Origin of the sequence: Mycobacterium sp. 94-17 (assembly GCF_035617725.1) — a bacterium.
Lineage (GTDB): Bacteria > Actinomycetota > Actinomycetes > Mycobacteriales > Mycobacteriaceae > Mycobacterium.
The window spans coordinates 1-115,343 of the sequence record NZ_JAPIYN010000005.1 but is presented as its reverse complement, the minus strand read 5'-3'; the positions used below and the strand labels follow the sequence as shown (position 1 = coordinate 115,343).

Here is a 115,343-nt window from a genome sequence, read left to right as displayed (position 1 = left end):
CGGCGCGCGCAGCATCCTCGAACTCGGCACGCTGGGCGGCTTCAGCACCATCTGGCTGGCGCGCGGCGCCGGCCCGCAGGGGCGGGTGGTGACGCTGGAATACGAGCCCAAGCACGCCGAGGTGGCGCGCGCCAACTTGCAGCGGGCCGGCCTTGCCGACCGGGTGGAGGTGATCGTCGGAGCGGCTCTCGACACGCTGCCGACGGTGAACGGTCCCTTTGACCTGATCTTCATCGACGCCGACAAAGAGAACTACCCCGCGTACCTGGAGTGGGCGGTGCGGCTGGCCCGCCCCGGCGCGGTTATCGTGGCGGACAACGTGATTCGGCAGGGGCAGATCCTGGATCCGGAGTCCAACGCTCAAGCGCGGGCGGTGCGCCAGACACTGGAGGCGATGGGCGAACACCCGCGGCTGGACACCGCGGTGATCCAGACCGTGGGCGCCAAGCACTGGGACGGCTTCGCCTTCGCGTTGGTGCGGTAGGCGCCGGGGCCTTATGTGGCCGGCCCGGGCGGCCCTGCCGGACTGACGATTTCGTTGCCGGCCCATGTCGGCGGGCGTAACCTTGACGCCAGATGGATGGGTGCAGTACGGCGCATAGTGCTTGCCGCACAACGAGCTTGCTGCATAACAGAAAGGTCACGAAATGAGTACAGTCCATTCATCAATCGATCACCATCCCGATTTGTTGGCCCTGCGTGCGCGTTACGATCGCGTCGCCGAGTCGACGAGCGCGCATCTCACGTTCGGTCTCGCCCTGCTGACGGGACTGTATGTGGCCGCGTCCCCGTGGATCGTCGGATTCAGCGCCACGGCATCGCTCGCCACGTCCGACCTGATCGTCGGGATCGCGGCGGCGTTCTTGGCTTACGGGTTCGCGACGACGCTGGACCGCGCGCACGGCATGACCTGGACGCTGCCGGTGCTGGGCGTGTGGGTCATCGTCTCGACGTGGGTCCTGCCGGGCGTCGCGATGAGCGCCGGTACGACCTGGTCGAATGTCGTTGCGGGTGCGCTGTTGACGGTATTGGGCCTCAACGCGACCTACTTCGGCATGCGTACCCGCGCCGCGGGCACGCACGCATAATCGCGAATCCGGCTGAACCGCAAAGCGGTCAGCCGCAGACCGCGCCGATCGCGGCGGAGCTGACCAGCTTCACGTACTTGGCCAGCACGCCCGTCTTGTAGCGCGGCTGCGGCGGGGTGAAATCCTTGCGCCGAGAGTCGAATTCGGCCGGATCGGTCAGCACGTCGAGTACCCGGTCGGCCACGTCCAGGCGGATGCGGTCGCCGTCGCGCAGGAGCGCGATGGGCCCGGCGTCTACCGCCTCGGGTGCGATGTGGCCGACGCAGAAGCCGGTGGTCCCGCCGGAGAAGCGGCCGTCGGTCAGCAGCAGCACGTCCTTACCCAGGCCGGCGCCCTTGATGGCGCCGGTGATGGCCAGCATCTCGCGCATGCCCGGGCCGCCTTTGGGGCCCTCGTAACGGATCACCACGGCGTCACCCTTGGTGATGGAGCCGTCCTCCAGGGCGTCCAGCGCGGCCCGCTCGCCGTCGAAAACCCTTGCGGTGCCCTCGAACACGTCGGAGTCGAAACCGGCCGTCTTGACCACCGCCCCCTCGGGGGCCAGCGAGCCGCGCAGGATGGTGATTCCGCCCGTCGGGTGCAGAGGGTTGTCCAGTGCGCGCAGCACCTTGCCGTCGGGATCCGGCGGGGCGATCGAGGCCAGGTTCTCGGCCACCGTCGCTCCGGTGACGGTCAGGCAGTCGCCATGCAGCAGGCCGGCGTCCAACAAGGCCTTCATCACCACCGGCACACCGCCGATGTGGTCGACGTCGGACATCACGTGGCTGCCGAACGGTTTGACGTTGGCCAGGTGCGGCACCTTCGACCCGATCCGGCTGAAGTCGTCGAGGGACAGCGCGACCTCCGCCTCGTGCGCGATGGCCAGCAGGTGGAGCACCGCGTTGGTCGACCCGCCGAACGCCATCACCACCGCGATCGCGTTGTCGAACGCCTCCTTGGTGAGGATGTCGCGGGCGGTGATGCCGCGCCGCAGCAGTTCGACGACGGCCGCGCCGCTGCGCCGCGCGAACCCGTCGCGGCGGCGATCCGTCGCCGGCGGCGCCGCGCTGCCGGGCAACGACATCCCCAGCGCCTCGGCGGCGCTGGCCATCGTGTTGGCGGTGTACATGCCGCCACACGCGCCCTCACCGGGACAGATCGCGCGCTCGATGGCGTCGACGTCCTCGCGGCTCATCAACCCGCGCGAGCAGGCGCCGACGGCCTCGAACGCGTCGATGATGGTGACCTCGCGCTCGCTGCCGTCGGACAGCTTGGCGACCCCGGGCAGGATCGACCCCGCGTAGAGGAACACCGCCGCCAGGTCCAGCCGCGCGGCGGCCATCAGCATCCCGGGCAGCGACTTGTCGCAACCGGCGAGCAGCACCGAGCCGTCGAGGCGTTCGGCCTGCATCACCGTCTCCACGCTGTCGGCGATCACCTCGCGCGACACCAGCGAGAAGTGCATGCCCTCGTGGCCCATCGAGATGCCGTCGGACACCGAGATGGTGCCGAACTCCAAGGGGTATCCGCCGGCCGAGAAGACGCCCTCCTTGACCGCCTTGGCGAGCCGGTCCAGGGACAGGTTGCACGGGGTGATCTCGTTCCACGACGACGCGACGCCGATCTGCGGCTTGGCGAAGTCCTCGTCGCCCATGCCTACCGCCCGCAGCATTCCCCGGGCGGCGGCCTTCTCCAGGCCGTCGGTGACGTCACGACTACGCGGCTTGATGTCGGCGGTTGCCGCCGAATCGGTGGTGGGCATCGTTCAAGTATGCGCTGGCCAGTCGCGATGCCCGCTTCCGGGGTGATACCCCGATGGGGTATAAGCTGTGGTGCGGCGCCGAAGGGCAAGCGATTGGGCAAGGGTGACGGATGACGAACGACCACGGGTATTCGCAGCAGAAGGACGACTACGCCAAGCGGCTACGGCGCATCGAGGGCCAGGTGCGGGGCATCGCCCGGATGATCGAGGAAGACAAGTACTGCATCGACGTCCTCACCCAGGTCAGCGCCGTCAACAGCGCCCTGCGTTCGGTTGCCCTGAACCTGCTCGACGAGCATCTGAATCACTGCGTCACCCGCGCCGTCGCCGAGGGGGGCGACGAGGCCGACCACAAGCTGGCCGAGGCCTCCGCCGCCATCGCACGGCTGGTTCGCTCCTGACGTGGCGATATCGTGCCTCATCGGTGACGCAGTTGAGATCAGAGTTCCGGCTCTGATTCAGGGGGAGGCGCAGTTGCGGTCCGTACCGTAAGGCAGTGTGATCGCATTAGGCGCGACGACCCAGGAACTGGGTAGCCCGGCCGACATAGACGCCATGACCACCGAAATCAACGCTGCCACGCGGACGTGGACCCCACGGATCGCGGCGCAGCTGGCTGTGCTGGCCGCCGCAGCCTTCACCTATGTCACCGCCGAGCTCCTGCCGGTGGGGGCGCTGCCGGCCATCGCGCGCGACCTGCACGTCAGTGTGTTCGCGGTGGGAACGCTGCTGACGTGGTATGCGTTCGTGGCGGCCCTGACGACGTTTCCGCTGGTGCGCTGGACCGCCCATTGGCCGCGGCGACGCGCGCTCATGCTCAGCCTGACCTGCCTGACCGCCTCGCAGGTGATCTCGGCGCTGGCGCCCACTTTCGCGGTGCTGGCCGCAGGCCGGGTGCTCTGCGCGATCACCCACGGGCTGCTGTGGGCGGTCATCGCGCCGATCGCCACGCGGCTGGTGCCGCCGAGCCACGCCGGGCGGGCCACCATGTCCATCTACGTCGGCACCAGCCTGGCGCTGGTGGTGGGCAGCCCGCTGACCGCCGCCCTGAGCCTGATGTGGGGCTGGCGCCTGGCCGTCGTGTGCGTCACCGCCGCGGCCGTCGCCGTCACGGTCGCCGCGCGACTGCTGCTGCCGGCGCTGGTCCTCACCTCCGACCAGCTCGCCCACGTGGGTCCGAGGTCGCGCCACCACCGCAATCCCCGGCTGATCCTGGTGAGCGTGCTGGCGATGATCGCGGTGGCCGGCCATTTCGTGTCCTACACCTACATCGTCGAGATCATCCGCAATGTCCTCGGCGTGCGGGGGCCGAACCTCGCCTTCGTGCTGGCCGCCTACGGGCTGGCCGGCCTGCTGTCGTTGCCGTTGGTGGCGCGGCCGCTGGACCACCGGCCCAAGAGCGCCGTCATCCTGTGCGCGACGGGGTTGACGGCGGCCTTTGTGGTGCTGACCGGGCTGGCGTTCGGCGGGCGCTCTGGGATAGCCACCGCCCTGATCGGGACCGCCGCCATCGTGCTGTGGGGGGCCATGGCCACCGCCCTCTCGCCGATGATGCAGTCTGCCGCGATGCGCAATGGCGCCGACGACCCCGATGGCGCGTCGGGGCTCTACGTCACCGCTTTCCAGGTCGGCATCATGGCCGGCTCGCTCGCCGGCGGTCTGCTCTACGAGCGCAACGTCACGCTGATGCTGACCGCTTCGGCGGTCCTGATGGCCGTCGCGTTGGTGGGCATCGCGGCCAACCGGCGAATGCTGGACTTTGCTCCGACAAGCTCACCCGATTCATAGCGGCCCAGCTCAAGCGCACTATTTCCCCCGTTGTCGCGGCCCTGACGCCCGTGGGAGACGGTAGCTGGCATGGGTCTTATGCCACACTTAGGCGACAACACGAGTGGAGGTATGCATATGTCGGGCTGGACGAGGGCCAGGACCAGAAAGGGCCTCTTCGCCGCTCTGGGCACGACCGGCTTGGCGTCCGTCATGGGCTTGACGCTGCTGCTGAGCGCGGCTCCGGCCCTGGCGGACCCGGATCCGGCTCCCGCCGACCCGGGCGCGGTCGCCGCGCCTCCCGGGCCGCCCCCACCGCCCGACCCGTTCGCGCCGCCGCCCCCGCCCGATCCGTTGGCCGCCCCGCCGCCGCCCAACCCGCTGGCGCCGCCGCCGTGGGCGCCGCCCGCAGCCCAGCCCGCCGCGGCCTCGGCTGCCGGACAGAATCCCACCCCGTTCACGGGGACGCCCCCGTTCGGGCCGCCCAGGATCGTCCCGGCCAATGGCGCAACCGTGGGCGTCGGCCAGCCGATCATCATCAACTTCCCCGGAACGGTCGACAACGCCGACGCGGCCATCGGCGCCGTGCACGTCTCGTCGGTGCCCGCCGTGCCCGGCAAGTTCTACTGGATGACCCCGACCCAGCTGCGCTGGAGGCCGCTGGACTTCTGGCCCGCGCACACCGCGGTGACCGTCGACGCGGGCGGCACGGTGATGAGCTTTCACACCGGTGACACGCTGATCGCCACGGCCGACGACGCGACGCACCAGCTGACCGTCACCCGCAACGGCACCGTCGAGAAGACCTTCCCGATGTCGATGGGCATGACGTCCGGCAACCACCAGACGCCCAACGGCACCTACTACGTGCAGGACAAGAAGGCGTCGGTGGTGATGGACTCCTCGACCTACGGGGTGCCGGTCAACTCGACCTACGGCTACAAGGTGACCGTGGAGGACGCGGTGCGCTTCGACAACGTCGGCGACTACGTGCACAGCGCCCCGTGGTCGGTGGACGACCAGGGCAAGCGCGACGTCAGCCACGGCTGCATCAACATCAGCCCCAGCAACGCGAAATGGTTCTTCGACAACTTCGGCGCGGGTGACCCCATCGTCGTGAAGAACTCCAGCGGCGGCTCGTATAAGAAGAACGACGGATCCGCCGACTGGATGAACTAGCCGTCAGTTCCAGATCTTCACCCGGCGGTCCGACTCCAGGAACAGGGCACCCGCGTTGGCGCCGTCGAACGCGTCGTAGAAGGCGTCCATGTTGCGCAGCACGCCGTTGCAGCGGAACTCCGGCGGCGAGTGCGGATCCACCGCCAGGCGCCGGATAGCCTCCGCTGCACGGGATTTGGCGCGCCACACCTGGGCCCAGCCGTAGAACACGCGCTGCACACCGGTGAGGCCGTCGATCACCGGAGCGGGACTGCCGTTCAGCGACAGCTGGTAGGCCAGCAGCGCGATCGACAGCCCGCCCAGGTCGCCGATGTTCTCGCCGACCGTGAAGGCGCCGTTGACGTGATGGTCGCCGGCCAGGTCCCGCGGCGTGTAGGTGTCATACTGCTCGATGAGAGCCTTTGTTCGGGAAGAGAATTCGGTCCGGTCGGCATCGGTCCACCAGTCGACCAGGTTGCCGTCGCCGTCGTATTTGGCGCCCTGGTCGTCGAAGCCATGGCCGATCTCGTGCCCGATCACCGCGCCGATGCCGCCGTAGTTGGCCGCGTCGTCGGCCTCGGCGTCGAAGAACGGTGGCTGCAAAATGGCTGCCGGGAAGACGATTTCGTTCATGCCGGGGTTGTAGTAGGCATTGACCGTCTGCGGCGTCATGAACCATTCGTCTTTGTCCACCGGTCCGCCGAGCTTGGCCAGTTCACGATCGTGGTTGACGGCATAGCCGCGCCTGTAATTGCCGTAGAGGTCATCTCGCTCGATCACCAGCGTCGAGTAGTCCCGCCACTTCGCCGGGTAGCCCACCTTGGCGGTGAACTTTTCCAGCTTGGCCAGGGCCCGCTGCCGGGTCTGCGGCGTCATCCAGTCCAGTTCGCTGATGCTCATCCGGTACGCCGCCCGCAGGTTGGCGACCAGCTCGTCGATGCGGGCCTTGGCCCCGGACGGGAAATGCTTTTGCACGTAGAGCTTTCCGACGGCGTCGCCCATCAGGTTCTCCACCAGCGACACCCCGCGCTTCCACCGGTCCCGGATCTGCTCCGCGCCGGTCAGCAGCCGGCCGTAGAAGTCGAAGTCCGCCGATACCAGCTCGTCGGTCAGCCAGGAGGCCCGCACCCGGATCAGCCGCCACCGCGCCCAGCTCTTCCACACCTCGAGGTCTTCGTTGCGCCATAGCTCTGCGAAGGCGCGCAGGTAATCAGGTTGGCGCACAATCACTTCCGCGAGTGCCTCGGGGCCGGCGCCCAGCGCGGAGGCCCAGCCGTCCCAGTCAAAGCCCACCGACTCGTCGCGGAGTTCGGCGAAGGTGCGCAGGTTGTAAGTGAGGTCGGCGTCGCGACGCTTGACCACATCCCAGTGCGCCTCGGCCAGCCTGGCCTCCAGCGCGACGATGCGCTCGGCGGTCGGCACGTGGTCTCCGGGATCCCCGCCAAACACCAACCCGAACATCCGCGCGATGTGCGCGGGGTAGGCCGCGAGCACCTGGGCGTGCTGCTCTTCGCGATAGTAGGACTCGTCGGGCAGCCCGAGGCCGGACTGGGTGAAGTGCACCAGGTAGCGGGCCGAGTCCATGGCGTCGGTGTCCACGTACATCCCCACACCGCCGCCCACGCCGGTGCGTTGCAGCGCGCCGATGGCCCGGGACAGCGCGTCGGCGTCCGCGGCGTCGTCGATCACCGACATCTCGTCGAGCAGGGGCCGCACTCCGCGGCCCTGCACGGTGTCCTCGTCGAGGAAGCTGGCATACAGGTCGCCGATGCGTTGCGCGTCGTCGTCGGTGGCCGCCGAGTCCTGCCGGCTGGCCTCCACGATCAGGTCGCGCACCTGTTCTTCGGCGCGGTCATACAGCTGGCGGAAGGCGCCGTCGGTCGCCCGGTCGGCCGGTATCTCGTATTCGGCCAGCCAGCGGCCGTTGACGTGACCGAACAGGTCGTCTTGGGGGCGGATGCTGTCATCGATGAAGCTCAGGTCGATGCCCGAGCGGATGGCCGTATTCGTCACCCTGCCATCCTTCCATCTTTGCGGGGTGCGACGATCGGGCCATGTCCGACGGCGAGCGAACCGTACCCCCTGCCGAAGAAGATTCCGTTGCCGAACCCGACGAGGAGCCCAAAGACAACTCCGACGGCAACGACGACTCCGACGGCAACGACGACTCCGAGAGCGGGGAAGTCTTTTCCCCCTACGGCGTCGCGTCCGCGGTTCTGGGCGTGCTGTCGGTGGCCGCTGTGGTGCTCGCTTACATCATCTGGTCCGATCACCGCGACCAGGTCGCCGAGCGCGGCTACCTGAGCCGGGCCATGCAGACCGCCGCGGACTGGGGGAACGTGCTGATCAACATGAACAGCGGCAACGTCGACGCCAGCCTGCAGCGGCTGCACGACGGGACAGTCGGCGAACTGAACGCCGACTTCGACGCCGCCGTGCAGCCTTACCGGGCGGTCGTGGAGAAGCTGCAGTCCAAGAGCACCGGGCGGATCGATGCGGTGGCGATCGAGTCCATGCACCACGACCTGGATACTCAGCCCGGTGTCGCCCGGCCGGTGGTCACCACCAAGCTGCCGCCCTTCGCGAGCCGAACCGATTCGGTGATATTGATCGCCACGTCGGTCAGCGAGAACGCCGGAGCCAAGCCGCAAACCGTGCACTGGAGCCTGCGGCTGGACGTCTCCGACGTCGACGGCAAGCAGATGATCTCCGGATTGGCGTCGATCAGGTGAGGATCCGATGAGAAACATCTGGCGGTTGTTCGCGTTCGACGTGCTGGCGCCGCTGGCCGCGGTCGCGGCGCTCCTGGCCATCGGGCTGGTGCTCGGCTGGCCCCTGTGGTGGGTGTCGGCGTGCTCGGTGCTGATCTTGCTGATCGTCGAGGGCGTGGCGGTCAACTTCTGGCTGCTGCGCCGCGATTCGGTCAGCCTCGGGACCGACGACGACGCGCCGGGGCTGCGCCTGGCGGTCGTCCTGCTGTGCACGGCGGCCCTGGGCGCGGCCGTCGCGACCGGCTACACGCACTGGACCAAGGCGGACAACGAGTTCACCGACGACTCCCGGCGGGTCGTGCAGATCGCCACCGACATGGCGGAGGCGATGGCGTCGTTCAGCCCCACCGCCCCGACGGGCTCGATCGACCGGGCCGCCGCGATGGTCGTGCCGGAGCACGCGGCGGCGTTCAAGGAGCAGTACACCAAGTCGAGCGCCGACCTGGCGCAACGCAACGTCACCGCCCAGGCCGCCACCGTGTCGGCCGGCGTCGAGGCGCTGGGGCCGTCGGCGGCCAGCGTGGCGGTGATCCTGCGGGTCACCCAGAACGTCCCGGGGCAGCCGCCCAGTCAGGCGGCGCCGGCGCTGCGGGTAACGCTGACCAAACGGGGCAGCGACTGGCTGGTGGCCGACGTGTTGCCGGTCAGATAGCGGATCAGTTCGATTCGGCGGACTGGGTCGACTTGACCTTGACGAACCGGTCCGACAACCGCCGGATCCGGATCATCAACGCGGCCGTCGGGCTGGTGCTGCCGTCGAGGTAGCCGGCCAATTCCTCGGCCGTCACCCCGATGCGGGACGCGAACTCCTGCGGGACCAAGCCCGACCGGTCGATCAATAGCCGCACGTGGCGCGCCACCTCGGCGCGCTCGTTGGCCTCCAGGTGGGTGCGGGCCCGCTCGAGCACCTCCCACAGCGCCTTGGCGATGCCGTACGGCCGGGTGCCCTCGAGGACCTCCTCGACCTGACGCGCGGTCCGCCCGTACGGGTCGCGCTTCAGCGCCGCGGCGATGCGCTTCCAGGTCGCGATGTCACCGCCCTGCAGGGCGGACCGGATCGCGGCGGTAGGCCAGAACTCCACGGGCTGGTCGGGATCCTGGAAGGACCCGGACGGCCCGCCCCCGGGCTGACGCTGTTCGGGGGCCGGCCGCTGCGACGGCGGTGCGGGGCGTCGGTCGGGTGCCAACGTCACTTCGCCTCCTCCAGCATCGCTACGGCCACGGACATGCAGCGCTGCCTGACTGTCTCCCAGTCCGAGTCGGCTTCGGCTTCTGATCCCTGGTCTCCGGGGGAGTCGCAGGGGGTGGGATCCGCGAGTCGATGGACCAGCTGTGTGGCAATCCACTGCCGCCTGGATGATTTACAACAGTAGTACCTGTCCATTCCGGCCAGCACCACCGCGGCGGTCTCGGGCTCCAACGAATCGACCATGTCTGCAAAATCGGCATAGTCGCGCCGACTGTTACGGCACATGATCAGGTAGCCCTTGAGTCGCAGCGTCTCTGCGCCGGTCGGAACCAGCAACCGGTCGCCGGTGGGCAGCTGCACGTTGGTGGTCTCCACCGGGCTGCGCCGCTCGTATTTCGGCCCATCAGCCCCCGTCGCCCGGGTGTCGGTGCCGGCCTGCAGCGCGTCGATCGCGACCGACAGGCGTCCCCGCCACAGCGTCACCGGGTGAACGGGCCGGTCCACCCCGGTAATGGCCTTAGCGATGCCATTGCGCGAGGTCAGACCGCCGACCAGCTTCTTGGCCGCCGGGGAGCCGTTGCCGTTGGCGCCGGGCTTGTTGCCGGGCGCGCCCACGCCTGCGCCGACCGCCTCCTCGCCCAGGGCAACCTGGTGCGGGATCTGCCCGGGTCCCAGGCCGCGGGTCGCGTCATCGTCCTGGCCCGCCTGCGGGTTGCGGCCACAGCCGGTGAACGCCAGCGGATCGGCCACGCAGACGGCGTCGGGTGCCAGGTGTTTGAGCTTTGCGGACGACTTGAGCACCATCCGCAGGTCGGCGCTGGGCGCCACCAGCGCCGAGATGTCGTCCGGGATCACGACGACGTCGCCGAGGTCGACCTCGGGAAGCGGCCGGTCGAAGTCGACGGACGGCAGCACGCGGGATAGCCACTTCGGCAGCCACCAGTTCCACTGGGCGAACATCGCCATCAGCGCCGGCACCATCACCAGCCGCACCACGGTGGCGTCCACCGCGATCGCGACCGCGCACGCCACGCCGATCTCGGCCACCAGCGGCATGCCGGCGAACGCGAAGCCGACGAAGACCGCGATCATGATCAGCGCCGCGCTGGTGATCGTGCGGGCGCTGGTGCTGACGCCGTAGGCCACCGCGTCACGGGTGTTGCCGGAATGCAGGAAGCGTTCCCGGATGCGGGTGAGCAGGAAGATCTCGTAGTCCATCGACAGCCCGAAGGTCATCGCGAGCACCAGCGGGGGAACGGTGCTGTCGATCGAGCTGATCTGGGCGAAGCCAAGGTCCTTCAGCCATCCCCACTGGAACACCATCACCAGGCTGCCGTAGGCGGCGGCGACCGACAGCAACGTCATCAGGACGCCCTTGAGCGCCAGGAAAACCGAGTGGATGGAGACCAGCAGCATGACGAACGCGATCAGCGCGACGAAGCCCAGCACCAGCGGTTCGGTCGCGGATACCTGATCGTCGAAGTCTTTGATCAGCGCGGTCGGGCCGCCGACGTCGACGTGGGCGCCGTGCGCCTCGGGGACCTTGGGCAGCTGCGCGCGCATCCAGCCGACGGTCTCGCGGGCCTTCATGTCCTCGGGATCCACCGACAGCACCGCGGACAGCAACGCGCTGCCGTTGTCCTCGGCGAACTGCGGCGGCGACACCGAGACGATGTTGGGCGCCTGCGCCATCCGCTGGCGCACGGCGCCGACGATGTGGCTGTGTTCGGGGGACGCCGCGCCGCCCTCCGGGAAGTTGATCAGGACGCGGATCGGGCCGAGCGCGCCGGGACCCAGGGCCTGGGCCGCCGCGCCGACCCCGGCGCGGATTTCGTGCGACGAGTCGAACTGGCGCAGCAGGCTGTTGCCCAGCACCATCGACGCCGCGGGCGCGGCCATCGCGAGCAGCACCAGCGACGCCGCCAGCGCGGCCATCCACGGCCGCCGCATCACCCAGCCGACCCAGTGGTTCCAGAACCGCGACTGGGTGCTCTCCGGCCGCCGCGACCAGTGCAGGAAGCCCGACCGTTTGGCGGCGGCGCGCCCGAACGTCGCCAGCGCCGCGGGCGTCAGGGTGGTGGAGGTCAGCATGGCCACCGCGACGGCCAGGATGGCGCCGGTGGCCATCGACTTCAGTGCCGGGGTGTTGATCACGTAGATCCCGGTCAGAGAGGCGACGACCGTCATGCCGGACAGCACCACGGCCAGCCCGGAAGTGGCCATCGCCGCGTCGACGGCTTCGCGGGGCTGGCGCCCGGTCCGTAGTTCCTCCCGGAACCGCATCAGGATGAACAGTGAATAGTCGACGGCCAGCGCGATCCCGAACATGGACACCGTCGAGGTCACGAACACCGACATCGTGGTGTAGGCGGACAGCAGATAGACCAGACCCATGGTGACGATCACGGTGCAGATGCCCAGGGCGAGCGGGATGGCCGCGGCGGCCAGTGAACCGAACACCGCGAGCAACACGATCAGAATGACCGGCAGGTTCCACTTTTCGGCGGCGGCGATGTCGTGCTTGGTGTTGGCCGCGGCGGCGGCGGACAGCGCTCCCTGACCGATGACGTAAAGGCGCACGCGGCCGTTGGCGGTCTGGCCGGGTTGATCGCCCCTGATGCCGACCTTGCTGCGCAGCTGCTTGGCGATGTCGCTCGTGTTGCGGGAGTCCAGCCGCACCGACAACACGTAGGGACGGTCGGGCTGCGGCGGCCGCTGCGTGGGGTTGGGGATTTCCGAGGTGCCGGGGACACCCGCGGCGATCTGCCGCAGCTGCGCGACGGCGTCGTTCATGTCCTGGTAGCTGGCGTCGGGCCGGGGGGCGGCCACCAGGGCCAGTGACGATCCGCCCTGGTCGTGGTAGAGCTCCTCGAGCTGGTCGTGCACGGCCAGCGACTGCGACCCGGCCACGTCGAACCCGCCGCCGGTCAGATTGCCCGACTGCGTCAGCGCCAGGTAGACCGCCGGAACCAACGCCAGCAACCAGCCTGTGAAGACCAACCAGCGGTACTTACGCAGGCTGCGGCTGAATCGCATCATTAACTGCTGGATTTCGTCGCTCCCCGGTTCTCGCGCTACGCGTGTTGGCGACGATACCGCAGCGGGCTGTGGATCATCTGGGCTTTCTGGTTCCTGAGCTGCGACGACGGGGTTGTTGCCAAGTCGCTGCGAAGACGTTGTGAACCGGTGACCACGCGGGATTTCCGTCACATATCCCCACCCGCGCTCCGTTCGGACTGGCAGCGCTGGTAACGGCGATGGCAGGATGTCGGATGGCCCGCGAGGCCCCCGGATATTCAGGGGATTTTCCGCGCTCGGGTGGGCCGTCTGTTGCAGCCGTTTGCGGGGTGCCGATTACCGCTGCCCGCGCAAACTCGAAGGAGTTATCCCATGACGAAAGCCACCGCCGGACGGGGCCGCAAGATCTTCGCCGGGCTGATCGCGGCCACGGTCCCGGGGGCGGCCGTCGCCCTGCTCGCCGGCGCACCGGCGACCGGCGCCGCCGACCCGTGTGCGGCCAGCGAGGTCGCCCGCACCATCGGCTCGGTCTCCAAGTCGATGGGTGACTACCTGGATGCGCACCCGGAGACCAACCAGACGATGACCGCGATGCTGCAGCAGCAGGCCGGCCCGCAGTCGGTGAACGGGTTGAAGTCCTACTTCGAGGCCAACCCCAAGGTCGCCGGCGACATGACGTCGATCGCCCAGCCGCTGACCAGCCTGTCGCTGCAGTGCAAGCTGCCGATCTCGATCCCCCAGGCGATGGGGCTGATGCAGCAGGCGCAGGGCGCGACCGCCGGGCTGCCCGCGGTGCCCGCCAACCCCGCGGGCGCTTCGCTGCCGGGCGGGAACACCGTCCGCTAGATCACGCCGTCGGCTTCCGGCTTGCCGACCGGCGGCAGCGGCCCCTGCAGGGCGGTCTCGGTCGGATCGGCCGAGGCGTCGCCCGGTAGCGGCACGACCGGTAGCGGCCCAGTGATCGGGTCCTCGTCGGGGTCGCCGACGTTCTCGGTGCGGAACACGAAGAAGAACACCACCCAGCCGATCGCGGAGATGAGCAACCAGCTGATCAGCCGGTAGATCAGCATCGCCGAGATCGCGTTGGGCAGCGACATCCCGCTGGACACCAGGCCGGGCACCAGCACCGCCTCGACGATCAGCAGCCCGCCCGGCATCAGCGGGATCGTGCCGACCGCGCGGGCGGCGGCGTAGGCCACCGTCAACCCCGCCACCGAGGCGTGATCCCCGGCCGCGTACGCGGCGAAGCCCAGGCAGGCGACGTCGGCGATCCAGTTGAACATCGACCACCCGAACGCCACCCCCAGGTCGCGCCGGCCCAGGCTTACCGACTCCAGCTGCATCAGCGTCTCGCGCCACTTGCCCAGGCCGGTGTCGGCCGGCCGGCCGCGCACCGAGTTGATCCACGCCAACACCCGGCTGCCGATGCCGTCGATGAGCTCCGGCCGCGAGGCGACGGCCTGCGCCAGCAGCAGCAACGCCACAAAGCCGCCGAGGGTGAACAGCAGCGAGAAGGGGTTGTTCTTCGCTCCCAGCAGGAAAGCGCCGCCCAGACCGAGCAAAGCCAACCCGACCGCCTGCAGCACGCCCGACATCACCAGCTGCCACGACGCCACCACCGTCGAGGCGCCCCAGAGCCGCTGCTGGCGGAACAGGAAGGTCGCCGACAGCACGGGCCCGCCCGGGAGCGTGGTGCTCAGCGAATTCGCGGCGTAGAACGCGGCCTCGGAGCGCACCTGCTTGACGTGCACACCGGCCGACTTGAGCAGGGTGCGCTGGATTTGGGCAAAGCTGTGCATCGACGCGGCCGCCGCCACCACCGAGGCGATCAGCCACCACCAATTCGCCTCGTACACGCTCATCCAGGCTTTGGCCAGCTGATCCCAGCCCAGCGAAATCTCGACGGCAAGCACGATCGCCACCGCGCCCAGGATCACCCAGCGCACCCACCAGTACTTCCCGCGCGGGGTGTCGCTACCGCAGGCGGGCGGGGGTACCTCCCGCGCGGGGGCTACCGAGGGGGAGGCCGCGGGGGAGGCTCTGTGGGCGGGTGCGTCGTGCGACACGTGATTTAGGGTAACGGTGCAGGTGGCGCGGCGATCGCTGCGGATCGCCTACCGTGTCGGCCCTGTAACCGGATCGTGCCGACGCCGATGGCTCCGGCACGACGCGCGGACGTCCCCGACACGAGCCGCGACACGTTTGACAGCGCCCTGCGGTGGATAGGCTGGCCAAATGTCAGCAAACGTCGACGACGCCTCGGTCGAACCCCTTGTCCGCAAGACCGCGGCCTGGGCGTGGCGTTTGCTCGTCATTCTGCTCGCCGCGCTGGCCCTGCTGTGGGTGGTGAAAAAGCTCGAAGTCATCATCGTTCCGGTGCTGGTGGCGCTGCTGGTGAGCGCGTTGCTGGTGCCGGTGGTCGACTGGATGGACAAACGGGGGCTGCCGCGAGCCGCCGCGGTGGCGCTGGTGCTGCTGGGTGGCTTCGCGATCCTGGGCGGCATCATGACGTTCGTCATCCTGCAGTTCATCGACGGCCTGCCCGGCCTGACCGAGCAGGTGACGCACAGCATCGAGTCGACGCGCCGCTGGCTGATCAACGGGCCCGCGCATCTGCGCAACGAACAGATCGACAACGCAGGCAACGCCGCCATCGAGGCGCTGCACAACAATCAGGCGAAGCTGACCAGCGGCGCGCTGTCCACCGCGGCCACCGTCACGGAACTGGTCACGGCGGCGGTGCTGGTGCTGTTCACCCTCATCTTCTTCCTCTACGGCGGGCGCAACATCTGGAAGTACGTCGTGCAGATCATTCCGGCGGATGTCCGCGACCGGGTGAGCAAAGCCGGCAACGCCGGATACGGCTCGCTGATCGGGTACGTGCGGGCCACCTTCCTGGTGGCGCTGACCGACGCGGCCGGGATCGGCACCGGTTTGGCGATCATGGGTATCCCGCTCGCGCTGCCACTGGCGTCGCTGGTGTTCCTCGGTGCGTTCATCCCCCTGGTCGGTGCACTGATCTCGGGCCTGGTGGCCGTGGTGGTGGCGCTGCTGGCCAAGGGCGTCGTGTACGCGCTGATCACGCTGGGTCTGCTGATCGCGGTCAACCAGATCGAGGCCCACCTGTTGCAGCCGCTGGTGATGGGCCGCGCGGTCTCGATTCACCCGCTCGCGGTGGTGCTCGCCATCTCCACCGGCGGTGTGCTCGCCGGAATCGTCGGCGCCCTGCTGGCGGTTCCGACGGTGGCATTCCTCAACAACGCGTTCCAGGTGCTGTTGGCACCCGACCCGTCCGCCGAAGCCGAGAAGCAGACCGAGGACGCGGACCAGAAGAACACGATCATGCAGGCCGAACCTGACCAGCCTGACGAAACCGGCTGAGGCGCAAGTCTTTTCGGGGTGGTTACAGGCGTCCCTCGCGGCGCAGCAGATCCGCGGCGGACAGGCCGCCGCCGGAGCGCCTGCGTTGTCGCGCTGGGTCGCCGTTCTCGCGCTGCCCGCGGGCGTTCACCTGCTCGGAGGCGGCGTCGGGGTCGCTGGTACCCGAGCCTTCCGGGCGCATCTTCGGCAGGGCGGTGGTGGGTTCGGCGGCGTCGCCCGTGTCGTCGGGCCGGTTGCTTGGCACCGGGATCGCCCGCGTCTGATCGCCGGACGGAGGTGCGGCCGGACTCGGCGCCGCGGGCCGCGGCGGCGCCTGCGGTGTGGAGTTGGCGGCGGGGCGCGCTTCGGCCGGTCGGTCATGGCCGGGCGCGGCGAAGCGCGTGGTCTTGGCCTCCGTCGGCTGGCTGGGCCGGGCCGGGATGCGGGTGGTGCTCGCGCTTTCGGCGCGCGTCGTCCCACCCGGGGACGGTTCCTGCGCGGGCCGCGGTTCCGCCGGGCCCGGGCGGGTGGGCCGCGACGGCTCCAGCGCGGCGGGGTGGGTGGGGTCGTGCGGCGGGCGCGGGGCCGCCGCGACCAGGCTGGCCGCCACGGGCGGCCGCGCCGGCCTGCCGTTGAGCGTGGGCCGCTTGCGCTCGTCGGGCAGGTCGATCTCACCGAGGCCGATCTTGTTCTGCAGGCGCCGGGCCCAGCGCGGCGCCCACCAGCAGTCGTCGCCGAGCAGCTTCATCACCGACGGCACCAGGAACATCCGGACCACGGTGGCGTCCAGCAGCAGTGCCGCCGCCAACCCGAAGGCCAGGTACTTCATCATCACCAGGTCGGAGAACATGAACGATCCGGCGACGACGGCCAGCACCAGCGCGGCGGCGGTGATCAGGCGCCCGGTGGTCGCGGTGCCGATCCGGATGGCCTCGGCCGTCGACATGCCGCGTTCGCGCGCCTCGACCATCCGGGATACCAGGAACACCTCGTAGTCGGTGGCCAGACCGAAACCCACCGCGACGACAAGGGCGATAAGCACCACCATCAACGGCGTCGGTGTGAAATTCAGCCACTTCGAGAAATGCCCGTCGACGAAGATCCAGGTCAGGATGCCCAGAGTCGAGCCCAGCGTCAGCGCGCTCATCAGCGCCGCCTTGATCGGCAGTACCACCGAGCCGAACGCCAAGAACATCAGCAACAGGCTGGCGCTGAGCAGCAGCACCAGCATCAGCGGACCCTTGGCGAACAGGCTGTGGATGCTGTCCTGTTCGAGCGCCGGGGTGCCCCCGACGTAGAGGTTGAGGCCCTTCGGCGGTGAGATGGCTCGTAGGTCGGTGATCTTCTTTGCGGCGTCGCTCTTGTTGGCCAGGCCGTTCTGGATCACCCGGACCGAGTCGTCCTTGGGCACCGATGTCCCGTTCGGACCGGCGACGCAGGGGTTGCCGGCGATGGTCGGGCAGGCCCGTTCCTCCCACTTCTTGTCGGTAAACCCGCCGATCGAGGAGATCCGGTTGCGGATGTCGGCGACCTGCTGGTCGGTGACCTTGCTGCCGTTAGTGCTCTGGATCACCATCGTCAGCTGCTCGGTCCGGTAGCCGGGGAAGAGCTTGTCGAAATGCTCCTGGGCCAGGCGGACCGGATTGTCCGGGGGCAGGTACTTCTCGCTCATGCCGCCAAGCGACAGGTTGCCCAGCGGAATGACCAGCAGGATCATGCCGACGGCGATCGGGATGGCGAAGGCCAGCGGTCGCTTCATCACCCGGGTGACCAGCTTGCCCCAGAACCCGGCCTCGACCTCTTCGCGGGTCTTGGTCTTCTGCAGCCGGTCGGCCAGCCAGTTCAGGTAGGCCCTCGAGTATTTCCAGTTCCGCAGGAACGGCACCCGGAACGCGGTCCGCACGCCCAGCGCGTCGATGTGGCGGCCGAGGATGCCCAGGCACGCCGGCAGGAAGGTGATTGACAGCAGCGCCGCCAGCCCAACCGCGGCGAAGATCGCGTAGGTGAGCGAATGCACGAAGCCCTGCGGCAACACCAGCAGGCTGGCGCTGCAGGCGATGATCAGGGCCGCCGAGAACACAACGGTTCGCCCGGCCGTCATCACAGTTCGTCGCACCGCGGCTTCGGTGTCGTAGCCCTCGGCTATCTCCTCCCGGAACCGGCTCACCACGAAAAGGCCATAGTCGATGGCAATACCGAAACCGATCAGCGAGACCACAGGCTGGGCGAAGAAGTGCACCGGACCGAAGATGGCCGCGAACCTCAGGATGCCCAGCGAGCCCGCGATGCTCAGCCCACCGACGATGACGGGCAGGCCGGCGGCGACGGCACCGCCGAAGACCAGGAACAGCACCACCGTGACTATCGGTAGACCCAAATACTCCAAGAGTTTCTGGTCGCTGGCAATGGTGCCGGTCAGGGCGCTGGCGATGGGCTCGAGGCCGGCGAGTTGCACGGTGCCGCCGTCGAGCTTCTGCAGGTCCGGCTGGATGGCCTTGTAGTTGTTCAGGATGCTGTCGTCGTCGTTGCCCTTCAGCGGGATGCTGACGAAGGTGTGTTTCTTGTCCTCGGTGGCCATCCCCTTTATCAGCGGGGGTGCGTCTGCGGGATTGGCCACCGCCAGCCAGCCGGCCCAGCCCACGACCTGGTCGGGATGGTCGGTCTTGAACTTGTTCAGCTCGCTGACGATCTTGTCCCGCCACGCCGGATCATCGACAGTTTTCCCGTCGGGGGCGGTGAACGTGGCCACCACGTGGCTGGTGCGGTCGCGGCCGTAGGTCTGGTCGCCCAGCACCGAGGCCTTCACGGATTGGCTGCCGTCGTCATAGAAGCCGCTCTGTGTAACATGCTTGCCCAGGCTGATTCCGAAGACGCCACCCAGCAGACACAGAGCTACCGTGACCCCGATCACGATGTACCGGTACCGGTACACAGTTCGACCCCACCAGGCGAACACGCAAGCTCCTTACTGGATCGTTAACGACCCGCGCGGTGTTTTCGGTTTTTCAAGCCAGTGTCACACACGCGCGGTCAGCAGCGCGGAGAGCGGCCGGAACGGCTGCAGCCACGCACCCTGGTCAGGCAGCGAATCTAGGCCGATCCGCGGCAACGGTTCCCGGAAGACACCAGCGATATCCTCCAGATCAACGAAGTCCAAGGTATCCGACGCTAGCGCCCAACTCGCATGTTCGCGAAATCCGATCACCTGAACGGCAACCCCGGTTCGTGCGATGTCTTCCAGCGGGTGACGGAAAGCCTGACCGTCGGCGGAAGCCACCACCAGCGCGGCCAGCCCTTCGCGGCGCCGCAGTTCGATATGGGCCAGCATGTCGCGGTCGACGTCGCTGTCCTCGTCGATCTTCGGCTTGGCGAACACCGCGAAGCCGACGTTGCGAAGTGCATCCACCCACGGCCGCACGACATCAGCGCTACCCGGTGCGATGTTGGTGAAAACGGTGGCTTCGGGTTCGACCACGACACCCGGGCGGTGCGCGCTGACCTCGGCCGTGCGGCCCAGCAACCAGCGCCCGAGGGCGTCGAACCGCGGGCGTTCCAGGGCTGTCGGCCGCCGGCCCAGGATGGAGCCCAGGCCCATGTCGAGGTTGGGGGCGTCCCACACCAGCAGCACGCGCCCGCCGGCGGGAGAGAAGCCGCCCGGCTCGTCGCCGCTCAGCACCGCCGGCGAGGCGGTGGGCTCTGCGCCCGCCGCGGTCTCTTCGGTCAGGCTCATACTCATCGCCTTCTCATCGTTTAAGCCACACGAATTCGGTGACGGCGCTGCCCGCTTCTTGGGCCTTGGTCTCGTACTTGGTGGTGGGACGTGAGATCGAGATCGGCAGCGCAGCGCCGGAATCGACGGGATGCAGGCGGGGCTCGCCCGCGCCGACCTCGGCGATGTGTTCGGCATAGCCGGCATGGTCCGTCGCAACGTGCAGGACACCACCGGGGAGTAGCCGGTCGGCTATCAAGCCAATCGTGCCCGGCTGCAGGAACCGGCGTTTGTGGTGCCGGGCCTTCGGCCACGGATCGGGAAAGTAGACGCGAACCCCGGTCAGCGAGGCCGGCGCGATGAGGCGTTGCAGGACGTCGAGCGCGTTGCCGCGAATCAGCCGGATGTTGCTCACCTGGTCGCGGTCGATCGCGCACAGCAGCTGGGCCAGCCCGCGTCGGTAGATCTCCACGGCGACGACATCGACACCCGGCTCATCCTTGGCCATCGCGAGAGTGGATATGCCACTGCCGCAACCGATTTCGAGCACCACCGGCGCTTGGCGCCCAAACCACGCGCCGGTGTCCAGCGGGCGTTCGGAGCCCTCGGCTTCGCCGGTTGCGGCGCCCACCGACAGCCCGAGCTCGGGCCAGCGCCGGTCCCAGGTCCGGCGCTGGGCATCGGAAAGGGCCGCTCGCCGCGAACGGAACGCCGTGGCAGGCAGATAACGCTGGCCGGGACGGCCGGACTCGCCCGTCGGCGTGTCGGCGGACATCGCCACCCCGCGCTGCGCATGCATTTGTCCATGGTGGCCTATAAACATCGGATGTAGCCGCCCCTGGTCCGGATTGATACCCAACAGTTGCCTTCACCTGGTAACTGATTAACGGTGGCTCGCTTCTTGGTGACGTGGGTGCCACCATTCGGTGGGACCGCTCGGCCCCGGCGCTGCATCCGGTAGCGGCGGCGCCGGCCGGGCGTGGGGTCAACCAGACCGAACAGGCGGTATATGAAGGCACGCGATATATGAAGGCACAGGGACACCAGACTTTCGTCGACGAGCTGGCGCGGTTCGCCGCCGGCCACGTCGACCCGCGCGTGACGGCGATCGCGCAGCGATCGGCCGCACCCCTGCGCGTGGCGGTGTGCGGCCGTCGGGGGGTCGGCTGCCGCACCGTGCGCCGGGCCCTGGCCGGGGCGGCGGATGCGGCGGGTATCGCGGTCGTCGACGCGGCGCCGGATCGCGACGCCGACGCGCTGGTCTATGTGGTCGCGGAGGTGGTCAAGCCCGAGGACGCGCACGCGATCTCCCAGGTGTCAGCGGCCGGGCGCCCGGTGCTGGCGGTGCTGAACAAGGCCGATCTGGCCGGTTCGCTGTCCGGCCGGGGCGGTGACAGCCCGATCGTGGCGGCGCGCGCGCGGTGCGCGAAGCTCGCGGCACTGATCGGCGTGCCGATGGAACCGATGAACGGCCTGCTCGCGGCCGCCGCGCTCGACGACCTGGACAGCACCCAGTGGACGGCGTTGTCCACGCTCGCCGCGCACCCCGGCGGCACCGCGTGTTTCGACGGCTCCTTCGCCGTTTTCCTGGCCGCCGACGTCCCGGTGGCCGCCGAGGTACGGCAGCGCCTGCTGGACACCCTCGACCTGTTCGGCGCGGCGCTGGCGGTCGCCGCGCTGCGACAGGGCCGGACCCCGGCCCAGGTGCTGACCCTGCTGCACCGGATGAGCGGCATCGACGGCGTGCTGAACAGCCTCGGCGCGCTGGGCGCCGAGGCGCGTTACCAGCGGGTGCTGGACGCCGTCGCCGAACTCGAGGCGCTGGCCGCCTGCGGCGGCAGGCTGGGTGAGCGCATCAGCGGGTTCCTGTCCCGCGACGAGACCGTGGTGGCCCGGATGGCGGCCGCGGTGGACCTGGCCGAGGCGGCCGGCCTGGACCCCGGTGACCAGAAGCCGCTCGATGCGCATCACGACCCGTCCGCCCACCTGCCGCGCGCGGCGCGGTGGCAGCGCTACAGCCGCGCGTCGGCCAGCGAGTTGCACCGCGCCTGCGGCGCCGACATCGCCCGGGGGGCGCTGCGGCTCTGGTCCCAGTCCTGCGCGTCGCTGCCGGGAGAGCTCTGGTGAGCGGCGGAACCGGCGGCGATCCGGTCGCCGAGGTGGATGCGCTGGTGGCGGCAGCCGGGCCCGGGCTGGATCCGCCGGCGATCAAGCGCGCTGACGTAGTGCTGGTGACCGGCCCGTGGCTGGCCGGGATCAGCGCGGTGGCCGAGGCACTGCGGGAGCGGGTGCCGCAGCACAAATTCGTCGAGTCGACGGAAATGGGCCCTGGTGAGGTGCCGGAGGTCGTGGTGTTCGTCGTGTCCGCGGCCGCGAACCTGACGCCGTCGGACTGTGCGCTACTGGACGCCGCGACCGAGCACACCGATGCCGTCGTCGGTGTGGTGTCCAAGATCGATGTGCATCTCAACTGGCGCGACGTCGTCGCCGCCAACCGCGACTCGTTGCGCGCGCACGCGCCCCGCTACGCCCGGACGCCCTGGGTGGGTGCGGCGGCTCAGCCCGACCTGGGTGACCCGGACGTCGACGAGCTGGTGCACGCCGTCACGGCGTTGCTCGATGCCCCCGATCTCGCACGGCGAAACAGGTTGCGGGCGTGGGAATCTCGGCTGCGCACGGTGGCCAGCCGGTTCGACCGGGAGGTCGAGGGGCAGGGGCGCCGGGCGCGGGTCGAGGCGCTGCGTCAGGAGCGCAGCACCGCATTGCAGCAGCGGCGCCAGGCGAAGAGCGAGCGCACCATCACGCTGCGCGGTCAGGTCCAGCAGGCGCGGGTCGCCCTCTCGCACTCCGCGCGCAACCGCTGCGCGGCGGTGCGCACCGAGCTGCAGGAGCACGCGGCGGGCCTGTCGCGGCGCAACATACCCGGCTTCGAGGCGGACGTCCGTGACGCGCTGGAGGATGTGGTCGCCAAGGTCGGCCACGACACCGACACGAAGCTCACCGAGGTCGCGCAGGTGGTGCGGGTGCCGATGGAGCTGCCGCCGCTCGAGCGGCTGCCGGCGGTGGACGTGTCGCCCCCGCCGCTGAAATCACGCCGACAGGAAACCTGGCTGATGATCCTGTTGGGCGTCGGGTTCGGCCTCGGGGTGGCGCTGACCCTGAGCCGGCTGATGAGCGGCCTGGCCTCGCGGCTGAACCCCGCCCTGGCCGTCGTCGCGGCCGTGGCGTGTGTGGCGGTCTCGGTGGCGCTCACCTTCCTGGTGATCAACATCCGCGCGCTGCTGCACGACCGGGCGCTGCTGGACCGCTGGACGGGTGACGTGGCGTCGTCGCTGCAGTCGGTCGTCGAGGAGCTGGTCGCCACGCGGGTGCTGGCCGCCGAGTCGGTGTTGAGCAAGGCGCTGCTGGCGCAGGACGAGGCCGAGAATGCCGAGGTGTCCGCCTCGGTGGGCGTCATCGACACCGAACTGCGCGAGCACGCCCTGGCCGCCGCGCGCGCCGCGGCCGCGCGTGATCGAGAGATGCCCGCGGTGACGGCGGCCCTGGCGGCCGTACGTGCAGAACTGGGCGAACCGGGTACAGGGCAAGACGAAAGTCACCCCGCGGACGCCAGCGGTGACCCGATCGAAACACCCGCGTCGAGGAGCGAAGATGGCGAGCCGTCGGGATCTTCTGAATCGTTGTTGTGAGAAGGCTTATACCCGCCCGGGGCTTCCGCGACAAGATCCTCACGATAACCTGTAGTTAACGCCACCAATCCCTTAATTGTGTGGGCGACAGCATAGCGAGCAACACGAAGCCCGATACGCAGACGAATCCAGGAGAGTTCGATGACCTCAGCGACCATTCCCGGTTTGGACACAGCACCCACGAATCACCAGGGGCTGCTGTCATGGGTGCAGGAGGTCGCCGAGCTCACCCAGCCCGAGCGCGTGGTCTTCACCGACGGCTCCGCCGAAGAGTTCGATCGGCTGGCCGCCCAGCTGGTCGAGGCGGGCACGTTCACGAAGCTGAACGAGAAGAAGCACCCCAACTCCTACCTGGCGCTGTCGGACCCGTCCGACGTGGCGCGCGTCGAGTCACGGACCTTCATCTGCTCCGAGCGCGAGGTCGACGCCGGCCCCACCAACAACTGGATGGACCCGGCCGAGATGCGCGGCATCCTCAACGACCTGTATCGCGGGTGCATGCGCGGCCGCACCATGTATGTGGTGCCGTTCTGCATGGGCCCGCTCGGCGCCGACGACCCGAAGCTGGGCGTGGAGATCACCGACTCCGAGTACGTCGTCGTCTCCATGCGCACCATGACCCGGATGGGCAAGGCCGCCCTGGAGAAGATGGGCGACGACGGGTTCTTCGTCAAGGCGCTGCACTCCGTGGGGGCGCCATTGGCCGACGGCGAGAAGGACGTGCCGTGGCCTTGTAACGACACCAAATACATCACCCACTTTCCCGAGACCCGCGAAATCATGAGCTACGGCTCGGGGTACGGCGGCAACGCGCTGCTGGGCAAGAAGTGCTACTCGCTGCGGATCGCCTCGGCGATGGCCCACGACGAGGGCTGGCTCGCCGAGCACATGCTGATCCTCAAGCTGATCTCCCCGGAGAACAAGGCCTACTACTTCGCCGCGGCGTTCCCGTCCGCGTGCGGTAAGACCAACCTCGCGATGCTGCAGCCGACCATCCCGGGCTGGCGCGCCGAGACCCTCGGTGACGACATCGCGTGGATGCGGTTCGGCAAGGACGGCCGGCTGTACGCGGTCAACCCCGAATTCGGTTTCTTCGGGGTGGCGCCGGGCACCAACTGGAAGTCCAACCCGAACGCGATGCGCACGATCGAGGCGGGCAACACCGTGTTCACGAACGTCGCGCTGACCGACGACAACGACGTGTGGTGGGAAGGCCTGGAGGGCGAGCCCGACCATTTGATCGACTGGAAGGGCAATGACTGGGTCCTGCGCGAGACGGACACCAAGGCGGCGCACCCGAATTCGCGGTACTGCACCCCGATGTCGCAGTGCCCCATCCTGGCGCCGGAGTGGGACGACCCGCAGGGGGTGCCGATCTCGGGGATCCTGTTCGGTGCACGCCGTAAGACCACGGTGCCGCTGGTGACCGAGGCCCGCGACTGGCAGCACGGGGTGTTCATGGGCGCCACCATGGGCAGCGAGCAGACGGCCGCCGCCGAGGGCAAGGTGGGCACCGTGCGCCGCGACCCGATGGCCATGCTGCCGTTCCTGGGCTACCACGTCGCCGACTACTTCCAGCACTGGCTCGACCTCGGCAAGAACTCCGACGAGTCCAAGATGCCGAAGGTGTTCTTCGTCAACTGGTTCCGCCGCGGCGACAAGGGCGAGTTCCTCTGGCCGGGCTTCGGCGAGAACAGCCGCGTGCTGAAGTGGATCGTCGACCGCATCGAGCACCAGGCCGGCGGCCAGGACACGCCGATCGGCATCGTGCCGACGCTGGACGACCTGGACCTGGACGGCCTGGACACCGACGATGACGCCGTGTCCAAGTCGCTGGCGGTCAACGCGGCCGAGTGGCGCGAGGAACTGCCCTTGATCGAGGAGTGGTTCGAGTTCATCGGCGACAAGCTGCCGACCGGCGTCCGCGACGAGTTCGACGCGCTCAAGCAGCGGCTGTCCGAAGCGGACTAGCCTCAGCCGCGAGCGGAGGCGGCCAGTTCCGCTCTGGCCCGGTCGATCTGGTCGAGCGCGTAGCCGACGATCTCGGTGATGGTCATGGCAGCCCCTTTACCGGCCAGTGACTCGTAGTCCTGGTCGCCGAGGGCGGCGCGCAGGTGCGCGACCGCGTCGTTGATCTCAGGAAACGCGTGCGACGTCAGCGGCGTGGCGGCTAACCCGCTGATGGTGGCCGCCGGCGCATGATGGCCCAGGCGGTCCAGGTACGCCGCGAGGACCGCCAACGGGCTGCGGACCAACGCGAAACTGCCGGAATCGTAGAAGTTTCGTAGCGATACGGTCAGCAGGTCGAGGGCATCCGTCGGATTACCCTGCGAAACGGCCAACCGGGACAGGATGAGTGTCTGGTGCGATTCCTGTTGGCGGTTACCGCTTTCGCGCGCGATTACCAGGCCGCGGGACAGCGCGTCGTAGGCCTTGTCCGGCTCGGCCTCGGAGTTGGCGTACCCGTATGCCAGCAGAGCCTGCGACCGGACATTCGGGTTGTCCGAAGTCTCGGCAGCCGCCGGGAGGTTTTGTGACGCCGCGACCGCAGCCGCGATGTCCCCGCTGATGATCAACGCGTAGACCAGGCAGGCGTGCACCAAGGTGTGCGGGTGCGGGCGTCGCTCAATGATGTTGCGGCACCAGTCAACCCAGCGTTCCGGCTGGCCGGCGACGATATAACCGACGCCGAACATCGGTTCAAGTGCTTCCACAATCTCGTCGTAGCGCCCACTGATGATCGCAGCCTTACCGGCCTTGCTATAGCGGAAGTAATCCTCGATGCGACCGTTGGCGTAGCACTGCACGGCGGCCAGACAAAGGTGCACCAGCCTCCGGTGGTCGACAGCCTTCGCCGGCTCGATGAGTTCCTCGACCCACTGGACGGGTTCGTACTGCTCGATGCACAGCCCCAGAATCGTTGCGTACCAGGCGATCGCGATGGCGGTGTCGAGGTTTCCGGCGTCGGCGGCCCATCGGAATGCGCTGCGCAGGTTCGGCAATTCGTCGGTGAACCAGATGTAGGAATCGCGCTGCCGGCTATCCCACAGCTCGATGACATCGTTTTCGCGCACTGCGAAGTACCGCGCGTGTGCGACGCGGGTGTCGTCCGCGTCACCCGCAACGACGAGTTGTTCTTCGGCGAACTGGCGTACCGTTTCCAGCATCGAGAAGCGCGTTCGCGACGCCGATCGATCGGCCACCAGCAGCGACTTGCGGACCAGCGCGTGTAGCAGGTCAAGGGTGGCCAGATCGTCATCGGATCCGGTGACCGCGCAGGCACCCGAAAGGTCGAACCCTCCCGCGAACACCGAGCAGCGTTGCAGCAGAGCCCTTTCCGAACCGTCGAGCAAATCGTAGGACTACTGCACCATGTGCCGTAACGTCTGGTGCCGTTCCATCCCGCGCCGGGACCCGACCAGCAACCGGAACCGGTCGTCGAGCCTGTCGCGCAGCTCGGTCGGGGTCATGGACACCATCCGCGAGGCCGCCAATTCGATGGCCAGGGGTATCCCATCCAAGCGACGACAGATCTCGACGACGGCGGCCGTGTCGTCGCCATGGGTGAAGGACATACCCTGCGCGAAACCCTGTGCGCGTTCGATGAACAACGCCGCCGCGGGCGATGCCACGCCGCGTCCGCGGTCCAGCGAAGGTACCGTCCACAGTTGTTCCTCGCCCAGCGACAGGCCCTCGCGGCTGGTGGCGAGGATCGTCACGGTCGCGGAGTGCTCCAGGATGTTTTCGATCAGATCGGCCGCCGCATCCAGGACGTGTTCGCAGCTGTCGAACACCAGCAGCCGCGACCGGGCCCGCCAAGGCCATCGCGATGCTGTCCGCCAGGCTCATCTCCGGCTGCTGAATGATCCCCAGCACGGCCGCGGCGGCATCCGGAACCGCTGCCGGGTCACCGACTGTTGCCAGTTCGATCAGGAAGGTGCCGTCGGGGAAGGCGTTCGACAGGCGTCCGGCGACCTCGAGCGCCAGCCGTGTCTTGCCGACGCCGCCAACCCGGTCAGCGTGACGAGACGGTGTGCCTTGAGGGCCGTCTGCACCTCGACGATGTCCGATTCCCGGCCGATGATCGAGGTGGCCGGGGCTCTAAGGTTCCCCGGCACCGTGTCGACGGCCCGAAGCGGTGGGAAGTCCGTGCTGAGCCCGGAAGCCCGCACCTGATGGATGGCAACGGGTTTGGCGATGTCGCGCAGCCGGCGCACGCCCATATCGATCAGGTCGACACCGGTGAGCAGTTCCGCGGTCGCGCCTTCGAGCAGGATCTGGCCACCGTGTCCGGCCGACATGATTCGCGCGGCGCGATTTAGAACCGCACCGAAGTAGTCGTCGCCGCGCAACTCGGCCTCGCCGGTGGCGACGCCCATCCGCACCGGGAGCTCCAGCCCCCGCTGCGCGGTGACGGCCGCGTCCACGGCGGCCTTCGGGGAGCTGAACGCCGCGCACACCCAGTCCCCGGTGTGCTTGAAAAGCCAACCTCGGTTTGCGGCCACGGTTTCGGCCATCAGGTCGTCATGAGCAGCCAGGGCCACCCGCATCGCGTCCGGGTCGGCCTCCCAGCGCCGCGTCGAGCCCTCCACGTCGGTGAAAAGGAAGGTCACCACTCCCGACGGGGCATCCGGAGTGGCCTGGCCCTCGGTGAAGCCCATTGACGCACTGTAAGGCAGGTGCAGCGGACGCGAAGGAGAAGTGTCACCCTGCCCACTTGACACCCGTCAACTTTCGTGGCGGTACAGTCTGCGCATGCAGATTCGCGAGCATCTCGGCACCGGCAAGCCCGCAGTCATCCTCCACCCGTCGGGCACCGTCATCAGGTTCGACGAACTGGAAGCCCGCGCCAACCGGCTGGCGCACTACTTCCGGCAAGCTGGGCTGGTCGAGGGCGACACTATCGCGATCCTGATGGAGAACAACGAGCATCTCCACGCGGTGATGTGGGCGGCCCGTCGCAGCGGCTTGTACTACGTGCCGATCAACACCCACCTGACGGCGGCGGAGGCGGCCTACATCATCGACAACAGCAGCGCCAAGGCCATCATCGGTTCGGCGGCGCTGCGCGACACCCTGGCCGGCCTGGCCGAAGAGCTGCCGGGCGGGCTTCCCGCGCTGCTGATCATCGCGGACGGGGATCTCGAGGGCTGGGAGCGCTACCCGGAATGCGTTGCCGGTCAGCCTGATACGCCGATCGACGACGAGATCGAGGGCGACCTGCTGCAGTACTCGTCGGGCACCACCGGCCGGCCCAAGGGCATCAAGCGCGAATTGCCGCACGTGCCACCGTCGGAGGCGCCCGGCATGATGTCGGCGCTGGTCGGTTACTGGATGACGCCGGAATCGATCTACCTCAGCCCCGCGCCGCTCTACCACACGGCGCCATCCGTGTGGTCGATGAGCGCGCAGGCCGGCGGCATCACCACCGTGGTGCTGGAAAAATTCGATCCCGAGGGCTGCCTGGATGCCATCGAGCGCTACCGGGTCACCCACGCTCAGTTTGTCCCCGCCCACTTCACGAGGATGCTGAAACTACCTGGGGCCGTGCGGGATTCGTACGACATCTCGTCGCTGCAGCGGGTGATGCATGCGGCGGCCCCGTGCCCGGTTGAGATCAAGAAGCAGATGATGGACTGGTGGGGTCCGATCATCGACGAGTACTACGCGTCCTCGGAAGCGCACGGTTCGACGCTGATCAGTGCCGAGGACTGGCTGACGCATCCGGGTTCGGTCGGCAAACCCATGGTGGGCGCCGTGCACATCCTCGACCAAGACGGCAACGAGTTGCCGCCGGGGCAGGCCGGCGAGATCTACTTCGAGGGCGGCTATGCCTTCGAATACCTCAACGACCCAACGAAAACCGCCTCATCGCGCGACAAGCGCGGCTGGGCCACCGTCGGGGACATCGGTTACCTCGACGAGGAGGGCTACCTGTACCTGACAGACCGGCGCCACCACATGATCATCTCCGGCGGGGTGAACATCTATCCGCAGGAGGCCGAGAACCTGTTGGTGACGCACCCAAAGGTGTTGGATGCCGCGGTTTTCGGGGTGCCCGATGACGAGATGGGCCAGCGCGTGGTGGCGGCCGTGCAGGCCGTCGACGCGGCCGACGCCACCGACGAATTCGCCGCGGAGTTGACGGCGTGGCTGCGAGACCAGTTGGCGCACTACAAGTGTCCGCGATCGATCGCGTTCGAAGCGCAGTTGCCGCGCACCGACACCGGCAAGCTCTACAAGAATGAGCTGATCGAGAAGTACTCGGTGTGACCGATGCTCTCGGTGGTCGACCTGTCGAGTGCGCCCCAGGATCGCCCGGCGATCCCGCCCGGGGTGATCGTCGCGGTCGGCTCGGCCGCCGACATCGCAGGGGCCGGATCCTGGCTTGACGCGGCATCTTTCACGCTGACGGAGGATCCCTGCGGCGATCGGCGTGTGGTCACCGTCGACTCGGTGCCGGCGACGGTGGCGGAGCTGACGGCGCGCTGTGAACGTTGGCCGCACGCCAGCGAGATCTGTGACGACGTGCTACGCGCGGTGGACCCGCAGGACCCGACGCTGTCCGGGGTGATGACGGAGTCGTTGGCGTATTCGACCCTGCAGGCCGGCCCGGAGTTCGGGCGGTGGTTGCGCGAACGTGGCCCGGTCCGCATGCCCGAGATCGCCGACCCGGTGCTGGCGCGGCGAGACGGCGACGTCGTGCGGATCGCGTTCAACCGGCCGCAGCGGCACAACGCGTTCTCCACCGATGCGCGCGCGGCGCTGTTGGAGGCGCTGGCGGTCGCGCAACTCGACCCGTCGGTCACCGGAATCCTGTTGAGCGGCAACGGCCCTTCGTTCTGCAGCGGCGGGGACCTGGCCGAGTTCGGCACCTTCGCCGACCCGGCGAGCGCGCACCTGGCCCGTACCCGCTACAGCCCCGCACTGGCGCTCGACGCGCTGGCCGCCAGGCTCGGCCGCGCCTGCCGCGCCGAGGTGCACGGCCGGGTGATGGGCAGCGGATTGGAGATGGCGGCGTTCTGCGGGTGGGTAACCGCCCGCGACGATGCGGTGTTCGGGCTACCCGAGCTGGCGTTGGGTCTACTCCCCGGCGCCGGTGGCACCGTCAGCGTCCCGCGGCGGATAGGACGTTGGCGCACGGCGTATCTCGTCCTGTCCGGCCGAACCATCGACACAACGACCGCATTGTCCTGGGGGCTGGTGGACGAGGCGTAGCGGCCGGGCGCGTCACGGACGGCCAAATCAAATCCCCTGTCTGACAGTAGTTCAGCGGGATGACGGCGATCCCGTTTGACGCGGCTCAGAAGCCCGAAAATGTCGTGGTGGTCGTGGACGGTATGGAAGACACGATCGCCGCGAACATGGCGAACCACAGCACCACGCCGATCACCGCCACGACGACGCCGACGACCGCGCCGATGATGGCCCACTTCTTGGCGTTGTTCGACGCCTCCTGAGCCTCCGCGTAGCGGCCTTGGGCCCACAGCCCGGACACCTTGGTGGAGTAGACGATCGACACGATTCCCAGCGGCAGGCAGCACAGCACAGTGCACAGGATCGCCCACACCAGATAGTTCTCGGGCTCCTGCCATCCCGGGTGCGGCGCGGGCCATCCGGCGGGTGGCGGCTGGCCCTGCCACCCCGGTGGTGGCGGCGGCTGCCACCCCGCGGGTTGCTGACCCTGCCATTCCGGTTGCCGGCCCTGCCATTCCGGTTGCTGCCCCGGCCCTTCGGGCGAACCTCCGGGCGGCACGGGGGGATAACTCATGGCGGCTGCCTTTCCTGTCATTTCCTCGGCTGGCGAACGGCTCAGTTTCCACACCGGTTTGCCGGCCGGAGGGTCAGGTAAATATACTCCGGACTTCGCTCTGGGGCCGTGAGATCGGTGGGCCGGGTCAGATCCCGCCCCGCGTCACGAGTTGCCGGGCAATCACATTGCGCTGGATCTCGTTGGTGCCTTCGCCGACGATCATCAAAGGTGCGTCCCGGAAGTAGCGTTCGACGTCGTATTCGGTGGAATAGCCGTAGCCGCCGTGGATTCGCACGGCGTTGAGCGCGATCTCCATGGCGATCTCGGAGGCGAACAATTTGGCCATCCCGGCTTCCATGTCGCAGCGTTCGCCGCCGTCGTACCGTTCGGCGGCATACCGGGTGAGCTGGCGGGCCGCGGTGAGTTTGGTCGCCATGTCGGCCAGGTAGTTGCCGATCGACTGGTGCTGCCAGATCGGCTGGCCGAAGCTCTCGCGCTGCTGTGCGTAGGCGAGCGCGTCGTCCAGCGCCGCGGTGGCGACGCCCAGGGCGCGGGCGGCCACCTGGATGCGTCCCGTCTCGAGGCCCTTCATCATCTGCGAAAAGCCTTCCCCCGCAACGCCACCCAGCACTGCGGTGCGGGGCGCCCGGAAGTTGTCGAACGACAGCTCGCAGGACTCCACGCCCTTGTAGCCGAGCTTCGGCAGGTCTCGCGACACCGTCAGGCCCGGCCCGTGCTCGACGAGCACGATCGAGATGCCCTTGTGACGCGGCCTGGCATCCGGGTCGGTCTTGCACAGCAGCGCGATCAGCCCGGAACGGCGCGCGTTGCTGATCCAGGTCTTGGATCCGTTGATCACCAAGCCACCCGACTCGTCTGGCATTGCGGTGGTCGTCATGTTCTGCAGGTCCGAGCCGCCGCCGGGTTCGGTCAGTGCCATGGTGGCCCGCACCTCTCCGCCGGCCATCCGGGGCAGGTAGGTCCGCTTCTGGTCCTCGGTGCCGAACAGCGTGAGCAGTTTGGCGACCACGGTGTGCCCGCCCATCGCGCCGGCCAGGCTCATCCAGCCGCGCGCAAGTTGCTCGGTGACCCGGACGTAGCACGGCATGGATACCGGCGACCCGCCGTACTCCTCAGGAACGGCCAGGCCATAGATCCCGATCCGCTTCATCTGCTCGATCCACGCCTCGGGATAGGTGTTGGCGTGCTCGACCTCGCGAACGGTCGGTTTGACGTCGCGGTCGATGAACGCCCGCACCGTCGCGACCAGCATCTCTTCTTCGTCGTTCACCAGTGATCACCTTCCAACTTGAGGTGGCGACCCGCTTCGCCCGGCTTCGCCGCGCTCGCGATCGCCACGCAACCTGGAGGTGGCGACCCGCTTCGCGGTTGACCCTCGATTCCTCAGCCTGCCAGCATGGGGCGTTGTGACCAGTGACGGGTATGCGGGGCTTCGCCAGGGCGGGCCGTACTTCGACGATCTCTCGGTGGGGCAGGTGTTCGACTGGGCGCCGTCGATGACGTTGTCGTCCGGGCTGGCGGGCGCCCACCAGGCGATCGTGGGGGATCGGCTACGCCTGGCGCTGGACGCCGATCTGTGCGGGGCGGTGACGGGCCTGCCCGCGCCGCTGGCCCATCCGGGCCTGGTGTGTGATGTGGCGATCGGGCAGTCGACGTTGGCGACCCAGCGCGTGAAGGCCAACCTGTTCTACCGCGGCCTGGTGTTTCACCGGTTTCCGGTCATCGGCGATTCCCTTTACACCCGCACCGAAGTGGTTGGGCTGCGTGCGAATTCACCCAAGCCCGGCCGGGCTCCGACGGGTCTGGCGGCGCTGCGGATGATCACGATCGACCAGGCCGATCAGTTGGTGCTCGACTTCTACCGGTGCGGGATGCTGCCCGCCGGGCCGGATTTCACGGCCGACGATGCGCCCCACGACGAGCTGTCCGGCATCGGTGCCGATGTGCCCGGCCCGGCCCACGATCCGACCGCGCAGTGGGACGGCGAGGTGTTCCGCGACAAGGTACCCGGTTCGCACTTCGATCCCGGCCTGGTCGGTTCGGTGCTGCACAGCACCGCCGACGTGGTCAGCTGCGCTCCAGAACTCGCCCGACTAACACTGAATATCGCTGCCACACATCATGATTCGCGGATCGGCGGGCGCAGGCTGGTGTACGGCGGCCACACCATCGGTTTGGCATTGGCGCAGGCGAGCAGACTGTTGCCCAACCTGGTGACGGTGTTGGGCTGGCAATCCTGCGACCACACCGGACCCGTGCACGAGGGCGACACCCTCTACAGCGAGCTGCACGTCGAATCCGCCGAGCCGACCGGTCACGGGGGCGTCCTGGGGCTGCGGTCGCTGGTGTATGCGGTCGGCGATACCGATGGCGATCGGCCGGTGCTGGACTGGCGGTTTCGCGCACTGCAGTTCTGAGCCGGTTCGCCGGTCGATGCGGCGCCGGGGGCCGTGCGCACAATGGGGGCGTGAGTTCGGCTTCGTCGATGGGCGGGTCCCGTCAGATCAACGACTGGGGGAGCAGCGGGCTGGCCTATTTGACCGGCCTGCCCGACGGTCCCGCCGACTTCTCCCGGGCCAACGTGCTGGCCCGCGCACAGCGGGTGGCCGCGGCCATCGGCCAGCGGCTGGGTGTCGCCGTCGATGCGGCCGGGGTGTTGGCCGGCAGGGCCGCGCTGCTGGGCCTGACCCGCGCCGGCCGGGTGTCGGCGGGCGGTGGTACCCGCCTGCTCGCCGCCCGCGACGGCCGCTGCGCGCTGACCCTCTCGCGTGCCGACGATGTCGACGCTGTGCCGGCGCTGGTGCAGGCCGACGAGCTTGCCGCCGATCCGTGGCCGGTGGTGCAGCGCTGGGCCGCCACCCGGCCGGTGGCCGAGATCGTCGAACGGGCTGCGCTGCTCGACATTCCGGCTGCGGGCCTGGGCGAGGCCGCGCCCGCGCCTGCGGCGATACGCGTGCGGGGGCCGCGAGCAGACCACGCGGCGCCGCGCGCACCGCGCGGTCTGCTGGTGGCCGATCTGTCCTCGATGTGGGCGGGCCCGCTGTGCGGGCGGCTGCTGGCCCGCGCCGGAGCGACCGTCGTGAAGGTCGAAAGCCCGGGGCGCCCGGACGGCACCCGGGCCGGGAATCCCGGCGTCTTCGACTGGATCAACAGCGAAAAGCTCAGCTACGAAGTGGATTTCGACGGCCAGGCCGGCGAATTGCGCGAACTCCTGACGGTCAGCGACATCGTCATCGAGGGTTCGCGCCCGGCGGCGCTGGCTCGCCGGGGGCTCGGGCCCGACGACATCCCGCCGCGCGCGGGCCGAATCTGGTTGCAGATCACCGGGTATGACGGCCGGCGGCCGGGATTCGGCGACGACACCGCGGTGGCCGGTGGCCTGGTCGGCGCCAGCGCCGAGGGGCCGGTGTTCTGCGGTGACGCCATCGCCGACCCGCTGACCGGGCTGGAGGCGGCCCTGGCGGTGGCCGAATCCCTGGGCCGGGGCGGCGGCGAGTTGATCGGCGTATCCATGTCCGGGGTTGCCGCGACCTACGCGGCGCTGCCGGTCGAGCCGTCGGTGTCGTCGGCGCCGGTTTCGCCACCGCCCACCCCGCCGGTGGCGCGTCCGGCGTCCGGCCCGGGGTCCGACAATGCGGCGGTTCGGCATCTTGTCCGCCAGAGGCGTTGTCCGTCATGCTGATTCAGCGTGCGACCCTGCTGGACGGGACCATGACCGACATCCGGGTGGGTGCGCTGATCGAGGAGATGGCACCGCCGGGTGAGGGTCTCGTGCCGCGGGCGGGGGAGGGCGTGCTGTATGCGGGCGGCGGCGCCGTCCTGCCCGGGCTGCACGACCACCACGTGCATTTGCGCGCGGCGGCCTCGGCGCTGGACTCCTTCTTCGTCGGGCCGCCCGGCGTCAGTACCGAATCGGAGCTGACCCAATTGCTGGCGAACGCCACGCCGGGACCTGACGGCTGGATTCGCGCTGTGGGCTACCACGATTCGGTTGCCGGGGAACTTGATCGCGCCGCCCTGGATGCGATCGTTCCCCATGTGCCGGTGCGCATCCAGCACCGCAGCGGGGCGCTGTGGATCCTGAACTCCGAGGCGCTGGGCCGGGTCGGCCTGCCCGAACACCCCGACGGACGGCTGCGCAGCGCCGACCGCGGCTGGTCGCTGGCACTGGCGCGGCGCGAAACCGACCTGGCCGAACTGAGCCGCCGGATCACCGCGACCGGTGTCACCGGTGTCACCGACGCCACGCCTGATCTCGATGCCGACGACGTGGAGTCGCTGAAGGAGGCGCACCGGTGCGGTGAGTTCCGCCCGCGACTGAATTTCCTGTCGCCGGGCAAGAGAATTCTGCACGACGATCGACTGGATCTCGATGGCCTCGCGGAATGGATTGCGCGCCAACATGACGACGGGCAACCCGTCGCCGTGCACTGCGTGACCGCAGCCCAGCTGGTGGTGACCATCGCGGCGCTGCGCGCCGCCGGCGGCCATCCGCGGGACCGCATCGAGCACGCCGCCGTGGTGCCCGACGACACGCTGGCCGACCTCGCCGAGCTCGGGGTCACCGTGGTGACGCAGCCCAACTTCGTCGCCGAGCGCGGCGACCAGTACGTCGCCGAGATTCCCGCCGCCGAGCACGATCAGCTGTGGCGCGTCGCATCGTTGCGCGACGCGACGGTGCCGGTCGCGCTCTCCACCGACATGCCGTTCGGCCACGCCGACCCCTGGACGGCGATGCGCGCAGCGGTACACCGCACCACACCGCTGGGCGTCGTGCTGGGGGCACACGAAACCGTCTCGGCGCGAGCGGCTTTGACGATGTTTCTGGGATCGGCCGACCGTCCGGGCCAACCAAGGGCGGTGGCAGTCGGGCAGCCGGGGGACCTGTGTGTGCTCAACGAACCGCCGGCGACGGCGCTGGCCGCCCTGGACGCCGGTCTGGTGGCGGCCACCGTCATCGGCGGTGAGCTGGTGTACTTCGCGATGTGAGCGGTATCAGGCGGTGGGGGCCAGTGCGGCCCGCAGACTGTCGCACTGGCTGTCGAAAAACCGCCGCGACACTTGGGCTTTCGGCAGCACCAGGTCGAAACCGTGGAAGGCGCCCGGAACGGTCTCGACCTCGCACGGTACCCCCGCATCGCGTAGGCGTTCGGCGTAGGCCAGGTCTTCGTCGTGGAACAGGTCATGGGTGCCCACCCCGATCCAGGCGGGCGGCAGCCCGCTGAGGTCGTCGTGGCGTGCCGGCACGGCGTCCCGAGGGTCGGCGTGGCCCAGATATGCGGCCCAGCCGAAGCTGTTGCTGCGGTTGTCCCACAGCCGGTAGTTCGCGCCGGGCGCGGTGGCCGAACTGCGGTCGTCGAGCATCGGATAGGTCAGCAGCTGGAAGGCCGGGCTCACCTCGGCGCGGTCGCGGGCGAGCAGGGCCAGGGCCGCCGTCAGGCCGCCGCCGGCGCTGGCGCCACCAATGGCGACACGGTAGCGGTCCACCGACGGCAGCCCCGCCAGCCACGTCAGCGCGGAATAGCAGTCTTCCAGTGGTGCGGGATACGGATGTTCGGGCGCGAGGCGGTATTCCACCGACGCGACGGTGATGCCCAGCCGCGTGCTGAATCCGCTGCAGAGCCGGTCGTCCTGCTCGGCGGTGCCGATCACGTATCCGCCGCCGTGGATCCACAGCAACGCGGGCGTGGGCCGGGCGGCTCCGGCGGGCCGGAACAGCCGAACGCCGACCCCGGAACCGAGCGCGATGGCCTCGACGCCCGCGACGGGCTTGCCGAGGCGTCCCCGCCACGCGAGCGCCCTCCGCATGAGCGGCAGGGTGCGGGGGCTGACGAGTCGTCGCGGCGCGATGCGGGCAAGTCGCCGCAGGTCAGGATGAACGTCGTTGTTCGTCACCCGACCAGTATCACCGACGCGAGACAGGCGGCGACGCGGGTGCGCCCCGTCGGCCGCACAGCGCTGCCGCACGGAAAGCCGTGTAAAGAACCGTAATTCGGTGCTTACGGCCACCCCGGTAGCGCAGAGTCCGCCTCCACCGCCGCAGGCGGATGAACCATGCGGGGCGCTGCGACGTGGCCGGGGGAGGGAAATGAGATTAACCAGGCGTAGATCGGGGTATCGGAGCAATGCTGGCGCACGGGCCTGCCGTCAGCTTGTTGGGATTTCCGGTACGTCGCCGCAACGTTCCGCACGGGACCGAGCGCCGGCGCTCCGCCCGATCGGCCGAGACGCGAAGGACGTGAAATGCTTGGGCAACTCTACGACCGGGCGCTCAGCGGGGAACGATGTTGGATCCGTCATGACGACGGTGAACTGCGGCCACTGCCGGCGCACCGATGGTTGGGTGTGCGATGTCCCGGTGATGGATCTGGTGACGCCTCCGACGCCTCCGAAACCGTCGACGAGGTCTTCGACGAAGCCGTCACGCAGATGTGCACCGGGCCGACAATCGAGCTGGGCTGCGGTCCGGGCCGGTTGGTGGCCAGGCTGATGCAGCGGGGGATTCCCGCCCTCGGTATCGACCGGTCCGCGACCGCGATCCAGCTCGCGGGTCGCGGCGGCGCACCGGCGTTGCTGGGCGACGTGTTCGAGCCGCTGCCGGGAACGGGCCTGTGGCAGACCGTGCTCCTGGTCGACGGCAACGTCGGGCTGGGCGGGGACCCGCGACGAATTCTCGGGCGTGCCTTCGAGTTGCTGGGCCGCGGCGGCCGGTGCATTGCCGAATTCGAGGCCGAGGCCATCGGCGTCTGTTCGCGATGGGTCCGGCTGGAGGCGGCGGGCGAGGTCGGGCCCTGGTTTCGCTGGGCGTCCGTCGGCGTGGACAGTGCCGCCGCGCTGGCGGCACAGGTGGGACTGACGCTGTCCGGGGTCCGCCTGGTCGGGGGCCGGGTGATCGCCGATCTGACGGCCCGATAACGGCCGAATAAGCGTGTCGTCCACAACGGAGTTGTTCCTACACAGGGACTTGAAAAAAAGCTTTTAACAGGGCGAATGCCGGATTCGAGGGGCCCGGCGGCCCGACGCTTTCGTCGCGGTGATCCGCGGGCCTCAAACTTCAGTTTGTGAACGGGTATCAGGGGTACAGTGCCCTGCATGACGGTGAGCGGCCCTGGCATTGCCGATTGCGTGAAATGGTTGTTGCGGGCCCGCCCCGGTGACTATGCGCTGGCGTTGAGTGTGGCAGGGGCTTCGCTGCCCGTGGTCGGCAAGCATCTCGAGCCCCTGGGTGGTTTGACCGCCATGGGCGTCTGGGGAGCCCGGCATGCACCGGAGGCGATCTCGGCGGCGTCCAAGGACTGGTTCAAGCCCGGGATCAACGACGCGCGCCGCCGGGACCGGGAGAGCACCCGGCAGGTGTCGATCGCCGCGTTGCGCGGGGTCGTGTCCGCAGCGGACCTCGATACCGACTGGCCGGTCGCCGAGAAGACGCCGCCGATCTGGGAGGGCCTGCGCCAGCGGCGCTACCTGCATCGCCGCGCCGTGCACTACGGCGACCACCCCGACCAGGTGCTCGACGTCTGGCGGCGCGAGGAGTTGCCCGCCCACCCCGCGCCGGTCCTGATCTTCGTGCCGGGCGGCGCCTGGGTGCACGGCAAGTGCATGGGCCAGGGATCGGCGTTGATGTCACGGCTCGCCGAGCAGGGATGGGTATGCCTGGCGGTCAACTATCGCGTTGCGCCCCACCACCGTTGGCCACGCCACATCGTGGACGTCAAGACGGCCATCGCGTGGGCACGTGCCAACGTCGACAAGTTCGGCGGTGACCGCAATTTCGTTGCGATAGCGGGATGTTCGGCCGGCGGCCACCTGTGTGCGCTGGCCGGGCTGACGCCCGACGACCCGCAGTTCCAGGCGAAGCTGCCTCAGGGCGCGGATACTTCGGTTGACGCGGTTGTCGGGATCTATGGCCGCTACGACTGGGAGGACCGCTCGACGCCGGAGCGCGAACGGTTCGTCGAGTTCCTCGAGCGCGTTGTGGTCAAGAAGTCGATCGCCCGTCGTCCCGACATCTTCCGCGACGCGTCTCCGATCGCGCGGGTGCACCGCAATGCGCCGCCCTTCCTGGTCATTCACGGCAGCAAGGACAGCGTCATCCCGGTGGCACAGGCGCGCAGCTTCGTCGAGCGGCTGCGGGAGGTGTCGCACTCGATGGTCGGCTATCTGGAATTCCCCGGCGCCGGCCACGGCTACGACCTCATCGACGGCGAACGCGCCGGCGCGGCCGCGCACGTCGCCTCGCTGTTCCTGAACCAGATCTATCGCACCAAGACGCGCGTCGGGGCAAAAGAGGTCATCTGAACCGGCACCGCTGAGTATGGTCCCTCTATGAGCATGGGGCAGCGGTGAAAAGGCTTAGCGGGTGGGACGCCGTACTGCTGTACAGCGAAGCGCCGAACGTGCATATGCACACCATCAAAGCCGCCGTCATCGAGCTGGACGCCGATCGCCGCTCGCTGGACGTCGACACCTTCCGCGAGGTGATCGCCGGCCGGCTGAACAAGCTCGACCCGTTCTGCTACCAGCTGGTCGAGGTGCCGCTGAGCTTTCACCACCCGATGTGGCGGGAGAACTGCGAACTCGACCTGGACTACCACATTCGGCCCTGGAAGGTGGCGCCGCCGGGTGGCCGCCGCGAGCTGGACGAGGCGATCGGGCAGATCGCCAGCACGGCGCTCGATCGCAGCCGGCCGCTGTGGGAGATGTACTTCGTGGAGGGCTTGGCCAACAACCGGATTGCCGTCGTCGGCAAGATTCACCACGCCCTCGCCGACGGCGTCGCCTCGGCGAACCTGATGGCCCGGGGCATGGACCTGCAGTCGGGCCCGGAGGGCGGGCCTTACGTCTGCGACCCGGCACCCACCCGGCGCCAGCTGATGGCGTCGGCGTTCGCCGACCACCTGCGCCATGTCGGGCGGCTGCCGCACACCTTCCGCTATACCGCCCAGGGCCTGGGCCGGGTGCGCCGCAGCTCGCGGAAATTCTCCCCGGAGCTGACGCGGCCCTTCGAACCGCCGCCGACCTTCATGAACCACAAGATCACCCCGGAACGGCGGTTCGCGACCGCCACCCTGGCGCTGGCCGACGTCAAGGAGACCGGCAAGCGGCTCGGGGCGACGATCAACGACATGGTGCTGGCCATGTCGACCGGCGCGCTGCGCACCCTGCTGCTGCGCTACGACGGCAGGGCCGAACCGCTGCTGGCTTCGGTGCCGATGAGTTTCGACTTCTCGCCCGAACGCATCTCGGGCAATCGCTTCACCGGCGTGCTGGTGGGCCTGCCCACCGATTCCGACGATCCGCTGGAGCGGGTGCGGTGCTGCCACGAGAACGCCATCGCCGCCAAGGAGAGCAACCAGCTGATGGGGCCCGAGCTGGTCAGCAGGTGGGCGGCCTACATGCCACCCGCTCCCACCCAGGCCTTCTTCCGGTGGGCGTCCGGGCGCGACGGGCACAACAAGATCCTCAACCTGAACATCTCCAACGTGCCCGGCCCCCGGGAACGCGGCCGGGTGGGCGGGGCGCTGGTCACCGAGATCTATTCGGTGGGCCCGTTGACCGCGGGCAGCGGCCTGAACATCACCGTGTGGAGCTACGTCGATCAGCTCAACATCTCGGTGCTCTCCGACGGGTCCACGCTCGAGGACCCGCACGAGGTCTCCGAGGCCATGGTGGCCGACTTCATCAAGATACGCAGGGCCGCAGGGCTTTCCGAGAACCTGACGGTCATCGAGGCCGCGATGGCTCCGGCGTGACCCGCCCGGGTCGCTAGGGGATCGGCTGCCGCGGAGGCGGAATCTCCGCGGGACGTCAACGCCGTTTCCGCCGGCGGTTACCATCGGTCCGACAGAAGCTATCTCGTGAGCTATCTCAAGGCCGGTTAAGGAGTTGTGCGGCACCGTGAGCAGTGGAAACGAACAGGCCAGCGCCGAGGAACCCGAAGTTCTGGTCGAACAACGGGATCGAATCCTCATCATCACGATCAACCGGCCGAAGGCCAAGAACGCGGTCAACTCGGCGGTGGCCAATGGCCTGGCCGCCGCGGTGGATCGGCTCGACAGCGAGACCGGCCTGTCGGTGGGCATCCTCACCGGGGCGGGCGGCTCATTCTGTGCGGGCATGGATCTCAAGGCCTTCGCCCGTGGCGAGCTTCCCATCGTCGAGGGCCGCGGCATGGGCTTCACCGAGCGTCCCCCGGTCAAACCGCTGATCGCGGCGGTCGAGGGCTACGCGCTGGCCGGCGGCACCGAGCTGGCGTTGGCGACCGACCTGATCGTGGCCTCCAAGGACTCGGCGTTCGGCATCCCGGAAGTCAAGCGCGGGCTGGTCGCGGGCGGCGGCGGACTGCTGCGGCTGCCGCAGCGCATCCCGTCGGCGATCGCCATGGAACTGGCGCTCACCGGTGACAACCTGAGCGCGGAGCGCGCCCACGCGCTGGGCATGGTCAACCTGTTGGCCGAGCCGGGCACCGCGCTGGACGCCGCGATCGAGCTGGCCGAAAAGATCGCGGCCAACGGTCCGCTCGCGGTGGCCGCCACCAAGCGGATCATGGTCGAGGCGCGCGGCTGGAGCCCCGAGGAGATGTTCGCCGAGCAGAACAAGCTGCTGATGCCGGTGTTCGCCTCCAACGACGCCAAGGAGGGCGCCATCGCCTTCGCGGAGAAGCGCCCGCCCGAGTGGACGGGCACCTGATCCCGAGCTGAACGCCCGATCTGCTTCTGCCGCAAGGCTTTCCGTATCCGTGCCGTCCTCGGCGGCCATCCGGAAGAACGGGGGCAGGCCGCCGTCGACGTGCGTGCTTTAAACTACAGTCGGACATGACACTTTTGGCCAGGTTTGTAACGTGTTGATACCGGAGAAAGATCGACGATGAGCATTTCACTGCTGCTCGAGATGGCCGCATCGGGCGACGCCGAGCGCACCGCGGTGGTGTCCGGCGACCTGCGGCTGACGACGCAACAGCTCAGCGATCTTGCCGACGGCGGCGCGGGCGTGATAGCCGCGTCGAACGCCAAGCACGTCGTTTACGTAGGAACCGGCGGCGCCATGCTGCCGCTGTTGATCTTCGCCGCGGCGCGCGCGGGGGTGGCGTTCACGCCGATCAACTACCGGCTCTCCGCCGACGGGATTCAGGTGCTGATCAAGCGGCTGCCTGACCCGTTGGTGATCGTCGACGGCCGCTACCGCGACGCCGTCGGCGACGCCTCGGACCGGGTGATGGACTCCGGCGACTTCCTCGCGGCCGCGCGCACCGCCGAACCGGCTGCCGAGTTCCCCGACCCGGACTCCGTGGCGATCGTGCTGTTCACCTCGGGCACCACCTCGCAACCGAAGGCGGTCGAACTCTCCCACAACAACCTGACCAGTTACGTCACCGGGACAGTCGAATTCGGGTCGGCCGCCGACACCGACGCCGCCCTGATCTGCGTGCCGCCGTATCACATCGCCGGGGTCAGCGCCGCGCTGTCGAATCTGTACGCCGGCCGCAAGATGGTGTACCTGCCGAATTTCGATGCGCGGGAATGGGTTCGCCTGATCAACGCCGAGAACGTGACCACCGCGACGGTGGTGCCCACCATGCTGGACCGCATCATCACCGTGCTGGAGAACGGCGACGGGCCGGCCATCGAGCTGCCGTCGCTGCGCAACCTGGCCTACGGCGGCTCCAAGGTCGGTCTGCCGCTGGTCCGTCGCGCACTCGAAATGCTGCCCGACGTGGGTTTCGTGAACGCCTACGGCCTGACCGAGACCAGCTCGACCATCGCGGTCCTGACACCCGACGACCATCGCGCGGCCCACGCGGGGTTGACCGCAGACGTCACCCGCCGGCTGGGATCGGTGGGGCAAGCGGTGGCGGGCGTCGAACTGCAGATCCGCGACGAGGCCGGCAACGTGCTGCCCCCGGGCGAAACCGGTGAACTGTTCGTGCGCGGCGAGCAGGTGTCGGGCCGCTACACCGGGATCGGCTCGGTGCTCGACGAGCACGGTTGGTTCCCGACCAGGGACATCGCCATGCTCGACGACGAGGGCTACCTGTTCATCGGCGGCCGCAGCGACGACACGATCATCCGCGGCGGCGAGAACATCGCGCCGGCGGAACTGGAAGAGGTTCTGGTCGAGCACCCCCAGGTGCGGGACGTGGCCGTGGTCGGCGTCGAGGATCCGCAGTGGGGCCAGGCGATCGTCGCGGTGGTGGTGCCTGAGCCGGGCGTGGACCCCGACCCCGAGGAACTGCGCGAATTCGTCCGCAAGAGTTTGCGTGGGTCGCGCACTCCCGACGAGGTAGTCTTTCGCGACGAGTTGCCCACCACCGCCACCGGCAAGGTGTTGCGGCGGGAGATCATCCAGACCCTCACTCCGATTGCGCGTCGGACGGCCCAGCAGTAAGCGATCAAGGACGGAAATCAATGATCAAGAACGGAACTCGTCTGGCCAGCCAGGTCTGTGACACGCAGGTGATCGTCGTCAGGAGTGCCGACAGCCTCGACGACCTGCGCTGTGGGGGTGCACCGATGGTGCCGGTCGGGGGCGAGCGGTCGGGTGAACTGGACCCGGCGTTCGCCGACGGCACCGTCATGGGAAAGCGCTACGTCGACGAAACCGGTGCCGAGGTGCTGGTGACCAAGCCGGGCGCCGGGAGCCTGAGCATCGGGCAGACGGCCCTGCAGCTCAAAGAGGTCAAGCCGTTACCGGCCAGCGACTGAGCGGATCACTGCGCGGCGTCCTGCTTGGCCGGGATCTTGTTCCGGGCAACGAATTCCTTTGCCTTGATCAGGAATTGGAGCTGCTCGCCCACCTGGTGTAGCGGGCCCGCGCTGCGGGTGGAGCGGGACAGCATGATGGCACCCTCCAGCGCGGCGATCGACATCACGGCCAGCGATGCGGCGTCGGTGTCGTCGAAGCCGTCGTTGACGAACGCGCGGGTGAGCGCCGTGCACCAGCGGCCCAGGATGGCGCCGGCCTCGGTGGACAGGTTGGGCCCGTCGTCGTCTGAACAGCCGATCGCCGCGGCCACGACCGGGCAGCCGGCGGTGAATTCGCCCTCGGTGAGCAGTTGCTCCCAGAACGCGACGAACTCGCGCAACAACGCCCGGGCGCCGCGTCCGGCGGCGTCGTCGATTACGGCCGTGATGGAGTCGCCGGAGTAGCGCAGCGCCTCGGTCAGGATCTGGTTACGCCCGTCGGGAAAGTGGTAGTACACCGAGCCGCGGGGGGAGCCGCTGCGGGCGAGTACCGCGTCGATGGTGACGCCTGCCGCCCCGCGTTCGCGCATCACCTCGGCGGCGCTGGCCAGCATCTTCGTGCGGGTGCCTCCGCGCTTCGCCGGGGCGTCGCCGATGGTCGACGTGGTCGTACCTCCCCTGGCCGCACTCATGCAGCGTGGGAGTGTCGCAATGCCGGCCAGTGCACATGACGCCGGTTGAAGCGGAAGGGGCGGCGGCGCAGGTCTGGCATCTCGCGCGTGAACTGATAGCCGGCAACGTTGAGTTCGATGATCCACATGATGTTCTCCCGGCCTGTTCGCGGCCTTTGATTATGCTATGAAACATATAAGACATCCGTAAATTAAGCAATCTCTCAGGCGAGGTGTGACGTACACCTCACATTTCACCGGCTGGCGGCCGGGGATTCGTGCTTTACGGGCGCGTAAACGGTCTCAAATTATGCTCTATTGCATAATTTTGCGATGTCGGCTTCACTGGGCGAATGGTCAACAGCCCTGAACCCACGCCGCCGGTCCTGCCGGATCTGGACACCGTGTCGCTGCAGCGCGACGGGCATGTCCTGCTCATCGGCCTGAATCGGCCGCAAAAACGTAATGCGTTCGATCGGGCAATGCTCGCCGACCTGTCCCGCGCCTACGGCGTGCTGGAATCGGACTCCTCGGTACGGGCCGGCGTGCTGTTCGCCCACGGCGAGCACTTCACCGCCGGCCTGGATCTCGTCGACGTCGGCCCCGGGCTCGCCAGCGGGGAGCTGTCCTTCCCCGAGGACGGCCGTGATCCCTGGCGCCTCGACGGCGCCTGGGCCACGCCGCTGGTCGTCGCGGTGCACGGCTGGTGCATGACGCTGGGCATCGAGTTACTGCTGGCCGCCGACGTCCGCATCGCCGCGACCGGCACCCGGTTCACGCAGCTGGAGGTGCAGCGCGGGATCTATCCCTTCGGCGGCGCGACCATCCGCCTGCCCGCGGCCGCCGGTTGGGGTAACGCGATGCGCTGGCTGCTCACCGGGGACGAGTTCGACGCTGCCGAGGCGCACCGCATCGGGCTGGTCCAGGAGGTGGCCGACGACGCCGCGGCGGGTCTGGCCCGGGCCCGCGACATCGCGCACACCATCGCCGATCGCGCCGCCCCGCTGGCTGTGCGGGCCACACTGGCGTCGGCGCACCTGGCGCGGACGGCGGGCGAGGCCGCGGCCATCGAGCGCCTGCGGCCCGGCGTGGTCGAGTTGTTCGCCACCGAGGACGCCGCCGAAGGCGTGCAGTCGTTCGTCGAGCGCAGGCAGGCGCGCTTTGTCGGGCGCTAGCGGCGTCGAACGTCACGCCAGCGCAACTCCGCACACCGAGCGTCACGCCAGCGTGACGCTCGGCGCGGACGAGCCTTAGCCCTCGACGGTGTAGCCCATCGGCATCAGCACGCTCTTCTGCTGCGTGAAGTGCTCGACGCCCTCCGGCCCGTTCTCCCGGCCGATGCCCGAGTTCTTGTAGCCGCCGAACGGGCAGCACGGGTCAAAGGCGTACCAGTTGATTGCGTAGGTGCCGGTGCGGATCTTCTCCGAGACCTCGATGCCGCGCGGCACGTCGGAGGTCCACACGCTGCCGGCCAGCCCGTACGCCGAGTCGTTGGCGAGCTTGATCGCGTCGTCCTCGGTGTCGTAGGGGATGATGCTCAGCACCGGTCCGAAGATCTCCTCCTGCGCGATCGCCATCTTGTTGTCGACGTCGGCGAACACCGTTGGCAGCACGAAGAAGCCGTCGTCCAGGCCCTCGGGGCGACCGTTGCCGCACACCACGCGGGCGCCCTCCTCGATCCCCTTGGCGATATAGCCCTCGACCCGCGCGCGCTGCTTCTCCGAGATCAGCGAGCCGATCTGGGCGGCCGGGTCCGACGGTTTACCGATCGGCAGCATCTGCACGAAATTGGCCACCGCGTCCACGATCTCGTCGTAGCGCGAGCGCGGCGCCAGGATGCGGGTCTGGGCGACGCAGGCCTGGCCGGTGTTCATGATGCCCGAGAAGACCAGCATCGGGATCGCGGCGGCCAGGTCGACATCCTCCAAGACGATGGCCGCCGACTTGCCGCCGAGTTCCAGCGTGCACGGCTTGAGCAGGTCCGCGGCGCGGCGGCCGATCTCCTTGCCGACCGCTGAGCTCCCGGTGAATGTGAACAGGTCGACATCGGGATTGGCCGTCAGCGCCCGGCCGGTGTCCACCCCGCCGGGCACCACCGACAGCACGCCCTCGGGCAGGCCGGCCTCGGCGAACACCTCCGCCAAAGCGTGTGCGGTCAGCGGGGTTTCGGCGGACGGCTTGAGCACCACCGTGCAGCCCGCCAGCAGCGCGGGGCCGAGCTTGTTGATCGCCAGGAACAGCGGCACGTTCCACGCGACGATCGCGGCCACCACGCCGATCGGCTCACGGTGCACGATGCTCTGTCCATAGCCACCGGTGCGGGTCTCCCGCCACTTGACCTGGTCGGCGGCGGGGCCGGCGAAGAAGTTCAGCGCGCCCAGCGTGCTCATCCACTGCATGGTCTCGACGCTGGTCGGCGGCTGGCCGGTCTCTAGGCCCAGCACCTTGAGGAAGTGGTCCTTGCGCTCTTCCATCAGCTTCAGCGCGTTCCCGATGACCGCCGCGCGTTCCTTGGGTGGTGTCGACGGCCAAGGGCCGTTGTCGAAGGCCGCGCGGGCCGCGGCCACCGCGGCGTCCACGTCGGCCGGGGCCGCCAGCGGCACCTTGCCGACGTACTCGCCGGTGGCCGGGCAGTGCACCTCGATGACCTCGTCGGTCGACGGCTCGGCCCACTTGCCGCCGATGAAAAGTTTGTCGTACTCCGTTGTCATGGCCGCCACCCTACCCAAGCCGGCGCGAGATTAGAACATGTTCCATTATTGGGGTTGCAGTACCAGCACCAGATTGCTCACCAGGAACTCGCGCAGCGTCGGCACACCCGTCAGCCACCACGCCCATCGCGGGTGGTAGCGGGGAAATGCGGCCACCAGCCCGCCTGTGTTGCGGGCCCAGGTCAACCCCTCGGCCGCCGACACCGCAAACAACGACGACCCGTAGTCGTTTTTGGCCGGGTGGCCGTGTTTGCGGGCGTACCGGGCGGCGGCGCGGGCGCCGCCGAGGTAATGGGTCAGGCCCATCTCGTGCCCGCCGAACGGGCCCAGCCACACGGTGTAGGACAGCACGGCCAGCCCGCCCGGCCTGGTGACACGCAGCATTTCGGCACCGAGCTGCCACGGCCGCGGCACGTGCTCGGCGACATTGGAGGACAGGCAGATGTCCACCGAGTCGTCCGCGAACGGCAGCGCCATTCCCGAGGCGCGCACGAAGGTCCCGGTTTCCCCGGCAACGGCGGGCCCGGCCGCGTGCATTTCGCCGGGGTCGGGCTCGACCCCGACATAGCGGACGCCGGCATCGGTGAACGCCGCCGCAAAGTAACCCGGCCCGCCGCCGACGTCGAGCAACGTGCGGCCGGACGGTGGGTCGCCGTGGGCACCCCGCCACAGGTCGCTCACCATGGCCGCGGTATCGGTCGCGAGGGCGCCGTAGAAGCGGGCCGGATCCGGCTGCTCGTAGCGAAATTCCGACAGCAGCCGCGCCGAGCGGGCCAGCGTCGCCCGGCGCGCGAAGATGTCGGTGGCCGCCACCGGCCACACCCTACGGATGTGCGGCACCGCGTGGTGCACATCATCGCCGGTTAGGCTGACGATCGATGTCTTCCTTGCGCTCCGTGCTGCTGCTGTGCTGGCGCGATACCGGGCACCCGCAGGGCGGCGGCAGCGAGGCCTATCTGCAGCGCATCGGCGCGCAGCTGGCCGCAGCGGGAATCGCCGTCACGCTGCGCACCGCCCGCTATCCGGGCGCACCGCGCCACGAGGTCGTCGACGGCGTGCGGATCAACCGGGCCGGGGGCCGCTACACGGTGTACGTCTTCGCGCTGTTGGCCATGGCCGCGGCCCGGCTCGGGGCCGGGCCGCTGCGCGGGGTGCGGCCCGACGTGGTCGTCGACACGCAAAACGGCTTGCCCTTTTTGGCCCGGCTGATCTACCGCCGCCGGGTGCTGGTGCTGGTGCACCACTGCCACCGCGAGCAGTGGCCGGTGGCCGGGCCGGTGCTCGGCCGGCTGGGCTGGTTCGTCGAGTCGACGCTGTCGCCGAGGGTGAACCGGCACAACCAGTACGTCACGGTGTCGCTGCCGTCCGCGCGCGACCTGGTCGCCCTGGGCGTCTACGACGCCCAGATCGCGGTGGTCCGCAACGGCCTCGACCGGGCGCCGGCGCAGTCGCTGACGGGCCCGCGCTCGGGCGCGCCGCGGGTGGTGGTGCTGTCGCGGCTGGTACCGCACAAGCAGATCGAGGACGCCCTGGAGGCGGTCGCGCGGCTGCTGCCGCGGATACCGCATCTGCACCTCGACATCGTCGGCGACGGCTGGTGGCGCGAGCGGCTCGTCGAGCACGTGCAGCGGCTCGGCATCGGTTCGGCGGTGACGTTCCACGGTCACGTCGACGACGTGACCAAACACCATGTCCTGCAAGGGGCCTGGGTGCACCTGCTGCCCTCGCGCAAGGAGGGCTGGGGGTTGGCGGTCGTCGAGGCGGCCCAGCACCGGGTGCCCACCATCGGCTACCGATCCTCGGGCGGCCTGTCGGATTCGATCGTCGACGAGGTCACCGGGATCCTGGTGGACAGCCACGCCGAGCTGGTGGACCGGCTCGACGAGCTGCTGGCCGACCCGGTGTTGCGCGAGCAACTGGGCGCCAAAGCGCAGACCCGCAGCGGTGAATTCTCCTGGGCGCAGAGCGCGCAGGCCATGTGGGCCGTGCTGGAAGCCGTGCACGCCGGCGGCACGGTCAGCGGGCTAGTCACCGGACGGGGCTGAGCGGCGGCGGTGCCGCCACGCGCCGCCGATCAGCGCGCCGGCACCGCCGCCGATCAGCACCGCCAGCCACACCAGGTGCGCGGCCATCGTCGCCGCCCGCCGCACGGCCGACACCCCGGGCGTCTGCCCGCCGACCCGGTAGAGCGCCATCTCGCCGTCCCGATAGACCGGCGCCAGCGCACTCAGGGTGCGGGCGGCCGCGCCCATGCCACCGGCGCTGTCCGATTCGACGACCAGCCAGGCCACCCCGGCCGCGGCCAGCGCCGCCGGGTCGGGCCCGGACAGCAGGAGCTCCTGCACCGCCCGGGCGTGCACGCCCTCCCCGGCGATGGTGGTCCCCGAGATCACCAGATCACCGGTGCTCAGCACGCGGGCGCGTACCCAGCGGGGCAGCGGGTCCAGGACCGGTGTGGGTCCCGACCAGGAGAACAGCCGCATGGTGCCGGCCGGTAGCACCGCGACCGCCCCGGGGTCGGCGTTGATCGCGGCGGCCACGGCGGTCCAGCCGCGCGGATAGTGCACCGGCGCGACCCGGCCGAACACGCCCCAGGCCAGGTCGGGCAGCGCCAGCAGCAGCGCCAGGCAGCAGACCAGCGCCGGGGCGGTTCCCGGAATCCGTAGCCACCGGCGCACCGTCACCACGGCTCCGGCACCCGCCAGGGCGTAGCCGGGCATCGCCAGCGCCACCCATTTCTGTCCGTCACGCAGCACACCGAAGCCGGGCACGGCGTCGACCACCGTGCGCAGCAGCTGCAGGCCCGAGCCGGTCGCCAGGGCCGCCGGGACCAAAACCGCCACCGCCGCGAGCGCGAGCAGCGGCACCGCCGCCGGGCGCCGCAGGACCGTCGGCAGCCCCGCCGCCACCACAGCAAGCAGCGCCACGGTCGAGCAGACCGCGAAAAGCGTGGTGCGCGAACCGGGCACGGCCTCGCCGTTCCAGATGCCGCCGAGCCCGGCCAGGCTGGCCAGGGTGCCCAGCCCGGGCTCGGCGCGGGGTGCGAACGCGTCGACCCCCAGCCGGTTGGCCGCGGTGTGGGTGGTCAGCGACGATCCCATGGCCGACGCAACCAGCCACGGCAGCGCCGCCACCACGGCGGCGCCCAACGCCGCCGCGGCACACCAGCGGCGCGGCCAGCACCCGGCGGTGCCCTTGACCGGGGCGGCCAGGCACACCAGCGCCACCGTCGCGGCCAGCAGCAGCCCGGTCGGCGTCAGCCCGGCCAGCGCGATCCAGAAGACCAGCCCGCCGACCGCGAACCGGCCGGTCCGCGCGGTCCGCAGCGTCAGCATCGCCGCAGCCACCCAGGGCAGGCAGCCGTAGCCGACCAGCAGGCTCCAGTGGCCCTGCAGCAGCCGTTCGGCGACGTAGGGATTCCAGATCGCCACGGTGGTGGCGACGAACTCACCGGAGATGCCCGCGCACGGCAGCGCGACCGCGACCAGCCGGGCCGCGCCCCAGCCCGCCAGCCACAGCCCGAGCAGCAGCAGGGCCTTCACCACGACGCCGCCGTCGACCAGCCGCGAGGCCAGCGCCACCGCAAAGTCCTGGGGGGTAGCGCGCGGCGCCGACGTCAGCCCCAGCGCGGTATCGGACAAATACGAGCGCGGCGTCGACACCGCGTCGCGCACCAGCAGGTATCCGGGCGCCAGCAGCGGCCCGACCACCAGCAGCGCCAAGACCAGTGCGTACCCGGGTCGGGTCCAGCGCACAGTCAACGCATCCGAGCCGGGCTATTCGCGGTCGTGCGGGCCGGGCGGATTGGGCTCGGCCGGCCCGGCCTCGGTGGGTTCGTCCGCGTCGGGCGAGCCCGGCTCGGGACGCTGCGTGGGCAGCTTCTCGGTCTCGGCTTCGGCGCCCGGCACGGGTTCCTCGAGGCCGCTGCGGCCGAAGAAGTCCTGGTCGCCCCGGTCCAGGCCGGGATCGGTCAGCGCGCTCTCGCTGCGCAGGCTGAACGAGGCGAGCAGGCCGCCGCCGACCAGCGCGATCAAGCCCACCGCGGTGAAAGTGATCGGCAGCACCCGCGACCACAGCGCCAGCCGGTCGCGCTCATCGCGGGCCGCGTTGACCTGGGATTCGACGGTGTCCTCGTTCGAGGTGACCTTGTAGTCGGCCAGGGTGAGCTCCGGCTTGAGCGGGTCGCGGGCAAAGTAGTGGTCGGCGTGCTCGGTCTGCTTGACGATGGTGCCCGACACCGGGTCCACCCAGAAGGTGCGCTGCGCCGCGTAGTAGCGGGTCATGGTGATCTGCTCGTTCGGATCGCCGCCCTGGACGCCCCACATCGATGCCGACGTCGTCTGCTTGGCGTCCTCGGCGCCGGCCAACAGCGATGGATACGTCACCGGGGCCACCAGCTTGCCCTCGTCGTTGTAGCCGACGTTCTGGGTGAACTTGTACGTGGTCAGCCCGTTGACGTCTTCCTGGGTTTCGTAGTTGACGTCGAACGCCTTTTGCGCGATCGGATCGAAGTAGGGGTAGGTCTTCTTCTCGGTGTGGAACGGGAACCGGTAGTTCAGTCCGTCGTGCCGCAACGGCATCGCGGTGGGCGGGTTGTCGTCGTTGACGGCGCGCGGCTTCTGCACCGAGCCGCCGGTGTGGGTGTCGTCCGAGACGGCCATCGCGGTCTTGCGGTTGAGCGTGACGGTGTCGACGATCGCCAGCAGCAGCCCGCTGTCCTTCTGCTTGTCGGTGCGCCGCAACGAACTTCCGACCTGAAGCGTGACCACGTCGGCATTGGCGGGCGACTCGACGCTGATCTGCTGCTGGGAGACCAGTGGCACATTCTGGTTGACGACGACGTGGTCGGTGGACAGCGACGCGGAGTCGAGCGCCGTCCCGGTGCCGTCACCGACCAAAGTGGCGTCGATGTCCAGGGGGACCTTGGTGATCCTGCTGGTGGTGTAGGTGGTCAACAGCAGCGCGGCGATCAGCAGGGCAGCTCCGAGTCCGATGATTCCGCATGCGGCGAACCGCAACATGACTGCTCGGTTCACGTCGCTGTGCCCTCCTCGATTCCTTGCTTCATCAGCCGCGACCCCGCCCGAGCAGCAGCCCCGGGCAAACTCGTCTGACCCTAACAGCAGAAAGTAAGGCGGCGGCTTACCAACCTGGGGACCGCGGACGGGTCCTGCGGGTGTACCCATTCGCCGCCCAACCGATCGCAGGCAAACTGTGGTGGTGAGCGATGACCAGCGGGTGGGCGGGGTCCGCAGCTTCCTGCCGGCCGTGGAAGGCATGCGCGCCTGCGCGGCGATGGGCGTCGTGGTCACGCACGTCGCGTTCCAGACCGGGCATTCCAGCGCGGCCACCGGCAGGCTGTTCGGGCGCTTCGACCTCGCCGTGGCGGTGTTCTTCGCGCTGTCGGGTTTTCTGCTGTGGCGCGGACATGCCGCGGCGGCAAGGGATCTGGCGCCCAGGCCGGCCACCGCCCACTACCTGCGCTCGCGGGTGGTCCGCATCATGCCCGCCTATGTGGTCGCCGTCGTCGTGATCCTGACCCTGCTGCCCGACGCCGACCACGCCAGCCTGACGGTGTGGCTGGCCAATCTCACGCTCACCCAGATCTACGTGCCGCTGACGCTGACCGGCGGCCTGACCCAGATGTGGAGCCTGTCCGTCGAGGTCAGCTTCTACCTGGCGCTACCGATCCTCGCGTTGCTGGCCCGCCGGCTGCCGGTGCGCGCCCGGGTGCCGGCGATCGCCGGGCTGGGGGCGTTGAGCTGGGCGTGGGGCTGGGTGCCCATCCATTCCGCATCCGGCATCAACCCGCTGAACTGGCCGCCCGCGTTCTTCTCGTGGTTCGCCGCCGGCATGCTTCTAGCCGAGTGGGTGCACAGCGGGATCGGATTGCCGCATCGCATCGCCCGCCGGCGGCTGGTGATGGCCGCCGTCGCGGTGGCCGCCTACCTGATCGCGGCGTCGCCGCTGGCCGGTCCCGAAGGCCTGGTGCCCGGCACCCCGGCCCAGTTCGCGGTGAAGACCGCGATGGGCTCGCTGGTGGCCTTCGCGCTGGTCGCGCCGCTGGTGCTGGACCGGGTGGATACGCCGCATCGCGTCTTGGGGACCACTGCGATGGTGACCCTGGGGCGCTGGTCCTACGGCCTGTTCGTGTGGCACCTGGCGGCGCTGGCCATGGTGTTCCCGGTGCTCGGGGTGTTCCCGTTCAGCGGCCACATGCCCACGGTTTTGGTGTTGACGCTGATCTTCGGGTTCGCGATCGCCGCGGTCAGCTACGCCCTGGTCGAGTCACCCTGCCGAGAAGCGTTGCGCCGCTGGGAGAAACGCGAGAAGCCGGGTGCCACGGCTCAGGCGGTCGACGCCGAGGCGGACGCGATCGCACCCTAGGACCGGCGCAGTCCATCCCCTCTTCCACCTCTTGCGCAGACAGCAGGGGACGTCATTGCCCTCTAACTGGGTACCGCCTCGATGACGCAGAGCGGCCCTGCCGTCTGCACCACGCGCTGCAGCCGGAAGCCGCCCCGCCGGAGTAGGTCGGTCCACTGCTTGAGGCCGCGTTCCAGTGCGCCCGCCATCACCAGCATCTCCATATCGGCGTAGTGGCCGAGGAATTCGCGGTCGTGATCGGGGACGACCATCTCCAAAAGCAGCAGCTTCGCACCTGGACGGGCCGCGGCTTTGATGGTGCCGAGGATCGCGATGGCCTTGTCATCGGGCCAGTCGTGGATGACGTTCTTCATCACATAGGCGTCAGCGGACGGCACGCTTTCGAAGAACGACCCGCCCGTCACGGTGACTCGGTCGGCGACACCGTGCGCGGCCAACAAAGGCTGCGCTCCCTCGACTGCCTCGGGGAGGTCGAACAGCACGCCGCGGGCATTGGGGGCGGCGGTGAGAAGGGACGACAGTAACCGGCCGTGGCCGCCACCGATGTCGGCGATGACGCCAAAGTTGCTGAAGTCGTACGCCGCGACAGCCGCCGCCTCCAACACTGACGACGTGGAGGTCATGGCGTTGTTGAAGATCTCCGCGAACTCAGGGTCGTCGGAGAGATAGTCGAAGATGCCCTTTCCGAACACTTTTGGGGGGTTCGGCTCTCCGGTGCGGACCGCATCGGCCAGCCGTGTCCAGTTCGCTCGGTGCTGCGGGGAGCCGTAGAACAGGGCAACCCCATGCGTCGAGATCGGCGAGTCGGTGCGCAGCGTGTCGGCCAGCGCGTTGAGTGCAAAACGGCCGTCGCGGCGCCTACGGAACAACCCGCGGCTGATCAGCAACCGCATCAGCCGCGCCAGGCTGTCCGGGTCCGCCCCGACGCGGTGCGCCAGCTCCTCCTTGGTCAACGGCCCCCCGGCAAGCGCGTCGGCGATACCCAGTTGCGCGGATGCCGAGATGGCCTGCGACAGAAAGGCCCCAAAGATGATGTCGATCACCGTGATCGGCGGAGGTGCCAGTCGCTGGTATAGCCGCCCCACGTGATGACGGATTCGTTCGACCGCCCGAGCCACCCGGGCAGGCGGCAGTTTCGGGGCTGATGTCGGTGATTTGGGCGGCATCGTTCTCCAGTACCTGCTGATTACAGACCATTAGGTGGTGCTTGTCGCGGTGGTCGCTTGCTCTACTAGCGTCGGCAGATCGTAATCGTTGTTTCCGGCGGAAGCGGGTTTTTGGACTAACCGGCCCCAAGTCGGCGCGGGTCAGCCGGCCTCCGCGGCCGCCAAGCGCTCGATGACCTGTTCCCGCACTGCCGAGCGGCGGGCCTTGCCGGCGTCGTCGCGCAGCGGAGTGTCGACGAACTCGACGGTGTGCGGCACCTTGTATCCCGCTACGTGATCGCGCAGAAACTCTTGCACGCCACCGCAATCCAGGGGTGAGCCGTCGACCGGGTGCACCAGGGCGTAGGGCACCTGGCCGAGATCGTCGTGAGGCACGCCGACGACCAAGCAGGACAACACGTCCGGGTGCGCCGAGAGCGCGTTCTCGATCTCGGCGGGGTAGACGTTGCGGCCGCCGACGGTGAACATGTCGACCCGCCGATCCGAGAGGTACAGGAACCCGTCGTCGTCGAAATGGCCGAGATCGCCCAGCGAGTCCCAGCCGTCGCGGCTTTTCGCCTCGGCGCCGACGTAGCGGTAGGTGGGCGCGCTGCCCGGGCCGGGCCGCATGTAGATCTCGCCGACCACGCCGGGTGGACAGGGGTCGCCGTCGTCGTCGAGCACCTTCATTTCCCCGGCGACCACCACGCCGACCGAACCGCGGTGCGTCAGCCATTGGTCCCCGGAGATGAACGTCAGCGCCTGTAATTCTGTGCCGCCGTACAGTTCCCAGACCTTCTCCGCGCCCAGCAGGTCGATCCATGCCTGCTTGATGGCCGGCGGGCAGGGCGCCCCCAGATGCCAGAACCGCCGGATCGACGAGAGGTCGTAGGCGCCCGGGTCGGCCTGGTAGACCGGCAGCGCCCGCTGCATGATCGTCGGCACCGTGGTCAAAAAGGTGACTCGATGGTCGGTGATCAACCGGAGGAACTGGTGTGGCTCGAAGCGGCTCATCAGCACCAGGTGGTGTCGCATCAGCAGCGCGATCGTCGCGGTGGTGAAGCCGGTGTTATGGCTCAGCGGCACCGGCATCAGCGTGGTGTCGCCCTCCTGCGCCCCGAGCGGGTAGCCGATGGCGGCCGGTATCCGGCTGTCCCCACCGGATTCGATCAGCTTGGGCCGCCCGGTGCTGCCGCCGGAGCCCATCGCCTTCCATACCGGCGATACCGCCTCCGGCAGCGGGTCGTCCGACAACGCCGGGTCCGGCGTGAAACCTGCTGGAACACTTGGCATCTGGTGATGACCAGGCGGTCCGGCCGCCGACCCGCTGCGCCCGGATTCGCCGAGCCGGCGACCGCCTCCACGGCCCACCAGCAGGGCCGGCGGCCGCAGGTCCAGCAGGCCCTGCAACTCCGCGTCCGGGAGCCGCGCGGACAACGGCTGCGGTACCGCGCCCAGCTTCCAGCACGCCACCGCTGCCTGAATCCACTCGACCGAGTTGGGCAGCACCATCGTCACGTAGTCGCCGACGCCCACCCCGCGCTCGGCGTAGGCGCGGGCCAACCGGTTCGTCGAGCGGTCGAGTTCGGAGCGGGTGAGGGTCACCCCGTCGCAGGTGACGGCCGGCTCGTCCGGGGCGAGCGCGGCCAGCGCCGAAATCTGCGTGCCGATCGGCGGGATTGGCTCACTCATAAGCGCCCTGTCGCTCGAAGATGCGGCGCGGATTGTCGACCAGCATGGTGTGCAGTTGTTCGTCGGTGACGCCGCGCTCCTTGAGCGCCGGGATCACGTCGTTGTGGATATGCAGGTAGTGCCAGTTCGGCGCGATCTGCGGCACCAGTTCTTCGGGCAGCGCGTCGAAGTAGCAGTTGGCGTCGTGGGAGAGCACCATCTTGTCGGCGTGCCCGCGCTCGCACATCTGCGCCACGATCTTGACCCGCTCCTCGAACGGTGAGATCACGTCGATGCCGAACCGGTCCATCCCGAGGTAGGACCCCGCGGCGATCAGCTCCTCGAGGTAGCCGACGTCGGTGCTGTCACCGGAATGCCCGATGACCACCCGGCTCAGGTCGACGCCCTCCTCTTCGAAGATCCGCTGTTGCTCGAGGCCGCGGCGCAGCCCGGCATGGGTGTGCGTGGAGATCGGCACCCCGGTCCGCTTGTGCGCCTGCGCGACGGCGCGCAGCACCCGCTCGACGCCGGGCGTGATGCCGGGCTCGTCGGTGGCGCACTTGAGGATCCCGGCCTTGACGCCGGTGTCGGCGATGCCCTGCTCGATGTCGCGGACGAACATCTCGGTCATGATCTCCGGGCCGCCCAGCATCCCGCCCGGGCCCTCGTAGTGGAAACGGAACGGGACGTCGTTGTAGGTGTAAAGCCCGGTCGCCACAACGATATTCAGCTCGGTGGCCGCGGCGACACGGGCGATGCGGGGGATGTAGCGGCCCAGCCCGATCACGGTGAGGTCGACGATGGTGTCGACGCCGCGGGACTTCAACTCGTTGAGCCGGTTGATGGCGTCGGCGACTCGCCGCTCCTCGTCGCCCCACGCTTCGGGATAGTTCTCCGCGATCTCGGTGGTCATGATGAACACGTGCTCGTGCATGAGGGTCACGCCCAGGGCGGCGGTATCGATGGACCCGCGAGCGGTATTGAGTTCTGACACGTCACTGATGCTAGGGCGACCGGAACGTGACCAACAGGGCCGTTTTGTCGCACCCACCCCGACGGCCACCTTGGTGCAGTACCGTCACCCTGGTCTTCGTCGAGAACCCACTGGGAGTCGCGTCATGTTGCTCAATCCCAACCACCTGCAACGTCAGTACCCGGACCGCCGCTCGGGGGAGATCATGGCCGCGACGGTGGACTTCTTCGAGTCCCGGGGCAAGGCCCGGCTGAAGTCCGACGACCACGAACGAGTGTGGTACTCGGAGTATTTGGACCACATCGGCCGGGAGCGCATCTTCGCCTCCCTGCTGACCCCGGGCGCCTATGGCGCCTCGGATGACTGCCGCTGGGACACCTACCGGATCAGTGCGTTCGCCGAGATCGTCGGCTTCTACGGGCTGAACTACTGGTATCCCTTCCAGGTCACCGCCCTGGGCCTGGGCCCGATCTGGATGAGCGCCAACGAGGACGCCAAGCGCAAGGCCGCCGCGCTGCTCGAGGCGGGGGAGGTCTTCGCCTTCGGCCTGTCGGAGCAGACGCACGGCGCGGACGTCTACCAGACCGACATGAACCTGACGCCGAAAGGCGGGGGCTGGACGGCCACCGGGGAGAAGTACTACATCGGCAACGCCAACGTGGCCCGGATGGTCTCCACCTTCGGCAAGTTCGCCGGCACCGACGAGTACGTGTTCTTCGCCGCCGACTCGCAGCACGACCGCTACGACGTCATCAAGAACGTGGTGAATTCGCAGAACTTCGTCGCCAACTACGCGCTACGCGACTACCCGGTTACCGAGGCCGACATCCTGCACCGCGGCCCCGGCGCCTTCCACGCCGCCCTCAACACCGTCAACGTCTGCAAGTACAACCTCGGCTGGGGCGCGGTCGGCATGTGTACCCACGCGATGTACGAGGCGGTCACCCACGCGTCCAACCGCATCCTGTACGGGACCGTCGTCACCGACTTCACCCACGTGCGGCGGCTGCTCACCGACGCCTACGCACGGCTGGTCGCGATGCGGCTGGTTGCCACCCGGGCCTGCGACTACATGCGCAGCGCGTCGGACTCTGACCGCCGCTATCTGCTGTACAGCCCGCTCACCAAGGCGAAGATCACCGGCGAGGGCGAGCGCGTGATCACCGCGCTGTGGGACGTCATTGCCGCCAAAGGGGTGGAGAAAGACACCATCTTCGAGGCGATGACACGCGAAATCGGCCTGCTGCCGCGGCTCGAGGGCACCGTGCACATCAACATCGGGCTGCTCGGCAAGTTCATGCCCAACTTCCTGTTCGCCCCCAACGGCGCGCTGCCGCTGCTCGGCCGCCGCGACGACGCCGCCGACGACACCTTCCTGTTCAACCAGGGTCCCACCGGCGGCCTGGGCAAGGTGCGCTTCCACGACTGGCGTGCGCCGTTCGACAGCTACGGGCATCTGCCCAACGTGGCGCTGCTGCGCTCGCAGATCGACGTGCTCGCCGACATGCTGGCCGGCGCCACGCCGGATGCCGCGCAGCAGAAGGACATCGACTTCGCGTTCGCCGTCGGCCAGTTGTTCGCGACGGTGCCCTACGCCCAACTCATCCTGGAGGAGGCCGGGCTGTCGGGCGTGGACGAGGGGCTGATCGACCAGATCTTCGCCGTGTTGGTCCGCGACTTCAACGCCTATGCCGTCGAACTGTCCGATAAGCCCGCGGCGACCGATGAACAGGCCCGTTTCGCGCTGCGGATGATCCGCCGGCCCGCGCACGACCCAGTGCGCTACGACCAGATTTGGAAGGACCACGTCCTGCCGCTCAACGGCGCCTACCGGATGCGCCCGTAGCCCAGGGCCTTCCATTTAGCTGCACACGTCGAGCGCGAGTGTGCGGCCGGTCGCACATTGGAGCCTGAGTGTGCGGCCAGCCGCACGCTCGAGCCGAGCCCCCAGACCCCTTGACTGTGAGTTGAATCACAGTAGGATGACCAGTGGTCATTCAATTTAGGAGGGGTGTTGCCGACGGTCACCTGGGCGCGCGTCGACCCCGCTCGTCGCGCAGCGATCATCGACGCCGCGGAGTCGGAGTTCGGGGCGCACGGGTTCTCCCGGGGCAGCCTGAACGTCATCGCGCGCCGCGCCGGGGTTGCCAAGGGCAGCCTGTTTCAGTACTTCGCGGACAAGCGCGACCTGTACGCGTTCATCGCCGACATCGGCAGCCAGCGGGTCCGCGCCTACATGGAGGACCGCATCCGCGAACTCGACCCGAGCCGGCCCTTCTTCGACTTCCTCACCGACTGGCTCGACGCGTGGGTGGCCTACTTCGCGGACCATCCGCACGAACGCGCGCTGCACGCCGCGGCGACCCTGGAAGTCGACACCGAAGCGCGCGTCAGCGTGCAGAACGTCATCCACCGTCACTACCTGGAAGTGATGCGCCCGCTGGTCCGCGACGCGCACGTCCGCGGCGACCTGCGTGCCGATTGCGATACCGACGCGCTGTTGTCGTTGCTGCTGTTGATCTTTCCGCACCTGGCGCTGGCGCCCTACATGCGCGGCCTGGATCCGGTACTGGGGCTCGACGAACCCACGCCGGAGCAACCCGCGCTGGCCGTGCGCCGGCTCGTCGCGGTGCTGGCGGCCGCGTTCTCGGCGTCACCGATCAGCCCGTCACCGATCAGCCCAGCCCCCAAACGATCTGAGGAGGTCACATGAACCGCACCCACATAGCCTCGATGGCCGAGGGCGGCCTCAACTGGGATAGCTTGCCGCTCAAGCTGTTTGCGGGAGGGAACGCGAAATTCTGGAATCCGGCCGACATCGACTTCTCCCGCGATCGGGAGGACTGGGAACGCCTCACAGACGACGAACGCAGCTACGCGACCCGGCTGTGTGCCGAGTTCATCGCCGGCGAGGAGTCGGTGACCCAGGACATCCAGCCCTTCATGGCCGCGATGCGCGCCGAAGGCCGGCTCGGCGACGAGATGTATCTGACGCAGTTCGCCTTCGAGGAGGCCAAGCACGTCCAGGTGTTCCGCATGTGGCTCGACGCCGTCGGCATCACCGAGGACCTGCACAACTTCCTCGATGACGTCCCGACCTACCGCACGATCTTCTACGAGGAGCTGCCGGACTGCCTGAACGCGCTGACGGTCGATCCGTCGCCCGCCGCCCAGGTGCGGGCCTCGGTGACCTACAACCACATGGTCGAAGGCATGCTGGCGCTGACCGGCTACTTCGGCTGGCACAAGATCTGCGTGGAACGCGGCATCCTTCCCGGCATGCAGGAGCTGGTGCGGCGCATCGGCGACGACGAGCGGCGGCACATGGCGTGGGGCACCTTTACCTGCCGGCGCCACGTCGCCGCCGACGACGCCAACTGGGGCGTCTTCGAGGCGCGGATGAACGAGCTGATGCCCCTCGGGCTGCGGCTGATCGAAGAGGGTTTCGCCCTCTACGACCCGATGCCGTTCGACCTGTCGGTGGACGAGTTCATGCAGTACGCCGCGGACAAGGGGATGCGACGCTTCGGCACCATCTCCAGCGCCCGGGGGCGCCCCCTGGGCGAGATCGACCTCGACTACTCGCCGCTGCAGCTCGAGGACACCTTCGCCGACGAGGACGAGCGGGCGCTGGCCGGCGTCTAACGGCGCGGCAGGCTAGCCCACCCACACGGTCTTGGCGTTGACGAACGCGCGAATGCCCAGGCCCGCGAGCTCGCGTCCGTACCCGGACCGCTTGACGCCGCCGAACCCCAATTCGGGGTAGGACACCGTCATCCCATTGATGAAGACCTGGCCGGCCTCGATGTCGTCGATGAAGCGCCGCTGCTCGGCCTCGTCGTTGGTCCAGGCGTTGGACCCCAGGCCGAACGTGGTGGCGTTGGCGATCTCGATGGCCTCGTCGATGTCGGCCGCCCGGTACATCGACGCGACCGGTCCGAACACCTCCTCGGTGTAGAGCGCCATGTCCTTGGTGATGTCGGTGACCACGGTCGGCGGGTAGAACCAGCCGGGCCGGTCGATGGGCTTGCCGCCGAGGCGAATGGTGGCGCCCGCCGCGGCGGCGTCGTCGACCTGCTTGGCGATCTCGTCGCGGCCCGACTCGGTGGCCAGCGGCCCCACGTCGGTGTCGGGGTCCGTGGGGTCGCCGATGGTCAGGGCCTCCATCTGCTCGGTGAATTTGTCGACGAACTCGTCGTAGATGTCGGTGTGGATGATGAACCGCTTCGCGGCGATGCAGGACTGGCCGTTGTTCTGCACCCGCGCGGTGACCGCGGTCTTGGCGGCCTCGTCCAGGTCCGCCGACGGCATCACGATGAACGGGTCGCTACCGCCGAGTTCGAGCACGGTCGGCTTGATCTCGTCGCCCGCGATGGCCGCCACCGACTGGCCGGCCGGCTCGCTGCCGGTCAGGGTCGCCGCCGCGACCCGGGGATCGCGCAGGATGCGCTCGACCGCGCTGGAGGAGACGAGCAGGGTTTGGAAACACCCCTCGGGGAATCCACCGCGGGCGATGACGTCGGCGAGATAAAGCGCGCTCTGCGGAACGTTCGACGCGTGCTTGAGGATCCCGACGTTGCCGGCCATCAGGGCCGGTGCGGCGAACCGCACAGCCTGCCACAACGGGAAGTTCCACGGCATCACCGCCAGCACCACCCCGAGCGGCTGGTAGCGGATGTAGGCCGTCTTCGCGCCCACCGCCTTCGCGTCGGCCGGTTCGTCGGCGAGCAGCTGTTCGGCGTTCTCGGCGTAGTAACGAAAACCCTTGGCGCACTTGAGCGCTTCCGCTTTGGCCGATTTCAGCGTCTTGCCCATTTCCAGCGTCATCATGGCGGCGACCTCGTCGGCCTCGGCCTCGAGCAGGTCGGCGGTGGCGTTTGCCCACTGCGCGCGCTGGGCAAACGTGGTGTTGTGGCGGTAGTCGAGGAAGCGCTCATAGGCGCGGGCGATCGCGGCGTCGACCTCCTGATCGGTGGCCGCGGTGAAGGTCTTCACTGTCTCGCCGGTAGCCGGGTTCGTGGTGGCGATGGGCACGGCGGCCCTCCTTCATCGATTGCTTGGTTGCGGAAAGTCCAACATCTAGCCTGCCACTATCGTTCCCCCGAGGGAGGTGTCGGATGAGCACAGCCGCCGAGATGATCGTCAAGTGCCTGGAAAACGAGGGTGTTTCTGTCGTGTTCGGGGTGCCTGGCGAGGAGAACATCCGGTTGGTGCAGGCGCTGGCGTCGTCAAAAATCCGCTACGTGCTCACCCGGCACGAGCAGGCCGCCTCGTTCATGGCGGAGATGTACGGCAGGGTCACCGGGCGGGCCGCGGTGGTGTCGTCCACCCTGGGACCGGGCGCCATCAATATGCAACTCGGGGTGGCCGACGCCACCACCAACAGCACCCCGCTGGTCGCCATCTCCGCGCAGGTGGGCCACGACCGCGAGTTCAAGGAGTCGCACCAGTACGTCGACCTGGTGTCGATGTTCGCCCCCATCACCCGCTGGTCGGCCGGCATACCGACCGCCCGCGCCATCCCGGAGATGGTCCGCAAAGCGTTCAAGGTTGCGGAATCCGAGCGCCCGGCGGCGGTCTATCTGGCGGTTCCGGAGCATATCGACGCCGACGAGACCGACTACGACCTGGGGCCGCTGCCCCGCAACGTCGTGCGCGCCGACGCGCCGGCCCCGCGCCAGGTGGCCCGTGCCGTGGACGTCCTGCGCAACGCCAAGCGCCCGGTGCTGCTGGCCGGGCACGGCGCCGCCCGCGCCGACGCCACCAAAGCCCTGCTGCGCTTCTCCGAAGCATTCGGCATCCAGGTGGCCAACACCTTCCACGGCAAGGGTGTGATGCCCGACGACCACCCCAACAGCATCGGAACGCTGGGCTTCATGCGGCACGACTACGTCAACTTCGGATTCGACCACGCCGACGCCGTCATCGCCGTGGGCTACGAGTTGCAGGAATTCGACCCGGTGCGGATCAACCCGCAGGCCGACAAGAAGATCATCCACATCCACCGGTTCCCCGCCGAGGTCGACGCGCACTACTCGGTCGACGTGGGGATCATCGGCGACATCAGCGATTCGCTGAACGCGCTCACCGACGCGCTGTCCGGGCACACCTTCGACCACGCCGCCGATGCGCCCGGCTCGGGCCTGCTGGCCGAGGAATTCGAACGGGGCCAACAGGATTCGCGCTATCCGTTGGCGCCCGCCCGGGTGGTGGCCGACACCCGCGCCGCGCTGGGTCGCAGCGACGTCGTCCTGGTCGACACCGGTGCCACCAAGATGTGGATGGCCAGGCTCTACCCGACCTTCGAGCGCAACACCTGCTTGATTTCAAACGGGTTGTCCACCATGAGTTTTGCCCTGCCCGGTGCGCTGGGTGTCAAGCTGGCGCAGCCGGAAGCCAAGGTGCTGGCCGTCGTCGGCGACGGCGCGTTCCTGATGAACTCGCAGGAGATCGAGACCGCGGTGCGCGAGCGGATCCCGCTGGTGGTGCTGATTTGGGACGACGGCGGTTACGGCCTCATCGAATGGAAGATGGACCTCGAACTCGGGGCGCACTACTACGTGAAGTTCAACAACCCGGATGTGGTGAAATACGCGGAAAGCTTCGGCGCCAAGGGGTACCGGATCTCTCATGCCGACGAGCTGCTGCCGACGCTGCGGGCCGCACTCGACGACGACGGCATCTCGCTGATCAGTTGCCCGGTCGACTACTCCGAGAACCTGCGGCTGACCGACCGCCTCGGCGAGCTGGACGAAACGCTCTAGGTTGCGGATCGCGGCAGCACCGCGTCCCCGAACCAATCGCAGAGCAGCCTGTTTTCGACGGTTCGGCGATCTCGGCCAATATCGGGGTGAACCCGTCACTGACCATCACGGCACAGGCCGAACGGGCCGCCGCCTTCTGGCCGAACAGAGGAGACCGTGATACCCGACCCCGGTTGGGAGCCGCCCATCAACGCCTCTCGCCGGTCGAACCGGTCAAGCCGGTGGTTCCGGCCGGCGCGCCGGCGGCGTTGCGGCTGAACTGATTTGCTGCGCAGTTGACCGCCAGCACCCTTCCGCCATCCGGTGGGCATGGTCGAATGGTCCGCGCTGTCGTTGAAGGGCAGGGCTACTGCGTGACCCAGAACGGGTGCTGTACGTTCGAGAAGTTGAGACCCGGATCGCCGACGCAGCGAACGACGTCAACGGTTGCCCTCGGCTGTCCGGCCTTGGCCACCGCCGCAGCTGCGGCGGCGTCCCGCGTGGCACCCCAACCCCCGACGAACCCATGACCGTTGTCGGAGAGGGCCACGCAGCCGCCCACTCCCTCGGCGAGAATGTGGCAGTCGGTTGAACCGTGCCTCTCGGCGCAATGGCTCATCGCATACTCTTCAACGGAACTCAGACTGGCAAGGTTGCCGCCTGCCGTGGTTTCGACAGAATGGCTGGAGTCAGAACCGGCGACCACGATATAGCCGTTCGCCGCCTGCGCCGGGGCTGCCAGTCCGACAGCGCAGGCGGCTGAGATGAACGCGGATGCAACAAGTTTGGACATATGTTTTCTCTCGAATAGAATGCGAAAGCTGACGGTCTTGCGCGAGGCGAGTTCGCTGACCGGAGCGGGCTCACACCGAAAAGGCTCGGACAGCGCCGTCCGCGCCACCTTCGAACGCCACGTTGGATAGCGTCGAACTGTTACGATCCCGGCTCGACGCCGAGTTGGCTAGCTGGTTAACGGAGCGTTGACAGCGCCGTAGCAAATGTTTACCGGCTGTCGAGACATGGTCGAATGGTTCATGCTGTTCCGTCAGCTCGAGTACTTCGTCGCGCTCGCCCATGAGCGCCACTTCGCGCGCGCAGCGACCGCCTGTTACGTTTCGCAGCCCGCGCTGTCGGAAGCCATCCGGAAGCTCGAATCCGAACTCAACGTTCCGCTGGTGCGGCGCGGACAGCGGTTCGAGGGCCTGACCCCCGAAGGCGAGCGGCTGGTGCCGTGGGCGCGGCGCATTCTGGCCGACCGCGACGCGCTGAAACAGGAAGTCACCGCGCTGCGGGCCGGCCTGACCGGCGAGCTGCGGCTCGGGGTGGTGCCGGCCGCCTCGACTACCGTTGCGCTGCTTACAGATCCGTTCTGTGCGGCACACCCGTTGGTGCGGGTGCAGCTCGAGGTCAACCTGCGCTCGGCCGGGATCGTGGAACGCGTCCGCAAGTTCGGCTTGGACGCGGGCATCATCTATCCGGACCAGCAGGACACGGCCGATCTGCTGGTCACCCCCCTGTACCACGAGCAGCCGGTGCTGATCGCCGCCGCCGACATGCTGGGCGACGAATCGGAAACCTTGGCGTGGCCCGACGCCGTGCAGCTACCGCTGTGCCTGCTGACCCAGGGCATGCGCGGCCGCCGCGTCATCGATGACGCGCTGGCGACCCACGATCTGCAGGTGAACCCGCAGCTGGAAACCGATTCCGTGGCCGCGCTGTTCGCCCACGTTCGCACCGGCCGGTGGGCGAGCATCGTGCCGCAACCGTGGCTGCACACGTTGGGCGTACCCGCCGGGATGAGCGTGCGGCGTTTGCGGCGCCCGTCGGTCACCGCGTTGATAGCGCTGGTAACCAACCGCGCGGAGCCGGGCTCGCTGCTGGCGCGCGCGCTGCGACGGACCGCGCGCGAGGCCCGCATCGGCGCGACGCTCAGCGAGCTGGCCTAGCCGCAGCGCCCGCGCGGTGATCGGCGCTGCCTATCAGCCGGTCGGAATCGTGTCTTGGACACCGCGGCGGGCGCGCGCGAGACTGGGGCGCGACTGCAGGTGAGAAGGAGAATCAAATGGCCAAGTGTGTGATGGTGCTCTACCCGGACCCCGTCGACGGCTATCCGCCGCGCTACGCGCGCGACAGCATCCCGACGATCCCCGGCTACCCCGACGGCAGCACCGCGCCGACCCCGTCGAAGATCGACTTCACCCCCGGTGAGCTCCTCGGCTGCGTTTCCGGGGCGCTGGGGCTGCGCAAATTCTTCGAGGATTGCGGCCACGAGTTGGTGGTGACGTCGGACAAGGAGGGTCCGGATTCGGAGTTCGAGCGCGAACTGGCCGACGCGGAAATCGTCATCTCGCAGCCGTTCTGGCCGGCCTACCTGACCAAGGAGCGAATCGCCAAGGCGCCCAAACTCAAGCTCGCGTTGACCGCCGGCATCGGTTCGGACCACGTGGATCTCGCCGTGGCCCAGGAGCGCGGGATCACGGTGGCGGAGGTGACCTACAGCAACAGCATCAGCGTCGCCGAGCACACCGTGATGCAGATCCTGGCGCTGGTGCGTAATTTCGTCCCCTCGCATCGGTGGGCGGCCGAGGGCGGCTGGAACATCGCCGATTGCGTCGAGCACGCCTACGACCTGGAGGGGATGGATGTCGGGTTGATCGCGGCCGGCCGGATCGGGCGTGCCGTGCTGCGCCGGCTGGCGCCGTTCGACGTCAACCTGCACTACACCGACACCCGCCGGCTGGCACCGGACGTGGAGAAGCAACTGAACGTCACGTTCCACCCCACGGTGGAGGAGCTGGTGCGGGCGGTCGACGTGGTCTCTATCCACTCGCCGCTGTACGACGACACCCGCAGGATGTTCAACGAGAAGCTGATCTCGACCATGCGGCGCGGCTCCTACATCGTGAACACCGCCCGCGGCGAGGAGACTGTCCCGGAGGCGATCGCGGACGCCCTGAGGTCGGGCCAGCTGGCGGGCTATGCCGGGGACGTGTGGTATCCGCAGCCGCCGCCGAAGGACCATCCATGGCGGACGATGCCGAATAATGCGATGACACCGCATGTTTCGGGCACCACATTGTCCGCTCAGGCGCGCTATGCCGCCGGCACCCGGGAGATCCTGGAGAGCTGGTTCGCCGGCACACCCATTCGGCCCGAGTACCTGATCGTCGAAGGCGGGAAGCTGGCGGGTACCGGGGCGCTGTCCTATCAGAAGTAGGGGCTCCCGGACGGTTTCAGCCGGAGCTGGTCGCCGTTGAGAGGGTCATGGGTGGCACGTATCCGCCAACCAGGGCGCGGTGCCACCATGCCCGATCACGGCGCAGCTCGGCGGGAGTGGTGAAGCGGTACTGGTAGAGCTGGGCCCGCACGAACCGGGGCGGCGAATCGGGAAAGGGGTTGTGGCGCAACAGGCGCATGGTCGGCCTGTCGTTTTCCAGCAGCCGCTGCAGGAAGGGAACCAGCCAGGGCTGCGCGTAGCCCGGCGAGATCGCGGCGAACCACATCAGCCAATCCAGGCGCAAATGGTAGGGAGCCCACTGTCGCGGCAGCCGGCGCAACGCCCCCGGCTTGCCCTTGAATTCGTACTCCTTCCAGACGGTGTGGGCGGTGACCAGCGCCTCGTCGGTGCCCTCGATCACCACCTCGCGGCGGATCCGTCCGATGCTGCCGAAGGCGCCGTAGGTGTTGACCAGATGAAATGAGTTGAACGACATGTTCATTCGCTGTCGTGATGACAACATATTGGCCAACGGCCAGTAGCTCATGAACACCACTGCGGCCGTGATCGCGACCACCACGCCGACGAACCACAGCGGCGTCACCGCCGGGCCGGCGTGCGCCGGGACGACGCCGTCGGGCAGGAGCATCGCCGCCGACGCGTCGTCGATCGCGCTGAACGCCAACAGGATCGTCACCCAGTTGAGCCAGGCGAAATTGCCCGAGGCCACCAGCCACAGCTGGGTGACGACGATGGTCGCGGCGGCGACGGATGCCACCGGCTGCGGCGCGAACAATCCGAACGGCACGATCAGCTGCGCGAAATGGTTGCCCGCCACCTCAATTCGATGCAGCGGCTTGGGGAGCTGGTGGAAGAACCAGCTCAGCGGCCCCGGCATCGGTTGCGTCTCGTGGTGGTAGTACAGACACGTCAGGTCGCGCCAGCACGGGTCGCCGCGCATCTTGATCAGTCCCGCACCGAATTCGACGCGGAACAACAGCAGCCGAACCATCCAGAGCGTCAGCAACGGTGGTGCGACGTCGTGATTGCCCAGGAAGATCATCAGGAACCCGGTCTCGAGCAGCAGCGACTCCCAGCCGAACGAGTACCAGGTCTGCCCGACGTTGACGATCGAGAGGTAGAGCACCCACACCGCCAGCCACATCGCCATCGCGGCCCACAGTGGCACCGCGTCGGCGGCCCCGGCGACGATCGCCGCCGACAGCGCCGCGCCGAACCAGGAGGCGGCCGCGAACAACCGATCGGAATAGCGCAGGTGAAAGACGCTCGGCGTGCGCCAAAAGGAATTCCTCGCCAAGAATTGCGGAATGGGCAGCATGCCGTGTTCGCCGATGAGCGCGCGGAATTGGACCGCGGCCGCGACGAACCCGAGCAGGTAAATGGCCGCGACGCCCCGCTCGAGCACCACTCTGCCCAGCCAATATTGGGGTGCGGTAAACCAATCCATGGCACCAGCTCCTCGGTGACGGTCATGACAACCCGCATTTCCAGTCAATCAGCCGGTAACCGGGTAGCCAATAGTCCGCAAACTATTCTTCGCGCCGTCCGTGCGCCCGGTCGGGGAGCGCAACCACGCAAGCGGCAAGCAGCGCAAGCGAAATGAGCGCCAGCAGCTGGACACCAGCGGAATGGCCCGCGTAACCGTCGGCCGAGCGCCATGGCTGCCGGGACAGCACCGCCCCGGCCAGGATCAGGCCGGCGGCGGTGCACGCCACGCTGAGCCGTTCCCAGCGCGGCCGGCGCAGCGCATACCGCAGGCCCAGGGCGACCCCCATCACCACCACGCCGACCCCGCCGGCGATCAACCCCGCGGCGGCCAGCGCGGGGACGGCCGCCCATGCGCCGGGCCGCCACGGCCGCGCGGGCGCGTCCGCGTCACCCTTTCTGGGGGAGCGCCACAGTGCCAGCATCGCCAACAGCGGCAGCAGGGCCAGCCCCACGGCCAGACCCGCGCGGTAGAGCGCGTTGGACGCGAACGTCAGCGTGATGGTGCCGGGGTCGCCCGGCGGCACCACCCAGCCCTGCTGCCATCCGTTGACGGCGATCGGCGTCAGGCGGGCCCCGGTGCCGGTGCGCGCCACCCAACCCGGGTTGATGCTTTCCGGGATGACGAGCACTCGGGAGGTGGCCGACGCGCCCGCCTGCACTTCACGGCTATCGGCGCTCCAGCTGCGCCATGCCGAAACACGCACGGGCCGTGCGACTTCGGCGGTCGTCGGCGCGGTCAGCTCGGCTCCGTCCACGACGAACTGGGCACCCGGGCTGATCAGTAATTCCTGCTGGCCCGCGGGCAGCGCGATCGGGTCGCGCTCGCACGGCACCGCCGCGACGGGCGCGTCATCCAGGATCGCCCCCACGGTGGTGTGGATCGCGGTGTGCACGAACCGACCCGCGACCGCGACGACGGGTCCGTGATCGCAGCCGACCGTGATCTCCCGGGTGCGGTTGCGGGCCGCGTCGGCGGGCGCGATCGGGTTGCCGCCGGCGCCCAGCGCAGCGACCTCGGCCAGGCCCGGCGGCTTGAGCTGGTCGAAACCCAGCGCGTTGCGGTCGATGACGTCTTGCCAATTCAGCAGGCTGATGGTCACGGTGCCGGTCAGCCGCGGTCGCAGTGGCACCGTCTGCACCCCGTCGGGCTGCAGCGCGGCGGCCTGCGGGCCGTCGCCCAGGTTGACGGCCACCATCGTTGGGTGGGCGGGCAACGCCGACCGGCTCGGGGTCAGCCGGACGCCGGTGACCTCGGTGGGGCGCGGCAGCGTCAGCGTCAGGGTCGGCGGGGTCTTGTGCTGCACCACCCGTTGCGGCGCCGTCCACGCGGTGGCCGGGTCGCCGTCGGTGGCCGCGTACGCCGAGCCGAGGACATCCACGGCATCCGAATCACCATGAGCGACGGTGGTATTCGGCTCCGCGATCAGGTCGGCCAGCTTCGGCCCTTCTCGCGGCCGCACCCACACTGTCGGGGTCACCGACATCGGCGCGGGCACGGTCAGCGTCCGACTGAAGTTGACCGGTTCTTCCGGGGCCAGGGACATCGACGGCGCGCAGCGCACGCCGTCGGGCGCCGCGGCGCAACCCGGTCTGCCCAGCTGCTCCGGTCCCAGGTCCCACCCGGTGATCACCGACCCCGGCGGCGGCCCGGGCACCCGCACGGTGTGCCGCAGGTCGACCTGGTGGGCGAATCCGGACGCGTCGTACTGGGTGATCGACAGGTCGGTGATGCCGAACTGCACGCCCGCGGACCCGTCGTCGGTACCGGCGGCGGTGATCCGCACCCATGGGGTCTCGCCGTAGGGGAGTGCCGCGACGAGCGGCTCGCCCGGCTCGTCGAATCGCAAAGTGGTGCTGCCGGTGGCGGTTTCGATCAGGATGCGGCGCACCTGGGCGCCGACGGCGGTGGCGCTGGGGGTCAGCGTGATCGCCGCGTTGGTCACCGGGTGGTCGAAATCGATCCGCATCCACTGACCGACGGCGGCCTGCAGCGAGTTCGACACCCAGGCGGTCGCCGAGTCCCCGTCGATCGCCGCGGCCGGAGAGTTCGCCGGTGCGACGTCGGGCATCGCGGTGGAATCCGACGACGAGCTCGACACCGTGATTCGCCCGCCGCTCCAGGCTCCGGCGACCGGGTCGGCGCCGGGGACGGGATAGTCGGGCACTCGGTTGTAGGTGTGCCGCGCGTCGCCCGGCGCCCGGACGGCCGACGAGTGTTGGTCGACCCGACCGTAATCCGTCTCCCGCGCCACCGGGGTGTCGGTGATGGTGACCCCGGCGTTCGTCGGCAGACCGGCGCCGCGCGCGTCGGCGGTCAGCACCGCAGGACCCAGCGGCGGCCGGCCCAGCAGCCGCCGCCGCTCGTCGAGACGCAGCAGCGCCTCGGGGCCGCCGTCTATTCGGGCCAGGTGGTCGACATCGACGAAATACGGTGTGGCAGGGTCTGTCTCACCGCCGACTCGATAGATCTCGACCGCCGGATAGCGCGGTCGCAGACCGCTGTCCGCGACGAAACCCGCCAGCGTGCCGGGCCCCACCGGCGCGCCGAACTGGGCGACCTTGCGCAGCCCCGGTGACCCGTCGATGGCGCGATGCACCAGGATCGGGCGCGCCGAGCGTGACGTGTCGGGATCTAGGTCGTTGCGTAATGCCACATACGAAATACCTTGGCGGGCAAGGGTATCAGCCAGCCCGGCCGAGGGCCGTCCGGCGGCGAACAAGCGCTGCACCGAATCCAGCGACCGAATGGTTTGCGGCGGCGTCAGCGGGATGGAGTCGCGCACCCCCCACGGGCTGGTGCCCAGCACCTGCAGCGGCTCGTCGTGGCTGGTGCCCCACACCTGGGTGGCGAACGGCGCACCCGGCACGACGAGCACCCGCCCGGGCATCGGCGAGCCGGTGTTGTGCTCGGTGAGCCAGTCCGCGGCCTCGTGCCAGTACTGCGGGATCGCGGTGAAGGTTCCGGGCGGGGCCAGCCGGCCAGTCCAGGCCAGCGACGTGCTCACCATCAGCGCGGTGATCACCACGATCGCGGCGGCCAGCCGCTTGTCGCGCTCCGGATGCGCAAAAGCCCGCAGCCACACCGAAATGGGTGCGCTGCCCGGCAGCGGTACGCGGGCCAGCAGGTGCGCGAGTCCCAGCACCACCGGGATCCTGATCACCGAGCCGAGCTTGTGCACGTTGCGCAGCGGGGCGCCGCCGGCGTCCAGAAAGGCCTGCACGGCGTGTGCCACCGGGGAGCCCAGCCCACCGCTGTAGCCGGCGGCCATCAACACCACCCCGACCAGCAGCATCGTCACCAGCCGGCCCCGCGCCGGCATGGCCCGGCCGGCCAGCCCCGCCAGTCCCGCCGCCGCGACCAGGCAGGTCCCGAGCACGGCCGCCGATCCGGTCACCAGCGGGGCGCCCGCGGTGGCGGTCGGCGCGACGTACGGGGTCCAGCTGTCGGTGCCGCGCAACATCTCGACCAGTGACGACCATTGCGTCGTCACACCGGAGGACTCGATGAAGTCCAGGAACGGAGGGCTGATGGCGCGCAGCATCACCAGCGCCATCACCCACCACAGCGTCGCCAACACCAGCGCCACCAGCCACCATCCGGTGTACCGCCACCACAACCGATTCGGCCGGTGGCAAGCCCACCAGATCACCGCCGGCAGGCAGCAGGCCACGGTCGCGATCGCGTTGACCGCGCCCATCAGCGCGACGGCCAGGCCCGCCCGCCCGGCCAGCCCCCGCACCGACCGGTCGCCGGTGGCCCGCAGGGCCAGGATCGTGGGCAGTAACACCCACGGCGCCAACATCATTGGCAATGTCTCCGACGAGATCGATCCGAGCGTAGTCAGTACCCGCGGCGACAGCGCGAATGCGACCGCGGCGATCACCCGTGACCCCGGGCTGCCGATCCGCAGCGTCTCGGCGACCCGTAACAGGCCCCAGAAGCCGATGGTGAGCAGCAGCGCCCACCACAGCCGTTGGGTGATCCAGCCCGGAACGCCCAGCGCGTGGCCGAGCAGAAAGAACGTGCCGTGCGGAAACAGGTAGCCGTAGGCCTGGTTCTGCGCCTGCCCGAACGGCAGCTCGCTGTTCCACAGATTGGTCGCCCGGACCAGAAATCGCAGGGGATTTGCGGTCAGGTCAAGCTTGGTGTCGGGGGAGATCCGGCCGGGGGATTGGACGAAGGTCAGGGCCAGCGCGACGGCGCCGACCAGCCATAACCACCGGCGCGACGCCGGCCCCGCGGTCGGGCACGAACATGAGAGCGGCGACCCGCTGCGCCCGGCTACGTCGCCACGGCCGCGCTTGCGATCGCCGCTAGCTACGGTTGCCGTACTCGACCCGGTTGAGCACTGACGACTGCGGATCGCCCCCGGGAAGTGGCGGCTTCGTGTCTTGCTGGACCATCAGCGTGATCCCGAAGATCGCAGCCGCGCCGAGCAACAGGCCAACCACAACACTCGCTGCGGCGGGCGCAACGATCCGGTTCATCGACGGCTCCTGAGTGTCGGCTTGTGGTCGCGACTTTCGACCTAGCGCCAACCTAGCAGAAGCACACCGGCCGTCCGGGGCGCCAGTCACCAGTGCAGACAGTGTCCGTGGACACAGCGGTCGCCGTATTCCACCTGATCGGGACCGGCCGGAAGCGCAGGCCGCCGTAAGGCCGGCACCTGCACCAGGCTGTGGTCGGACACGGCGAGAGTGATCCCGACGGTCGTCGCCACCCCGGCGGACAGGCCCACCGCGACGCTGACCGCTACGGCCAGGGTCAAACCGGTCATCGCTGGCTCCCTCCCTGCCAGTCCACGGGCTGGCGGCCAACGGGCGCGCAATCCCCCGATCAGCAACGATACCGGTGATGCCCCCTGGAGCCGGGCGCGAAACGCACGCCGTGAAAGCATGGCCGGATGGCATTTTCGCGCACCCTCGCCGTGCTCGCAGCCGTGTCCGTGCTGGTGGCCGGTTGTGGCCACCGCACCGCGCACCCGCCCCGTCCGTCGACTTCCACCTCGAGCAAGCCGGTGGCCGCTCCCGCGCCGCCGGTGTGCGCCGACCCCTCGGCCGTTCCGGCCACCCTGAATATCCGTGACAAGCTGGCCCAGCTGCTGATGGTGGGCGTGAAGAACGCCGACGACGCCCGGGCCGTCGTCAACGGCTACCACGTGGGCGGCATCTTCATCGGCAGCTGGACCGAGCTGTCGATCTTCAAGGGGCCACTGGCCGACATCGCGGCCAAGGCGGGACCGCTGCCGCTGGCGGTCAGTGTCGACGAGGAGGGGGGCCGGGTCTCGCGGTTGAAATCGCTGATCGGGACGTCGCCGTCGCCCCGCGAGCTGGCGCAGACGCAAACGCCGCAGCAGGTGCGCGACCTGGCCGCCGACCGCGGCAAGAAGATGCGCGAGCTGGGCATCACCGTCGACTTCGCGCCCGTCGTCGACGTCAGCGACGAGCCCGACGACGCGGTGATCGGCAACCGCTCGTTCAGCGCGGATCCGGCCACGGTCACCGAGTACGCCGGGGCCTACGCGCAGGGGCTGCGAGACGCCGGGCTGCTGCCGGTGCTCAAGCACTTCCCCGGCCACGGGCACGGCTCGGGTGACTCGCACACCGGCGGCGTCGTCACTCCGCCGCTGGACGACCTGCAGAACAGCGATCTGGTGCCGTACCGGACCCTGGTGACCACGCCCCCGGTCGGGGTCATGGTGGGCCATTTGCAGGTCCCCGGACTCACCGGCGATACCCCGGCCAGCCTGAGTCCCCAGGCGCTGCAGCTGCTGCGCAACGGCGTCGGCTACAAGGGGCCGCCGTTCACCGGGCCGGTGTTCAGCGACGACCTGTCCAGCATGGCCGCCATCTCCGACCGGTATGGGGTATCGGAGGCCGTGCTGCGTGCCCTGCGGGCCGGGATCGACGTCGCGCTGTGGGTCACCACCGACGAAGTGCCTGCGGTCTTGGACCGGTTGCAAAAGGCGGTGGAGTCCGGCGAATTGCCGGCCAACCAGGTGGACGAGTCGCTGGTGCGGGTGGCGGCGATGAAGGGGCGCAACGCGGTGTGCGGGCATTAGTGGGCGGCCCGTTACATACCCTTTAGTCAGAGAGACGGTCGGGAGAGGCGAGCGATGGCGGGTGGTACCAAGCGGTTGCCGCGTGCCGTCCGCGAGCAGCAGATGCTCGACGCCGCCGTGCAGATGTTCTCGGTCAACGGCTATCACGAGACCTCGATGGACGCCATCGCCGCCGAAGCGCAGATCTCCAAGCCGATGCTGTACCTGTACTACGGCTCCAAGGAAGACCTGTTCGGCGCGTGCCTGAACCGGGAGATGGATCGGTTCATCGACGTGGTGCGCGCCGACATCGATTTCGAGCAGAGCCCCAACGACATGCTGCGCAACACGATCGCGGCGTTCATGCGCTACATCGACGCCAACCGGGCGTCCTGGATCGTGATGTACACCCAGGCCACCAGCTCGCAGGCGTTCGCCCACCTGGTTCGCGAGGGACGCGAGCAGATCATCGAACTGGTGGCCGGGCTGATGCGGGCGGGTAGCCGCAACCCGCGCTCCGAGCGCGAGCACGAGATGATGGCCGTGGCCCTGGTGGGCGCCGGTGAGGCCGTCGCCAACCGCCTCAGCACCGGCGACGTCGACGTCGACGAGGCGGCCCAGCTGATGATTGACCTGTTCTGGTACGGACTGAAGGGTTCGCCCGCGGAGCGGGAAGCGGCCGCGGCCCAGTCGGATGTGGGCGACGCCGACTAGGCCTACATTCGTTCCGTGGCCCGCATGAGCGCCCCCGGCCCGGACCGCGGCAATCTCGACTTCTTCTGCGGGGTACTCATCGTCGGCTTGCTCGCCGGGGTCGCGGGATTGGCGACGACGCTCGTGCTGCGCGCCGTCCAGCACGCCACCTACAACTACAGTTTCGGCGCGCTGCTGGCGGGTGTGGCCGCCAGCAGCCCGGTCCGCCGCGTCCTCGGCCCGATGATCGGCGCGGCCCTGGCCGGCCTCGGGTGGTGGGTGTTGCGGCGACGGGCCGAGGTGCCCCCGCTGGCGCAGACCATCGCCGCCCGTGAACCCGTGCCCTGGTTTTCGTGGAGCGTCGATGCCGTGCTGCAGGTGCTGCTCGTCGGGTCGGGGGCATCGCTGGGGCGAGAAGGGGCCCCACGTCAATTCGCCGCGGCGTTAAGCGATTTGGGGACCGGGTGGCTCAAGCGGCTCACGCCGGGTGACCGCGAGGTGCTGCTGGCGTGTGCGGCGGGGGCCGGGTTGGGCGCGGTGTATGCGGTCCCGTTGGCCGGCGCGCTGTTCTCGGTCCGGATCCTGCTCGGCACCTGGCGGCCTCGCGCGGTGGGCGCGGCGTTTCTCTCCTCGGGCCTGGCGGTCGCCGTCGGTTCGGCCATCACCCGGGATCAGCCCAACCTGCAGTGGCCGATCGAGGAGTCGACGTATCTGCTGACCGCGCACGGATTACTGCTGGCGCCAGTCACTCTCGCGGTGGGACTGGCCTTCAACTGGTTGATGGCCGCGGTACGCCCGGCCCACCAACCGCGGACCCCGCTGCTGATCCCCGCTCTCGCGGGGGCGGGCTTGGTGATGGGGATCTGCTCGCACTGGTGGCCCGAGTTGCCCGGCAACGGCCGAAGCATCCTGACCGTCAGCCTGGCCAGCGGCATGACCTTGCTGTCGGCGCTGGCGATTCTGGCGCTGAAACCCCTACTGACCGCGCTGTTTCTGCGGGCCGGTGGGGCCGGTGGGTTGCTCACGCCCTCGCTGGCGACGGGCGCAGCGACCGGGGCGGCGCTGGTCCTGACGATCAACTGGGCGACCGGGACGCACCTGCACGTGCCCGCGGTGTCGCTGGCCGGCGCCGCGGGCGTGCTTGCGGTGACGCAGGGCTCACCGATCTGGGCGGCGATCTTCGTCTGGGAACTCGCCCGGCCGCCGCTGTGGCTGTTCGGGCTCTTCCTGCTGACCGCGACCGGCGCCCACGGTTTGAAAGTGCTTGCCCGGGGCCCGAGTACAACCCATGCGGGCTAGCGGCTCGCCGCCGTCGGCACTAAAGCGGCCGGAGGGTGCCGGTGACGTGCGGGTAGCCCTTGGCGATGTTGCGCAGCGATATGTCCCAGCCGCCGTCGCGTTCGTCGATGTAGAGCCCCGCGGTCGCGGGTAGCACGAGCGGCTTGCCGAACCGCACCGAATAGCGCACCGCGTCGGGGATCTGCGCTTCGATATTGGCTAAAACCGCTGCAGCGCTGAACATTCCGTGCGCAATCACCGTCGGGAAGCCGAACAGTTTGGCCGCGACCGAGTTGGTGTGGATCGGGTTGTGATCGCCGCCGACGTCGGCGTAGCGCCGGATCAGCGCCGGGCTGATGCGCAGCACGGTGGACGGCGGCGGCAGCTTCGGCTGCTTTTGCGGAGGCGGCTTGGGTTCGTCGGACAGGCTGGTTCGCTGCTGGTGCAGGAAGGTCGTCACCTGATGCCAGGCGATGTCCTGAAAATCACCGCCGACGCCGACGTCGGTCACCAAATCGACCAGCAGGCCCTTGCGGTGCTCGCGCAGGTTCTCCGCATGCACGCGCACACCGACCGTGTCGGTGACCGCGATCGGGCGGTACTGCGTGATGTGGTTCTCGGTGTGCACCGATCCCATTGCGGCGAACGGGAAGTCGAAACCTGTCACCAGCGACATCAGCGCCGGGAAGGTCAGCGCGAACGGGTAGGTCAGCGGCACGTGGTTGCCGTAGCGCAAGCCGGTGACCCCCGCGTACTCGGCCACCTTCGCGCGGTCGATCGGCAGTTCATCGATGGTCACCGTGCGGGTCGGCACGTCGCCGCTGCGGGACACCACCGGAAGTGCCCCGGCGGCCGCGCGCAGCATGTTCTTCAGGCCGCTTGGCTGGTTCATGAAACTCTCCTTGACCGCCTGTTCCTCTATGCGCCCAGCATGGCCTGGCCGCAGACGCGAATGACGTTACCCGTCACCGCATTTGACGCCGGGCTGGCGAAGTAGGCGATGGTTTCGGCGACGTCCACCGGCTGCCCGCCTTGCAGCAGCGAGTTCATCCGGCGTCCGACCTCGCGGGTGGCCAGCGGGATAGCGGCCGTCATCTGGGTTTCGATGAAGCCCGGCGCGACGGCGTTGATCGTGATGCCCTTGCCGTACAGCTCCGGCGCCAGCGACTGGGTGAGGCCGATCATCCCGGCCTTCGTCGTGGCGTAATTGGTCTGGCCGCGGTTGCCGGCGATGCCGGCCATCGACGACAGGCCGATCACCCGGCCGCCCTCGCCGAGCGCGCCGTTGGCCACCAATCCTTCGGTAAGGCGCAGCGGCGCAAGCAGATTCACCGCGATCACGGCATCCCAGCGGGCATCGTCCATGTTGGCCAGCAGCTTGTCGCGGGTGATGCCCGCATTGTTGACCAGCACGTCGGCGCGGCCGCCGTGGTGCTCACGCAGGTGCTCGGTGATCTTGTCGACGGCGTCGGAGGCGGTGACGTCCAGCCACAACGCGGTGCCCCCGACCCGGCTGGCCGTCTCTGCCAGCGCCTCGGCGGCCGACTCCACGTCGATTGCGACCACCCGGGCGCCGTCGCGGGCGAACACCTCGGCGATCGTCGCGCCGATTCCCCGGGCCGCGCCGGTCACGATGGCGACCTTCCCGTCCAGCGGGCGCTCCCAGTCGGCCGGGGGCGTGGAGTCCGCCTCGCCGACGTAGAAGACCTGCCCGTCGACGTACGCGGACTTGGCCGACAGGATGAACCGCATCGTGGATTCCAGGCCCGTCGCGGCCGGTTTGGCGTCCGGGGACAGGTAGACGAGGGCCACCGTGCCGCCGTTGCGCAACTCCTTGCCCAGCGAACGGGTGAAGCCCTCCAGCGCGCGCTGCGCGATCCGCTCGTGCGGGTCGGCGACGGCATCGGGGGTGGTGCCGACCACCACCACGCGCGCGGAATGGCCCAGGTTGCGCAGCAGGGGAGTGAAGAACTCGTACAACCCCCTGAGTCCCTCGGGCGTGGTGATGCCGGTGGCATCGAACACCAGGCCGCCGAACTTGTCGGCCCATCGACCGCCCAGGTTGTTGCCCACCAGGTCGTAGTCGGCGTCCAGCGCCGCGCGCAACGGTTCGACGACCCTGCCCTCACCGCCGATCAGCAGGGCCCCGGCCAGTGGCGGTTCGCCGGCGCGGTAGCGGCGCAGCGTCTCGGGTTGGGGAACGCCGAGTTGCTTGGCGAGAAACGATCCAGGACCGGAATTGACGATCTGAGAGAACAGATCGGACGAAACCTTCGGAGCCACCGAGCTACCTTCCATGTTTCTTTCGAAGTCGGGGTATGCCGTACAAGCACAACCGTATCGAGAACGAACTTACTGCAGAGTAAGAACAGTGGGTATTATGGCCCCCGACGGGCGATTCCCAAACCTATAGACCGCTGAAAACACGGAGAGAATAGTGGCCCCTGCAAGTTCTGAGGCAAGCAAGCAGCGCAGTTCGGAGAGGCGGCGCGTGGCCGTGCTGGGCGGCAACCGCATACCGTTCGCCCGCTCCGACGGCGCCTACGCGGAGGCGTCCAACCAGGACATGCTCACCGCCGCGCTGGAAGGGCTGGTGGATCGCTTCGGGCTCACCGGTGAGCGGCTGGGCGTGGTGGTCGGCGGCGCCGTGCTCAAGCACAGTCGGGACTTCAACCTGACGCGCGAATGCGTGCTGGGATCGCGGCTCTCGTCCTACACCCCCGCGTTCGACCTCCAGCAGGCCTGCGGGACCGGGCTGCAGGCGGCCGTCGCGGCCGCCGAGGGCATCGCGGCGGGCCGCTACGACGCGGCCGCCGCCGGCGGGACGGATACCACCTCCGACGCGCCCATCGGCCTGGGCGACAACCTGCGCCGGACGCTGCTCAAGTTGCGCCGGGCGAAATCCAACGTGCAACGGCTGAAGCTGGCGGGCACGCTGCCCGCGACGCTGGGCGTCGAGATCCCGGTCAACAGCGAACCCCGCACCGGGCTGTCGATGGGGGAGCACCAGGCGATCACCGCCAAGCAGATGGGCATCAGCCGCGTCGCCCAGGACGAGTTGGCCGCCGCCAGCCACCGCAACATGGCCGCCGCCTATGACAGCGGCTTCTTCGACGACCTGGTCACCCCGTTTCTGGGCCTGTACCGCGACGACAACCTGCGAGCGGATTCGTCGGCGGAAAAGCTGGCGAAGCTGCGCCCGGTGTTCGGGGTGAAGGCCGGCGACGCGACGATGACGGCGGGCAACTCGACGCCGCTGACCGACGGCGCGTCGGTGGCGCTGCTGGCCACCGACGAGTGGGCGGCAGCTCATTCGTTGAGCCCGCTGGCCTACCTGGTGGATTCGGAGACCGCGGCCGTCGACTACGTGAACGGGCGTGACGGCCTGCTGATGGCACCGACCTACGCGGTGCCACGGCTGCTCGCCCGCAACGGCCTGAGCCTGCAGGACTTCGACTTCTATGAGATCCACGAGGCGTTCGCGTCGGTGGTGCTGTGTCACCTGCAGGCGTGGGAATCCGAGGACTACTGCAAGGAGCGCCTCGGCCTGGACGCCGCGCTGGGCTCGATCGACCGATCCAAGCTGAACGTCAACGGGTCATCGCTGGCCGCGGGCCACCCGTTCGCGGCCACCGGCGGCCGGATCCTGGCCCAGGCGGCCAAGCAACTGGCCCAGCGTAAGGCCGAGCAGAAGGGCGGCGGTACCCTGCGCGCCCTCGTCTCGATCTGCGCGGCCGGCGGCCAGGGCGTCGCCGCGATTCTGGAGGCCTGACCGGTCCGTCGGCGGTCAGGCCCGCCGGCCGCGCCCGTCATGAGTTGAGTCACACCCGGTTAGCCGGATTGGGTCACGGGTATCCGAATCAGCGGATAGCCCCGTGTTGTGGTCAGACTCCCGACCCTGACGGCGGTACGGGGCTTCCCCGAATGCGATCACCGGTCCGCTGTCCGCGGACTGGCGAGCGAAACGGGCCGCCGCTGGGGTGAGGGGATCCAGCGGCGGCCCTTCGCTGTCGTGCAGCCATGCGTCGGGCGGCTGCCAAGCGACGAATCCCCGCGTCGCGGACGAAGCGGGGATTCGACGAGTCTCCGGGGCCTAGAAGGCGGCCTCGTCGAGCTCCATGATGTCGTTGTCCAGCGCGTCGATGATTTCGCGGGTGCTGGTCAGCATCGGCAGGAAGTTCTTGGCGAAGAACGATGCCACGGCGATCTTGCCCTCGTAGAAGGACTTGTCCTCGCCGCCGGCGCCGGCGTCGAGCGCCGCCACCGCAACCGCGGCCTGCCGCTGCAGCAACCAGCCGATGATCAGGTCACCGACGCTCATCAGGAAGCGCACCGAACCCAGCCCCACCTTGTACAGACTGGTGACGTCCTCCTGCGCGGCCATCAGGTAGCCGGTCAGCGTCGCCGCCATCGCCTGGACGTCGGCCAGCGCGGTGGCCAGCAGTGCCCGCTCGCTCTTCAGGCGGCCGTTGCCGGACTCGCTGTCGACGAACTTCTGGATCTGCTCGGACACGTGAGCCAGGGCCGCACCCTTGTCGCGGACGATCTTGCGGAAGAAGAAGTCCTGCGCCTGGATGGCGGTGGTGCCCTCGTAAAGCGAGTCGATCTTGGCGTCGCGGATGTACTGCTCGATCGGGTAGTCCTGCAGGAAGCCGGACCCACCGAAGGTCTGCAGGCTCTCGGTGAGCTTGGCGTATGCCTGCTCGGAGCCCACACCCTTGACGACCGGCAGCATCAGGTCGTTGACCTTGACCGCCAGCTCAGCGTCCACCCCGTGCAGGGTCTCGGCGACGGCCGAGTCCTGGTAGGTCGCCGTGAACAGGTACAGCGCGCGCAGACCCTCGGCGTAGGCCTTCTGGGTCATCAGCGACCGGCGCACGTCCGGGTGGTGCGTGATGGTCACCCGCGGCGCGGTCTTGTCGGTCATCTGGGTCATGTCGGCGCCCTGGACGCGAGACTTCGCGTACTCCAGCGCGTTCAGGTAGCCCGTCGACAGCGTCGCGATCGCCTTGGTGCCGACCATCATGCGCGCCTGCTCGATGACCTCGAACATCTGCGCGATGCCGTTGTGTACCTCGCCGACCAGCCAGCCCTTGGCGGGGACGTCGTGCTGGCCGAAGCTCAGCTCACACGTCGTCGACACCTTCAGGCCCATCTTGTGCTCGACGTTGGTGACGAAGACGCCGTTGCGCTCGCCGAGCTCGCCGGTCTCGAAGTCGAACAGGACCTTGGGCACGAAGAACAGCGACAGGCCCTTGGTGCCCGGTCCGGCGCCCTCGGGGCGCGCCAGCACCAGGTGGAAGATGTTCTCGAACAGGTCCCCGGAGTCGGCGGAGGTGATGAAGCGCTTCACACCGTCGATGTGCCAGGAGCCGTCCTCCTGCTGGACCGCCTTGGTCCGCCCGGCGCCCACGTCGGAGCCGGCGTCCGGCTCGGTGAGCACCATGGTCGAGCCCCAGCCGCGCTCAGCGGCCAGCACGGCCCACTTCTTCTGCTCCTCGGTGCCCAGGTGGTGCAGGATCTGGGCGAAACCGGCACCGCCGGAGTACATCCACACCGCCGGGTTGGCGCCGAGCAGGTGCTCGTGCAACGCCCACAGCAGTGCCTTGGGCACCGGTGTGCCGCCAAGCTCCTCGTCGAGGCCGACCTTGTCCCACCCGGCCTCGATAACGGCATGTACCGACTTCTTGAAAGATTCGGGCAGCGTGACCGAATGGGTCTTCGGGTCGAAAACCGGCGGGTTGCGGTCGCCCTCGACGAACGACTCGGCCACCGGCCCCTCGGCCAACCGGCTGATCTCATTCAACATTTCGCGGGCTGTGTCGGCGTCCAGGTCGCTGAACTCGCCTTGGCCCAATGCCTGGTCAACGCCCAAAACTTCGAACAGGTTGAACGCCTGGTCGCGGACGTTGCTCTTGTAGTGGCTCACTACGGTCCTCCTCGTTGAGAATGCCACTTGTGGTTGGGTACTAGGTCTAAGTTACCCACCAGTAACACCGCTAAAATATCTCTAGCGTCAGTGGTATGCAAGCCAATGTGAGCTAGATTTCATTGCCTAATTAACCAACCGGTTGGGAAGCTGCAGGTCATGCCGTCAAAATCCGATTTACCTGCGGCGATGACGCGCACATGACCGATGTGCGTGGCGTCACTGCGCCGCCCTTGGCGATACCGACGGTGGACCTGCGGGCGGACCCCGGCCTCCTCCGCGACGGTCTGCGCGAGGCCGGCCACGGCGTCGGCTTCTTCTATCTGATTGGTCACGGCGTGTCGCCGGATCTGGTGACACGGGTCCTCGACGCCGCGCGCCGGCTCTTCGCCCTGCCGCAACAGGACAAGGACGCCGTCGCGATGGTGCGCAGTCCCCACTTCCGCGGTTACACCCGGCTCGGCGGCGAACTGACCCGCGGAGAGGTGGATTGGCGCGAGCAGATCGACGTCGGGCCGCAGCGCCCGCCGATCGCCGGGCTGGACAAATCCGATTATCGGTGGCTGCAGGGCCCCAACCAGTGGCCGGCCGCGCTGCCCGACCTACCCGGCCTGCTGGAGGAGTGGGACGCCGCGCTGTCCGCGGTGGCCCGCACCCTGCTGCAGCAGTGGGCGGCCTCGCTGGGCGGTTCGCCGGACGTGTTCGACGCGGCCTTCGCCGACGCGCCCGCCACGCTGATCAAGGTCATCCGCTACCCGGGCCGCGCCGCCGGCTCGCAAGGCGTGGGCGCGCACCGCGACGCGGGGGTGCTGACGCTGCTGCTGGGCGAACCGGGCAGCACGGGTCTGCAGGTGCGGCCGCCCCGGCGTGGCGGTTCGGACGACGGCTGGATCGACGTGCCGCCGCGCGAGGGGGCGTTCATCGTCAACATCGGTGAACTGCTGGAGGTGGCGACGCGCGGGTACCTGCGGGCCACCGAGCACCGGGTCAACCTGCACGGACGGGCGCACGACCGCATTTCGGTGGCCTTCTTCTTCAACCCGCGCCTGGACGCTCGGATACCGGTGCTGTCGCTGCCCGACGAACTCGAGGCTCGCGCGCAGCGAGTGGATGACCCTGCGGATCCCATCTTCGCCGTCTACGGCCGCAACGCCTGGAAGAGCAGACTGCGGGCCCATCCGGATGTGGCCGCGGCGCACGGATATTCGGCAGACCGCTTAGGAAATGGGTAAGGGTGGGCGCGCCGGGGCTACCGGCGTTGGGTAGGGTCACAGGCGATAAAACCCGTCTCCGGCGTAGGGGCGAACAGGTCCGGTGAACTCGAATAACAAGCTGACAGCGTCGTCACTTCGTGAGGCCTTCGGTCAATTCCCGTCCGGTGTGGTGGCGATCGCCGCCGAGGTGAACGGGACCCGGGAAGGGTTGGCGGCCAGCACTTTCGTGCCCGTCTCTTTGGACCCGCCGTTGGTCTCGTTCTGCGTGCAGAACACCTCGACGACGTGGCCCAAGCTCAAGGATCTGCCCATGCTGGGCATCAGCGTGCTCGGCGAGGCGCACGACGAGGCCGCGCGCACGCTGGCCGCCAAGACCGGCGACAGGTTCGCCGGCTTGGAGACGGTTTCGCGCTCGACGGGCGCGGTGTTCATCAAGGGCACCGGCCTCTGGCTGGAGAGCGCGATCGAGCAGCTCATTCCGGCCGGCGATCACACCATCGTGGTGCTGCGGGTGAGCGAGGTGACGGTGGACGCCGACGTGGCGCCCATCGTGTTCCATCGCAGCATTTTTCGCCGTCTCGGCGCGTAGCGCGACCGGCCTTCCAGGTCGGCGAGCTGCCCGCGGACCGGCAATTGCCGAATAGCTGTGCGAATGTCGTTGATGCTGGCGATATCTCGCAGCTCAGCGACGGAACAGCTTGTTGCCCAGCCACACGACCGGGTCGTACTTGCGGTCCGCGACCCGCTCCTTCATCGGGATCAGCGCGTTGTCGGTGATCTTGATGTTTTCCGGGCAGACCTCGGTGCAGCACTTGGTGATGTTGCAGTAGCCCAGGCCGTGCTGTTCCTGGGCGTCGTTGCGCCGGTCGCGGGTGTCCAACGGGTGCATTTCCAGCTCGGCGATGCGCATCAGGAAGCGGGGGCCGGCGAACGCCTTCTTGTTCTCCTCGTGGTCGCGGACCACGTGGCACACGTTCTGGCACAGGAAGCACTCGATGCACTTGCGGAACTCCTGGGAGCGTCCGACGTCCTCCTGCGCCATCCGGTACTCGCCGGGCTGCAGGTCCTTGGGCGGCGCGAAAGACGGTATTTCGCGCGCCTTTTCGTAGTTGAACGAGACGTCGGTGACGAGGTCTCGAATCACCGGGAACGTCCGCAGCGGCGTGACGGTGACGACCTCGTCCTCGGCGAAGGTGGACATCCGAGTCATGCAGAGCAGCCGCGGCTTGCCGTTGATCTCCGCCGAGCACGAGCCACACTTGCCTGCCTTGCAGTTCCAGCGAACCGCCAGGTCGGGCGTCTGGGTCTGCTGCAGGCGATGAATGATGTCGAGGACGACCTCGCCTTCGTTGACCTCCACCGTGAAGTCCTGCAGACCGCCGCTGGCGTCGTCGCCGCGCCACACCCGCATCGTCGCGTTGTAGGTCATTTGCCACTCCGTCCCGGGTGTCCGGCGAGTTCCTCGTCGGTGTAGTACTTCTCCAGCTCACCGATTTCAAACAGCTCCAGCAGATCGGGCCGCATCGGCGTCTGATCCTTCTTCGTGATGGTGATGTCGGGAATCACCTCGTCGCCGCGGGCCGCCTCGCACACCAGCAGCACCTTGCGCCACGACGCGTCCATCGCCGGATGGTCGTCGCGGGTGTGCCCGCCACGGCTCTCGGTGCGCGTCAGCGCCGCCTTGGCCACACATTCGCTGACCAGCAGCATGTTGCGCAGGTCGATGGCCAGATTCCAGCCCGGGTTGTAGCGGCGCTGCCCCTCGACGTGGAGGTTCTTGAACCGCTCCCGCAGCGCGTCGAGCCGCGCCAGGGCCTCCGAGACCTCGTCGGCGTTGCGGATGATGCCGACCAGGTCGTTCATCGACTGTTGCAGTTCCAGCTGCAGGGTGTACGGGTTCTCCCCGGCCGCGCCGTTCGCCGGTGCCTCGAAGGGCGACAGCGCCCGCTTGGCTGCCGCGTCGACGGCGCCGTCGGCGATGGTGGGACGGCTGCTCAGGGCCCGCACGTAGTCGGCCGCGCCCAGGCCGGCGCGCCGGCCGAACACCAGCAGGTCCGACAGCGAGTTGCCGCCGAGCCGGTTCGAGCCGTGCATGCCGCCCGAGCATTCGCCCGCGGCGAAGAGCCCGGGCACCGTGGCCGCTCCGGTGTCGGCGTCCACCTCGACACCGCCCATCACGTAGTGGCAGGTCGGCCCGACTTCCATCGGTTCCTTGGTGATGTCGACCCCGGCCAGCTCCTTGAACTGGTGGTACATCGACGGCAGGCGGCGGTTGATCTCCGCCGGCGCGAGCCGCGACGCGATGTCCAGGTAAACGCCGCCGTGTGGGCTTCCCCGCCCGGCCTTGACCTCGGAGTTGATCGCGCGCGCGACCTCGTCGCGGGGCAGCAGGTCCGGAGTGCGGCGAGCCGAGTCGTTGTCCTTGAGCCACTGGTCGGCTTCCTGTTCGGACTCGGCGTACTGCCCCTTGAACACCGACGGGATGTAGTCGAACATGAACCTCTTGTCGTCGGAGTTCTTCAGCACCCCGCCGTCACCGCGAACGCCCTCGGTGACCAGGATCCCCTTCACACTCGGCGGCCACACCATGCCCGTCGGGTGGAACTGGACGAACTCCATGTTGATCAGCGACGCGCCCGCCCGCAGGGCCAGCGCGTGGCCGTCGCCGGTGTACTCCCAGGAGTTCGAGGTGACCTTGAACGACTTGCCGATCCCGCCGGTGGCCAGCACCACTGCGGGCGCCTCGAACAAGATGAACTGCCCGGACTCGCGGATGTAGCCGAACGCACCGGCGATCGCATCACCGTCTTTGACCAGCTCGGTAATCGTGGTCTCGGCGAATACCCGGATGCGGGCCTCGTAGTCGCCGAGCTCCGCGTGATCCTCCTGCTGCAGCGAGACGATCTTCTGCTGCATGGTGCGGATCAGCTCGAGGCCGGTGCGGTCGCCGACGTGGGCCAGCCGCGGGTAGGTGTGCCCGCCGAAGTTGCGCTGGCTGATCTTGCCGTCCTTGAGGCGATCGAACAGCGCGCCATAGGTTTCCAGCTCCCAGACGCGGTCCGGGGCCTCCTTGGCGTGCAGTTCGGCCATGCGCCAGTTGTTGAGGAACTTCCCGCCGCGCATCGTGTCGCCGAAGTGGGTCTTCCAGTTGTCCTTCGGGTTGGTGTTGCCCATCGACGCCGCGCAGCCACCCTCGGCCATCACCGTATGGGCCTTGCCGAACAAGGACTTACACACCACCGCGACCCGCAGGCCCCGTTCGCGCGCCTCGATCACCGCACGCAGCCCCGCGCCACCGGCACCGATCACGACCACGTCGTACGTGTGCCGCTCGATTTCAACCATGAAAGCCTCGCTAGCTAAGTTCTGATTCTTTTCGAGAAGGCTTGTCAGCCAACAAATCTCAGGTCAGGAATGATGCCGGCCGCGACCAGCGCGACGTAGAAGTCGGTGAGCATCAGGGTGCCCAGCGTGATCCACGCGAACAGTTTGTGGCGGGTGTTGATGACGCTGACCTGCGTCCAGATCCAGTACCGCACAGGGTGCTTGGAGAAGTGCTTGAGCCGCCCGCCCGTGACGTGCCGGCACGAGTGGCAGGACAGCGTGTAGATCCACAGCATGATGACGTTGCCGAGCAGGATCAGGTTGCCCAGGCCGAAGCCGAATCCGCCGGGTCCGCTGTCGGAGTGGAACGCGACGACGGCGTCATAGGTGTTGATCACCGAGATGATGCCGGCGATGTAGAAGAAGTACCGGTGCGTGTTCTGCACAATCAGCGGGAACCTGGTCTCGCCGGTGTAGTGGACGCGGGGCTCGGCTACCGCGCAGGCGCTGGGCGACTGCCACACCGTGCGGTAGTAGGCGCCGCGGTAGTAGTAGCACGTCAGCCGGAACAGCAACAGGAACGGCAGTGACAGTGCCGCGTAAGGGATCAGCGCGCTCCACCAGTAGCCGGTGGGGATGAGCTGCGGCCAGAAATCGCTGGCCTCACCGCACGCCTTGCTGACGCACGGCGAGTAGAACGGCGTCAGGTAGTGGTATTTGGGGACGAAGAAGTAGTTCTGCTGGAACGCCCGCGCGGTCGCGTAGATGATGAAGGCCGCGAAGCCGAGGTCGATACGCAACGGCGACATCCACCAACGATCGGTGCGTAGGGTCCGCTGCTGGATACGGGCGCGCGTGGGTGAAAAGACACCGGACGCAGGACGGTTCGCCGTAGGTGCGCTCATCTGGTTGTTCCTCTTCGAACGGGCTGTCTGTCGAAGGGTACACAGAGAGAAGCCCCCCTTTTCCGGGGGGCTTGGGTTGCTCAGGCCCTGTTGTGACCGCCGACACCCTCATCGTCGACGTCGCGCCAGAATTCGCTGTCGTACTGGGTGTCTGGAATGACGATCTTCTCGCCGGACTGCTGCACGGTGGCGCCCGCGAGGTCCAACTCGGACACGTCGGTGTCGAGCAGGTCGACGTCGGACATGATGCGCTCGGCGTCGATGACGATGCGCCGCATGGCCGGGCTGTCGCCGTATCGGGTGCGCAGCGAGCTCACGCACCGCCGCAGGCCGCCGATGAGGTCGTGCAGTTCGGCGAATTCCGTCGCGCCCGTCGCGCTCGGCGTGCTCGTCAAGGGATCTCCTCGGCAGTGTTTCGGATCACAGTATGCCCTCGATACTATCCACGGCACACGCCGGGCGGCAGTCCGTCGAGTCCGGATGCCGAGGGAGCTAACAGCTATGACAGGACACAGCACTCCGGCCGAGCGGGCCGCCACGCTGCTCGAACTGCACCGGCCGGGCGATCCGGTCATCCTGCCGACCGTGTGGGATGCCTGGTCGGCCCGGTTGGCCACTGGCGCCGGGTTCGCCGCCCTGACGGTCGGCAGCCACCCGATGGCGGACTCGGTCGGCAAACCCGACAACGAGGGCATGTCGTTCGACGACGTGCTCGCCCGGGTCGCGCAGATCACCGCCGCGGTCGACGTCCCGGTGTCGGTGGATGTCGAATCCGGCTACGGGCAGCCGCCGGACCGGCTGATCGAGGGCCTGCTGGGCGTCGGGGCCGTCGGGCTCAACATCGAGGACACCGTGCACTCCGAGGGCAGGCGGTTGCGGTCCGCGGGCGAGCACGCCGAGTTGGTCGGCGCGCTGCGGTCGGCCGCCGACGCGGCCGGGGTGCACGTCGTCATCAACGCCAGGACCGACCTGTTCCTGCGCCAGGACGGCGAGGCGTCCGACCGTGTCGAGCGGGCGGTGGCCCGCCTGAATCAGGCGGCGGCCGCCGGCGCCGATGTGCTGTATCCGGTGGGCCGCCACGACCCGGACACGTTGCGGCGCCTGACCGCCGAGTTGGAGTTGCCGGTCAACGCGATCGCGCTGCCCGACCAGGACGACCCGAAGTCCTTCGGTCCGCTGGGTGTGGCGCGCATCAGCTTCGGGCCGTTCCTGCAGGCCGCGCTGGCGACCCGGGCCAAGGAGCTGCTGGCCCGCTGGGGCTGACACGCCAAATCCGGCGGAAACCGTTGTGGCTACGCCGGATTCGGCTTTCCTCTCCGAACCTGCCGGAAATTACCTGGTGATCTCGATGCGCTGCGGTTGGCTTCCCGCGTGTGCACCGGCGACCCGCACGGTCAGCACACCCGCGTCGTAGCTGGCGCTGATGGCGTCGCCGGTGACGTGGGTGGGCAGCTGGAAGGACCGGCGGAATGCGCCATACCGGATCTCCCGTACCGTGCGGCCGGCACCTTCCCCTTGGGCCCCTTCGTCCTGGGCGCGCCGGTCGTGGCGCTCGCCGCGGATGACCAACCGACCGCGGTCGACCTCCACGCTGACGTCCTGGTCGACGTCGACGCCCGGCAGCTCGACACGTACGATCGCGTCGTCGCCGTCCCTGACGATCTCGGCGGCGGGGTTGAAATCGCTGGTCGCCGGGGTGTTCCAGTCCGCGGCGGCGGCCGGTCCGAAGAAGTCGCGCAGCCACCGGTCGGTGTTCCAGGCCGGTCGCGACCACAATGCGACGTTAGTCATGATGATTCCCTTTCAATTGCTTGAGCTTCGGTGTGAGATTCCTGTGACCGGTGCCTCGGTGACCGGCTATCAGTACAAACATGAGTCGACCCCGCTAAAGTTCCACCTCGCCGTTCGCCGTCAGCGAACGATCAATCACAAGCCGTCCTGTGAGTTGTGAGATCCTCGTCATAGGACCGTCACATTGCGCGGGAAGACCGTAATTTCCGGCCGCTACTCTCAAAGCCATGTCTGCAGACGGGATTTCGCGTGCCGATTGTGCGCCTCGTCACATCGTCGTAGTCGGACATGGCATGGTGGGGCACCGGTTCGTCGAGGCGCTCCGCGCGCGAGACACCGAGGGCTTGTGGCGCGTCACGGTTTTCGCCGAGGAGGCCGACGCGGCCTATGACCGGGTGGGGTTGACCTCCTACACCGAGAGCTGGGATCGCAAGCTACTGGCATTGCCCGGCAACGAATACGAGGGTGACGATCGGGTCCGGCTCCTGCTCAACCAGCGCGTCACCGAAATAGACCGCGCCGCAAAGACGGTGGTGACCGCCGACGGTCAGTGGCACGGCTACGACACCCTGGTCCTGGCAACCGGGTCGTACGCATTCGTGCCGCCGGTGCCGGGCCACGATCTGCCCTCGTGTCACGTGTACCGCACGCTCGACGACCTCGATGCCATCCGCGCCGACGCCAGGCGCGCGGTCGAAACCTCGCGCGCCGCTGCGGGTGTCGTGATCGGCGGCGGTCTGCTGGGGCTGGAAGCGGCTAATGCGCTGCGGCAGTTCGGGTTGCGGACCCACGTCGTCGAGATGATGCCGCGGCTGATGGCCCAGCAGATCGACGAGGCCGGTGGTGCGCTGCTGGCCCGGATGATCGGTGAGCTCGGCATCTCGGTTCACGTCGGGACCGGCACCGAATCGATCGAGGCGGTCGCGCGTCCGGACGGCTCGACCTCGGTGCGGGTGAGCCTGACCGACGGCCAGACCATCGACGCCGGCCTGGTGATCTTCGCCGCCGGGGTCCGGCCGCGCGACGAGCTGGCGACCGCCGCCGGCCTGACGCGCGCCGAGCGCGGTGGCGTGCTCACCGACGTGGCGTGCCAGACGAGCGATCCCGACATCTATGCCATCGGCGAGGTCGCCGCGATCGGCGGGCGGTGCTACGGCCTGGTGGGCCCTGGCTACACCTCCGCCGAGGTGGTGGCCGACCGGTTGCTGGACGGTGTCGCGGAGTTCGGCGAGGCGGACCTGTCCACCAAGCTCAAACTGCTGGGCGTCGACGTGGCCAGCTTCGGCGACGCGATGGGGACGACCGAGAACTGCCTCGAGGTCGCCATCAACGACGCGGTCAACCGCACCTACGCCAAGCTGGTGCTCTCCGACGACGCCAAGACGCTGCTCGGCGGTGTGCTGGTCGGCGACGCCTCGTCCTACGGGGTGCTGCGGCCCATGGTCGGCAGCGAGCTGCCGGGCGACCCGCTGGCGCTGATCGCGCCGGCGTCCTCCGGCGGCGCCACGGCGTTGGGCGTTGGGGCGCTGCCGGATTCGGCGCAGATCTGCTCGTGCAACAACGTCACCAAGGGCGACCTGCGGTGTGCGATCACCGACGGCTGCGCCGACGTCCCCGCGCTCAAGTCGTGCACCTCGGCGGGCACCTCGTGCGGCTCGTGTGTCCCGCTGCTCAAGCAGCTGCTCGAGGCCGAGGGCGTGGAACAGTCCAAGGCACTGTGCGAGCACTTCAGCCAGTCGCGGGCCGAGCTTTTCGAGATCATCTCCGCCACCGAGATCCGGACCTTTTCGGGTCTGCTGGAGCGCTTCGGCCGCGGAAAGGGTTGCGACATCTGCAAACCCGTGGTCGCCTCCATCCTGGCCTCCACCGGGTCGGACCACATCCTCGAAGGCGAGCAGGCCTCGCTGCAGGATTCCAACGACCACTTCCTGGCCAACATCCAGAAAAACGGCAGCTACTCGGTGGTGCCCCGGGTCCCCGGTGGTGACATCAAGCCCGAGCACCTGATCCTGATCGGCCAGATCGCGCAGGACTTCGGGCTGTACACCAAGATCACCGGCGGGCAGCGCATCGACATGTTCGGCGCCCGGGTAGACCAACTTCCAGAGATCTGGAAACGCCTTGTCGACGGCGGCATGGAGTCCGGGCACGCGTACGGCAAGGCCCTGCGCACCGTGAAGAGCTGCGTGGGCACCGACTGGTGCCGCTATGGACAGCAGGATTCGGTGCAGCTGGCCATCGATCTGGAGCTGCGCTATCGAGGCCTGCGCGCACCGCACAAAATCAAGATGGGCGTCTCGGGTTGCGCGCGGGAGTGCGCCGAGGCCCGGTCCAAAGACGTCGGCGTCATCGCCACCGAAAAGGGCTGGAACCTCTACGTCGGCGGCAACGGTGGCATGACGCCCAAGCACGCGCAGCTGTTGGCCAGCGATCTGGACACCGAGACGCTGGTCCGCTACGTCGACCGGTTCGTCATGTACTACATCCGGACGGCCGACCGCCTGCAACGTACGGCGCCGTGGGTCGACTCGCTCGAGGGCGGGCTCGACCATGTGCGCCGGGTCGTCTGCGACGACTCGCTCAGATTGGCCGAGGAATTCGAGGCCGCAATGGAGCGGCATGTGCAGAACTACAAGTGCGAATGGAAGGGCGTGCTGGACGACCCGGCCAAGTTGTCGCGGTTCGTGTCGTTCGTCAACGCCCCGGACGCGGTCGACTCGACGGTGGCGTTCACCGAGCATGCCGGCCGCAAAATCCCTGTGTCCATTGGCATGCCGAAAATCCGGGCGGGAGCCGGGGAGGAATCATGACGCTTCTCAACGACATCGCAGTGTGGACGACCGCGTGCGCCTACGACCACCTCATTCCGGGCCGGGGAGTCGGGGTGCTGCTCGACGACGGATCGCAGGCGGCGCTGTTCCGGCTGGACGACGGTTCGATGCACGCCGTCGGTAACGTCGACCCGTTCTCCGGGGCGGCCGTGCTCTCCCGCGGCATCGTGGGTGACCGCGGTGGCTGCGTCACGGTTCAGTCGCCGATCCTCAAGCAGGCGTTCTCGCTCGAAGACGGTTCCTGCCTGGACGATCCGAACGTGTCGGTAGCGGTGTTCCCGGTGCGGGTCACGGCCGACGGCCACGTTCAGGTCGGACGGTACGACGAACGTAGGGCCGCCTGAACCGAACGCCCGGGCGCTATTTGGTGATGTCGCCGATCAGGTAGCGCTGCATCGTCGGACCGATCGCATCGACGAGTGCGTCCACTGACATTGAGTGCAGCGGCTCGGAGCGGATGCCGTAGCGCATGATGCCCAGGCCCACCAACTGCGAGGCGCACAACGAGGCCCGCAGCGCCGCCTTATCGGCTCCCAGGATCTTCAGCAGTGGGCCGAAGACCGGGCCGATGAACATGCTCTGCACGATCTCGGCGGTCTTCGCCAACCCGGTCGATGCGACGGCGCTGGCCGCAAACGGGCCGCCACCGGCGGCGTCCCACGTCGTGATCAGCATGCGCAAGGTCCGCCGGCCCACCTGGTTGGCCCCGCCGGTGACGATCCGGTCGATGAATTCCGGTGTGCCGAAGGGCAACCGCAGCATCTTGGCGACCGGGTCGAGGATCCCATGCGATGGCTCTTCGCGACGCGGCATGGTGTCAGGATCACCCGTCGGGGACCAAAGATCAAGGAGGGCGGGACACCGGCGCGCCTTGCGCGCAGGCGTTTTGCGCTAGGCGGTGGAACGCACGGCTCGGCCGTGGGCCGGCTGGTGCGGGCTCGATCGGCGCGACGCGTGCCGGGCGGTGGGGGCGAGGACCGGTGGCAGTGCGCGCCGGAACCGATTCGCGACCAGGCGCGCCAGCCCCGGGTGGGTGCCCAGCGGCTCGCTGACGAGGTCGGCGCCGCAGCTGTGCAGCCGTTGCTGGAACAGGCCGTCGGCCAGTAGATATGACGCGACCACGACGCGACGGGCGGGGCGGCGCGCACGGGCCCGGTGCACAGCCTCGGCCAGCCGAGGACCGCCGGTGGCCGCGAACGCCAGGCTCACCCGCGATCCGGTCAGCGCCGACACCAACGTCGCGGTGGTGTGCAGGTCGGCGCGGGCGCCGGGGTCCGAGGTTCCGGCCGCCGCCAGGATCACCGAATCACCGGGACGCCAACCGGATTTCACCAGCTGATCGCCGACGATCCGGGCGACCTGACCGCTCGGACCCAGCGCCGGGGTGACGATGACATTCGGGTGTCCACTGCTCTGGACGTGGACGGGCAGATCGACCTGGACGTGGTAGCCGCGCGACAAAAACGCGGGCACCACGATGGCGGCCCGGTCGGCGGCCCTCACGCGCATCAGGACTTCGCTGGGGATGGGGCCGACCACGTCCACGAACGCAACGTCAACCGCGTCGTGGACGAGTGTACTCACTTGTGCCGCAAGGCGTTCGACCATCTCCACGCCGGCGGCCCTGCGGGTGCCGTGCGCCACCAGGATCAGCGCCATGGGGGATCTTCCGGTTGTTCTATCGCGAGCCGGTAGCCGCGCTTGACCACCGTCGCGACGATGTTCTTGTCGCCCAGCGCCGTTCGCAGCCGCAGCACCGCGGTATCGACGGCGTGGGGGTCATTGCTGTTGCCGGGCAACACCCGCAGCAAGTCGTTGCGCGCGACGACGGCGCCGGGCCGTTGCGCCATTGCGCGCAGGGTCGCCATGCCCGACCCCGACAGCGCCTTCACCGATCCGTCGACGAGCACGCAGGTTCCGCGGATCTCGATGTCGTGACCCGCCGCGCGGATGGTGCATGACCGCAGCGGGGGGAGTTCCTGGGCGATGTGGCGGGCCAACGCCCCCAACCGCATTCGCTCGGGCGACGACGTCGGGATCCCCGCGCGGATCAATGGCTGCGCGGTGACCGGGCCGACGCACATTGCGTGCACATCACTGCGAAGCGCTTGCAGCAGTTGGTCTTCGATGCCCAACTCCCGGCTGCGTTCCAGCATCGCCGCCCCGGCGGGTGCGGAGGTGAAGGCCACCGCGTCGAATTGCCGCCGCGCGACCGAGGCGACGAGTTGGTCGAAGTCGCCACCGGTCGGGGTCGGCTTCCAGCGGTATACGTGGATGGGGACCACCTGTGCACCCGCGGTCCGCAACCCGCTGATGAACTCCGGGAACGGATCCCACTCGTCGGCCGCACCGTGCAGCTGGACGGCGATCCGCTTACCCGCGACGTTCGATTCGAGGAGATAGCGCAAGACTTCGCGCGACGACTCGGATTCGGGCGACCACTCCTCGCGCAACCCGGCGGCGCGCAACGCGCCGGTCGCCTTCGGTCCGCGCGCGACGATGCGTGACCGGGCAAGCGACGCCAGCAGTTGGGTGGCCAGCCCCCAGCCGTCGGCGGCGGCGACCCAGCCGCGGAAGCCGATCCCCGTGTGCGCCACCAAGATATCGGGGGGCTGGGCGATCACCGCTTCGGTGTGATGTTGCAGTTCGTCGTCTTCGGGCAGCGCGATGATGTTGATGGCCGCGGCGCTGGAGACCTCCGCGCCGGATCGGCGCAGCAACGCGCACAGCTCCTCGGCCCGGTTCGCCGACGTGACGGCGACCCGATAGCCGGTCAGCGGCGCGGAGGCAGGCGGCGCCAGTTGGGGGGCCATATGACTTATGTAGTTCTGCGACGTTTCGGTTTCGTTACCGGTCAATTGCTGTGGCATTGCCCGTGTTGCGAGTCCGCTCACACACGGACTGCCGCGGTTTCGGGGGCCGAGCCGGACTGGCTCGGGGTCGGCGCACATAGACCCTCCAGGTGATGGCCGCCGCCACCAGGTAGGAGGCCAGAAACGCCCAGTAGGCCGACGTTTCCGTGCCGGTGCTCAGGTAGGACTGGCGCAGCGCCATGTTGATGCCCACGCCGCCGAGCGCCCCGACGGCCGAACAGATGCCGATCAGCGATCCCGACATCGCGCGTGCCCAATGACGGCGCTCGTCCTCGCTCAGATCCAGCGAGCGACTGCGCGCCTCGTAGACCGAGGGGATCAGCTTGAAGACCGAGCCGTTGCCCATCCCGGACAGGAGGAACAGCATCATGAAGCCGATGACATAACCGGTCATCTCGGCCGAGTGCGCCTGGGCGCGGTGGTCGTCGAGGGTGCCGATGGTGACCAGCAGTCCGGCGCCCAGGGTCATGCCGCCGAGGACGCGCAGGGTGACCAGGCTGCCGCCGATGCGGTCGGCCAGCCGGCCGCCGTAAATGCGCGCCAGCGAGCCCAGCAGGGGCCCGATGAAGGCCACCTGCGCGGCGTGCAGCGCCGCGTGCTTGGGGCTTTCGCCGTTCGCGGCGAAGTTGACCTGCATCACCTGCCCGAATGCGAAGGAGAAGCCGATCCAGGAGCCGAAGGTGGCGATGTAGAGCAGCGAGATCACCAGGGTGTCCCGCTCGAACAGGATCGAGCGCATGGTGCTCAGCTGAGTGCCGTGGTTGACGTTGTCCATGAACAACGCCGCCGCGATGCCGACGACGACAAGGAGCACCAGGTACACCGCGCACACCAGGTACACCGCCTGGTGCGCGGCGGTGGCGAGCACCAGCAGGCCGACCAGCTGGATCACCGCGACCCCCAGGTTGGCGACGCCGGCGTTGACCGCCAGCGCGCCGCCCTTGAGCCGCCGCGGGTAGAAGGCGTTGACATTGGCCAGCGAGGCCGCGTAGTTGCCGCCGCCCAGCCCGGTGAGGGCGGCGCACAGCACGAACGGCCATAGCGGCACACCGGGATTGGCCAGTAACACGATCGTGCCGGCCGTCGGGATCAGCAGCACGAAAGCCGAGAACGTCGTCCAATTGCGGCCGCCGAAGGCGGCGATGCCCAAGGTGTAGGGGATCCGGGCGCAACCGCCGACCAGGGTGGCGACCGCGCCCAGCAACAGCTTGTCGCCGGCGGAGAAGCCGTAGACGGATGGCGGCATGAACAACGCCATCACGGGCCACAGGGTCCAGATCGAAAATGCCACGTGGTCACCTGCGATGGTGCAGAGCAGGTTGCGCAGGGCGATCTTGTTGTTGCCGGCCTTCCAGGCCGCCGTGTCTTCCGGATTCCAGTCCACGATGCGGTGGTTGCGGCCCACCCGGTCGACGGGTCTCGTCACGGCGCTCATGCGCGCGAAATCGCTTGGTTGCTTGCGAACTTGGGAACGTTGGGTGATGGAGTCCCGACGGCCCGGCACCGGTTGGCGTGCATAGAGATCCCTCTCGTCAGGTCCATGAACCGCCGCATCCGGCGGTCCGATGCTCACATTTACGACGCGAGCGGGTCAACCGGAGCCGACCAATATCGCCTGCTAGTTGTTTACGAGTTGTCTGGTAAATCCCTGAGGGGCAATAAATCTGCAGAACTGTGGATTAACACAACCTGAATGGCCGCCGCCACCAAGTGATTTCACACATAGATGTAGCTTCGTGTGAGGTGGAATACACGCGATGCCGCGCGAACAATTCGCGGCCGACTGACGTTAAGAAAAAGGCCAACTCACGGCCCCGGAGTGGGACCCGGCCAAAGCCCTGGGCCGCGCCCAGTGCAGCCGCACCGTCTGCCCGGGCCGCACCTGCGCGATCTTGTCGACGTCCTCGTCGACCACCACGCCGATCACCGGATAACCGCCGGTGACCGGATGGTCGGGGCCCAGTATCACCGGTAAACCGTTGGGCGGCACCTGGATTGCGCCGCGGGTCACCCCCTCGCTGGGCAGCTGCCGGTCCGGGTGGCAGTGCTGCAGCGGCCGGCCGGTCAGCCGCATCCCCACCCGGTCGCTGCGATCGGATGCCACCCAATCGGTGTGCACCAGCGCGTCGGGATCGGCGAACCAGTCGTCGCGCGGGCCGGGCAGCACCAACGACTCGACGACGCCGCCGGTGATGGCGGCCACCGGCGCCTGGTCCAATTCGGGATAGGCGTCGGTGTGCTCGCCGATCGGCAGCCGGTCGCCGGCCCGCAGCGGCGACGGGCCGATGGCCGACATCACGTCGTAGCTGCGCGAGCCCAGCACCGGCTCCACGCAGATGCCGCCGCGGATCGCCAGGTAGCTGCGCAGCCCCGCGCGGGGGGCACCCAGGGAGATCTCCTCGCCGTCACGGACGTGGTGAATGCTGTTGATGCCGAACTTGATTCCGTTGACGGTCGGTTCGGTGTCTGCGCCCGTCACCGCGATGTCCACATCGCCGCCGCACACCCTGGCCGCGAAACCGCCGAACGTCACTTCCACGGTGGCGCTGTCGTCGGGGTTGGCCACCAGCCGGTTGGCCAGCCGGTGCGCGCGCCGGTCGGCGGCTCCGGACCGGCTCACCCCAAGGTGCGCCAGCCCCGGCCGGCCCAGGTCTTCGACGACGGCGAGCGGTCCGGTGCGGAGGATCTCCAGGACGGCCACGGTTGTCTCCTTGGTTACGGTGGCGACTAGACGGCCCGGAACTGAACCCACATGCCCTGCGTGAGCAGCGCCGGGGTGGGCCGCCGCAGATCCCACAGGACCGCGTCGGTGCGGCCGATGAGCTGCCAACCGCCGGGGGACTGGCGCGGATACACCGCGCTGAACTCACCGGCCAGGCCGACCGACCCCGCCGGCACCGACGTCCTGGGCTCGGCCCGGCGCGGCACCCGCAGCCGTGGGTCGCCGTCGACCAGGTACGCGAAACCGGGTGCGAACCCACTGAATGCGACCCGCCACGGCGTTGCGGTATGGGCGTCGATGACGGCCGCAATGGTCAGACCGGTGTGGTCGGCGACCTCGGCGAGGTCGGGACCGTCGTAGACCACGTCGATGACCACGTCGGCGCGGCGCTCGGCGACGGCGTTCGGGGCGGTTGCGACGCGCATCTTGCGCAACCGCTGCCGGATGGCGCCCTGGCGGCGCGGGCCGTCCAGCTTCACCAGCACGGTGCGGGCCGCCGGAACGACGTCGACCACATCCGGGATCGCGGCGGCGCGCAGCGCCTCGGCCCACGCCAATACCTCTGCGGTACTGCCGCACTGCACCATCAGCGCGCGGTCGCCGTAGTCCACGACCGTGTGGCCGACCAGCTCCGTCGGCAGCTCGCGGGCCAGGTCGCCGCTCAGGTTCGTCACGCTCATTACTCGACGGTAACCCCGGGATCGCGGCCTGTGCGAGGGCCGCGTGGCGGATTTTCGAGCACTGCCAGAGCTGCCTTAGCAATCGTTCAAACAGGCGCGACGTGTCCGCCTGGCTAGCCCAGGATCTTGGTGATCAGCGGCGGCAATTGGTCGGCGATGACGGGATAGCTCAGCGGCGACGCGAACGCGATCGCGCCGGCCTGGTCCTTGGTGGTGAAGATGTGGCGGTTCTGCGCGGTGGTGAGCGACCCGGCCACTTCGGGGTCGGCCAGTATCGCCTTCTGGTCGTCCGGGTCCTGGGTCGTCCAGATCACCACGTCGGCGGACTCGAGCACGGATTTGATGTGATCGCGCGGGATGACGGCCCGCTGGTCGGTGCCGAACTGCTTGATGGCGTCGGAGATGACCAGTCCCATCTGGTTCAGAAAATCCGTTCGCCAGCCCGCCATGGTGGCGACGACCGTGCCTTGCCACAGCGCGCCGTGCATCAGCAGCGCCTTCTTACCGGTCCACTGCTGATTCCTCTTGCCGACGTCGGTGAACTTCTGGTCGACCCCGTCGATCAACGACTTCATCTGGTCGGCCTGGAAGACCGCCTGACCGACGACGGTGGCCTGTTCTTTCCATGGCTCAAAGAAGGCGTCGCCGTCCGACTGCGCGACGGTCGGTGCTATCGCGGACAGTTTCTGGTACGTGTCGGCGTCCAGGCCGGCGTTGACCGCCACGATCAAGTCCGGTTTCAGACCGCCGATCTGGTCCACCGGAATGCCGTTGTCCAGGCTCAACACGGTCGGCTGCGCCCCGGCGAGTTTGGGCGCGGCCCACGGCCAGACCGCGAAGGGCTGATCACCGAACCAGTTGGTCACCGCAAGCGGCACCACGCCGACCGCGAGCAGGTCGTCCTGTTCGGTGTAGCCGGCGCTGACGACACGCTTGGGGGGTTCTTTGATGACGGTCTCGCCGAACAGGTGGGTGACCGTCACCGAACCCGGGCCGGCTCCCGGCGCCGGTTTGTGTGACGAGCATCCCGAAGCCAATGCGGTCGCGCCGCCGATCGCGGCGACCCCGGCGGCCCCTGCGAGCTGCAAGAATCCCCGTCGATTCCATCCCTGTCGCATCGCGTGAGAGTATCGCGTTCCGCCCGCTCAGACGCACTGCCGCGCTGTTGGGGCCCGTCAGTCCAGGGGCATGCCGGCGTCCATGAAATCCAGCGCGCGGTAAATGGTGTCGGCGGTCTTCGGTGCGTTGTCGAAGGCGGCCATCATGGCGCCGGTCAATGCCCCCGCGAACACCCGGACCTCGAAATCGTCTGCGGCACGGCCGATCCGGTGCGCGATCGCCTCGGCGGCGACGGTCACGGTGCGGTAGTACTCGTCGTACATGGCGGCCTTGAGCTCGGGTATCGAGAACATCAGGCGCTGCCGGGTGCTCTCGAACTCCAGCTGGTCCTCGGGCAGTTGGGCGATGACGGACTGGTAGGCCCGCCGGAACGCCTGCGCCGGAGACATGTCGTGTGGCTGGGCCTTGACCGCGTCCAGGATCAGCGGGTCCAGGTCGTCGGCGAGCAGCAGCGATTCCTTGGACGGGAAGTAGCGGAAGAAGGTGCTCGGCGACACGTCGGCCGCCTCGGCGATCTGTTCGACCGTGGTCCCGGCGTACCCGTTCTTCTCCATCAGGCGGAACGCCTCGCGCCGGATGGCGCGGCGGGTCTTGATCTTTTTGCGCTCCCGTAGGCCCAGGGGTGCCTCAGTCACCTGCATCCGCCGATTGTCGCGCATCCGCCCTCGTCATGGGCGCGCTGCGCCCGTGCGTTGCAGAGTTCTGACAAACGGGGTCGGGCCGTTGCGATTTCTGCGTATCGCCCGCGTAACTGTGCACGCCACGACCGGTAACAGCGCGTCTTTAGCGTCGAGTGGTCACTGCCCGAGCGCCTCATCGAACCCAGGAGTCTCCCCAGATGACCACGACCATCAGCCCCGTAGCGCAGCCCGCGCCGCCACGCGAGCGTCACGCGGGACGGCACTGGATCGACGACTGGCGGCCCGAGGATCCCGCCTTCTGGGAGGCGACGGGCAAACCGATCGCTCGCCGGAACCTGATCTTCTCGATCTTCGCCGAGCACGTCGGGTTCAGCGTGTGGATGTTGTGGAGCATCGTGGTGGTCGAGATGACCGCGGCGGGCGGTCCCGGACATGCCGGCCATCCCGCCGCGTCGGGGTGGGCGCTGACCGCCAGCCAGGCACTGTGCCTGGTCGCCGTCCCCAGCGGCGTCGGGGCTTTCCTGAGACTGCCCTACACCTTTGCGGTCCCGCTGTTCGGCGGCCGCAACTGGACCACCATCTCGGCGGCGCTGCTGCTCATCCCCTGCCTGCTGCTGGCGTGGGCGGTGAGCCATCCCGGCCTGCCGTTCGCAGTCCTGGTGGCGATCGCGGCGACCGCGGGTTTCGGCGGCGGCAACTTCGCCTCGTCGATGGCCAACATCTCGTACTTCTATCCGGAAAAGGACAAGGGCTGGGCGCTGGGCCTGAACGCGGCCGGGGGCAACATCGGCGTGGCGGTGGTGCAGAAGATCATTCCGCCGATCGTCATCGCGGGTGGCGGGGTGGCGCTGTCACGCGCCGGACTGTGCTACGTGCCGCTCGCCGTGGTGGCGGCGGTCTGCGCCTTCCTGTTCATGGACAACCTCACCGAGGCGTCCGGGACCGGCTCCACAACAGGAAGAGCGGTGAGGGCCCAGGTACAGCCGGTGCTGGAGGCGCTGCGGCACCCCGACACCTGGATCATGTCGCTGCTGTACATCGGCACCTTCGGGTCGTTCATCGGCTACTCGGCGGCTTTTCCGACCCTGCTCAAAACTGTCTTCGGGCGCGGCGACATCGCGCTGGCCTGGGCCTTCCTGGGCGCCGGCATCGGATCGGTCATCCGGCCCCTCGGCGGCAAGCTGGCCGACCGGATCGGCGGCGCCCGCATCACCGCCGCCAGCTACGGGCTGCTGGCGATCGGGGCGGCGGCGGCGCTGTGGTCGGTGCGGGCGGTCAACCTGCCTGCCTTCTTCGCCAGCTTCATGTTCCTGTTCATCGCGACCGGCATCGGCAACGGCTCGACCTACCGGATGATTTCGCGAATCTTCAAGGTCAAGGGCGAGCTGGCGGGGGGCGATCCCGACACCATGGCGGGCATGCGCCGCCAGGCGGCCGGGGCGCTGGGCGTCATCTCGGCGGTGGGCGCCACCGGCGGGTTCGTGGTTCCGCTGGCGTATGCGTGGTCGAAGGCGGAGTTCGGCAGCATCGAACCGGCGCTGCGGTTCTACATCGCGTTCTTCCTCGGCCTGCTCAGCGTCACTTGGTGCTGCTACCTGCGCAAGCACAACGCGATCACGCGGGTGGGAATCTAGGAGGCGCGCAGCGTCAGGTCGACGGCCGCTGCGCGCCGCGGTAGCCGTGCCCTGTTCTTTGCCAAGGGCTGTAGTCGGCGATCAACTCTTCCTGGGGCGGCCGCTGGTCTTCGGGAACGTGCTGCAGGTTGACCCGGATCCGGTACCAGATGGAACTGGGCCCGCGCATCCCGTCGACCAGGACGTCGACCGGCTCGAGCCGGCCGGCCACCTCGGGATACCGGTCGCGCCAGACACCCAGCGCCGCCATCGCCTCGTCCTTCGTCTTGGTGCGGGCGATCTCGATCAGCGGCATCGTGGATGGGCGCCGGCCCGTCCCCTCGCCGGCGCGCTTGGCCGCCCCCTTCGGCGCCCGTTCGGGTGGCCCCATCTCCTCCGCGAGCACCAGCAGGCGGTCGAGGCTGCCGACGGCGTCGCCCATTCCCGCCCAGGGGTCACCGATTTCGGCGAACCGGGCCGGCACGGTGTCGAGGGTGAACGCCGCCGGGTTGCAGCCGGCGACCTCATCCCACCGCAGCGGTGTCGAGACCCGGGCATCCCGGGTCGCCCGCACCGAGTACGCGGATGCGACGGTGCGGTCCTTCGCGTTCTGGTTGAAGTCGACGAACACCCCTTCGCGTTCTTCCTTCCACCAGCGGCTGGTCGCGGCGTCGGGCAGCCGCCGCTCGACCTCCCGGGCCACGGTCTGCGCGGCCAGCCGCACCTGGCGGAACTCCCAGCGCGGGGCGATGCGGGCGTAGATGTGGAAACCGCGCGATCCCGACGTCTTCGGCCACGCCGTCAGGCCGTAGTCCTCGAGCACCTCGCGCGCCACCAGAGCGACGTCCACGATCCGGCGCCAACCGACGCCGGGCATCGGATCCAGGTCGACCCGCAGTTCGTCGGGGTGATCGAGGTCGCCGGCCAGCACGGGATGCGGGTTGAGATCCACGCAGCCGAGGTTGATCGCCCAGGCAAGTCCCGCGGCGTCGTGGATCACCGCCTCGGCGGCGGAAGTGCCGCGCGCGTAGCGCAGCTCGGCAACGTCGACATAGTCCGGCCGGTTGACCGGCGCGCGCTTCTGGAACACCGCTTCTTGCGTGATGCCCTTGACGAATCGCTTGAGAATCATCGGGCGCCCGGACACGCCGCGCAGCGCCCCGTCGGCTACGGACAGGTAATACCGGACCAGGTCCAACTTGGTGTAGGGGCCCGAACCGGAGCCGGTGGTTTCGCGGTCGCTGGCCCCGGGGAACACCACTTTGGCCGGATGGGTGATGGTCACTTGGTGCCCGGCCACCTCCAGCGAAACCGGACGGGTCATGCGGTTCATGCTAATTGGCCAGAATTTCTGGCCGTACTGAGACGGACGTCACATAAGGTGGATTTCATGCCTAACCTCCTCGGCCTGCCCGGTCAGGTCGCCGCGAAAGTCCAGCAATACGTCGAGCGCGGCTCCGCCGAACTTCACTACGTGCGCAAAATCTTCGAATCGGGCGCGTTCCGGATCGAGCCCCCGCAGAACTACGCGGCGATGGCCGCCGACATCTACAAGTGGGGAGAGTTCGGCATGCTGCCCGCCCTCAACGCGAGGCGCCACCCCGAGCGCGCGGCATGCATCGACGAGGAGGGCGAGTTCTCCTACAAAGAGCTCGACGAGGCGGCGCACGCGGTGGCGCACGGGTTGCTCGACAAGGGGATCAAGGGCGGCGACGGCATCGCCATCCTCGCCCGCAACACGCGCTGGTTCCTGATCGCCAACTACGGCGCCGCCCGGGTGGGTGCCCGCATCATCCTGCTGAACAGCGAATTCTCGGGCCCGCAGATCAAAGAGGTGTCGGAGCGCGAGGGCGCCAAGCTGATCATCTACGACGACGAGTACACCAAGGCCGTCAGCAAAGCCTCGCCCGAGCTGGGCAAACTGCGGGCGCTGGGGACCAATCCCGACGCCGACGAGCCGTCGGGCAGCGACGACGAGACGCTGGCGGAGCTGATCGAGCGCAGCAGCAAGGAGCCCGCACCCAGGGCGTCCAAGCATGCCTCGATCATCATCTTGACCAGCGGGACCACCGGCACCCCCAAGGGTGCGAACCGCAGCACCCCGCCGACGCTGGCCCCGGTCGGCGGCATCCTGTCGCACGTTCCGTTCAAGGCCGGCGAGGTGACCTCTCTGCCGGCGCCGATGTTCCACGCGCTGGGTTATCTGCACGGCACGATCGCCATGTTCCTCGGGTCGACGCTGGTGCTGCGCCGGAAGTTCAAGCCGCCGCTGGTGCTGGAAGACATCGAGAAGCACAAAGTGACCGCGATGATCGTGGTGCCGGTGATGCTGTCGCGGATCCTCGAAGCGGTTGAGAAGAAGGACTCCAAGCCCGACCTGTCCAGCCTGAAGATCGTGTTCGTGTCGGGATCGGCGCTGGGGGCCGACCTGGCCGAACGAGCGCTCAAGGATCTCGGTCCGGTCATCTACAACATGTACGGCTCGACCGAGATCGCGTTTGCGACCATCGCCGAGCCCAAGCACCTGGAGCACAACTCGTCGACCGTCGGCCCGGTCGTCAAGGGCGTGCGCGTGAAGATCTACGACGACAACGGCAAGGAGCTGCCTCAGGGCGAGGTCGGGCGCATCTTCGTCGGCAACGCCTTCCCGTTCGAGGGCTACACCGGCGGGGGTAAGAAGCAGATCATCGACGGGCTGTTGTCCTCGGGCGACGTGGGCTACTTCGACGAGAACGGTCTGCTGTTCATCAGCGGCCGTGACGACGAGATGATCGTGTCCGGCGGCGAGAACGTCTTCCCGGCCGAGGTCGAAGACCTCATCACGGGGCATCCGGACGTCGTGGAGGCCACCGCGATCGGCGTCGAGGACAAGGAATGGGGCCACCGGCTGCGCGCCTTCGTGGTGAAGAAGGACGATGCCGACCTCGACGAGGACAGCGTGAAGCACTATGTGCGTGACCACTTGGCCCGTTACAAGGTGCCCCGTGAGGTGATCTTCCTGGACGAACTGCCGCGAAATCCCACCGGCAAGATCCTCAAGCGCGAGTTGCGCGACATGGACGTCGAATAGCCCGTCCGGGGGGCAGGCCGCGCCTGGTCGGCGGCGTCAGCGCCGGTCTTTGATGGCGCGGGTGATTTGCGCCGTGAGTTTGGGGTCGACCAGAAGTTGGTCGATCAGCGCGGTGAGGACCTCTTGTCCGGTCACGCGGGCGACCCCCAGCCGGTCGGCCGCCTCGCGCTGCCAGATGTCGAGGGCCCGGTGAGTGGCCGCCGGCAGGTCGACCGTTCGACGGGTCCGCTGGGTGCGGCCCTGTTGGCCGGCCGCCGGTGGGGCGACGAGCCGATGGCCGCCTTGCTGCCCGAGGCTGGTGAGACGCTCGGTGGGGGCGGCGTCCCCGGAGTGCCCGGCGGCCGAGTTGGGGGCGCGGAACGCTCCGGCGCCTGGTCCGCCGTGGCTGCTGTTGAAGTTCACTTCGGTGTCTTCCTCCGTGAGTGCCAATCAGTAAATCAGCGCTCGGTGCCGTTCGATACGGATTTTTGTGTCGATACTGATTCTGTCACCGAGGCCAGCGTAAGTCGCGTCGCCCGGCCGCGGACAGCCACGACGGGTCGGCGGATCGAATCGCGTGGCGTGTGAGGCGGGATGACGTCCCGGTGCCTTAACCGTTCAGCAAACATATCTTGGCCATTATTTTGCAGGGTTAAATGGTTGATTGAGCGTTGGTCAATGGCCGGTAGCCGAGCGTGACGCTGCGCCAGATTCAGCAGATAAGTAAAGTGGAATGGCCTGATATACGTACCCGTGGGGATACGCGATCCAGTACATCAGTAGCCCGTATCGCCGCTGTTTAGAGCGTTTTATGGCCGTATTCGTCAGTATTCGCGCACTTGCGTAGTATGCGAATACGCCATACCGGCAATGATGAATTAGCGCCGTCTTTTGTCAACGATTATTACCTAATTCACAGCAAGAATCCGCCGCTTTAATATTGTTTGCCGATATACATTTGAGCTAATGTCCGGTTGTATCGATATCAAGGTTGTGGAAGGAAGCACTCCGATGATGATCTCTTCTCGGTCGCTACGCGGCGCGGCGGCAGGCGTGATAGGCGCCGGAGCTGTGACCGGCGCATTGCTGTTCGGCGGTGCCCCCGTGGCCCAGGCCGCCCCCGGCCCCGCGGCCGGTACGAGTTTCGCGGTCGCCGGTCCCCACGGCGGGCCCGGCATGTTCCCCGACCGTCCCGGCTGGGGCCACGGTGGCTGGGGCCATGGTGGCTGGGGCCGCGGGGGCTTAGGCCACGGGGGTTGGGGCCACGGCGGTTGGGGTCGTGGCTGGGGGTTCTGGGGCCACCGGCACTGGTGGAACTGGTGGTGGTGACCACTAAGGCGTGGTAGCCGGCCGGCCCGACACGCCAACCCTCGGGTCGGCCGGCCCGCGGTGGGGGGAAACCATGCCGGCCTGACCGAGTCAGGCCGGCATGGTCATATCCGGGTCATATCCGGAGTGCCGTTGCGACGATTACGGGTCGCGGGGCAGGCCCAGCAGCCGTTCGGCGATGATGTTGAGCTGCACTTCGGAGGTGCCGCCGTAAATGGTGGTGGCGCGGCTGGCCAGCAGGTATTCGCCCCATTTGCCGGGCAGCTGGTTCGTGTCGCCGATCGCGGCATCGGTGCCGAAGGTCGAGACCGCGAATTCGGCGTAACCCTGGCCGGTGCGCATCGAGAGCAGTTTGGAGATCGCCGCAGACGGCATGGCGTCCCCGCCGGCGAGCGTCAACAGCGTCGAACGCAAATTGAGCACCTTGGCCGCGTGACCCTCGGCAATCAACTGGCCCGCCCGATGCTGGTCGATCTGGTCGAAGTGGCCATCGCGAACGAACTCGACGAACTGTGCCAGCGTGGCCAGGAAGTTGGCCTCGCTGCTGCCGATCGACACCCGCTCCGCGGTGAGGGTGTTGCGGCTGACCTCCCATCCCCGGTTGACCTCACCGAGCACGCACTCGTCGGGCACGAACACGTCATCGATGTAGACGGTGTTGAACATGGCGTTGCCGGTGAGCTCCCGCAGCGGCTTGACGTCGACGCCCTCGCTCTTCATGTCCAGCAGGAAGTACGTGATGCCACCGTGTTTGGGCGCGCTGGGATCTGTCCTGGCCAGCAGCGCCCCCCACTGCGAGAATTGCGCGGCGGTGGTCCAGATCTTCTGGCCGGTGATGCGCCAGCCGCCGTCGGTCCGGGTGGCCTTCGTGGTGAGGCCCGCCAGATCCGACCCGGCGCCCGGCTCGGAAAACAGCTGGCACCAGATCATCTCGCCGCGCAGGGTCGGCGGCAGGAACCGCTGCTTTTGCTCCTCGGCTCCGAACGCCACGATCGACGGGATGATCCAGGTCGCGATCCCCGTCTGCGGGCGCTTGACCCGCCCGGAGGCGAACTCCTGGGCGATGATGACCTGCTCCACCGGGCTGGCGGCCCGGCCCCACGGCTTGGGCAGATAGGGCAGCACCCAACCGCCCTCGGCGATGGCGACCTTGCGCTGCTCGCGCTCGATGTCCTTGAGCGCGGCGACCTCGGCGCGGATCTCGGCCCTCAGCTTCTCGGTGTCGGGGTCGAGGTCGATGTCCACCGCGCGCATGCCGGTGGTGGTGGCGGTGTCGACGACCTTCTGCGGGTAATCCGAGCTGCGGCCGAAGGAGGCGGCCAGCAGCAGCGCCCGGCGGTAGTACACGCCTGCGTCGTGCTCCCAGGTGAAGCCGATCCCGCCATGCACCTGGATGCAGTCCTGGGCGCAGCGCTGGGCGGCCGCCGGCGCCAGTGTCGCGGCCACGGCGGCGGCGAACTCGACGTGAGAACCCACTGTGTCCCAATTGTTTTCGCGGGCGTCGTCGATCGCACGGGCGGCGTCCCACACGGCCGCGATGGCCCGTTCGGTGTCGGCGATCATCTCGGCACACTTGTGCTTGATGGCCTGGAACTGGCCGATCGGGCGGCCGAACTGCTCGCGAATCTTGGCGTAGTGCGAGGCGGTGTCGGTGGCCCAGCGGGCCACGCCGACGGCCTCGGCGGACAGCAGCGTGGTCATCAGCGCGTGCGCCGTCGCCATGCTCAGGTTGGTCAGCACGACGTCCTCGCCGACCTCGACGGCATTGGCCCGTACGTCGGCGATGGGGCGCAGCGGGTCCAGGCTCTTCACCGGCTCGATCTCGAGCTGGTCGGCGCGCAGCATCACCCACGCCTCGCCGCTGTCGATCGCGACGGGCAACACCAGCAGCGTGGCCTGACCCGCGGCGGGGACCGCGCGGAGTTCGCCCCGGATCACCAGGGAACCGCCCTGCCGGGTGGCGGTCAGCGCGCAGCAATTCAGGCCGTAGGCGGCGATCTCGGCGCCCGACGCCAGCTCGGAGAGCACTTTCGCGTCCGGGTCGTGCGCGGAGATCAGGGCGCTGGCGATCGCCGACGGCACGAACGGCCCCGGCACCGCCCCGTATCCGAATTCGGCCAGCACGATGGCCAACTCGAGAATGCCGAAGCCCTGCCCGCCGACGGATTCGGCGAGATGAACGCCCTGCAGTCCCTGGTCGGCGGCGGCCTGCCAGTACGGCGGCGGGTTTACCACCTTGTCCAGGGGAGTTTCCATCGCCTCGTGCAGCGTCTCGGACGGTGCAACGCGCGCCACCAGTGAGCGCACGGACTCGGCCAGGGCTTGATGCTCGGGATTTATCGCGATCGGCATTGGTTGCCTTCCGTTACTGCAGGAGGCCGTGTCGGCCAAGTACCTTCCAAGCTAACAACCAGTCGGTTGGTTGACGATCATGGGCCGGCGGCCGTTCGCCGCGCAACAGCGGTCCGGGGCCGGCGAAGAACTCAGCGCCAGCGCTTGCTGATCCATTGGGTGATGGCGTCGGCCTGCTCGCTGCGTGCGCCCGGCGTGGTGAAGTAGTGGTCGGTGTCCACCGAGGCCTGCATCTTGTCGGTGGAGGCGAGCGCGTCGAAAATCCGTTGGGCGTCCGAGGGAAACACTCCGGTGTCGGCCTCGGCGTTGATCACCAGGGCGGGACACGTGATCCGGGCCAGGTGCGGTTCGGCGCGGGTCTGCGCGACGCGCAGGCTCCACATGCCCAACCAGCTGCGCAGCGTGCAGGCCGCCGCGATGCCCTGCGCCGAGCGGTTCGCCTTGGCCGGGACGCCCGCGTAGCACATGTTGGGTTGTCGTTTGGTGGGCTCGATGCCGGCGTCGACCATGCGGGGATCGGCCCAGGTGCGCATCACGCTGAACGGGCGATCGGAAAACCCCGCCGCACGAACGCGTTTGAGCTCGGTTTCGGCCCAATCGGTGATCGCGTGGTTGCGCGCGGTCTGCGCGCCGCGGTAACGGGCGAGAAACTCCGGTGAGTAGGGCGGCCCGTTGCGCTCGTTGAACAGGTCGAGGTCGGCGTCGGTGGCGACGGGGTCGTTCTCGTCGACGACGGCGGCGTCCATCCAGGCGGTGAGCACCTCCGGGCGCCCGGGGTGAGCGGCGGTCGCCACATAGCCGTCAGCGGGCGGCAATTCGGTCAGCCCGGCCGCCGGGCGCATCCCGTCCAGGGGGGTGACGTTCGGTTCGGTGGCCTGCGACTGATAGGCGCCCATCAACGAGCCGCCACCTGAATTACCCAGCAGTACAACGGTGTCCACGCCCTGTACCTCTCGCAGCCAGCGCACCCCGACACCGATGTCGACCAGTGCGTGGTCGAGCAGGAAGCTGCTCTCGAAGCCCCGGAACCTGGTGTTCCAGCCCAGGAACCCGATGCCGCGGGTTGCCATGTAGTCCGCGAGATAGTGCTCGGAGAAGTCGATCTGGTAGTGCGTGGCGATCATCGCGACTTTGGGTTTGCGTCCCACCCCCCGGTGATACAGACCCTGGCACGGGTGTCCGCCGGCGCCCGCACGGCCCGCGGTGCGTGACGGCAGTCCGACGAATTCGCGGATCACTCCGGCACGGGTACGCCCGGTCAATTCAGCGGTCCCCCTTGCGCATAGATGGCCCGGTAGTAGATGTTGGCCAGGGTTTGGATGCAGGCCCGGTCGTCGGGTTCGGCCGCACGCGGACCGCTGAGCTGCAGGTAACAGAACTGGTTGAACATCGCCACGATGGCCTCGGCGATCAGCCGCGGGTCGTCGTCGCGGCAATAGCCCTCGGCCTGGGCGCGCCGGACCGATTCGTCGATGAAAGAAATTGGTATTTCACAGATTTCGGCCCAGTACCGGGCGAAGTCGTCGCTGATCATCGCCAGCTGCGACACGCTGATCACCTCGGCGAGCCGGTTGCGGTAGGTGTGCCAGTGCGCGGCAGCGGCGGCGTGCGCGCGCTCCCGATCGGACAGACCGTGTTCGGTCACCGACCGCGCGCGCTCGTTGGCCTCGTCGCGGAAGCGCAGCGCCCACTGACGCACCATCGCCTCTTTGGAGTCGTAGTAGTTGTAGAACGACGCCGCCGAACGTCCGGCTTCGGCGGCGATGTCGGCGATGGTGGTGGCCAGGACGCCCTTGCGCGCGATGACGCTCCGGGCGGCCACGTCGATGGCGGCGCGGGTGCGCCTGCCCCGAACGGTGGGAAGTTCGGCCGGACGGCCGTCCCGGCCGACAGGAGACGCCGCGGTCGACACCTGTACACCTCCCTGGGCGAAAACTGAAACTGATGTTAGATTCAGATTCGAATCTTGGCCAGGGTCGTCGTGCCGAGGGGAGCCACCAGATGATCAAGCCGCACAACGTCAACACGGAATTCGAACTCGGCGGGATCAACCACGTCGCGCTGGTGTGTTCGGACATGGCGAAAACCGTGGACTTCTACAGCAACATTCTCGGCATGCCGCTGATCAAATCGCTGGATCTGCCCGGCGGCGCGGGCCAGCATTTCTTCTTCGACGCCGGCAACGGCGACTGCGTCGCGTTCTTCTGGTTCGCCGACGCCGCGGATCGGGTGCCGGGGATCTCGTCGCCGGGTGCCATCCCGGGCATCGGCGACATCACCAGCGCCGTCAGCACGATGAACCATCTGGCCTTCCACGTGCCGGCCGAGAAGTTCGACGCCTACCGTCAGCTCCTCAAAGACAAGGGCGTGCGGGTCGGCCCCGTGCTCAACCACGACGAAAGCCCCAGGCAGGTGTCCGCGACCGTGCATCCCGGCGTCTACGTGCGCTCGTTCTATTTCCAGGATCCCGATGGCATCACCCTCGAATTCGCCTGCTGGGTCAAGGAATTCACCAGTGACGACGCCCGGGCGGTGCCCAAGACCGCGGCGGACCGACGGCCCACGGTGGGCGCCGCCCACTGATCCGGCCGGCCGGGCCGGAGGATGGTTGCATGACCGACGGCATTCTGACCGACGCGCAGATCGCGGAGCTGACGCCTCAGCAACGGCGCGAACTGATCACCCGGCTGGCGAAACCGCTGGGCGACGTGATCGACCCGGAGTTCCTGGCGCGGGTGCGGCGCACCCGACTGAGCCTGATGGTCGGTGGCGCCATGGCGATGGTGCCGTGGCTGGGATATCTGGCGGTGACGCTGCCCGAGAACTACGTGGTGCACAACTGGCCCATCATCTGGATTGGTTTCGACGTGCTCCTGGTCGGGTTCATGCTGATGACGGCGGCGCTCGGGTACCTGCGTCGCCAGCTGCTGGTGCTCGCCGCCTTCACCACCGGGGTCCTGCTGATCTGCGACGCCTGGTTCGACCTGATGACCGCCGGGCCCAAGGACATCTGGCTTTCGTTGATCACGGCACTGCTGATCGAGGTACCGCTGGCGATCTTCATGATCACCAGCGCGGTGCGCATCATGCGGCTCACCATGATGCGGTTGTGGCTGCTGCGTCCCGGGATGCGGCTCTGGGATCTGCCGCTGTTCCCGTGAGCCGGGCCGGCGCCCGATCGCGATTTCGCGGTGGTGGGCTAACCGTCCGCCCGCGTTTCGGTGAGGCGGTACAGGTTCGGCTCGGCGAGCTCGTCGAGCAGCGCCGCCAGCTGGTCGACGAGCTGGCCGGGTTCTAGCCGGACGTCACCGGCCAGCCAGGCGCTGATGGTCTGCCCGACGCCACCGACCACGAAATGCGCGGCGGCCTTGATGCGTTCGTTCGCCGGGACCCGCAGCGCGTGGCCGACGTGCTGGCCGGACAGCATGGCGAACAGCGTGCTGGACTCGGCGCGTTTGCGCACGATCACCGGGTCGGCCAGCTGGGTGCTGAACAGCAGCCGGCCCACGCGGGGATCGTCGGTGATGGTCCGCACGATGTTGGCCATGCCGGCACGCGTCTGCTCGTCGGCCGGCACCGCGGCGACCGCCGCCTGGGTGGTGGCGGCCAGCTCGGCGACCACCCAGTCGAACACGCTGGCGACGAATTCGTCTTTGTCGGCGAAGCTCTCGTAGAAGTACCTGGCGGCCAGACCGGCGCTGCGGCACACGCCGCGGACGGTGACCGCCGAGATATTCGGCCGCCCGTCCCCGAGCATGTCCAGGCCGGCGGCGAGCAGCCGGTTACGGCGAGCGGCCAGGCGCTCGGCGGCCTCAACCCCCCGGTAAGGCCGTGCGCCGGCCGTCTCGCCCATGGAGACCATCTTGACACTCATGCCGTGTCGCGACAATATCAGGAAACAAGTGTTCGCACATTAGCGGATGCGTCCCGCGGGAGGACATGACCATGGCAACTCATGAGACGGTGCATCAGCCGATTGCGCAGGTCGAGCGCCGGGTCTGCGATCCGTCCCGTGCGCAGCGGCGCATGCGGGTGCGGGCGCTGGGCATCGATGAGGGTTTGATGGGCGTCGCGCTGCTGGCCGGCCCGGCGAACGTGATCATGCAGTTGGCGCAGCCCGGCGTCGGCTACGGCGTGATGGAGAGCCGCGTCGAAAGCGGTCGGGTCGACCGGCATCCGATCAAGCGCGCCCGCACCACCTTCACCTACCTGGCCGTGGCGGCCAACGGCAGCGATGCCCAGAAGGACGCGTTTCGCCGGGCGGTGAACCGCGCCCACGCGCAGGTGTACTCGACCGCGGACAGCCCGGTCTCCTACAACGCCTTCGACCCCGCTCTGCAGTTGTGGGTGGGGGCCTGCCTGTACAAGGGTGGCGTCGACATCTACCGCATGTTCATCGGGGAACTCGAGGGCGAAAACGCCGAACGCCATTATCGCGAGGGCATGGCGCTGGCCACCACCCTGCAGGTTCCGCCGCAGATGTGGCCTGCCGACCGTGCGGCGTTCGACCGTTACTGGGAAGAGTCGCTGTCCAAGGTGCACATCGACGACGCCGTACGTGAATACCTGTTTCCCATCGCCGCCAACCGGATTCGCGGCCTGCGGTTGCCGCGTCGGCTGCAGCGCCTCTCCGAGAACTTTGCGCTGCTGATCACCACCGGCTTCCTGCCGCAGCGGTTCCGTGATGAGATGCGGCTGCCCTGGGATGCCGCCAAGCAGCGCCGCTTCGACAGGTTGATCGCCGTGCTGGCCACGGTGAACCGGTTGCTGCCGCGGTTCATCCGCCAGTTCCCCTTCAACGTGTTGCTGCACGACCTGGATCGCAGGGTCAGGAAGGGTCGTCCGCTGGTGTAACCCGGTGGCGCGGGCGCCATCATTTGAAAACGATAATCATATTCATTAGGCTTCCTGGTCTGGTAACCCTTCCAGCCTGAGGAGTGCCTATGACGGCGCCAATGTGGATGGCCGCCCCGCCCGAACTGCATTCCGCGCTGCTCAGCAGCGGCCCCGGGCCCGGGCCATTGCTGGCCGCGGCCGGCGCATGGTCGCAGCTGAGTGCCGAATATGCTTCTGCCGCACAAGAATTGACCGCATTGCTGACGGGGGTCCAGACCGCGGCATGGCAGGGGCCCACCAGCGAGTCCTACGCGGCCGCGCACCTGCCTTACCTGGCGTGGTTGATGAAATCCAGCGCCGACAGCACCACCGCCGCCGGTCAGCACGAGGTGGCCGCCGCGGCCTACACCGCGGCCTTGGCCGCGATGCCCACCCTGCCGGAACTGGCCGCCAACCACATCGTGCACGGCACCCTGGTGGCGACGAATTTCTTCGGCATCAACACGATTCCCATCGCGGTCAACGAGGCCGACTACGCGCGCATGTGGGTGCAGGCCGCCACCACGATGTACACCTACCAAGCGGTGAGCACCGCCGCGGTCGGATCCACGCCGCAATCCGATCCGGCGCCACAGATCGTGAAATCCGATGCCACAAGCGATGATTCATCAGACCCGGACCACGACCCGACCATCGACAATCCGTTCAACGACTTCATTGCGCAGATCTTGAAAAACTTCGGGATCAACTGGGACCCCGCCCAGGGCACGGTGAACGGGCTGGACTACGACGCCTACACCAACGCCGGGGAACCCATCTTCTGGGTGGTGCGTGCCCTGGAACTGCTGGAGGATTTCGAGCAGTTCGGCTATTACCTGACCCAAAACCCCGCCGTGGCCTTCCAGTATCTGGTCCAGCTGGCACTGTTCGACTGGCCGACACACATCCTGGAGATCTTCACCAGCCAGCCGGAGTTGTTGGCTCCCGCGCTTTTGCTCGCGGCCGCCCCCTTCGGCGCCGTCGGTGGCTTCGTCGGGCTGGCGGGCGTGGCCGTCGTGCCCCCGCCCGCGGTCCTGCCTGCGCCCGCGCCGGGCCCCGCCCCGCCGCCGCCCACCCTGCCGGCCGTGGCCATGGCCCCGAGACCCGTCGCGC

At 68.5% G+C, this 115,343-nt stretch carries 99 protein-coding genes and 1 pseudogene (1 of these 100 running past the window's edge); 49 read left to right on the top strand and 51 right to left on the bottom strand.

Annotation, left to right across the window (positions count from 1 at the left end; all coding sequences use genetic code 11):
- Window positions 1-484, top strand: the 3' portion of a protein-coding gene (locus tag OQ789_RS08210) for an O-methyltransferase (RefSeq protein ID WP_324684852.1). The gene continues 170 nt to the left of window position 1, outside the view; only the last 484 of its 654 coding nucleotides appear in the window; the start codon falls outside the window, past its left edge; it ends in the stop codon at window positions 482-484.
- Between the two features lie 163 nt (window positions 485-647).
- Window positions 648-1,088: an SPW repeat protein gene (locus tag OQ789_RS08205; protein WP_324684851.1), complete on the top strand. Its 441-nt coding sequence runs from the start codon at window positions 648-650 to the stop codon at window positions 1,086-1,088.
- A gap of 28 nt (window positions 1,089-1,116) precedes the next feature.
- On the opposite strand, the gene ilvD is transcribed toward OQ789_RS08205, so the two are convergent.
- The gene (gene ilvD / locus OQ789_RS08200; protein WP_324684850.1) at window positions 1,117-2,829 is read right to left on the bottom strand and encodes a dihydroxy-acid dehydratase; all 1,713 of its coding nucleotides are present in this window, start codon (window positions 2,827-2,829) and stop codon (window positions 1,117-1,119) included.
- A gap of 110 nt (window positions 2,830-2,939) precedes the next feature.
- Here ilvD and OQ789_RS08195 point away from each other — a divergent pair, with 110 nt between their 5' ends.
- From OQ789_RS08195 to OQ789_RS08185, 3 genes are all read left to right on the top strand, one after another.
- Window positions 2,940-3,230, top strand: a complete 291-nt coding sequence (locus OQ789_RS08195) for a metal-sensitive transcriptional regulator (protein ID WP_324684849.1) — start codon at window positions 2,940-2,942, stop codon at window positions 3,228-3,230.
- A gap of 145 nt (window positions 3,231-3,375) precedes the next feature.
- Window positions 3,376-4,617 (top strand): MFS transporter, encoded by a 1,242-nt coding sequence (locus OQ789_RS08190; RefSeq protein WP_420716072.1) that lies wholly within the window; start codon window positions 3,376-3,378, stop codon window positions 4,615-4,617.
- 117 nt (window positions 4,618-4,734) lie between these two features.
- Window positions 4,735-5,775, top strand: coding sequence for a L,D-transpeptidase (locus tag OQ789_RS08185; protein ID WP_324684847.1), 1,041 nt, complete (start codon window positions 4,735-4,737; stop codon window positions 5,773-5,775).
- 3 nt (window positions 5,776-5,778) lie between these two features.
- Here the strand turns inward: OQ789_RS08185 and OQ789_RS08180 are convergent, their stop codons facing one another.
- Window positions 5,779-7,767 (bottom strand): M13 family metallopeptidase, encoded by a 1,989-nt coding sequence (locus OQ789_RS08180; RefSeq protein WP_324684845.1) that lies wholly within the window; start codon window positions 7,765-7,767, stop codon window positions 5,779-5,781.
- A gap of 41 nt (window positions 7,768-7,808) precedes the next feature.
- Between OQ789_RS08180 and OQ789_RS08175 the strand changes: the two genes are divergently transcribed.
- On the top strand, window positions 7,809-8,486 hold the full coding sequence (locus OQ789_RS08175) for a hypothetical protein (RefSeq protein WP_324684844.1): 678 nt from the start codon (window positions 7,809-7,811) through the stop codon (window positions 8,484-8,486).
- A gap of 7 nt (window positions 8,487-8,493) precedes the next feature.
- Complete coding sequence (locus OQ789_RS08170) at window positions 8,494-9,177, top strand: hypothetical protein (RefSeq protein ID WP_324684842.1); 684 nt, start codon at window positions 8,494-8,496, stop codon at window positions 9,175-9,177.
- 4 nt (window positions 9,178-9,181) lie between these two features.
- On the opposite strand, the gene OQ789_RS08165 is transcribed toward OQ789_RS08170, so the two are convergent.
- Both OQ789_RS08165 and OQ789_RS08160 read right to left on the bottom strand, forming a co-directional pair.
- The gene (locus tag OQ789_RS08165; protein WP_324684840.1) at window positions 9,182-9,718 is read right to left on the bottom strand and encodes an XRE family transcriptional regulator; all 537 of its coding nucleotides are present in this window, start codon (window positions 9,716-9,718) and stop codon (window positions 9,182-9,184) included.
- Window positions 9,715-12,753, bottom strand: a complete 3,039-nt coding sequence (locus OQ789_RS08160; RefSeq protein WP_324684839.1) for an MMPL family transporter — start codon at window positions 12,751-12,753, stop codon at window positions 9,715-9,717. Before OQ789_RS08160 ends, OQ789_RS08165 begins: the two co-directional genes overlap by 4 nt.
- Window positions 12,754-13,104: 351 nt before the next feature.
- Between OQ789_RS08160 and OQ789_RS08155 the strand changes: the two genes are divergently transcribed.
- Window positions 13,105-13,578 carry a hemophore gene (locus OQ789_RS08155; RefSeq protein WP_324684838.1) on the top strand — a complete coding sequence of 158 codons (474 nt, stop codon included), beginning with the start codon at window positions 13,105-13,107 and terminating at the stop codon, window positions 13,576-13,578.
- On the opposite strand, the gene OQ789_RS08150 is transcribed toward OQ789_RS08155, so the two are convergent.
- The gene (locus OQ789_RS08150) at window positions 13,575-14,798 is read right to left on the bottom strand and encodes a YbhN family protein (RefSeq protein WP_324684836.1); all 1,224 of its coding nucleotides are present in this window, start codon (window positions 14,796-14,798) and stop codon (window positions 13,575-13,577) included. The two genes, OQ789_RS08155 and OQ789_RS08150, sit on opposite strands and share 4 nt — an antisense overlap.
- Window positions 14,799-14,967: 169 nt before the next feature.
- Between OQ789_RS08150 and OQ789_RS08145 the strand changes: the two genes are divergently transcribed.
- Window positions 14,968-16,113, top strand: coding sequence for an AI-2E family transporter (locus OQ789_RS08145; protein ID WP_324684834.1), 1,146 nt, complete (start codon window positions 14,968-14,970; stop codon window positions 16,111-16,113).
- A 22-nt stretch (window positions 16,114-16,135) separates the two neighbouring features.
- On the opposite strand, the gene OQ789_RS08140 is transcribed toward OQ789_RS08145, so the two are convergent.
- From OQ789_RS08140 to trmB, 3 genes are read right to left on the bottom strand one after another with little or no spacing between them, the layout of a single operon-like run.
- On the bottom strand, window positions 16,136-19,048 hold the full coding sequence (locus OQ789_RS08140; protein WP_324684832.1) for an MMPL family transporter: 2,913 nt from the start codon (window positions 19,046-19,048) through the stop codon (window positions 16,136-16,138).
- 60 nt (window positions 19,049-19,108) lie between these two features.
- On the bottom strand, window positions 19,109-19,822 hold the full coding sequence (locus OQ789_RS08135) for an NYN domain-containing protein (protein WP_324684831.1): 714 nt from the start codon (window positions 19,820-19,822) through the stop codon (window positions 19,109-19,111).
- A gap of 13 nt (window positions 19,823-19,835) precedes the next feature.
- Entirely contained in the window at window positions 19,836-20,618 is a 783-nt protein-coding gene (gene trmB / locus OQ789_RS08130; RefSeq protein WP_324685062.1) for a tRNA (guanosine(46)-N7)-methyltransferase TrmB, read from the bottom strand.
- Window positions 20,619-20,827: 209 nt separating this feature from the next.
- Between trmB and OQ789_RS08125 the strand changes: the two genes are divergently transcribed.
- From OQ789_RS08125 to OQ789_RS08115, 3 genes are all read left to right on the top strand, one after another.
- Complete coding sequence (locus OQ789_RS08125) at window positions 20,828-21,928, top strand: hypothetical protein (protein ID WP_324684830.1); 1,101 nt, start codon at window positions 20,828-20,830, stop codon at window positions 21,926-21,928.
- Complete coding sequence (locus OQ789_RS08120) at window positions 21,925-23,490, top strand: hypothetical protein (RefSeq protein WP_324684828.1); 1,566 nt, start codon at window positions 21,925-21,927, stop codon at window positions 23,488-23,490. Before OQ789_RS08125 ends, OQ789_RS08120 begins: the two co-directional genes overlap by 4 nt.
- A 141-nt stretch (window positions 23,491-23,631) precedes the next feature.
- A complete protein-coding gene (locus OQ789_RS08115; RefSeq protein WP_324684827.1) occupies window positions 23,632-25,461 on the top strand; it encodes a phosphoenolpyruvate carboxykinase (GTP) in 1,830 nt (609 codons plus the stop codon).
- 2 nt (window positions 25,462-25,463) lie between these two features.
- Here the strand turns inward: OQ789_RS08115 and OQ789_RS08110 are convergent, their stop codons facing one another.
- The 3 genes from OQ789_RS08110 to OQ789_RS08100 form a co-directional block, all read right to left on the bottom strand.
- The gene (locus OQ789_RS08110) at window positions 25,464-26,843 is read right to left on the bottom strand and encodes a hypothetical protein (RefSeq protein WP_324684825.1); all 1,380 of its coding nucleotides are present in this window, start codon (window positions 26,841-26,843) and stop codon (window positions 25,464-25,466) included.
- 9 nt (window positions 26,844-26,852) lie between these two features.
- Complete coding sequence (locus OQ789_RS08105) at window positions 26,853-27,284, bottom strand: hypothetical protein (RefSeq protein WP_324684823.1); 432 nt, start codon at window positions 27,282-27,284, stop codon at window positions 26,853-26,855.
- Window positions 27,285-27,419: 135 nt separating this feature from the next.
- A complete protein-coding gene (locus OQ789_RS08100; protein WP_324684822.1) occupies window positions 27,420-28,151 on the bottom strand; it encodes an adenylate/guanylate cyclase domain-containing protein in 732 nt (243 codons plus the stop codon).
- 94 nt (window positions 28,152-28,245) lie between these two features.
- Here OQ789_RS08100 and fadD4 point away from each other — a divergent pair, with 94 nt between their 5' ends.
- A complete protein-coding gene (gene fadD4 / locus OQ789_RS08095) occupies window positions 28,246-29,763 on the top strand; it encodes a fatty-acid--CoA ligase FadD4 (RefSeq protein ID WP_324684821.1) in 1,518 nt (505 codons plus the stop codon).
- A gap of 3 nt (window positions 29,764-29,766) precedes the next feature.
- Window positions 29,767-30,708, top strand: a complete 942-nt coding sequence (locus tag OQ789_RS08090; RefSeq protein WP_324684820.1) for an enoyl-CoA hydratase/isomerase family protein — start codon at window positions 29,767-29,769, stop codon at window positions 30,706-30,708.
- 85 nt (window positions 30,709-30,793) lie between these two features.
- Here OQ789_RS08090 and OQ789_RS08085 read toward each other — a convergent pair whose 3' ends face one another.
- Window positions 30,794-31,261, bottom strand: coding sequence for a CD225/dispanin family protein (locus OQ789_RS08085; RefSeq protein ID WP_324684818.1), 468 nt, complete (start codon window positions 31,259-31,261; stop codon window positions 30,794-30,796).
- A 127-nt stretch (window positions 31,262-31,388) separates the two neighbouring features.
- Window positions 31,389-32,534 (bottom strand): acyl-CoA dehydrogenase family protein, encoded by a 1,146-nt coding sequence (locus tag OQ789_RS08080; RefSeq protein ID WP_324684817.1) that lies wholly within the window; start codon window positions 32,532-32,534, stop codon window positions 31,389-31,391.
- 136 nt (window positions 32,535-32,670) lie between these two features.
- Here OQ789_RS08080 and OQ789_RS08075 point away from each other — a divergent pair, with 136 nt between their 5' ends.
- From OQ789_RS08075 to OQ789_RS08065, 3 genes are all read left to right on the top strand, one after another.
- Entirely contained in the window at window positions 32,671-33,681 is a 1,011-nt protein-coding gene (locus OQ789_RS08075; protein ID WP_324684815.1) for a MaoC family dehydratase, read from the top strand.
- A 68-nt stretch (window positions 33,682-33,749) separates the two neighbouring features.
- Entirely contained in the window at window positions 33,750-34,946 is a 1,197-nt protein-coding gene (locus tag OQ789_RS08070) for a CoA transferase (protein ID WP_324685060.1), read from the top strand.
- Window positions 34,940-36,253 carry an amidohydrolase family protein gene (locus OQ789_RS08065; protein WP_324684813.1) on the top strand — a complete coding sequence of 438 codons (1,314 nt, stop codon included), beginning with the start codon at window positions 34,940-34,942 and terminating at the stop codon, window positions 36,251-36,253. Before OQ789_RS08070 ends, OQ789_RS08065 begins: the two co-directional genes overlap by 7 nt.
- A gap of 6 nt (window positions 36,254-36,259) precedes the next feature.
- On the opposite strand, the gene OQ789_RS08060 is transcribed toward OQ789_RS08065, so the two are convergent.
- Window positions 36,260-37,159 (bottom strand): alpha/beta hydrolase, encoded by a 900-nt coding sequence (locus tag OQ789_RS08060; protein ID WP_324684812.1) that lies wholly within the window; start codon window positions 37,157-37,159, stop codon window positions 36,260-36,262.
- 348 nt (window positions 37,160-37,507) lie between these two features.
- Here OQ789_RS08060 and OQ789_RS08055 point away from each other — a divergent pair, with 348 nt between their 5' ends.
- The 6 genes from OQ789_RS08055 to OQ789_RS08030 all read left to right on the top strand — a co-directional run bounded on the left by OQ789_RS08055 (window position 37,508) and on the right by OQ789_RS08030 (window position 43,965).
- The gene (locus OQ789_RS08055) at window positions 37,508-38,179 is read left to right on the top strand and encodes an SAM-dependent methyltransferase (protein ID WP_324684811.1); all 672 of its coding nucleotides are present in this window, start codon (window positions 37,508-37,510) and stop codon (window positions 38,177-38,179) included.
- A 177-nt stretch (window positions 38,180-38,356) separates the two neighbouring features.
- Window positions 38,357-39,562, top strand: coding sequence for an alpha/beta hydrolase (locus tag OQ789_RS08050; RefSeq protein ID WP_324684810.1), 1,206 nt, complete (start codon window positions 38,357-38,359; stop codon window positions 39,560-39,562).
- 44 nt (window positions 39,563-39,606) lie between these two features.
- Window positions 39,607-41,016 (top strand): wax ester/triacylglycerol synthase family O-acyltransferase, encoded by a 1,410-nt coding sequence (locus OQ789_RS08045; protein WP_324684809.1) that lies wholly within the window; start codon window positions 39,607-39,609, stop codon window positions 41,014-41,016.
- Window positions 41,017-41,161: 145 nt separating this feature from the next.
- Window positions 41,162-41,953 carry a crotonase/enoyl-CoA hydratase family protein gene (locus OQ789_RS08040; RefSeq protein ID WP_324684807.1) on the top strand — a complete coding sequence of 264 codons (792 nt, stop codon included), beginning with the start codon at window positions 41,162-41,164 and terminating at the stop codon, window positions 41,951-41,953.
- A gap of 177 nt (window positions 41,954-42,130) precedes the next feature.
- Entirely contained in the window at window positions 42,131-43,648 is a 1,518-nt protein-coding gene (locus tag OQ789_RS08035) for a class I adenylate-forming enzyme family protein (protein ID WP_324684806.1), read from the top strand.
- Between the two features lie 20 nt (window positions 43,649-43,668).
- Window positions 43,669-43,965: a hypothetical protein gene (locus OQ789_RS08030; RefSeq protein WP_067124006.1), complete on the top strand. Its 297-nt coding sequence runs from the start codon at window positions 43,669-43,671 to the stop codon at window positions 43,963-43,965.
- 5 nt (window positions 43,966-43,970) lie between these two features.
- On the opposite strand, the gene OQ789_RS08025 is transcribed toward OQ789_RS08030, so the two are convergent.
- Together OQ789_RS08025 and OQ789_RS08020 are read right to left on the bottom strand one after the other, a co-directional pair.
- Window positions 43,971-44,636, bottom strand: a complete 666-nt coding sequence (locus tag OQ789_RS08025) for a TetR/AcrR family transcriptional regulator (protein WP_324684802.1) — start codon at window positions 44,634-44,636, stop codon at window positions 43,971-43,973.
- Complete coding sequence (locus OQ789_RS08020; RefSeq protein ID WP_324684801.1) at window positions 44,633-44,764, bottom strand: hypothetical protein; 132 nt, start codon at window positions 44,762-44,764, stop codon at window positions 44,633-44,635. The genes OQ789_RS08025 and OQ789_RS08020 overlap by 4 nt, the downstream gene beginning before the upstream one ends.
- Window positions 44,765-44,968: 204 nt before the next feature.
- Here OQ789_RS08020 and OQ789_RS08015 point away from each other — a divergent pair, with 204 nt between their 5' ends.
- Complete coding sequence (locus OQ789_RS08015; protein WP_324684800.1) at window positions 44,969-45,790, top strand: crotonase/enoyl-CoA hydratase family protein; 822 nt, start codon at window positions 44,969-44,971, stop codon at window positions 45,788-45,790.
- A 75-nt stretch (window positions 45,791-45,865) separates the two neighbouring features.
- On the opposite strand, the gene OQ789_RS08010 is transcribed toward OQ789_RS08015, so the two are convergent.
- Both OQ789_RS08010 and OQ789_RS08005 read right to left on the bottom strand, forming a co-directional pair.
- The gene (locus OQ789_RS08010) at window positions 45,866-47,326 is read right to left on the bottom strand and encodes an aldehyde dehydrogenase (RefSeq protein ID WP_420716065.1); all 1,461 of its coding nucleotides are present in this window, start codon (window positions 47,324-47,326) and stop codon (window positions 45,866-45,868) included.
- A gap of 45 nt (window positions 47,327-47,371) precedes the next feature.
- Entirely contained in the window at window positions 47,372-48,139 is a 768-nt protein-coding gene (locus OQ789_RS08005) for a class I SAM-dependent methyltransferase (protein WP_324684798.1), read from the bottom strand.
- Between the two features lie 65 nt (window positions 48,140-48,204).
- Between OQ789_RS08005 and OQ789_RS08000 the strand changes: the two genes are divergently transcribed.
- Window positions 48,205-49,371 (top strand): glycosyltransferase family 4 protein, encoded by a 1,167-nt coding sequence (locus OQ789_RS08000; protein ID WP_324684796.1) that lies wholly within the window; start codon window positions 48,205-48,207, stop codon window positions 49,369-49,371.
- On the opposite strand, the gene OQ789_RS07995 is transcribed toward OQ789_RS08000, so the two are convergent.
- Window positions 49,351-51,081, bottom strand: coding sequence for a hypothetical protein (locus OQ789_RS07995; RefSeq protein ID WP_324684794.1), 1,731 nt, complete (start codon window positions 51,079-51,081; stop codon window positions 49,351-49,353). The two genes, OQ789_RS08000 and OQ789_RS07995, sit on opposite strands and share 21 nt — an antisense overlap.
- Window positions 51,082-51,102: 21 nt before the next feature.
- Window positions 51,103-52,362 carry a DUF3068 domain-containing protein gene (locus OQ789_RS07990; RefSeq protein WP_324684792.1) on the bottom strand — a complete coding sequence of 420 codons (1,260 nt, stop codon included), beginning with the start codon at window positions 52,360-52,362 and terminating at the stop codon, window positions 51,103-51,105.
- Window positions 52,363-52,540: 178 nt separating this feature from the next.
- On the opposite strand from OQ789_RS07990, the gene OQ789_RS07985 reads away from it, so the two are divergent.
- Window positions 52,541-53,713, top strand: a complete 1,173-nt coding sequence (locus tag OQ789_RS07985; protein WP_324684789.1) for an acyltransferase — start codon at window positions 52,541-52,543, stop codon at window positions 53,711-53,713.
- Between the two features lie 62 nt (window positions 53,714-53,775).
- On the opposite strand, the gene OQ789_RS07980 is transcribed toward OQ789_RS07985, so the two are convergent.
- From OQ789_RS07980 to OQ789_RS07970, 3 genes are all read right to left on the bottom strand, one after another.
- Window positions 53,776-54,756: a methyltransferase gene (locus OQ789_RS07980; RefSeq protein ID WP_420716064.1), complete on the bottom strand. Its 981-nt coding sequence runs from the start codon at window positions 54,754-54,756 to the stop codon at window positions 53,776-53,778.
- 264 nt (window positions 54,757-55,020) lie between these two features.
- Window positions 55,021-56,550 (bottom strand): AMP-binding protein, encoded by a 1,530-nt coding sequence (locus tag OQ789_RS07975; protein WP_324684786.1) that lies wholly within the window; start codon window positions 56,548-56,550, stop codon window positions 55,021-55,023.
- Complete coding sequence (locus tag OQ789_RS07970; RefSeq protein ID WP_324684784.1) at window positions 56,543-57,523, bottom strand: phosphotriesterase-related protein; 981 nt, start codon at window positions 57,521-57,523, stop codon at window positions 56,543-56,545. The genes OQ789_RS07975 and OQ789_RS07970 overlap by 8 nt, the downstream gene beginning before the upstream one ends.
- 124 nt (window positions 57,524-57,647) lie before the next feature.
- On the opposite strand from OQ789_RS07970, the gene OQ789_RS07965 reads away from it, so the two are divergent.
- The 3 genes from OQ789_RS07965 (at window position 57,648) to OQ789_RS07955 (ending at window position 61,147) form a co-directional block, all read left to right on the top strand.
- The gene (locus OQ789_RS07965; protein WP_324684782.1) at window positions 57,648-59,348 is read left to right on the top strand and encodes an acyl-CoA dehydrogenase; all 1,701 of its coding nucleotides are present in this window, start codon (window positions 57,648-57,650) and stop codon (window positions 59,346-59,348) included.
- A 168-nt stretch (window positions 59,349-59,516) separates the two neighbouring features.
- On the top strand, window positions 59,517-60,215 hold the full coding sequence (locus tag OQ789_RS07960) for a TetR/AcrR family transcriptional regulator (RefSeq protein ID WP_324684779.1): 699 nt from the start codon (window positions 59,517-59,519) through the stop codon (window positions 60,213-60,215).
- Window positions 60,212-61,147, top strand: a complete 936-nt coding sequence (locus OQ789_RS07955) for a R2-like ligand-binding oxidase (protein ID WP_324684778.1) — start codon at window positions 60,212-60,214, stop codon at window positions 61,145-61,147. The genes OQ789_RS07960 and OQ789_RS07955 overlap by 4 nt, the downstream gene beginning before the upstream one ends.
- A 12-nt stretch (window positions 61,148-61,159) precedes the next feature.
- On the opposite strand, the gene OQ789_RS07950 is transcribed toward OQ789_RS07955, so the two are convergent.
- The gene (locus OQ789_RS07950) at window positions 61,160-62,536 is read right to left on the bottom strand and encodes an NADP-dependent succinic semialdehyde dehydrogenase (protein WP_324684776.1); all 1,377 of its coding nucleotides are present in this window, start codon (window positions 62,534-62,536) and stop codon (window positions 61,160-61,162) included.
- 83 nt (window positions 62,537-62,619) lie between these two features.
- Here OQ789_RS07950 and OQ789_RS07945 point away from each other — a divergent pair, with 83 nt between their 5' ends.
- Together OQ789_RS07945 and OQ789_RS07940 are read left to right on the top strand one after the other, a co-directional pair.
- The gene (locus OQ789_RS07945; RefSeq protein ID WP_324684774.1) at window positions 62,620-64,266 is read left to right on the top strand and encodes an acetolactate synthase large subunit; all 1,647 of its coding nucleotides are present in this window, start codon (window positions 62,620-62,622) and stop codon (window positions 64,264-64,266) included.
- 50 nt (window positions 64,267-64,316) lie between these two features.
- Window positions 64,317-64,529, top strand: a pseudogene (locus tag OQ789_RS07940) (cholesterol oxidase); the annotation flags it as partial.
- Between the two features lie 83 nt (window positions 64,530-64,612).
- Here the strand turns inward: OQ789_RS07940 and OQ789_RS07935 are convergent.
- A complete protein-coding gene (locus tag OQ789_RS07935; protein WP_324684773.1) occupies window positions 64,613-65,146 on the bottom strand; it encodes a DUF4189 domain-containing protein in 534 nt (177 codons plus the stop codon).
- A 133-nt stretch (window positions 65,147-65,279) separates the two neighbouring features.
- Here OQ789_RS07935 and OQ789_RS07930 point away from each other — a divergent pair, with 133 nt between their 5' ends.
- Window positions 65,280-66,191 (top strand): LysR family transcriptional regulator, encoded by a 912-nt coding sequence (locus OQ789_RS07930; protein ID WP_324685057.1) that lies wholly within the window; start codon window positions 65,280-65,282, stop codon window positions 66,189-66,191.
- 116 nt (window positions 66,192-66,307) lie between these two features.
- Window positions 66,308-67,462 carry an NAD-dependent formate dehydrogenase gene (locus tag OQ789_RS07925; RefSeq protein ID WP_324684771.1) on the top strand — a complete coding sequence of 385 codons (1,155 nt, stop codon included), beginning with the start codon at window positions 66,308-66,310 and terminating at the stop codon, window positions 67,460-67,462.
- Window positions 67,463-67,478: 16 nt separating this feature from the next.
- Here OQ789_RS07925 and OQ789_RS07920 read toward each other — a convergent pair whose 3' ends face one another.
- The 4 genes from OQ789_RS07920 to OQ789_RS07905 all read right to left on the bottom strand — a co-directional run bounded on the left by OQ789_RS07920 (window position 67,479) and on the right by OQ789_RS07905 (window position 73,749).
- The gene (locus OQ789_RS07920) at window positions 67,479-68,930 is read right to left on the bottom strand and encodes a lipase maturation factor family protein (RefSeq protein ID WP_324684770.1); all 1,452 of its coding nucleotides are present in this window, start codon (window positions 68,928-68,930) and stop codon (window positions 67,479-67,481) included.
- A gap of 82 nt (window positions 68,931-69,012) precedes the next feature.
- Complete coding sequence (locus OQ789_RS07915; RefSeq protein ID WP_324685055.1) at window positions 69,013-73,182, bottom strand: alpha-(1->3)-arabinofuranosyltransferase domain-containing protein; 4,170 nt, start codon at window positions 73,180-73,182, stop codon at window positions 69,013-69,015.
- Window positions 73,183-73,285: 103 nt separating this feature from the next.
- Window positions 73,286-73,459 (bottom strand): DUF2613 domain-containing protein, encoded by a 174-nt coding sequence (locus OQ789_RS07910; protein ID WP_007769006.1) that lies wholly within the window; start codon window positions 73,457-73,459, stop codon window positions 73,286-73,288.
- A gap of 86 nt (window positions 73,460-73,545) precedes the next feature.
- Window positions 73,546-73,749: a DUF2613 family protein gene (locus tag OQ789_RS07905; protein WP_324684764.1), complete on the bottom strand. Its 204-nt coding sequence runs from the start codon at window positions 73,747-73,749 to the stop codon at window positions 73,546-73,548.
- 126 nt (window positions 73,750-73,875) lie between these two features.
- Here OQ789_RS07905 and OQ789_RS07900 point away from each other — a divergent pair, with 126 nt between their 5' ends.
- From OQ789_RS07900 to OQ789_RS07890, 3 genes are read left to right on the top strand one after another with little or no spacing between them, the layout of a single operon-like run.
- Window positions 73,876-75,033 (top strand): glycoside hydrolase family 3 N-terminal domain-containing protein, encoded by a 1,158-nt coding sequence (locus OQ789_RS07900; protein WP_324684762.1) that lies wholly within the window; start codon window positions 73,876-73,878, stop codon window positions 75,031-75,033.
- Window positions 75,034-75,087: 54 nt separating this feature from the next.
- Complete coding sequence (locus OQ789_RS07895) at window positions 75,088-75,726, top strand: TetR/AcrR family transcriptional regulator (RefSeq protein ID WP_324684760.1); 639 nt, start codon at window positions 75,088-75,090, stop codon at window positions 75,724-75,726.
- 24 nt (window positions 75,727-75,750) lie between these two features.
- Window positions 75,751-77,004 (top strand): chloride channel protein, encoded by a 1,254-nt coding sequence (locus OQ789_RS07890; protein WP_324685053.1) that lies wholly within the window; start codon window positions 75,751-75,753, stop codon window positions 77,002-77,004.
- A 19-nt stretch (window positions 77,005-77,023) separates the two neighbouring features.
- Here OQ789_RS07890 and OQ789_RS07885 read toward each other — a convergent pair whose 3' ends face one another.
- Together OQ789_RS07885 and OQ789_RS07880 are read right to left on the bottom strand one after the other, a co-directional pair.
- The gene (locus OQ789_RS07885; protein ID WP_324684758.1) at window positions 77,024-77,875 is read right to left on the bottom strand and encodes a MaoC/PaaZ C-terminal domain-containing protein; all 852 of its coding nucleotides are present in this window, start codon (window positions 77,873-77,875) and stop codon (window positions 77,024-77,026) included.
- A gap of 26 nt (window positions 77,876-77,901) precedes the next feature.
- On the bottom strand, window positions 77,902-79,266 hold the full coding sequence (locus tag OQ789_RS07880; RefSeq protein WP_324684756.1) for a 3-oxoacyl-ACP reductase: 1,365 nt from the start codon (window positions 79,264-79,266) through the stop codon (window positions 77,902-77,904).
- 154 nt (window positions 79,267-79,420) lie between these two features.
- On the opposite strand from OQ789_RS07880, the gene OQ789_RS07875 reads away from it, so the two are divergent.
- On the top strand, window positions 79,421-80,755 hold the full coding sequence (locus OQ789_RS07875) for an acetyl-CoA C-acetyltransferase (protein WP_324684754.1): 1,335 nt from the start codon (window positions 79,421-79,423) through the stop codon (window positions 80,753-80,755).
- Between the two features lie 321 nt (window positions 80,756-81,076).
- Here the strand turns inward: OQ789_RS07875 and OQ789_RS07870 are convergent, their stop codons facing one another.
- Window positions 81,077-82,912 carry an acyl-CoA dehydrogenase gene (locus OQ789_RS07870; RefSeq protein ID WP_324684752.1) on the bottom strand — a complete coding sequence of 612 codons (1,836 nt, stop codon included), beginning with the start codon at window positions 82,910-82,912 and terminating at the stop codon, window positions 81,077-81,079.
- Window positions 82,913-83,112: 200 nt separating this feature from the next.
- On the opposite strand from OQ789_RS07870, the gene OQ789_RS07865 reads away from it, so the two are divergent.
- Entirely contained in the window at window positions 83,113-84,144 is a 1,032-nt protein-coding gene (locus tag OQ789_RS07865) for an isopenicillin N synthase family dioxygenase (RefSeq protein ID WP_324684750.1), read from the top strand.
- Between the two features lie 82 nt (window positions 84,145-84,226).
- A complete protein-coding gene (locus OQ789_RS07860; RefSeq protein WP_324684749.1) occupies window positions 84,227-84,715 on the top strand; it encodes a flavin reductase family protein in 489 nt (162 codons plus the stop codon).
- Window positions 84,716-84,808: 93 nt separating this feature from the next.
- Here OQ789_RS07860 and OQ789_RS07855 read toward each other — a convergent pair whose 3' ends face one another.
- The 4 genes from OQ789_RS07855 to OQ789_RS07840 form a co-directional block, all read right to left on the bottom strand.
- Entirely contained in the window at window positions 84,809-85,555 is a 747-nt protein-coding gene (locus OQ789_RS07855; protein ID WP_324684747.1) for a succinate dehydrogenase/fumarate reductase iron-sulfur subunit, read from the bottom strand.
- Window positions 85,552-87,471 (bottom strand): fumarate reductase/succinate dehydrogenase flavoprotein subunit, encoded by a 1,920-nt coding sequence (locus OQ789_RS07850; protein ID WP_324684745.1) that lies wholly within the window; start codon window positions 87,469-87,471, stop codon window positions 85,552-85,554. The genes OQ789_RS07855 and OQ789_RS07850 overlap by 4 nt, the downstream gene beginning before the upstream one ends.
- Window positions 87,472-87,515: 44 nt before the next feature.
- Window positions 87,516-88,355, bottom strand: coding sequence for a hypothetical protein (locus OQ789_RS07845; RefSeq protein WP_324684743.1), 840 nt, complete (start codon window positions 88,353-88,355; stop codon window positions 87,516-87,518).
- 80 nt (window positions 88,356-88,435) lie between these two features.
- Entirely contained in the window at window positions 88,436-88,750 is a 315-nt protein-coding gene (locus tag OQ789_RS07840; RefSeq protein WP_324684741.1) for a hypothetical protein, read from the bottom strand.
- 106 nt (window positions 88,751-88,856) lie between these two features.
- Between OQ789_RS07840 and OQ789_RS07835 the strand changes: the two genes are divergently transcribed.
- A complete protein-coding gene (locus OQ789_RS07835; protein WP_324684740.1) occupies window positions 88,857-89,618 on the top strand; it encodes an isocitrate lyase/phosphoenolpyruvate mutase family protein in 762 nt (253 codons plus the stop codon).
- Window positions 89,619-89,687: 69 nt separating this feature from the next.
- Here the strand turns inward: OQ789_RS07835 and OQ789_RS07830 are convergent, their stop codons facing one another.
- Window positions 89,688-90,146, bottom strand: coding sequence for an Hsp20/alpha crystallin family protein (locus OQ789_RS07830; RefSeq protein WP_324684739.1), 459 nt, complete (start codon window positions 90,144-90,146; stop codon window positions 89,688-89,690).
- Window positions 90,147-90,373: 227 nt separating this feature from the next.
- Between OQ789_RS07830 and nirB the strand changes: the two genes are divergently transcribed.
- Window positions 90,374-92,956, top strand: a complete 2,583-nt coding sequence (gene nirB, locus OQ789_RS07825; protein WP_324684738.1) for a nitrite reductase large subunit NirB — start codon at window positions 90,374-90,376, stop codon at window positions 92,954-92,956.
- Complete coding sequence (nirD, locus tag OQ789_RS07820; RefSeq protein WP_324684737.1) at window positions 92,953-93,321, top strand: nitrite reductase small subunit NirD; 369 nt, start codon at window positions 92,953-92,955, stop codon at window positions 93,319-93,321. The genes nirB and nirD overlap by 4 nt, the downstream gene beginning before the upstream one ends.
- A 16-nt stretch (window positions 93,322-93,337) precedes the next feature.
- On the opposite strand, the gene OQ789_RS07815 is transcribed toward nirD, so the two are convergent.
- The 8 genes from OQ789_RS07815 to OQ789_RS07780 all read right to left on the bottom strand — a co-directional run bounded on the left by OQ789_RS07815 (window position 93,338) and on the right by OQ789_RS07780 (window position 101,012).
- On the bottom strand, window positions 93,338-93,790 hold the full coding sequence (locus tag OQ789_RS07815; protein ID WP_324684735.1) for a hypothetical protein: 453 nt from the start codon (window positions 93,788-93,790) through the stop codon (window positions 93,338-93,340).
- Between the two features lie 78 nt (window positions 93,791-93,868).
- Complete coding sequence (locus OQ789_RS07810) at window positions 93,869-94,636, bottom strand: sirohydrochlorin chelatase (RefSeq protein WP_324684733.1); 768 nt, start codon at window positions 94,634-94,636, stop codon at window positions 93,869-93,871.
- On the bottom strand, window positions 94,627-95,778 hold the full coding sequence (locus OQ789_RS07805; protein WP_324685051.1) for a uroporphyrinogen-III synthase: 1,152 nt from the start codon (window positions 95,776-95,778) through the stop codon (window positions 94,627-94,629). Before OQ789_RS07805 ends, OQ789_RS07810 begins: the two co-directional genes overlap by 10 nt.
- Window positions 95,779-95,824: 46 nt before the next feature.
- On the bottom strand, window positions 95,825-97,255 hold the full coding sequence (locus tag OQ789_RS07800) for a nitrate/nitrite transporter (protein WP_324685050.1): 1,431 nt from the start codon (window positions 97,253-97,255) through the stop codon (window positions 95,825-95,827).
- Between the two features lie 384 nt (window positions 97,256-97,639).
- On the bottom strand, window positions 97,640-98,551 hold the full coding sequence (locus OQ789_RS07795; RefSeq protein ID WP_324684732.1) for a 5-oxoprolinase/urea amidolyase family protein: 912 nt from the start codon (window positions 98,549-98,551) through the stop codon (window positions 97,640-97,642).
- Window positions 98,552-98,577: 26 nt separating this feature from the next.
- Window positions 98,578-99,252, bottom strand: coding sequence for an allophanate hydrolase subunit 1 (locus OQ789_RS07790; protein WP_324684731.1), 675 nt, complete (start codon window positions 99,250-99,252; stop codon window positions 98,578-98,580).
- 113 nt (window positions 99,253-99,365) lie between these two features.
- Entirely contained in the window at window positions 99,366-100,370 is a 1,005-nt protein-coding gene (locus OQ789_RS07785; RefSeq protein ID WP_324684729.1) for an ABC transporter substrate-binding protein, read from the bottom strand.
- A gap of 57 nt (window positions 100,371-100,427) precedes the next feature.
- Window positions 100,428-101,012, bottom strand: coding sequence for a TetR family transcriptional regulator (locus OQ789_RS07780; protein ID WP_324684728.1), 585 nt, complete (start codon window positions 101,010-101,012; stop codon window positions 100,428-100,430).
- A gap of 197 nt (window positions 101,013-101,209) precedes the next feature.
- Here OQ789_RS07780 and OQ789_RS07775 point away from each other — a divergent pair, with 197 nt between their 5' ends.
- A complete protein-coding gene (locus OQ789_RS07775; RefSeq protein WP_324684726.1) occupies window positions 101,210-102,646 on the top strand; it encodes a nitrate/nitrite transporter in 1,437 nt (478 codons plus the stop codon).
- 13 nt (window positions 102,647-102,659) lie between these two features.
- On the opposite strand, the gene OQ789_RS07770 is transcribed toward OQ789_RS07775, so the two are convergent.
- Window positions 102,660-103,958, bottom strand: a complete 1,299-nt coding sequence (locus tag OQ789_RS07770) for a DNA polymerase domain-containing protein (protein ID WP_324684724.1) — start codon at window positions 103,956-103,958, stop codon at window positions 102,660-102,662.
- 57 nt (window positions 103,959-104,015) lie between these two features.
- Between OQ789_RS07770 and fadD2 the strand changes: the two genes are divergently transcribed.
- A complete protein-coding gene (gene fadD2, locus OQ789_RS07765; protein ID WP_324684723.1) occupies window positions 104,016-105,695 on the top strand; it encodes a long-chain-fatty-acid--CoA ligase FadD2 in 1,680 nt (559 codons plus the stop codon).
- 36 nt (window positions 105,696-105,731) lie between these two features.
- Here fadD2 and OQ789_RS07760 read toward each other — a convergent pair whose 3' ends face one another.
- Window positions 105,732-106,097: an ATPase gene (locus OQ789_RS07760; protein WP_324684721.1), complete on the bottom strand. Its 366-nt coding sequence runs from the start codon at window positions 106,095-106,097 to the stop codon at window positions 105,732-105,734.
- A gap of 588 nt (window positions 106,098-106,685) precedes the next feature.
- Between OQ789_RS07760 and OQ789_RS07755 the strand changes: the two genes are divergently transcribed.
- Complete coding sequence (locus OQ789_RS07755) at window positions 106,686-107,003, top strand: hypothetical protein (protein WP_324684719.1); 318 nt, start codon at window positions 106,686-106,688, stop codon at window positions 107,001-107,003.
- A gap of 141 nt (window positions 107,004-107,144) precedes the next feature.
- Here the strand turns inward: OQ789_RS07755 and OQ789_RS07750 are convergent, their stop codons facing one another.
- From OQ789_RS07750 to OQ789_RS07740, 3 genes are all read right to left on the bottom strand, one after another.
- On the bottom strand, window positions 107,145-109,355 hold the full coding sequence (locus OQ789_RS07750; RefSeq protein WP_324684717.1) for an acyl-CoA dehydrogenase: 2,211 nt from the start codon (window positions 109,353-109,355) through the stop codon (window positions 107,145-107,147).
- Between the two features lie 131 nt (window positions 109,356-109,486).
- Window positions 109,487-110,617: an alpha/beta hydrolase gene (locus OQ789_RS07745; RefSeq protein WP_324684715.1), complete on the bottom strand. Its 1,131-nt coding sequence runs from the start codon at window positions 110,615-110,617 to the stop codon at window positions 109,487-109,489.
- Window positions 110,614-111,267, bottom strand: coding sequence for a TetR/AcrR family transcriptional regulator (locus tag OQ789_RS07740; protein ID WP_324684714.1), 654 nt, complete (start codon window positions 111,265-111,267; stop codon window positions 110,614-110,616). Before OQ789_RS07740 ends, OQ789_RS07745 begins: the two co-directional genes overlap by 4 nt.
- Window positions 111,268-111,356: 89 nt before the next feature.
- Between OQ789_RS07740 and OQ789_RS07735 the strand changes: the two genes are divergently transcribed.
- A complete protein-coding gene (locus OQ789_RS07735) occupies window positions 111,357-111,938 on the top strand; it encodes a VOC family protein (protein WP_324684713.1) in 582 nt (193 codons plus the stop codon).
- 29 nt (window positions 111,939-111,967) lie between these two features.
- Window positions 111,968-112,516 (top strand): hypothetical protein, encoded by a 549-nt coding sequence (locus tag OQ789_RS07730; protein WP_324684711.1) that lies wholly within the window; start codon window positions 111,968-111,970, stop codon window positions 112,514-112,516.
- Between the two features lie 38 nt (window positions 112,517-112,554).
- On the opposite strand, the gene OQ789_RS07725 is transcribed toward OQ789_RS07730, so the two are convergent.
- On the bottom strand, window positions 112,555-113,208 hold the full coding sequence (locus OQ789_RS07725; protein ID WP_420716071.1) for a TetR/AcrR family transcriptional regulator: 654 nt from the start codon (window positions 113,206-113,208) through the stop codon (window positions 112,555-112,557).
- A gap of 92 nt (window positions 113,209-113,300) precedes the next feature.
- Here OQ789_RS07725 and OQ789_RS07720 point away from each other — a divergent pair, with 92 nt between their 5' ends.
- Window positions 113,301-114,209 carry an oxygenase MpaB family protein gene (locus OQ789_RS07720; protein ID WP_324684708.1) on the top strand — a complete coding sequence of 303 codons (909 nt, stop codon included), beginning with the start codon at window positions 113,301-113,303 and terminating at the stop codon, window positions 114,207-114,209.
- A gap of 89 nt (window positions 114,210-114,298) precedes the next feature.
- Window positions 114,299-115,343 (top strand): PPE family protein (locus OQ789_RS07715; protein ID WP_324684707.1); only part of this gene is annotated, 1,045 nt, incomplete at its 3' end.

What these genes read in the sequence shown, in the direction of transcription:
- OQ789_RS07900 (WP_324684762.1), top strand. Translation starts at nt 73,876, where the DNA reads ATGGCATTTTCGCGCACCCTCGCCGTGCTCGCAGCCGTGTCCGTGCTG.
- OQ789_RS07810 (WP_324684733.1), bottom strand. Translation starts at nt 94,636, where the DNA reads ATGGCGCTGATCCTGGTGGCGCACGGCACCCGCAGGGCCGCCGGCGTG.
- OQ789_RS08155 (WP_324684838.1), top strand. Translation starts at nt 13,105, where the DNA reads ATGACGAAAGCCACCGCCGGACGGGGCCGCAAGATCTTCGCCGGGCTG.
- OQ789_RS08015 (WP_324684800.1), top strand. Translation starts at nt 44,969, where the DNA reads ATGGTCAACAGCCCTGAACCCACGCCGCCGGTCCTGCCGGATCTGGAC.
- OQ789_RS08100 (WP_324684822.1), bottom strand. Translation starts at nt 28,151, where the DNA reads ATGGGCTTCACCGAGGGCCAGGCCACTCCGGATGCCCCGTCGGGAGTG.
- OQ789_RS08170 (WP_324684842.1), top strand. Translation starts at nt 8,494, where the DNA reads ATGAGAAACATCTGGCGGTTGTTCGCGTTCGACGTGCTGGCGCCGCTG.
- OQ789_RS07845 (WP_324684743.1), bottom strand. Translation starts at nt 88,355, where the DNA reads ATGAGCGCACCTACGGCGAACCGTCCTGCGTCCGGTGTCTTTTCACCC.
- OQ789_RS07720 (WP_324684708.1), top strand. Translation starts at nt 113,301, where the DNA reads ATGGCAACTCATGAGACGGTGCATCAGCCGATTGCGCAGGTCGAGCGC.
- OQ789_RS07755 (WP_324684719.1), top strand. Translation starts at nt 106,686, where the DNA reads ATGATGATCTCTTCTCGGTCGCTACGCGGCGCGGCGGCAGGCGTGATA.
- ilvD (WP_324684850.1), bottom strand. Translation starts at nt 2,829, where the DNA reads ATGCCCACCACCGATTCGGCGGCAACCGCCGACATCAAGCCGCGTAGT.
- OQ789_RS07885 (WP_324684758.1), bottom strand. Translation starts at nt 77,875, where the DNA reads ATGAACCAGCCAAGCGGCCTGAAGAACATGCTGCGCGCGGCCGCCGGG.
- OQ789_RS08055 (WP_324684811.1), top strand. Translation starts at nt 37,508, where the DNA reads ATGCTTGGGCAACTCTACGACCGGGCGCTCAGCGGGGAACGATGTTGG.
- OQ789_RS07925 (WP_324684771.1), top strand. Translation starts at nt 66,308, where the DNA reads ATGGCCAAGTGTGTGATGGTGCTCTACCCGGACCCCGTCGACGGCTAT.
- OQ789_RS08160 (WP_324684839.1), bottom strand. Translation starts at nt 12,753, where the DNA reads ATGATGCGATTCAGCCGCAGCCTGCGTAAGTACCGCTGGTTGGTCTTC.
- OQ789_RS07835 (WP_324684740.1), top strand. Translation starts at nt 88,857, where the DNA reads ATGACAGGACACAGCACTCCGGCCGAGCGGGCCGCCACGCTGCTCGAA.
- OQ789_RS08090 (WP_324684820.1), top strand. Translation starts at nt 29,767, where the DNA reads ATGCTCTCGGTGGTCGACCTGTCGAGTGCGCCCCAGGATCGCCCGGCG.
- OQ789_RS08175 (WP_324684844.1), top strand. Translation starts at nt 7,809, where the DNA reads ATGTCCGACGGCGAGCGAACCGTACCCCCTGCCGAAGAAGATTCCGTT.
- OQ789_RS08205 (WP_324684851.1), top strand. Translation starts at nt 648, where the DNA reads ATGAGTACAGTCCATTCATCAATCGATCACCATCCCGATTTGTTGGCC.
- OQ789_RS07850 (WP_324684745.1), bottom strand. Translation starts at nt 87,471, where the DNA reads ATGGTTGAAATCGAGCGGCACACGTACGACGTGGTCGTGATCGGTGCC.
- OQ789_RS08125 (WP_324684830.1), top strand. Translation starts at nt 20,828, where the DNA reads ATGAAGGCACAGGGACACCAGACTTTCGTCGACGAGCTGGCGCGGTTC.
- nirD (WP_324684737.1), top strand. Translation starts at nt 92,953, where the DNA reads ATGACGCTTCTCAACGACATCGCAGTGTGGACGACCGCGTGCGCCTAC.
- OQ789_RS07890 (WP_324685053.1), top strand. Translation starts at nt 75,751, where the DNA reads ATGAGCGCCCCCGGCCCGGACCGCGGCAATCTCGACTTCTTCTGCGGG.
- OQ789_RS07750 (WP_324684717.1), bottom strand. Translation starts at nt 109,355, where the DNA reads ATGCCGATCGCGATAAATCCCGAGCATCAAGCCCTGGCCGAGTCCGTG.
- fadD2 (WP_324684723.1), top strand. Translation starts at nt 104,016, where the DNA reads ATGCCTAACCTCCTCGGCCTGCCCGGTCAGGTCGCCGCGAAAGTCCAG.
- OQ789_RS08135 (WP_324684831.1), bottom strand. Translation starts at nt 19,822, where the DNA reads ATGAGCCTGACCGAAGAGACCGCGGCGGGCGCAGAGCCCACCGCCTCG.
- OQ789_RS08195 (WP_324684849.1), top strand. Translation starts at nt 2,940, where the DNA reads ATGACGAACGACCACGGGTATTCGCAGCAGAAGGACGACTACGCCAAG.
- OQ789_RS07965 (WP_324684782.1), top strand. Translation starts at nt 57,648, where the DNA reads ATGTTGCTCAATCCCAACCACCTGCAACGTCAGTACCCGGACCGCCGC.
- OQ789_RS07780 (WP_324684728.1), bottom strand. Translation starts at nt 101,012, where the DNA reads ATGCAGGTGACTGAGGCACCCCTGGGCCTACGGGAGCGCAAAAAGATC.
- OQ789_RS07830 (WP_324684739.1), bottom strand. Translation starts at nt 90,146, where the DNA reads ATGACTAACGTCGCATTGTGGTCGCGACCGGCCTGGAACACCGACCGG.
- OQ789_RS07735 (WP_324684713.1), top strand. Translation starts at nt 111,357, where the DNA reads ATGATCAAGCCGCACAACGTCAACACGGAATTCGAACTCGGCGGGATC.
- OQ789_RS08185 (WP_324684847.1), top strand. Translation starts at nt 4,735, where the DNA reads ATGTCGGGCTGGACGAGGGCCAGGACCAGAAAGGGCCTCTTCGCCGCT.
- OQ789_RS07895 (WP_324684760.1), top strand. Translation starts at nt 75,088, where the DNA reads ATGGCGGGTGGTACCAAGCGGTTGCCGCGTGCCGTCCGCGAGCAGCAG.
- OQ789_RS07975 (WP_324684786.1), bottom strand. Translation starts at nt 56,550, where the DNA reads ATGAGTGAGCCAATCCCGCCGATCGGCACGCAGATTTCGGCGCTGGCC.
- OQ789_RS07905 (WP_324684764.1), bottom strand. Translation starts at nt 73,749, where the DNA reads ATGACCGGTTTGACCCTGGCCGTAGCGGTCAGCGTCGCGGTGGGCCTG.
- OQ789_RS08020 (WP_324684801.1), bottom strand. Translation starts at nt 44,764, where the DNA reads ATGTGGATCATCGAACTCAACGTTGCCGGCTATCAGTTCACGCGCGAG.
- OQ789_RS08035 (WP_324684806.1), top strand. Translation starts at nt 42,131, where the DNA reads ATGAGCATTTCACTGCTGCTCGAGATGGCCGCATCGGGCGACGCCGAG.
- OQ789_RS07770 (WP_324684724.1), bottom strand. Translation starts at nt 103,958, where the DNA reads ATGAACCGCATGACCCGTCCGGTTTCGCTGGAGGTGGCCGGGCACCAA.
- OQ789_RS07790 (WP_324684731.1), bottom strand. Translation starts at nt 99,252, where the DNA reads ATGAGCGTGACGAACCTGAGCGGCGACCTGGCCCGCGAGCTGCCGACG.
- fadD4 (WP_324684821.1), top strand. Translation starts at nt 28,246, where the DNA reads ATGCAGATTCGCGAGCATCTCGGCACCGGCAAGCCCGCAGTCATCCTC.
- OQ789_RS07955 (WP_324684778.1), top strand. Translation starts at nt 60,212, where the DNA reads ATGAACCGCACCCACATAGCCTCGATGGCCGAGGGCGGCCTCAACTGG.
- OQ789_RS08145 (WP_324684834.1), top strand. Translation starts at nt 14,968, where the DNA reads ATGTCAGCAAACGTCGACGACGCCTCGGTCGAACCCCTTGTCCGCAAG.
- OQ789_RS07730 (WP_324684711.1), top strand. Translation starts at nt 111,968, where the DNA reads ATGACCGACGGCATTCTGACCGACGCGCAGATCGCGGAGCTGACGCCT.
- OQ789_RS08025 (WP_324684802.1), bottom strand. Translation starts at nt 44,636, where the DNA reads ATGAGTGCGGCCAGGGGAGGTACGACCACGTCGACCATCGGCGACGCC.
- OQ789_RS07725 (WP_420716071.1), bottom strand. Translation starts at nt 113,208, where the DNA reads ATGGGCGAGACGGCCGGCGCACGGCCTTACCGGGGGGTTGAGGCCGCC.
- OQ789_RS07815 (WP_324684735.1), bottom strand. Translation starts at nt 93,790, where the DNA reads ATGCCGCGTCGCGAAGAGCCATCGCATGGGATCCTCGACCCGGTCGCC.
- OQ789_RS07945 (WP_324684774.1), top strand. Translation starts at nt 62,620, where the DNA reads ATGAGCACAGCCGCCGAGATGATCGTCAAGTGCCTGGAAAACGAGGGT.
- OQ789_RS08010 (WP_420716065.1), bottom strand. Translation starts at nt 47,326, where the DNA reads ATGACAACGGAGTACGACAAACTTTTCATCGGCGGCAAGTGGGCCGAG.
- OQ789_RS07865 (WP_324684750.1), top strand. Translation starts at nt 83,113, where the DNA reads ATGACCGATGTGCGTGGCGTCACTGCGCCGCCCTTGGCGATACCGACG.
- nirB (WP_324684738.1), top strand. Translation starts at nt 90,374, where the DNA reads ATGTCTGCAGACGGGATTTCGCGTGCCGATTGTGCGCCTCGTCACATC.
- OQ789_RS07775 (WP_324684726.1), top strand. Translation starts at nt 101,210, where the DNA reads ATGACCACGACCATCAGCCCCGTAGCGCAGCCCGCGCCGCCACGCGAG.
- OQ789_RS08000 (WP_324684796.1), top strand. Translation starts at nt 48,205, where the DNA reads ATGTCTTCCTTGCGCTCCGTGCTGCTGCTGTGCTGGCGCGATACCGGG.
- OQ789_RS08030 (WP_067124006.1), top strand. Translation starts at nt 43,669, where the DNA reads ATGATCAAGAACGGAACTCGTCTGGCCAGCCAGGTCTGTGACACGCAG.
- OQ789_RS07910 (WP_007769006.1), bottom strand. Translation starts at nt 73,459, where the DNA reads ATGAACCGGATCGTTGCGCCCGCCGCAGCGAGTGTTGTGGTTGGCCTG.
- OQ789_RS08065 (WP_324684813.1), top strand. Translation starts at nt 34,940, where the DNA reads ATGCTGATTCAGCGTGCGACCCTGCTGGACGGGACCATGACCGACATC.
- OQ789_RS08050 (WP_324684810.1), top strand. Translation starts at nt 38,357, where the DNA reads ATGACGGTGAGCGGCCCTGGCATTGCCGATTGCGTGAAATGGTTGTTG.
- OQ789_RS07785 (WP_324684729.1), bottom strand. Translation starts at nt 100,370, where the DNA reads ATGCGACAGGGATGGAATCGACGGGGATTCTTGCAGCTCGCAGGGGCC.
- OQ789_RS08070 (WP_324685060.1), top strand. Translation starts at nt 33,750, where the DNA reads ATGGGCGGGTCCCGTCAGATCAACGACTGGGGGAGCAGCGGGCTGGCC.
- OQ789_RS08115 (WP_324684827.1), top strand. Translation starts at nt 23,632, where the DNA reads ATGACCTCAGCGACCATTCCCGGTTTGGACACAGCACCCACGAATCAC.
- OQ789_RS08085 (WP_324684818.1), bottom strand. Translation starts at nt 31,261, where the DNA reads ATGAGTTATCCCCCCGTGCCGCCCGGAGGTTCGCCCGAAGGGCCGGGG.
- OQ789_RS07930 (WP_324685057.1), top strand. Translation starts at nt 65,280, where the DNA reads ATGCTGTTCCGTCAGCTCGAGTACTTCGTCGCGCTCGCCCATGAGCGC.
- OQ789_RS07920 (WP_324684770.1), bottom strand. Translation starts at nt 68,930, where the DNA reads ATGGATTGGTTTACCGCACCCCAATATTGGCTGGGCAGAGTGGTGCTC.
- OQ789_RS07855 (WP_324684747.1), bottom strand. Translation starts at nt 85,555, where the DNA reads ATGACCTACAACGCGACGATGCGGGTGTGGCGCGGCGACGACGCCAGC.